This window comes from Sphaerisporangium sp. NPDC005288 (genome assembly GCF_040607475.1).
GTDB lineage: Bacteria > Actinomycetota > Actinomycetes > Streptosporangiales > Streptosporangiaceae > Sphaerisporangium > Sphaerisporangium rhizosphaerae.
In genome coordinates, this window is record NZ_JBEXGT010000007.1 from 57672 (window position 1) to 172426 (window position 114755).

Annotated in this window: 100 protein-coding genes and 1 other RNA gene (2 of these 101 cut by a window edge); 44 read left to right on the plus strand and 57 right to left on the minus strand. The window is 71.8% G+C overall.

The window, feature by feature from the left end; genetic code table 11:
- Together ABZU32_RS09330 and ABZU32_RS09335 are read right to left on the minus strand one after the other, a co-directional pair.
- Positions 1-936, minus strand: partial view of an ABC transporter permease gene (locus ABZU32_RS09330; RefSeq protein ID WP_354919417.1) — the 5' portion only. The gene continues 303 nt to the left of window position 1, outside the view; only the first 936 of its 1239 coding nucleotides appear in the window; its start codon is at positions 934-936; the stop codon falls past the left edge of the window.
- A complete protein-coding gene (locus ABZU32_RS09335) occupies positions 911-2527 on the minus strand; it encodes an ABC transporter substrate-binding protein (RefSeq protein WP_354919420.1) in 1617 nt (538 codons plus the stop codon). The genes ABZU32_RS09330 and ABZU32_RS09335 overlap by 26 nt, the downstream gene beginning before the upstream one ends.
- Positions 2528-2646: 119 nt before the next feature.
- On the opposite strand from ABZU32_RS09335, the gene ABZU32_RS09340 reads away from it, so the two are divergent.
- Complete coding sequence (locus ABZU32_RS09340) at positions 2647-3297, plus strand: Lrp/AsnC family transcriptional regulator (protein WP_354850851.1); 651 nt, start codon at positions 2647-2649, stop codon at positions 3295-3297.
- Between the two features lie 2 nt (positions 3298-3299).
- Here the strand turns inward: ABZU32_RS09340 and ABZU32_RS09345 are convergent, their stop codons facing one another.
- The gene (locus ABZU32_RS09345; protein WP_354919423.1) at positions 3300-3731 is read right to left on the minus strand and encodes a hypothetical protein; all 432 of its coding nucleotides are present in this window, start codon (positions 3729-3731) and stop codon (positions 3300-3302) included.
- 267 nt (positions 3732-3998) lie between these two features.
- Here ABZU32_RS09345 and ABZU32_RS09350 point away from each other — a divergent pair, with 267 nt between their 5' ends.
- Together ABZU32_RS09350 and ABZU32_RS09355 are read left to right on the plus strand one after the other, a co-directional pair.
- Positions 3999-5537, plus strand: coding sequence for an AMP-binding protein (locus tag ABZU32_RS09350; RefSeq protein ID WP_354919426.1), 1539 nt, complete (start codon positions 3999-4001; stop codon positions 5535-5537).
- Between the two features lie 177 nt (positions 5538-5714).
- The gene (locus tag ABZU32_RS09355; RefSeq protein WP_354919429.1) at positions 5715-6092 is read left to right on the plus strand and encodes a hypothetical protein; all 378 of its coding nucleotides are present in this window, start codon (positions 5715-5717) and stop codon (positions 6090-6092) included.
- 143 nt (positions 6093-6235) lie between these two features.
- Here ABZU32_RS09355 and ABZU32_RS09360 read toward each other — a convergent pair whose 3' ends face one another.
- Positions 6236-7684, minus strand: a complete 1449-nt coding sequence (locus ABZU32_RS09360) for a S41 family peptidase (RefSeq protein WP_354919432.1) — start codon at positions 7682-7684, stop codon at positions 6236-6238.
- A gap of 88 nt (positions 7685-7772) precedes the next feature.
- Here ABZU32_RS09360 and ABZU32_RS09365 point away from each other — a divergent pair, with 88 nt between their 5' ends.
- Together ABZU32_RS09365 and ABZU32_RS09370 are read left to right on the plus strand one after the other, a co-directional pair.
- Positions 7773-8426 carry a response regulator transcription factor gene (locus ABZU32_RS09365; protein WP_354919434.1) on the plus strand — a complete coding sequence of 218 codons (654 nt, stop codon included), beginning with the start codon at positions 7773-7775 and terminating at the stop codon, positions 8424-8426.
- Entirely contained in the window at positions 8423-9670 is a 1248-nt protein-coding gene (locus tag ABZU32_RS09370) for an ATP-binding protein (protein ID WP_354919437.1), read from the plus strand. Before ABZU32_RS09365 ends, ABZU32_RS09370 begins: the two co-directional genes overlap by 4 nt.
- A 26-nt stretch (positions 9671-9696) precedes the next feature.
- On the opposite strand, the gene ABZU32_RS09375 is transcribed toward ABZU32_RS09370, so the two are convergent.
- The 5 genes from ABZU32_RS09375 to ABZU32_RS09395 form a co-directional block, all read right to left on the minus strand.
- Positions 9697-10023 (minus strand): nuclear transport factor 2 family protein, encoded by a 327-nt coding sequence (locus tag ABZU32_RS09375; protein WP_354919440.1) that lies wholly within the window; start codon positions 10021-10023, stop codon positions 9697-9699.
- A gap of 143 nt (positions 10024-10166) precedes the next feature.
- Positions 10167-11273 carry an o-succinylbenzoate synthase gene (menC, locus tag ABZU32_RS09380; RefSeq protein ID WP_354919443.1) on the minus strand — a complete coding sequence of 369 codons (1107 nt, stop codon included), beginning with the start codon at positions 11271-11273 and terminating at the stop codon, positions 10167-10169.
- A 112-nt stretch (positions 11274-11385) separates the two neighbouring features.
- Positions 11386-12228: a GNAT family N-acetyltransferase gene (locus ABZU32_RS09385; protein WP_354919446.1), complete on the minus strand. Its 843-nt coding sequence runs from the start codon at positions 12226-12228 to the stop codon at positions 11386-11388.
- An 11-nt stretch (positions 12229-12239) separates the two neighbouring features.
- Complete coding sequence (locus ABZU32_RS09390) at positions 12240-13376, minus strand: dipeptidase (protein WP_354919449.1); 1137 nt, start codon at positions 13374-13376, stop codon at positions 12240-12242.
- A 221-nt stretch (positions 13377-13597) separates the two neighbouring features.
- The gene (locus ABZU32_RS09395) at positions 13598-15040 is read right to left on the minus strand and encodes an NAD(P)/FAD-dependent oxidoreductase (protein ID WP_354919452.1); all 1443 of its coding nucleotides are present in this window, start codon (positions 15038-15040) and stop codon (positions 13598-13600) included.
- A gap of 60 nt (positions 15041-15100) precedes the next feature.
- On the opposite strand from ABZU32_RS09395, the gene ABZU32_RS09400 reads away from it, so the two are divergent.
- From ABZU32_RS09400 to rnpB, 4 genes are all read left to right on the plus strand, one after another.
- Positions 15101-15946, plus strand: coding sequence for a Nif3-like dinuclear metal center hexameric protein (locus ABZU32_RS09400; RefSeq protein WP_354919455.1), 846 nt, complete (start codon positions 15101-15103; stop codon positions 15944-15946).
- The gene (locus tag ABZU32_RS09405; RefSeq protein WP_354850890.1) at positions 15947-16687 is read left to right on the plus strand and encodes a C4-type zinc ribbon domain-containing protein; all 741 of its coding nucleotides are present in this window, start codon (positions 15947-15949) and stop codon (positions 16685-16687) included.
- Positions 16684-17994: a bifunctional RNase H/acid phosphatase gene (locus ABZU32_RS09410; RefSeq protein WP_354919459.1), complete on the plus strand. Its 1311-nt coding sequence runs from the start codon at positions 16684-16686 to the stop codon at positions 17992-17994. The genes ABZU32_RS09405 and ABZU32_RS09410 overlap by 4 nt, the downstream gene beginning before the upstream one ends.
- A gap of 164 nt (positions 17995-18158) precedes the next feature.
- Positions 18159-18549, plus strand: an RNA gene (rnpB, locus tag ABZU32_RS09415) — RNase P RNA component class A.
- 35 nt (positions 18550-18584) lie between these two features.
- Here rnpB and ABZU32_RS09420 read toward each other — a convergent pair.
- The gene (locus ABZU32_RS09420) at positions 18585-19745 is read right to left on the minus strand and encodes a site-specific integrase (protein WP_354919462.1); all 1161 of its coding nucleotides are present in this window, start codon (positions 19743-19745) and stop codon (positions 18585-18587) included.
- Positions 19746-19924: 179 nt separating this feature from the next.
- Positions 19925-20524, minus strand: coding sequence for a hypothetical protein (locus ABZU32_RS09425; protein WP_354919465.1), 600 nt, complete (start codon positions 20522-20524; stop codon positions 19925-19927).
- 120 nt (positions 20525-20644) lie between these two features.
- Between ABZU32_RS09425 and ABZU32_RS09430 the strand changes: the two genes are divergently transcribed.
- On the plus strand, positions 20645-20833 hold the full coding sequence (locus ABZU32_RS09430; protein ID WP_354919468.1) for a helix-turn-helix domain-containing protein: 189 nt from the start codon (positions 20645-20647) through the stop codon (positions 20831-20833).
- A gap of 37 nt (positions 20834-20870) precedes the next feature.
- Positions 20871-21815 carry an AAA family ATPase gene (locus ABZU32_RS09435; RefSeq protein WP_354919470.1) on the plus strand — a complete coding sequence of 315 codons (945 nt, stop codon included), beginning with the start codon at positions 20871-20873 and terminating at the stop codon, positions 21813-21815.
- Between the two features lie 505 nt (positions 21816-22320).
- Here ABZU32_RS09435 and ABZU32_RS09440 read toward each other — a convergent pair.
- Positions 22321-22623, minus strand: a complete 303-nt coding sequence (locus tag ABZU32_RS09440; RefSeq protein WP_354919473.1) for a hypothetical protein — start codon at positions 22621-22623, stop codon at positions 22321-22323.
- A gap of 100 nt (positions 22624-22723) precedes the next feature.
- On the opposite strand from ABZU32_RS09440, the gene ABZU32_RS09445 reads away from it, so the two are divergent.
- Positions 22724-22975, plus strand: coding sequence for a winged helix-turn-helix domain-containing protein (locus tag ABZU32_RS09445; RefSeq protein ID WP_354919759.1), 252 nt, complete (start codon positions 22724-22726; stop codon positions 22973-22975).
- 609 nt (positions 22976-23584) lie between these two features.
- Here the strand turns inward: ABZU32_RS09445 and ABZU32_RS09450 are convergent.
- Together ABZU32_RS09450 and ABZU32_RS09455 are read right to left on the minus strand one after the other, a co-directional pair.
- Positions 23585-24157 (minus strand): hypothetical protein, encoded by a 573-nt coding sequence (locus ABZU32_RS09450; protein ID WP_354919475.1) that lies wholly within the window; start codon positions 24155-24157, stop codon positions 23585-23587.
- A gap of 541 nt (positions 24158-24698) precedes the next feature.
- Complete coding sequence (locus tag ABZU32_RS09455; RefSeq protein ID WP_354850898.1) at positions 24699-25094, minus strand: hypothetical protein; 396 nt, start codon at positions 25092-25094, stop codon at positions 24699-24701.
- Positions 25095-25366: 272 nt separating this feature from the next.
- On the opposite strand from ABZU32_RS09455, the gene ABZU32_RS09460 reads away from it, so the two are divergent.
- The gene (locus tag ABZU32_RS09460; protein ID WP_354919478.1) at positions 25367-26197 is read left to right on the plus strand and encodes a helix-turn-helix transcriptional regulator; all 831 of its coding nucleotides are present in this window, start codon (positions 25367-25369) and stop codon (positions 26195-26197) included.
- 270 nt (positions 26198-26467) lie between these two features.
- Here the strand turns inward: ABZU32_RS09460 and ABZU32_RS09465 are convergent, their stop codons facing one another.
- From ABZU32_RS09465 to ABZU32_RS09530, 14 genes are all read right to left on the minus strand, one after another.
- Complete coding sequence (locus ABZU32_RS09465; RefSeq protein WP_354850903.1) at positions 26468-26902, minus strand: hypothetical protein; 435 nt, start codon at positions 26900-26902, stop codon at positions 26468-26470.
- A 217-nt stretch (positions 26903-27119) separates the two neighbouring features.
- Positions 27120-28676: a long-chain fatty acid--CoA ligase gene (locus ABZU32_RS09470; protein WP_354919481.1), complete on the minus strand. Its 1557-nt coding sequence runs from the start codon at positions 28674-28676 to the stop codon at positions 27120-27122.
- A gap of 208 nt (positions 28677-28884) precedes the next feature.
- Positions 28885-29343, minus strand: coding sequence for a MaoC family dehydratase (locus ABZU32_RS09475; protein ID WP_354850909.1), 459 nt, complete (start codon positions 29341-29343; stop codon positions 28885-28887).
- Complete coding sequence (locus ABZU32_RS09480; protein WP_354919762.1) at positions 29340-30230, minus strand: amidohydrolase family protein; 891 nt, start codon at positions 30228-30230, stop codon at positions 29340-29342. Before ABZU32_RS09480 ends, ABZU32_RS09475 begins: the two co-directional genes overlap by 4 nt.
- Before the next feature lie 10 nt (positions 30231-30240).
- Positions 30241-31167 carry an SDR family NAD(P)-dependent oxidoreductase gene (locus ABZU32_RS09485; RefSeq protein WP_354919484.1) on the minus strand — a complete coding sequence of 309 codons (927 nt, stop codon included), beginning with the start codon at positions 31165-31167 and terminating at the stop codon, positions 30241-30243.
- Positions 31168-31353: 186 nt separating this feature from the next.
- Positions 31354-32601, minus strand: a complete 1248-nt coding sequence (locus ABZU32_RS09490; RefSeq protein WP_354919487.1) for a 2-hydroxyacyl-CoA dehydratase family protein — start codon at positions 32599-32601, stop codon at positions 31354-31356.
- The gene (locus ABZU32_RS09495) at positions 32589-33677 is read right to left on the minus strand and encodes a 2-hydroxyacyl-CoA dehydratase family protein (protein ID WP_354919490.1); all 1089 of its coding nucleotides are present in this window, start codon (positions 33675-33677) and stop codon (positions 32589-32591) included. The genes ABZU32_RS09490 and ABZU32_RS09495 overlap by 13 nt, the downstream gene beginning before the upstream one ends.
- Position 33678: 1 nt before the next feature.
- Entirely contained in the window at positions 33679-34917 is a 1239-nt protein-coding gene (locus ABZU32_RS09500) for a CoA transferase (RefSeq protein WP_354919493.1), read from the minus strand.
- Positions 34910-36031, minus strand: coding sequence for a CapA family protein (locus tag ABZU32_RS09505; protein ID WP_354919496.1), 1122 nt, complete (start codon positions 36029-36031; stop codon positions 34910-34912). Before ABZU32_RS09505 ends, ABZU32_RS09500 begins: the two co-directional genes overlap by 8 nt.
- The gene (locus ABZU32_RS09510; RefSeq protein WP_354919499.1) at positions 36028-36849 is read right to left on the minus strand and encodes an amino acid ABC transporter ATP-binding protein; all 822 of its coding nucleotides are present in this window, start codon (positions 36847-36849) and stop codon (positions 36028-36030) included. The genes ABZU32_RS09505 and ABZU32_RS09510 overlap by 4 nt, the downstream gene beginning before the upstream one ends.
- A gap of 2 nt (positions 36850-36851) precedes the next feature.
- Positions 36852-37700, minus strand: a complete 849-nt coding sequence (locus ABZU32_RS09515) for an amino acid ABC transporter permease (RefSeq protein ID WP_354919501.1) — start codon at positions 37698-37700, stop codon at positions 36852-36854.
- The gene (locus ABZU32_RS09520) at positions 37697-38590 is read right to left on the minus strand and encodes a transporter substrate-binding domain-containing protein (protein ID WP_354919503.1); all 894 of its coding nucleotides are present in this window, start codon (positions 38588-38590) and stop codon (positions 37697-37699) included. The genes ABZU32_RS09515 and ABZU32_RS09520 overlap by 4 nt, the downstream gene beginning before the upstream one ends.
- Positions 38591-38745: 155 nt before the next feature.
- Positions 38746-39669: a PaaX family transcriptional regulator C-terminal domain-containing protein gene (locus ABZU32_RS09525; protein ID WP_354850935.1), complete on the minus strand. Its 924-nt coding sequence runs from the start codon at positions 39667-39669 to the stop codon at positions 38746-38748.
- 155 nt (positions 39670-39824) lie between these two features.
- On the minus strand, positions 39825-40856 hold the full coding sequence (locus ABZU32_RS09530; RefSeq protein WP_354919506.1) for a PaaX family transcriptional regulator C-terminal domain-containing protein: 1032 nt from the start codon (positions 40854-40856) through the stop codon (positions 39825-39827).
- Positions 40857-41137: 281 nt separating this feature from the next.
- Here ABZU32_RS09530 and ABZU32_RS09535 point away from each other — a divergent pair, with 281 nt between their 5' ends.
- Complete coding sequence (locus ABZU32_RS09535; protein ID WP_354850940.1) at positions 41138-42553, plus strand: alpha/beta fold hydrolase; 1416 nt, start codon at positions 41138-41140, stop codon at positions 42551-42553.
- Positions 42554-42587: 34 nt separating this feature from the next.
- Here the strand turns inward: ABZU32_RS09535 and ABZU32_RS09540 are convergent, their stop codons facing one another.
- Positions 42588-43448, minus strand: a complete 861-nt coding sequence (locus ABZU32_RS09540) for a hypothetical protein (protein WP_354919509.1) — start codon at positions 43446-43448, stop codon at positions 42588-42590.
- A gap of 52 nt (positions 43449-43500) precedes the next feature.
- Positions 43501-44076, minus strand: a complete 576-nt coding sequence (locus ABZU32_RS09545; protein ID WP_354919512.1) for a TetR/AcrR family transcriptional regulator C-terminal domain-containing protein — start codon at positions 44074-44076, stop codon at positions 43501-43503.
- 90 nt (positions 44077-44166) lie between these two features.
- On the opposite strand from ABZU32_RS09545, the gene ABZU32_RS09550 reads away from it, so the two are divergent.
- The 3 genes from ABZU32_RS09550 (at position 44167) to ABZU32_RS09560 (ending at position 46319) form a co-directional block, all read left to right on the plus strand.
- Positions 44167-44424, plus strand: coding sequence for a hypothetical protein (locus ABZU32_RS09550; protein ID WP_354919515.1), 258 nt, complete (start codon positions 44167-44169; stop codon positions 44422-44424).
- A complete protein-coding gene (locus ABZU32_RS09555) occupies positions 44421-45290 on the plus strand; it encodes an alpha/beta hydrolase (protein ID WP_354919518.1) in 870 nt (289 codons plus the stop codon). The genes ABZU32_RS09550 and ABZU32_RS09555 overlap by 4 nt, the downstream gene beginning before the upstream one ends.
- Positions 45291-45740: 450 nt before the next feature.
- The gene (locus tag ABZU32_RS09560) at positions 45741-46319 is read left to right on the plus strand and encodes a hypothetical protein (RefSeq protein WP_354919521.1); all 579 of its coding nucleotides are present in this window, start codon (positions 45741-45743) and stop codon (positions 46317-46319) included.
- 144 nt (positions 46320-46463) lie between these two features.
- Here ABZU32_RS09560 and ABZU32_RS09565 read toward each other — a convergent pair whose 3' ends face one another.
- The 8 genes from ABZU32_RS09565 to ABZU32_RS09600 form a co-directional block, all read right to left on the minus strand.
- A complete protein-coding gene (locus tag ABZU32_RS09565; protein WP_354919523.1) occupies positions 46464-47675 on the minus strand; it encodes a serine hydrolase domain-containing protein in 1212 nt (403 codons plus the stop codon).
- A gap of 401 nt (positions 47676-48076) precedes the next feature.
- Positions 48077-48559 (minus strand): Clp protease N-terminal domain-containing protein, encoded by a 483-nt coding sequence (locus tag ABZU32_RS09570; RefSeq protein ID WP_354919526.1) that lies wholly within the window; start codon positions 48557-48559, stop codon positions 48077-48079.
- Between the two features lie 2 nt (positions 48560-48561).
- Positions 48562-48792 carry a hypothetical protein gene (locus tag ABZU32_RS09575; protein ID WP_354919529.1) on the minus strand — a complete coding sequence of 77 codons (231 nt, stop codon included), beginning with the start codon at positions 48790-48792 and terminating at the stop codon, positions 48562-48564.
- A gap of 256 nt (positions 48793-49048) precedes the next feature.
- Positions 49049-49354: a cell division protein SepF gene (locus tag ABZU32_RS09580; RefSeq protein ID WP_354850960.1), complete on the minus strand. Its 306-nt coding sequence runs from the start codon at positions 49352-49354 to the stop codon at positions 49049-49051.
- A gap of 184 nt (positions 49355-49538) precedes the next feature.
- Positions 49539-50555: an NAD-dependent epimerase/dehydratase family protein gene (locus ABZU32_RS09585; protein ID WP_354919532.1), complete on the minus strand. Its 1017-nt coding sequence runs from the start codon at positions 50553-50555 to the stop codon at positions 49539-49541.
- A gap of 201 nt (positions 50556-50756) precedes the next feature.
- Positions 50757-52985, minus strand: a complete 2229-nt coding sequence (locus ABZU32_RS09590) for a bifunctional SulP family inorganic anion transporter/carbonic anhydrase (protein WP_354919535.1) — start codon at positions 52983-52985, stop codon at positions 50757-50759.
- Positions 52986-53117: 132 nt separating this feature from the next.
- Positions 53118-55220 (minus strand): hypothetical protein, encoded by a 2103-nt coding sequence (locus ABZU32_RS09595; protein ID WP_354919538.1) that lies wholly within the window; start codon positions 55218-55220, stop codon positions 53118-53120.
- Between the two features lie 183 nt (positions 55221-55403).
- A complete protein-coding gene (locus ABZU32_RS09600) occupies positions 55404-55943 on the minus strand; it encodes a YbhB/YbcL family Raf kinase inhibitor-like protein (protein ID WP_354850977.1) in 540 nt (179 codons plus the stop codon).
- Between the two features lie 129 nt (positions 55944-56072).
- On the opposite strand from ABZU32_RS09600, the gene ABZU32_RS09605 reads away from it, so the two are divergent.
- Positions 56073-59714 carry a BTAD domain-containing putative transcriptional regulator gene (locus ABZU32_RS09605; protein ID WP_354919541.1) on the plus strand — a complete coding sequence of 1214 codons (3642 nt, stop codon included), beginning with the start codon at positions 56073-56075 and terminating at the stop codon, positions 59712-59714.
- 246 nt (positions 59715-59960) lie between these two features.
- Here ABZU32_RS09605 and ABZU32_RS09610 read toward each other — a convergent pair whose 3' ends face one another.
- Positions 59961-60773 (minus strand): ABC transporter permease, encoded by an 813-nt coding sequence (locus ABZU32_RS09610; protein WP_354919544.1) that lies wholly within the window; start codon positions 60771-60773, stop codon positions 59961-59963.
- Positions 60770-61753 (minus strand): ATP-binding cassette domain-containing protein, encoded by a 984-nt coding sequence (locus ABZU32_RS09615; RefSeq protein WP_354850986.1) that lies wholly within the window; start codon positions 61751-61753, stop codon positions 60770-60772. The genes ABZU32_RS09610 and ABZU32_RS09615 overlap by 4 nt, the downstream gene beginning before the upstream one ends.
- Before the next feature lie 187 nt (positions 61754-61940).
- On the opposite strand from ABZU32_RS09615, the gene ABZU32_RS09620 reads away from it, so the two are divergent.
- Positions 61941-62456 (plus strand): PH domain-containing protein, encoded by a 516-nt coding sequence (locus tag ABZU32_RS09620; RefSeq protein ID WP_354850989.1) that lies wholly within the window; start codon positions 61941-61943, stop codon positions 62454-62456.
- Between the two features lie 212 nt (positions 62457-62668).
- A complete protein-coding gene (locus ABZU32_RS09625; protein ID WP_354919547.1) occupies positions 62669-64252 on the plus strand; it encodes a PH domain-containing protein in 1584 nt (527 codons plus the stop codon).
- Between the two features lie 411 nt (positions 64253-64663).
- Here the strand turns inward: ABZU32_RS09625 and sepH are convergent, their stop codons facing one another.
- The gene (gene sepH / locus ABZU32_RS09630; RefSeq protein WP_354919550.1) at positions 64664-67453 is read right to left on the minus strand and encodes a septation protein SepH; all 2790 of its coding nucleotides are present in this window, start codon (positions 67451-67453) and stop codon (positions 64664-64666) included.
- 530 nt (positions 67454-67983) lie between these two features.
- On the opposite strand from sepH, the gene ABZU32_RS09635 reads away from it, so the two are divergent.
- A complete protein-coding gene (locus ABZU32_RS09635; RefSeq protein ID WP_354919553.1) occupies positions 67984-68940 on the plus strand; it encodes a hypothetical protein in 957 nt (318 codons plus the stop codon).
- A 28-nt stretch (positions 68941-68968) separates the two neighbouring features.
- Here ABZU32_RS09635 and ABZU32_RS09640 read toward each other — a convergent pair whose 3' ends face one another.
- Positions 68969-70249 (minus strand): D-arabinono-1,4-lactone oxidase, encoded by a 1281-nt coding sequence (locus tag ABZU32_RS09640; RefSeq protein WP_354850999.1) that lies wholly within the window; start codon positions 70247-70249, stop codon positions 68969-68971.
- Between the two features lie 190 nt (positions 70250-70439).
- Entirely contained in the window at positions 70440-71654 is a 1215-nt protein-coding gene (locus ABZU32_RS09645; RefSeq protein ID WP_354919555.1) for an MFS transporter, read from the minus strand.
- A gap of 134 nt (positions 71655-71788) precedes the next feature.
- Here ABZU32_RS09645 and ABZU32_RS09650 point away from each other — a divergent pair, with 134 nt between their 5' ends.
- Positions 71789-73381 carry a lytic murein transglycosylase gene (locus ABZU32_RS09650; protein ID WP_354919558.1) on the plus strand — a complete coding sequence of 531 codons (1593 nt, stop codon included), beginning with the start codon at positions 71789-71791 and terminating at the stop codon, positions 73379-73381.
- 120 nt (positions 73382-73501) lie between these two features.
- Here the strand turns inward: ABZU32_RS09650 and ABZU32_RS09655 are convergent, their stop codons facing one another.
- The gene (locus ABZU32_RS09655) at positions 73502-74470 is read right to left on the minus strand and encodes a ferrochelatase (RefSeq protein WP_354919561.1); all 969 of its coding nucleotides are present in this window, start codon (positions 74468-74470) and stop codon (positions 73502-73504) included.
- A 241-nt stretch (positions 74471-74711) separates the two neighbouring features.
- On the opposite strand from ABZU32_RS09655, the gene ABZU32_RS09660 reads away from it, so the two are divergent.
- Positions 74712-76697 (plus strand): S9 family peptidase, encoded by a 1986-nt coding sequence (locus ABZU32_RS09660; RefSeq protein ID WP_354919563.1) that lies wholly within the window; start codon positions 74712-74714, stop codon positions 76695-76697.
- Positions 76694-77509 carry an inositol monophosphatase family protein gene (locus ABZU32_RS09665; protein ID WP_354919566.1) on the plus strand — a complete coding sequence of 272 codons (816 nt, stop codon included), beginning with the start codon at positions 76694-76696 and terminating at the stop codon, positions 77507-77509. Before ABZU32_RS09660 ends, ABZU32_RS09665 begins: the two co-directional genes overlap by 4 nt.
- Positions 77510-77604: 95 nt before the next feature.
- Here ABZU32_RS09665 and ABZU32_RS09670 read toward each other — a convergent pair whose 3' ends face one another.
- Entirely contained in the window at positions 77605-77769 is a 165-nt protein-coding gene (locus ABZU32_RS09670; protein WP_354851015.1) for a hypothetical protein, read from the minus strand.
- Between the two features lie 324 nt (positions 77770-78093).
- Between ABZU32_RS09670 and ABZU32_RS09675 the strand changes: the two genes are divergently transcribed.
- From ABZU32_RS09675 to ABZU32_RS09695, 5 genes are all read left to right on the plus strand, one after another.
- Complete coding sequence (locus tag ABZU32_RS09675; protein ID WP_354851018.1) at positions 78094-78747, plus strand: response regulator transcription factor; 654 nt, start codon at positions 78094-78096, stop codon at positions 78745-78747.
- A gap of 419 nt (positions 78748-79166) precedes the next feature.
- Positions 79167-80444 carry a HAMP domain-containing sensor histidine kinase gene (locus tag ABZU32_RS09680; protein ID WP_354919764.1) on the plus strand — a complete coding sequence of 426 codons (1278 nt, stop codon included), beginning with the start codon at positions 79167-79169 and terminating at the stop codon, positions 80442-80444.
- A gap of 275 nt (positions 80445-80719) precedes the next feature.
- Positions 80720-81019 carry a DUF4193 domain-containing protein gene (locus ABZU32_RS09685; protein ID WP_114029376.1) on the plus strand — a complete coding sequence of 100 codons (300 nt, stop codon included), beginning with the start codon at positions 80720-80722 and terminating at the stop codon, positions 81017-81019.
- 16 nt (positions 81020-81035) lie between these two features.
- Positions 81036-81869 (plus strand): hypothetical protein, encoded by an 834-nt coding sequence (locus tag ABZU32_RS09690; protein ID WP_354919569.1) that lies wholly within the window; start codon positions 81036-81038, stop codon positions 81867-81869.
- Positions 81870-82124: 255 nt separating this feature from the next.
- Positions 82125-83537 (plus strand): trehalose-6-phosphate synthase, encoded by a 1413-nt coding sequence (locus ABZU32_RS09695; protein ID WP_354851025.1) that lies wholly within the window; start codon positions 82125-82127, stop codon positions 83535-83537.
- A 24-nt stretch (positions 83538-83561) separates the two neighbouring features.
- On the opposite strand, the gene ABZU32_RS09700 is transcribed toward ABZU32_RS09695, so the two are convergent.
- Positions 83562-83867: a DUF4235 domain-containing protein gene (locus ABZU32_RS09700; RefSeq protein ID WP_354851027.1), complete on the minus strand. Its 306-nt coding sequence runs from the start codon at positions 83865-83867 to the stop codon at positions 83562-83564.
- A 78-nt stretch (positions 83868-83945) separates the two neighbouring features.
- On the opposite strand from ABZU32_RS09700, the gene valS reads away from it, so the two are divergent.
- The 6 genes from valS (at position 83946) to ABZU32_RS09730 (ending at position 90522) form a co-directional block, all read left to right on the plus strand.
- A complete protein-coding gene (gene valS, locus ABZU32_RS09705) occupies positions 83946-86498 on the plus strand; it encodes a valine--tRNA ligase (protein ID WP_354919572.1) in 2553 nt (850 codons plus the stop codon).
- Positions 86499-86657: 159 nt separating this feature from the next.
- A complete protein-coding gene (locus ABZU32_RS09710) occupies positions 86658-88004 on the plus strand; it encodes an AI-2E family transporter (RefSeq protein WP_354919575.1) in 1347 nt (448 codons plus the stop codon).
- A gap of 195 nt (positions 88005-88199) precedes the next feature.
- The gene (gene dut, locus ABZU32_RS09715) at positions 88200-88634 is read left to right on the plus strand and encodes a dUTP diphosphatase (RefSeq protein WP_354851036.1); all 435 of its coding nucleotides are present in this window, start codon (positions 88200-88202) and stop codon (positions 88632-88634) included.
- 13 nt (positions 88635-88647) lie between these two features.
- Positions 88648-89325, plus strand: coding sequence for a DUF3710 domain-containing protein (locus tag ABZU32_RS09720; protein WP_354919577.1), 678 nt, complete (start codon positions 88648-88650; stop codon positions 89323-89325).
- 55 nt (positions 89326-89380) lie between these two features.
- Complete coding sequence (locus ABZU32_RS09725) at positions 89381-89770, plus strand: OB-fold nucleic acid binding domain-containing protein (protein ID WP_354851042.1); 390 nt, start codon at positions 89381-89383, stop codon at positions 89768-89770.
- A gap of 74 nt (positions 89771-89844) precedes the next feature.
- Positions 89845-90522, plus strand: coding sequence for a DUF3159 domain-containing protein (locus ABZU32_RS09730; RefSeq protein WP_354851044.1), 678 nt, complete (start codon positions 89845-89847; stop codon positions 90520-90522).
- Positions 90523-90698: 176 nt separating this feature from the next.
- Here the strand turns inward: ABZU32_RS09730 and ABZU32_RS09735 are convergent, their stop codons facing one another.
- Together ABZU32_RS09735 and ABZU32_RS09740 are read right to left on the minus strand one after the other, a co-directional pair.
- The gene (locus ABZU32_RS09735; protein ID WP_354851047.1) at positions 90699-91358 is read right to left on the minus strand and encodes a TrkA family potassium uptake protein; all 660 of its coding nucleotides are present in this window, start codon (positions 91356-91358) and stop codon (positions 90699-90701) included.
- Complete coding sequence (locus ABZU32_RS09740) at positions 91358-92026, minus strand: TrkA family potassium uptake protein (protein ID WP_354851050.1); 669 nt, start codon at positions 92024-92026, stop codon at positions 91358-91360. Before ABZU32_RS09740 ends, ABZU32_RS09735 begins: the two co-directional genes overlap by 1 nt.
- A 138-nt stretch (positions 92027-92164) precedes the next feature.
- Between ABZU32_RS09740 and ABZU32_RS09745 the strand changes: the two genes are divergently transcribed.
- Together ABZU32_RS09745 and ABZU32_RS09750 are read left to right on the plus strand one after the other, a co-directional pair.
- Entirely contained in the window at positions 92165-94177 is a 2013-nt protein-coding gene (locus ABZU32_RS09745) for an APC family permease (RefSeq protein WP_354851053.1), read from the plus strand.
- Entirely contained in the window at positions 94174-95439 is a 1266-nt protein-coding gene (locus ABZU32_RS09750) for a class I SAM-dependent RNA methyltransferase (protein WP_354919580.1), read from the plus strand. Before ABZU32_RS09745 ends, ABZU32_RS09750 begins: the two co-directional genes overlap by 4 nt.
- Positions 95440-95489: 50 nt before the next feature.
- On the opposite strand, the gene ABZU32_RS09755 is transcribed toward ABZU32_RS09750, so the two are convergent.
- Complete coding sequence (locus tag ABZU32_RS09755) at positions 95490-96326, minus strand: alpha/beta hydrolase (protein WP_354919583.1); 837 nt, start codon at positions 96324-96326, stop codon at positions 95490-95492.
- A gap of 74 nt (positions 96327-96400) precedes the next feature.
- On the opposite strand from ABZU32_RS09755, the gene ABZU32_RS09760 reads away from it, so the two are divergent.
- The gene (locus tag ABZU32_RS09760) at positions 96401-96952 is read left to right on the plus strand and encodes a helix-turn-helix domain-containing protein (RefSeq protein ID WP_354851062.1); all 552 of its coding nucleotides are present in this window, start codon (positions 96401-96403) and stop codon (positions 96950-96952) included.
- Between the two features lie 83 nt (positions 96953-97035).
- Here the strand turns inward: ABZU32_RS09760 and ABZU32_RS09765 are convergent, their stop codons facing one another.
- Together ABZU32_RS09765 and ABZU32_RS09770 are read right to left on the minus strand one after the other, a co-directional pair.
- Positions 97036-97794 (minus strand): protein phosphatase 2C domain-containing protein, encoded by a 759-nt coding sequence (locus ABZU32_RS09765; RefSeq protein ID WP_354919587.1) that lies wholly within the window; start codon positions 97792-97794, stop codon positions 97036-97038.
- Between the two features lie 168 nt (positions 97795-97962).
- Positions 97963-98664 carry a hypothetical protein gene (locus ABZU32_RS09770; protein WP_354919590.1) on the minus strand — a complete coding sequence of 234 codons (702 nt, stop codon included), beginning with the start codon at positions 98662-98664 and terminating at the stop codon, positions 97963-97965.
- A 360-nt stretch (positions 98665-99024) separates the two neighbouring features.
- Between ABZU32_RS09770 and ABZU32_RS09775 the strand changes: the two genes are divergently transcribed.
- The 4 genes from ABZU32_RS09775 (at position 99025) to ABZU32_RS09790 (ending at position 105572) form a co-directional block, all read left to right on the plus strand.
- Entirely contained in the window at positions 99025-99222 is a 198-nt protein-coding gene (locus ABZU32_RS09775) for a transposase (protein WP_354851071.1), read from the plus strand.
- 3463 nt (positions 99223-102685) lie between these two features.
- Positions 102686-102940, plus strand: a complete 255-nt coding sequence (locus ABZU32_RS09780) for a hypothetical protein (protein ID WP_354919592.1) — start codon at positions 102686-102688, stop codon at positions 102938-102940.
- 478 nt (positions 102941-103418) lie between these two features.
- Positions 103419-103805, plus strand: a complete 387-nt coding sequence (locus ABZU32_RS09785; RefSeq protein ID WP_354838780.1) for a hypothetical protein — start codon at positions 103419-103421, stop codon at positions 103803-103805.
- Positions 103806-104084: 279 nt separating this feature from the next.
- Positions 104085-105572 carry a S1 family peptidase gene (locus ABZU32_RS09790; protein ID WP_354919595.1) on the plus strand — a complete coding sequence of 496 codons (1488 nt, stop codon included), beginning with the start codon at positions 104085-104087 and terminating at the stop codon, positions 105570-105572.
- Positions 105573-105737: 165 nt separating this feature from the next.
- On the opposite strand, the gene ligD is transcribed toward ABZU32_RS09790, so the two are convergent.
- Positions 105738-106703, minus strand: a complete 966-nt coding sequence (ligD, locus tag ABZU32_RS09795) for a non-homologous end-joining DNA ligase (protein ID WP_354838786.1) — start codon at positions 106701-106703, stop codon at positions 105738-105740.
- Between the two features lie 113 nt (positions 106704-106816).
- Between ligD and ABZU32_RS09800 the strand changes: the two genes are divergently transcribed.
- Positions 106817-107740, plus strand: a complete 924-nt coding sequence (locus tag ABZU32_RS09800; RefSeq protein ID WP_354919598.1) for an LLM class F420-dependent oxidoreductase — start codon at positions 106817-106819, stop codon at positions 107738-107740.
- A 75-nt stretch (positions 107741-107815) separates the two neighbouring features.
- On the opposite strand, the gene ABZU32_RS09805 is transcribed toward ABZU32_RS09800, so the two are convergent.
- The 5 genes from ABZU32_RS09805 to ABZU32_RS09825 all read right to left on the minus strand — a co-directional run bounded on the left by ABZU32_RS09805 (position 107816) and on the right by ABZU32_RS09825 (position 114623).
- Positions 107816-109147: a hypothetical protein gene (locus ABZU32_RS09805; RefSeq protein ID WP_354919600.1), complete on the minus strand. Its 1332-nt coding sequence runs from the start codon at positions 109145-109147 to the stop codon at positions 107816-107818.
- Between the two features lie 11 nt (positions 109148-109158).
- Positions 109159-110427 carry an OmpA family protein gene (locus ABZU32_RS09810; protein ID WP_354919603.1) on the minus strand — a complete coding sequence of 423 codons (1269 nt, stop codon included), beginning with the start codon at positions 110425-110427 and terminating at the stop codon, positions 109159-109161.
- Entirely contained in the window at positions 110424-111236 is an 813-nt protein-coding gene (locus tag ABZU32_RS09815) for a hypothetical protein (protein ID WP_354919606.1), read from the minus strand. Before ABZU32_RS09815 ends, ABZU32_RS09810 begins: the two co-directional genes overlap by 4 nt.
- Positions 111237-111360: 124 nt before the next feature.
- Positions 111361-113565, minus strand: a complete 2205-nt coding sequence (locus tag ABZU32_RS09820; RefSeq protein ID WP_354919609.1) for a hypothetical protein — start codon at positions 113563-113565, stop codon at positions 111361-111363.
- On the minus strand, positions 113562-114623 hold the full coding sequence (locus tag ABZU32_RS09825; RefSeq protein WP_354919611.1) for a BTAD domain-containing putative transcriptional regulator: 1062 nt from the start codon (positions 114621-114623) through the stop codon (positions 113562-113564). Before ABZU32_RS09825 ends, ABZU32_RS09820 begins: the two co-directional genes overlap by 4 nt.
- A 106-nt stretch (positions 114624-114729) precedes the next feature.
- Between ABZU32_RS09825 and ABZU32_RS09830 the strand changes: the two genes are divergently transcribed.
- Positions 114730-114755 carry the 5' end (the start) of a DUF397 domain-containing protein gene (locus ABZU32_RS09830; protein ID WP_354919614.1) on the plus strand. Its footprint extends 184 nt past the window's final position, so only the first 26 of its 210 coding nucleotides appear in the window; it begins with the start codon at positions 114730-114732; its stop codon lies beyond the right edge, outside the window.

A 114755-nucleotide genomic window follows, 5' to 3' on the forward strand; every position in this document is an offset into this window, starting at 1 on the left:
GCGCACGTAGTCCTGCCCGAGCACCTCCAGCACCGCCGAGCGCGTGAAACGGGTCAGCAGGCCGATGGTGTAGGCGGCCAGCACCAGCGCCGGGGTGATCAGGTGCCCCGCGGCCGAGGCGAACACGTCCCATTGGCCGGCGATCGCGGCGTCGAGCGTGTAGAGCCCCGTGACGGCCGGCGGCGCGCTGAGGTCCGGCGCGACGCGGCCGCTGCCCGGGGTGATCTGCAGCCGGAAGAAGAACACGTAGAAGGCGACCAGGGCCAGCCAGAAGGTCGGCACCGAGATGCCGACCAGGCTCAGCACGCGCAGCACCTGGTCCGACAGCCGGTCGCGGCGCAGCGCGGCGACCACGCCGAACGCGACGCCCGCCACCAGCGAGATCAGGATCGCCCCGCCCGCCAGCTCGATCGTCGCCGGCACGAACTCCGCCAGGTCGTCCAGCACCGGACGGTGGCTCTGCTGGCTCAGCCCGAGGTCGCCGTGCAGCAGCCCGCCGAGGTAGGTCAGGTACTGCGCCGGCAGCGGCTTGTCCAGGCCGTGCTCGGCCCGGAACTGCGCCACGATCGCCGGGTCGCCGAGGGCCCGCTGGCCGAGGTTGGCGGTGACCGGGTCGCCGGGGACCAGGTTGGTCAGGACGAAGGTGACCAGCGTGATGCCGAACCCGAGCAGCACCGCGACCGCGATCCGGCGGGCCAGGAACCGCGCCAGGGGATGCCGCCGGCGACCGCGCCCGCCCGCCCGCGGGCCGCCCCCGTCGTTCACGCGGGCGCCGCCGTCGTCATGCTTCGCGCCGTCGTCGCGCGCGCCCGGACCGATGCCACCGTCGTGGTCGCCGGGACGTGCGCCGCCGTCGTCCTGGTCGCCCGGCCGGGCGGCACGGCCTCGCGCCGCGCCGCCCGCCGGGTCGTCACTTGGTGCCGAGGGCCGCGACATCGACCGTCCACACCGGGTGGAACTGGAGCCCGGTCACCGAGGCCGCCGTCACGATGTTCTGGCTCGGCTGGATCAGCGGGATGAACGGACCGGAGGCGTTGAGCTTGTTCTGGATGTCGGTGTAGAGCTGCTTGCGCGTGTCGTCGCCGACCGTCGAGGCCGCCTTGTCGCCCAGGGCCGACAGGTCCTTGTCGGCCCCGTCCTTCCAGCCGGCGCGCAGGCCGACCGTCTTGCCGGGCAGGAAGGCCAGGTAGTCCGTCGGGTCCGGGTAGTCGGGGCCCCAGTACCACAGGCCCAGCTCCTCCTTGCCGTTGCGGTAGTTGTCCAGCGCGGTCGCCACCGGCCCGGGGGCCAGCTCGACGGTGATGCCGACCTCCTTGAGGTTGGCCTGGATCCGCTCGGCGAACGGCTGGAACGACAGGCCCTGCAGGGTGAGGTCGCTCGGGTACTCCAGCTTGATCGACGGGTTGCTCACCCCGCTGGCCGCCACGGCGGCCTTGGCGCCCTCGACGTCCCGCTTGACCGCCTGGTCGGCGGGCAGCGCGCCCAGCAGCATCGTCGGGATGACGCCCGGCGCCTGCACCGAGCCCTCGCCGGCCAGCTCCAGCAGGCCCTGGTAGTCGACGCCCTTGCGGACGGCCTCGACGATCTTGGGGTTGCTGGTGACCGCGCTGACGCCCGGGTTCTGGTTGGCCAGCAGGAACACGACGTTGGCCGAGGCGGTCTTGACGGTCGGCAGGTTCGCGGGGACGCCCTTGACCTGGTCGCCGGACAGGTCCAGCGCGACCTGGCTGTCGCCCCGCTGGACGTTCAGCTTCTGGGTGGCCGACTCGACGTTGCGGATGACCACCTTGGTGTAGGTGGGCTTGCGGGCGCCCCAGTACTTCGGATTGACCTTCAGCACCACCTGCGAGGAGGTGTTGAAGGACTCGATCTCGTAGGGCCCGGAGCCGGCGGAGGCGCCGTTGAGGTACTGCTCGGCCTTGTCGGAGGAGTCGGCGGTGCCGCCGTGCTCCTTGACGACCTTGGAGTTCAGGATGCCCAGCGCCGGGTTCGGCAGGATGAACGGCAGCTCGGGCCGCGGCGTCTTGGAGGTCAGCGTGACCGTCGACTCGTCGGTCTTGGCCACCTCGACGCCGTCCAGCAGGAAGGACGGGTTGCCCTTCAGGTCGCGGACGCGGTTGAGGGAGAACACGACGTCGTCGGCGGTGACGGGGGAGCCGTCGGAGAACGTGGCGCCCTGGCGCAGCTTCAGCGTCAGCGTCTTGCCGTCCGGGGACTGCTCGTAGGACTCGGCGAGGGAGGGGACCGGCTTGGTGACGTCCGAGCCCTCGAAGGTCAGCAGGGTGTCGTAGAGCGCCTTGCCGATGATCAGGCCGGTCGGCTCGTAGTTGCGGCCGGGGTCGGCGGTCTTGAGGGTGAAGGACGCGTCCATCACCAGGGTCTTGCTCGTGCCGCCGCCGCCCTGCGACGACGTGGTGGACGTGCTGCCACCGGAGCAGGCGGCGAGGGAGAGCGCGCCGGTGAGCAGGACCGGCAGCAGAGCCGCCCTCGCCTGCCATGCCGTACGGCGCCGCGAGCGGGTCGCCATTCTGTGTCCTCCGGAATTGGGCTATGTAGACGATTGTTAGCGTGTGGTCCAGGATTGTCCGATAAAACGTCCAGCTCATGGCAGAGGGCCGAGACGGATAGAGCGCATGGGAACGATGTATGACCGAAATGTCAAGCACGCCACCGTCCGGGACCGGGGTCCCTGGACGGATCGGCATCGGCCTGCAGCTCGACGCCGTCCACATGAAGATCCTGCAGGTGCTGCGGGAGAACGGCCGCATCTCCGTGGCCGCCCTCGCCGAACGGGTCGGGATCTCCCGGGCGAGCGCCTACACCAGGTTCGAGGCGCTGCGCGCCGACGGGGTGATCAAGAAGTTCACCGCCGAGGTCGACCACGTGCGCGCCGGGCTCGGCATCACCGCCCTGGTCTTCGTCACCGTGCGCCAGCAGATGTGGAAGCAGTTCCGCGCCCAGCTCGCCCAGATGCCCGAGGTGGAGTACTGCGCGATCACCACCGGGCAGCACGACGCGATGATCCAGGTGCGGATGCCCGACGTCGCCGCCGTGCACGCGCTGGTCACCGAGCGGCTGGCGAGCATCCCCGCGGTCAAGGCCACCGAGACCGTCTTCATCCTGGACGAGGTGCTCAAGCGGCCCTACGTGCTGCCCTCCGACGGCCGCCCCCGCCAGGCCCCCCGCCGCCCGCCCGCCGCCGACCCGGCCCCGCAGCCTTCGTCGAACGTCCCCCTCGGCAAGATGCGCTTCGTGGGCGCCGCCGAAGGCCGCGCCCACCTCCACAAGGACCCCTGACCTCAGGCCGGGCGGATCTCCTCGCAGACGCTGACCTGCGGGGTGTCGTCGCCGTCGAAGGCGAACTCCTCGACCAGGCGCAGGCGGCCGTCGGGCAGCGACTCGATCCGGCTGGTGCTGCGGCCGGCCGCCCTGCCGCCGGCCTTGAGCGCGTGCGCGTAGGTGAGCTCGATCCGGTCGTCGTCCCGGGTGCCGACGAAGCGGCCGTGGATGACGGTGTCGCCGGTGTAGCCGCCCCAGATGACCCCGTTGGCCTCCCGGTAGTGGAAGCGCGTGGGCTCGTCGGCGTTCACCTCGCTCGCGGTCGAGCTGACCATGGCGAAGGCGCGGCCGTCGAGCAGGTCGCCGGAGGCGCCGGGGGGACCGGACAGGCCGGGGGAACCCGAGGTGTCGGGGGAACCGGAGAGGCCGGGGGAAGGAGTCGTGTCGCTCACGTCTCCGCATCGTGCCCGTCTGGGCGACGGGCGCAAGCCGGGTTGGACGTTTCGCTCACCGAGCCGGAGTCGCGCGGTGATCTGTCTGCGGCGTCCCACCGGACCGAGCGATGTTCTGTACAACGGGCTCCGGGGGTTCAGGAGAGCAATGTTCTGGGGACGGAGTATCTGAGCCGGCTCCGCGCCTCGGCCGACCGTCCCGGGACGGGGAGCGGGGAGGGCGGACCGGCCGCACGCCTCGACCACCGCCCGCGACGAGGAGCGCCCATGGACATCAGCGAGCTGCCCGGCTTCTACGCGATCGCCGCCGCCGACCCCGGCCGCAGGGCCGTCGTCGACGCCGACGGCGCGGTCACCACCTACGGCGAGCTGCTGGCCCGCGCGAACCGGGTCTCCCACGGGTTGCGGGACCACGGCCTGGTCAAGGGCGACGTCGTGGCGGGCGTGCTGCCGAACGGGATCGACGCCGTGGTCATGCTGCTGGCGATCGGGCAGATCGGCCTGTACTACGTACCCGTCAACTGGCACCTGACCGCGGCCGAGATCGCCTACATCCTCGGCGACTGCGACGCCCGCGTCGTCGTCCACGGCGACACCGCCGACGGCGCGCTCGCGGGCACCGTCAAGGACGCCTGCGCCGCCGCCGGGATCGCGGCCGAGGCGACCTTCGCAGGGTGCGCCGGCCTGGCCGAGGGCATGCCGGCCGGTCCGCCGCCGGACCGGTCGAGCGGCTCGGTCATGTGGTACACCTCGGGCACCACCGGCTTCCCCAAGGGCGTGCAGCGGCCGCTGCCGGCCTCGCCGCCCGAGCGGTCCGTCCCGGGCACCAGGTTCTTCGTCGGCGAGGTCTGCGACCTGCGGCCCGGCGACGAGGTCCACCTGGTCACCTCGCCGATGTACCACTCGGCGCCGTGCGCGCACACCCAGATCGCCCTCCACCTCGGGCACACCGTGGTCATCGCCCCCCGGTTCGACCCGGTGGTCATCCTGGAGCTGATCGAGCGCCACCGGGTGACCAACGCGATGATGGTGCCGACCATGTTCCACCGCATGCTCCGCCTGCCCGACGAGGTCAAGAAGCGGTACGACCTGTCCTCGCTGCGCCAGGTGGTCCACACCGGCGCCGCCTGCCCGGTGGCGGTCAAGAAGGAGATCATGGACTGGTGGGGGCCGGTGCTCTACGAGTACTACGGCTCCACCGAGTCCGCCATCGCCTTCGCCGTCAAGCCCCGCGAGTGGCTGGCCCGCCCGGGCACCGTCGGCCGTCCCGCGCCGTCCTTCGAGGTGCGGGTCCTGGACGAGCACGGTGACGAGCTGCCACCCGGCGAGCCCGGCATGATCTACCTGTCCTCCTCCCTGGGGGCCTTCCAGTACCGCAAGGACCCCGCCCGGACCGCCGCGAGCAGGCGCGGAGAGTGGTACGCGCCCGGCGACATCGGCTACCTCGACCAGGACGGCTACCTGTTCCTGTGCGACCGCCGCACCGATCTGATCATCTCGGGCGGGGTGAACATTTACCCCGCCGAGGTCGAGGCCGCGCTGCTGGAGCACCCCGCCGTCGCGGACGTCGCCGTGGTCGGCGTCCCGGACCAGGAGTGGGGGCAGAAGGCCGTCGCGCTGGTCCAGCCCGCCCCCGGCACACCCACCGGCCCGGAGCTGACCGCCGAGCTGCTGGCCCACTGCGAGCCGCGCATCGCCCGCTTCAAGCACCCCCGGGTCATCGAGTACCGCGACGAACTGCCCCGCACCCCCACCGGCAAGCTCTCCCGCTCCCGCGTCCGCGACGCCTACCTCGACGGCCGCTGACCCTCACCACCTCGGCCGGACGCGGCCCGGGCGAGAAAGGATCATGGTCACGAGCGATTGATCGCGATGTCCGGGTGGGGGAGGATGCGTCCCGTACCTTCCTGCCGTGGTCGGTGCGATGTCCGCCGAGATGAAGGGGGAGCCATGCCGTCTCGACCGGTCGGTACCGTCTTGTCGGTGCTGGTCCTGGTGGCCGCCGGAGCCGCGGGCGTGGCGGCGTCCCTGGCGACCTCCCCCCAGGTCTCGGCGAGCGCCTCCCCCGACCTGATGGACTCTCCCTACCTGATCCCGGTATTCCTCCTGCTCGCGCTGCTCACGGGGCTCGTCGAGTGGTGGGCCGGGCGCAAGGGGTTCTGGTGGGGCATGGTGGCGCCGGCCCCGTTCCTGGCCTGGTTCGCCATGGTCGTCGTCCGCGACGAGATGGACGGCGGGAGCCAGGGCCTGTGGCCGGTCGGGCTGCTCTTCCTGCTGGTGCTGTCGCTGGTCCACGCGGCCATCGCGCTCGCGGCGGTCTCCGTGATCCCGAAGCACCGCCGCAGGCCGTCCGCGGGCTGACCCGCGCGGGCCGCCCCGCACGGCCGCCACGCGGCCTCCGTGGCCGTCCCTCGCCCCCGGACGGACGCCACGCGGCCTCCGTGGCCATCCCCGCCTCTGGAGACGGACGGCCGTCCGGGCCCGCCGGGGCGGGTGCGGGGTGCTCACAGGAGGGCGAGCGCCTTGGCCAGAGCCGGGTCGCGTCCCGTGGCGACGTCGAGGGCGGTCAGCGGGACATAGTGGTCGACCGGCACGCCGATCGTGTCGATGATCTCGCGGGCGGGCCCGAGGTGACGGACCTGCGGCAGGAGCAGGACGCCGCCGTCGCCGAGGAGGTACCCGCGTGCCGGGCCGGAGACCGCTCCGGCGGTGCGCGTCCCGATGAGGGTGCCGATGCCGTTGTCCTTGACCGCCGCGCTGAAGTCCTCGCAGGCCGAGGCGCATCCGCGGTCGGTGAGCACGACCAGGCGCAGGCCGAGCAGCGTGACGGTGTCGTCGGTGCGGTTGGCCGCGCACTCGCCCGTGAGCGGGCAGAAGTAGCTGGTCACCTTGCCGTGGGCGAAGGCGCCGAGCAGGCGCGTCACCTCGCGGGGCGACCCCCCGCCGTTGCCGCGCAGGTCCAGCACCACCGCCTTCCGCGCATCCCGCGACGCCGCGATGACCTTGTCGGCGGCGCCGTTGTCGAAGGCGGGCAACTGGACGTAGGCGACCCCGCCGGGAAGCGTCTTGGATGTCACCTCCTGGGACGGCTGCGTGACCGGCCCCTTGTGCACCTCGACCGTGCGGACCCGTCCCGTGGTCGGCCGCTTGAGGGTCAGCCGCAGCGTCGGGGAGGTGATGGCGTCGATGATGGACTGGTTCGGCTTCGTCCCGACGAACGGCGGCATGCCGTTGGCCTTCAGCACGATGTCGCCGGGCCGCACGCCGGCCTTGGCGCCGGGGCTGTCCGGCAGGACGCGGGTGATGAACATCGGCGGCCGGGCCGCCGGGTCGAGCTGCGGCCCCCGCAGCGCCGACGCGCCCACGATGCCCGTCCCGGCCGGGCCGCCCGCCGGGGGCGGGGTGGGCCACATCACGCGGGCGTGATCGTCCTGCAGCCCGGCGACCATGCCGGTGATCGCGGCTCGCACCGCGGCGGGGTCGCCTGCGCCCAGGACCTTCGCGAAGGCGGTCCAGTCGGCGTCGCGCTCGCCGGTCAGCGCCGGTAGCCGCAGGTCGGCGCGGTCGGCGCCGCGCCGCTGCAGGTCCTGGGTGTAGGCCGCTAGGGCGTTCTTCAGCAGCGTCCCGGGGTCGATGACCGGGCCGCTGTAGTAGTTGTCCAGCACGCAGTGGTACGCCACCCGGAGCGTGTCGACCGTGGTCGGCGGCAGGGGTTCCTGCGGAGGCGCCGTGGCGGGGACGCAGCCGCCGCCCGCGGCGGGGGTCGCGGCGGGAGGAGCCGACGGGGCCGCCGGCCTCAGGTGGGAAGCCGGCGGAGAAGCCGGGTTCACCAGGACGGCGGGGGCGGGGGCGGGGGCCGGCGGGGCCGACGGCTTCGGGTGGGGCGTCGCGGCGGCGGGGGCGGACACGGAGCAGGCCGCGGCGAGCACGGCGGCGCACAAGGTTCTGTTCATGACGGCCAGCGTGGCCGCAGGCGGGTTGCGCGGCCGTGAACGAAACCGTTAACGCCGCTGTTACCCCGGTTGGGGTACGAACATCGGCATGCGGGTTCTGGTGGTGGAGGACGAACGCGACCTCGCCGATCTCGTGGCGATGGGACTGCGCCGCCACGCGATGGCCGTCGACGTGGTGTACGACGGAGCCGCCGCGGCCGAACGGCTGGCGGTGCACGACTACGACGTCCTGGTGCTGGACCGGGACCTGCCGGAGACGCACGGCGACGAGGTGTGCCGCGAGCTGGTCGCGCGGGGGAGCCGCACGCGGATCCTGATGATGACGGCGGCGGCGTCGGTGCCGGAGCGGGTCGAGGGCCTCGGCATGGGGGCCGACGACTACCTGCCGAAGCCGTTCGACTACGCCGAGCTGGTCGCGCGGGTGCAGGCGCTCGGCCGGCGCAGCAGCTCGCGGGTTCCGCCCGTCCTGAGTCGGCACGGCATCGTGCTGGACGCCCACAGGTTGCAGGCGTCGCGGGACGGCCGGCACCTGCACCTGTCGCTCAAGGAATTCGCGGTCCTGGAGGTGCTGATGAGGGCCGACGGCGCGGTCGTGAGCTCCGAGCGGCTGCTCGAGGAGGCCTGGGACGAGAACGCCGACCCGTTCACCACGGTCGTGCGCGTCGTGGTCAGCCGCCTGCGCGCCAAACTCGGCGACCCGCCCTGCATCCAGACGGTCCCCGGTGCCGGATACCTGCTGTGACGACGAACCGGACGCCCGCCGCGGGCCACGCGTCCGCCGCGGCCGACGCGTACGCGGCGGGCAGGGCATCCGCTGTATCCGCTGTGACGGCGGGCCGGGCGCACGCCGCGACCGCGGGACGGACGTCCGCGGCGGCGACGGTACGGGTCCGGCTCACGCTGATCTACTCCGGGCTCTTCCTGGCGACCTCCGTCGTGCTGCTGGTCACGGTCAACGTGCTGCTGAGCCAGACGCTGCGGACGCGCATCGCGCGCGTCCCCGACGCGCCGCTCGCGCCGCCGGGGCCGGGGGGCGCGATGCCGCAGGTCCGGCCGGTGCCGCTGCCCGAGCTGGTGGACGACGTGGTCGGCCACCAGTGGGAGACGGCCACGCTGACGGTCGGCGTCCTGGCGCTGGTGTCGGTCGCCGTCGGCTGGCTGGTCGCCGGGCGCATCCTGCGGCCCGTCCACAGGATCACCGCCACCGCCCGCCGGCTGTCGGTGTCGAACCTGCACGAACGCATCGCCCTCACCGGGCCGAAGGACGAGCTCAAGGAGCTGGCCGACACCTTCGACGCGATGCTCGACCGGCTCGAGCGCTCCGTCGAGGCGCAGCGCCGGTTCATCGCCAACGCCTCCCACGAGCTGCGGACCCCGCTGGCCGTCCAGCGGGCGGCGATCGAGATCGGCCTGCCCGAGGACGTCGGCGAGATCCGTGACACACTCCTGCTCCACAACCGCCGCTCCGAGAACCTCATCGACGCCCTGCTGGTGCTCGCCCAGGCGGAACACGGCCTGGACAGCACCGGGCCGGTCGCCCTGGACGAGGTGACGCGGCTGATCGCGGCCGAGGCCGGCACCGGCGAGGTGAGCGTCACGGTGCACGCGGAGCCGCTGGTCGTCGAAGGGGACCCGGTGCTGCTGACCCGGCTGGTCACCAATCTGGTCGACAACGCCGTCCGCTACAACCACCCCGGTGGAACGGTCGCGATCACGCTCTCCCGGGGAGTCCTCACCGTCCGCAACACCGGCCCCGAGGTGCCGCCGGAACGTCTCGGCGACCTCTTCGCGCCCTTCCGGCGCCTGCACACGACCCGCGAACAGGGCAGCGGCCTCGGCCTGTCGATCGTCGCCTCGATCGCCAAGGCGCACGGCGCCGCCGTCCGCGCCACCTCCAACCCGGACGGCGGCCTGGAACTGTCGATCTCCTTCCCGCCGGGCGGGGCCGTCACGACGGCAGGGGAGGCGGCCGGCCTCAGGCGGTGATGCGCACGAGGGAGACGCGGTCGGCCTCAGCCGGTGATGCGCATGAGGGAGACGCGGTCGGCCTCGACGGTGAAGGCGAAGTCGGAGGGGCCGTTGAAGCCGTCGCCGCCGACCATGGCCGACACGACCACGGTGTCGCCGCTCTGGCGCACGCCGGTGACGGTCAGGCTCACCCGGACGCCGATGAACTCCTTGTCGCTCCAGCCGCGGATGGCCGCCGGGCCGCGGAACACCCGCCCCCAGTCGTCGACGGCGCCCTCCTCGGTGAAGGAGCCGAGGAAGTCCTCGATGTCGCCGGCGTTGGCCGCGTCCACCGCCCGCCGGACGGCGGGCGGAAGGGTGAAGGGCGTCATGGTCGTGCCTCCATGGTGCAAGATCGGTCCACGACGTTACTCCCCGTCACCGGGCCACCCGACGCCCGCGGGCCGCAGCCGGACCGCGAGGCGGCGCACGTCTATCTGGACCCGCTCGCGGATCGGGCGCGGCGTGGCCGGGGTCAGACGGGAAGCCACTGCGTCGAGGTGGTGACCTCGGCGAGGACGTCCGGCAGCGGGTCCACGCCCAGGCCGGGCCCGGTGGGGACGGCCAGGTGGCCGTCGTCCAGGACGAACGGCTCGGTGACGTCGGTGGCGTAGTAGCGGCGGGAGCCGGAGGTGTCGCCGGGCAGCGTGAAGCCCGGCAGCGCGGCCAGCGCGAGGTTGGCCGCCCGGCCGAGGCCCGTCTCCAGCATGCCGCCGCACCACACCGCGACGCCGTTCGCCCGGCACAGGTCGTGGATGCGGCGGGCCTCCAGATAGCCGCCCACCCGCCCCGGCTTGACGTTGATGATGGAGCACGCGCCGAGCGAGATGGCGGCGGCGGCGTCGCGCGCCGACTCGATCGACTCGTCCAGGCAGACCGGCGTGCGCAGCCGCCGGGCCAGGGCCGCGTGCTGCACCATGTCGTCCTCGGGCAGCGGCTGCTCGACCAGCAGCAGGCCGAACTCGTCCAGCCGGGCCAGGTGCGGGGCGTCGGCCAGGGTGTAGGCGGCGTTGGCGTCCACCTGGAGCAGCAGGTCGTCCCCGAACCGCTCGCGCACCGCCCGTACCGGTTCCACGTCCCAGCCGGGCTCGATCTTGAGCTTCACGCGCACATAGCCCTCGTCCACGTACCCGGCCACCGCGTCGAGCAGCCGGGGGACCGAGTCCATGATGCCGACGGATACCCCGCACGGCACCCGGTCGCGGGCGGCGCCGAGGAAGTCGGCGAACGAGGTGCCCGTGGCGCGCAGCTCGGCGTCCAGCACGGCCGTCAGCAGGGCGGCCTTGGCCATGCGGTGGCCCTTGAACGGCGCCAGCGCCCGCTCGGCGGCGTGGGCGCCGGCGCCGGGCAGCGCGGCGAGCGCGGGCACCAGGAAGCGCCGCAGGACCTCGGCGGCCCCGTCGACGTACTCGGAGGAGTAGAGCGGATCGGACATCGCCACGCACTCGCCCCACCCCTCGCCCTCAGGAGTGACCACCCTGACCAGCAGCACGTCGCGCTCGGTCTCGGTGCCGAACGACGTGCGGAACGGCGCGACCAGCGGCATCGCCACCCTGCGCAGCTCCACCCCAGTGATCTTCACGCCCGCTCCCTCACGTTTGCACACCTCCGCGCGACGGCGCCGCGGCACGTCACGATCGTTCCACGCCGACGCCGCGGCTTCGGCGACTCGGTCCACGACGGCACCGCGCGCCTCACGGCCGTTCCACGATGTAGTGGCCGCCGGCGGTGAACCCGGTCACCTTGGCGCCGTCCTCCAGCAGCCCGCCGAGCACGTCGCGGACGGCGTGCCGCCATGCCTTGGCCGTCGCCGGGTCGCGGGGCCGGAGCGTCTCGATGTCCCTCGGCGTCCCCACCAGCAACGTCCGGCCGTCCGTGGAGCCCCGAGCCGGGCGGCCGTCCTCCTCCGCCAGCGCCACCACCGCGCCGCCGGGCACGGCCACCGGCCGCGCCGCCCCCGAGCAGGCGGCCTCGACGCGCGGATCGTCCAGCGGCCACACCGCGAGCAGCCGGTCGGACTCGTCGCCGGCGTTGATGGCGTCCCCCATGGCCCCGTAGAAGGACTCCAGGTAGCGCTCCGGGCGGGCGCCGAGCTTGGTGAGGTTGAAGTGCGCGTTGCGGCGCACCAGCGGGTCGTAGGTCCAGGAGATCACGCCGAGGCCGCGCGCCAGGGCCCAGGCCCGCTGGTGGAGCTTGAGGGCGAACCCGATGCCCCGGCTGCGGGCGCAGCCGGTGACGTGGGAGTGCAGGGCACGGCCGGAGGGGGCCGCGAAGAAGCCGACGCTCGCGCCGGCCAGCCCGCCGTCCGCGAACGCGCCGCTCACGTAGTTGCCGCTGTGGGCGAAGGCGATCAGCAGCTCGACGTTGATCGGGGCGTGGCCGGGCTCGGTCTCCCAGATGCCGTCGTACAGCTCGACGACCTGCTCGAACTCGGCGATGTCCCGCAGTTCGCGCACCTGGACGCCCGCCCGCCGGGCCGCCGCCTCGAACCGGCCGGTGGCCGCGTCGCCCCGCCCGGAGGAGGAGTCTGCGGGCATCCCGGCCTGGTTCACCGGCTGTGCTCGGAGGCGCCGGCCGCCACGGGCCCGCGCTGCGGCACGGCCGCGCCCGGGGCGCGCGCCTCGCCGGCCGCCGGCACGCCGGGAGCGTGCTCCGCCGGGCGGCCGAGCTCGGCGCGGAACAGGCGCATGACGTTGCCGCCGAGGATCTTGCGGATGTCCTGCTCGACCACCCCGCGCCGGAGCAGCTCCCGCGTGACCAGCGGCATGCCCCGCGGCCCGTCCAGGCCGGGGATGGTCGCCATGGTGTCCAGCCCCGTCGTGCTGTACGACTCGCAGGGCGGGGTCAGGTCCAGCAGCACCTCGCGTATGAAGTCGGGGCCGAGGCCGACGTGGTCGACGCCGGCGACGTCCGCGATGTGCAGGATGTGATCGGCGAGGCGTTCGATCGTGTACCCCTCCGGCCGGTCCGACAGGAACGCGGCCAGGAAGTTGACGCAGACCACCCCGCCGCCCGCGGCGACCGCGCGCAGCTGCTCGTCGGTCAGGTTGCGGTGGTGGTCGCGCAGCACGCGGGCGGAGGAGTGCGTCGCGATCACCGGGCGGGTGGCGATCTCCAGGACGTGCGCCACGCCGGACGCGCCCAGGTGCGAGACGTCGAACACCATGCCCAGCCGTTCCATCTCGCGCAGCACCGCGACGCCGTGGCTGGTCAGGCGGCTCTCGGTGTCGTCCTCGCCGCTGCCGTCGGCGAGCGGCGTGCGTCCCCAGTGGGCGATGGACGCCACCCGGACGCCGAGGCGGTGCAGAGTGGGCAGCAGCTCCACGCTGGCGTCCAGGCCGGGCATGCTCTCCAGGGCGATGACCAGGGCGATCTTGCCTTCGGCGAGCGCCTGGTCGATCTCGCTCCCGTCGAGGCAGACGCGCACCTCGTCGCCGTTGCCCTCGGCCAGGACGTGGGCGCACTCGATCATGCGCAGGGTCTGCCGGAGCGCGCCCTCGGGGCGGAAGTGCACGTCGATGAAGGCCGGCAGCACCTGCACGTCCACGCCGCCCTCGCGAAGCTGCGGCAGCCACTGCTCGCGGAAGAACGACGCCCACGTCTCCGGGGGCCGCGCGGAGACGGTCATCAGCAGGTCGTTGTGGGTGTCCGCCACGATGGCGTCCCGATGCAGGTCTGCGTACACGTGGATCCTCCCCGGCGCCGGCGCCGCTCCCTCGCGCTCCTCGCTCCGACGGTATACGCACGCCGGTACCACCGGTGTTCAGGGGCCGGACGAGGAGATGACCTGGGCCGGGAGGGACGGCGCCGGCCGGACGAACCTCCCCGGAGTCGCGGCCGGCCGGCGGCGACCTCCCGGGCGGCGTTCGACGCCTTCCCGGATCCGCGGACGGGACCCGGCGAGGGTCACCCGAAGCGGTACGCCTCGCGGCGCGGCGCGCGGGTGATGCGGCGGTACACGGTGGTCGGCCGCGGCCAGTTGTTGGTCACCCGGCCCGAGTCGTTCTTGTACCAGCTGTGGCAGCTCGCCTGCCACACCGTGCGCTCCATGGCGGCGTCGAGCGCCCGGCGCCAGGCGTCCATGGCGGCCTGCCGGACCTCCATCGGGCCGTGCGCCCGCAGCAGCGTCAGGCAGCCCATGATGTACCGGACCTGCGACTCGATCATGAGGATGATCGAGTTGTGGCCGAGGTTGGTGTTCGGCCCGTACAGCAGGAACAGGTTGGGGAAGCGCGGCATGGCGATGCCCAGGTACGCCTCCGCGCCGCCCTTCCATGTCTCGGCCAGCCGGTGGCCGTCCCGTCCGGTGATCTCGATCGGGGCCAGGAAGTCGGTCGCGTGGAACCCGGTGGCGAAGATCAGCGTGTCGGCCTCGCGCACCCGGCCGCCGGCCGTCTCGACGCCGCCCGGGACGACCCGGGTGATCGGGTCGGTGACCAGGTCCACGTTGGCGCGGGTCAGCGCCGGGTAGAAGTCGTTGTCGATGACGATGCGCTTGCAGCCGATGGGGTAGCCGGGCGTCAGTTCGGCGCGCAGCTCAGGGTCCTTCACCTGCCGCTGGAGGTGCTCCTGCGCCCGCCGGGTGACCAGGTTCCTGCTCCAGCCGTCCACCAGCGCCGGGAAGATGACGGTCTCCACGAACCGGAAGACCCGCTCGCGCTCGGCGCGCTGCAGCAACGGCACATGCTGGAAGGCCAGCCGCTCGCGTTCGCCGTACACTCCGCCGGCCTTGGGGATCACCCAGTTCGGCGTGCGCTGGTACACGTCCAGGTGGCCGGCGACGGGCGCGATGCGCGGGATGAACTGCGCCGCCGAGGAGCCGTTGCCGATGACGGCGACACGGCGCCCGGCCAGGTCGTGCCCGTGGTCCCAGCGGGCCGAGTGGAAGCTCGTCCCCTCGAAGGTCTCCACGCCGGGTATGCCGGGCAGGCGCGGGCGGTTCAGCTGGCCCACCCCCGAGACGACCACGTCGAACGCCCGCCGCTCGCCGTCGGCCGTCGTCACCTGCCACAGGTTCGCCCGCTCGTCGTACTCCGCGGCCGTGACCTCGGTGTTCAGCCGGAGGTGCGGGCGCAGGCCGTACTTGTCGGCGCAGTGCTCCAGGTAGGCCAGCAGCTCCGGCTGGGCCGGGTAGCGCCCCGACCAGCCCCGGTGCGGCTCGAAGGAGTAGGAGTACAGGTGGGAGGGCACGTCACAGGCCGCCCCCGGGTAGGTGTTGTCGCGCCACGTGCCGCCCAGGCCGTCCGCCTTCTCGAACACCGTGAAGGTGGTGATCCCCGCCTTCCGGAGCCGGATCGCCATGCACAGCCCGCCGAAGCCGGCGCCGATGATCGCTACCGTTGGTGCCATTCGCCAGCCCTCCGGGTGTCAGGACGTACTTACGGTAGATCGTGCCGGTAGTCTGCGCACGTGTCCCCGACAGCGTTGTCCGCGATCATCGCGGAACTTGAATCGACGTATGACCCCGCTTGGGCGGAGCCCTGGGACGCTGTGGGCCTGGTTTGCGGAGACCCCGCCCAACCTGTACGGAAGATCCTGTTCGCCGTGGACCCGGTGGCGAGCGTCGCCGACGAGGCGGTGTCCTGGGGCGCCGACCTCGTCGTCACCCACCATCCGCTGTTCCTGCGCGGCACGACGACCGTGGCCGCCGACACCGCCAAAGGCGCGCTGGTCCATCGGCTGATCAAGAACGACATCGCCCTGCACACCGCCCACACCAACGCCGACGTGGCCGACCCCGGCGTCTCCGACGCCCTGGCCAGGGCCGTCGGGCTCACCGGGGCGCTGCGCCCGCTCCAGCCCTCCTCCGGCGACCCGGCCCGCGGCCTCGGGCGCGTCGGCGACCTGGCGGCGCCCACGACCCTCGGCGACTTCGCCGCCCGCGCCGCGCGGGGCCTGCCGCGCACCGCCTGGGGCCTGCGCGTCGCCGGCGACCCGTCCCGCCCGGTGCGCACGGTCGCCGTCAGCGGCGGCGCGGGCGACTCCCTGCTCGGCACGGCCGCCGCCGCGGGCGTCGACGTCTTCCTCACCGCCGATCTGCGGCACCATCCGGCCGGCGAGTTCATGGAGTCCGGGGGGTTCGCGGGCGGTCCGGCCCTGATCGACGCGGCCCACTGGGCGACCGAATGGCCCTGGCTGGGGCAGGCGGCCGGCATTCTCACGTCCGGGTTGGCCGCCAAGGGGATTAATGTGGAGACGCGCGTTTCCGCGACGGTGACGGACGCCTGGACGACAACAGCACAGTGCGAGGATTAAGTGAAAGCTGCCCCTGAAGCACAGAAGCGCCTGCTCGAGCTCGCCGAGCTCGACGCCGTCCTGGACAGGCTGGCCCATCGCCGCCGCACGCTTCCCGAGCTGGCCGAGATCGACGAGCGCGCCGCCAAGCTCGCCCGGCTCGCCACCGAGGTGATCGGCGCCGAGACCCGCGCGGGTGACCTCGCCCGCGAGCAGACCAAGGCCGAGTCCGACGTGGACGCCGTCCGGGTGCGCTCCGAGCGCGACCAGAAGCGCCTGGACTCCGGCCAGGTCTCCTCGCCCAAGGACCTGTCCAACCTGCAGTCCGAGATCGCCTCGCTGCACCGCCGCCAGGGCGACCTGGAGGACGTCGTCCTTGAGATCATGGAGCGCCGGGAGGCCGCGGAGGCCGACGTCGCCCGCCTGTCCGCCGAGCGCACCGAGATCGGCGCGGGCCTGACCACGCTGGAGGAGAAGCGCGACATCGCCCTCGCCGAGCTGGACAAGGAGAGCGGGGAGGCCAAGGGACGGCGCGGAGGCATCACCGCCGACATCCCCGCCGACCTGCTCGCCCTGTACGAGAAGCTGCGCGGGCAGTACGGCGTCGGCGCCGCCATGCTGCACGGCGGGCGCTGCCAGGGCTGCAAGGTGTCGCTCTCGATCGCCGACCTCAACCGCATCAGGGCCGCCGCCCACGACGAGGTCGTCCGCTGCGAGGAGTGCCGCAGGATCCTGGTGCGCACGCCCGAGTCCGGCCTGTGAACCTCGTCGTCGAGGCCGACGGCGGCTCCCGCGGCAACCCCGGCCCCGCCGGTTACGGCGCGGTCGTCAAGGACACCGACGGCCAGGTGCTGGCCGAGGCCGCCGACGCCCTCGGCGTCGCCACCAACAACGTCGCCGAGTACCAGGGCCTGATCGCCGGCCTGCGGTCGGCCCTCGCCCTCGGCGGCGAGGGCGCCGCGGTCGAGGTCCGCATGGACTCCAAGCTGGTCATCGAGCAGATGGCCGGCCGGTGGAAGATCAAGCACGAGGGCCTGCGGCCGCTCGCCCGCGAGGCCGCCGCGCTGGCCGGTCGCCTGCGGGTCAGCTGGAAGTGGATCCCCCGCGAGCGCAACCGCGACGCCGACCGGCTGGCCAACGAGGCCATGGACGCCGCCGCCCAAGGCGACCGCTGGCGTCCCGGCTCCCGCACGGCGCCCCCGTCGATGCCCCAGCCCACGACCCCGCCCGGTCTGAGCCCCACAGCACCGCCGAACGTCGCGGTCACGGCCCCGCCCGGTGCCGGGCCCACGGCACCGTCGAGTTCCGGAACCACCACATCGCCCGGCGCGGGCGCCGTACCGTCGAACCTCCGGACCGACCTCCAGGCCGCTCTGCACCCCGCGGTGTCGTCCGGCGTGCGGGCGACGGCATCCTCGGACGGCACGGGCAGCGGATGGATGGGCCCGGCGCGCACCGCCACGACCTTCCTGCTGCTGCGGCACGGCGAGACGCCGTTCTCCGTCGAACGCCGCTTCTCCGGCACCGGCGACCCCGAGCTGACCCCCAAGGGCGTCGCCCAGGCCGAGGCCGCCGCCGCCCGGCTGGCCCGTCCGCCGTACGAGATCGACGTGATCGTCAGCTCTCCGCTCCGGCGCGCCCAGGGCACCGCCGAGATCGTCGCCGCGCGCGCCGGCCTGAAGGTCGCCGTCGACCAAGGGCTGCGCGAGGTCGACTTCGGCGCCTGGGAGGGGCACACCTTCACCGAGATCCAGCGCCGCTGGCCCGCCGAGCTCGAGGCATGGCTCGCCGACCCGTCGGTGGCCCCGCCCGGCGGCGAGAGCTTCGACCAGGCGGCGGCCCGCGTCCAGGCCGCCAAGGAACGCCTGCTGCTCGACCACAAGGGCAAGAAGGTCCTGGTCGTGTCGCACGTGACGCCCATCAAGCTGCTGCTGCGCTTCGCGCTGCTCGCGCCCTCCGCCGCGCTGTACCGCATGCACCTCGACGTCGCGTCCCTGTCCACCGTCGACTACTTCCCCGACGGCCCCGAGCTGGTCAGGTCCCTCAACGACACCGCCCACCTCCGCTGACCCCGCACTCCTGACGCGCTTCGCCGCCTGCCGGCGTCGTCCCGGCATGCCGCGACGACGCGGAGGCGTGGACGATCACCGCGGCGCCCGTCCCATATGGCCTGGTCGTGCTTGTCACCGGGTTGGCGGCGACTTGTGATCCGATAGAGTGGGACGACAGCGGACGAGTCGGCCGGGCGACCGCGTCGGGGCTCTCGAGCCCCGCCGAGGAAGGTCCGGGCTCCACAGGGCAAGGTGGTCGGTAACGCCGACCCGGGGTGACCCGCGGGACAGTGCCACAGAAAACAGACCGCCTCCCCTTCGCGGGAGGTAAGGGTGAAACGGTGGTGTAAGAGACCACCAGCGCCCACGGTGACGTGGGCGGCTAGGTAAACCCCACCTGGAGCAAGGTCAAGAAGGGGTCTCTTCGGAGACCCCGCGCGCGGCGTTCGAGGGTGACCCGCCCGAGTCGCGCGGGTAGACCGCTTGAGGCCACCGGCAACGGCGGCCCTAGATGGATGGTCGCCCCTTTGCACCAGCAAAGGACAAAACCCGGCCTACAGGCCGACTCGCCCGCTGTTCACGCTTCTGAGCATGGGATTCCTTGATCCCTACCTGGCAAGAGTCAGCACCAAGTCAGCACCCTCACTCTCGGACGACCGGTTGAAGGCCCCATCGAGAGCAGAGCGGACACGGCTGTCTGCCTCAGGTAGGAGGTGCCCGTAGGTGTCCACGGTCTCAGTGATCGAGGCATGGCCCAACCACTTAGAGACGTCCGAGATCGGCACTCCCCCAGCAAGGGCCGTACTGGCGAAGGAATGCCTCAGGTCATGAAAGGTGGTCTCTTCAGGGAGGCCCGCCTTCTTGAGGGCAGGCTTCAAGACCTTGGCGTTGAAGTAGTCCCGTCTCATTGGGTTACCTCTCACGGTGCCGAAGAGAAGGTCACCCTCGGGAGGGAAGTCCTTGATGTGCGCTGAGAGCGCGTCTAAGGCAAACGAAGGAAGGGGCACCTCCCGAACACTGGCCTTGGTCTTAGGGGCGCTCAGAGTGGGTCTGGTGCCCTTGGAGCCGTCTTCCTTCTCCCCGGTAAGGGTGACCTGCTGATCGACCTTGAGCTTCCGTTCCAGGAACAGCACGCGACTCTGACATAGGCCAAGGGCTTCTCCCTGCCTGAGACCCGCAGCGAACGCGACCAGGATCAAAGCCCTGTACCGAGAGGGAACGGCATCAGCGAGAGCCTTGACCTGTTCTGCGGAAAGAAGACTCACCTTGGTCGGGTGAACGTCGGGAAGCCTGATGTCCACACAAGGGGACTTCCCCAACCGGTCATCTTTCATGGCACCTCTGATGATGCTGGCGAAGATGTTGTAGACCGTTTCGATCGTTGAAGGGGCTAGTCCTTTTTCGGTCAGGGATTTCACCCAACCTTGAACGGTGCTGGTACGAATGGTGTTGAGAGGCTTGTTCCCGAACGTGGGATAGATGTGGTTCCTCAGATGCCGAGTGTAGGTGTCCGCCGTAGAAGGCCGATGGGGCATATCCGCCATCCACCCGTCGGCATACGTCTTGAAGGTCACCCTCCCTCGGCTAGGGTCCGAATACGTTCCCTGGTTCTTCTCGTTCTCTACCTTGGCCTGAAACGCTTCGGCCTCACTCTTGAGCCGAAAAGACCTCTCCCTCTGCTTGGCTGTCCTACCTCCGGGCTCCCGATACCTGACGGTCCACTTGTGGTCACAGCGTCCTTTGTTGGAACAGCCGCACTTCTTGAACACCGGCGCCAAGGTAATCACCTCCTGTGTGAACTATTGGGGACTAGGCATTCTCTGGAATGCCCCTGAACGGCCCTATAGTCAAATCTGAGACACTTTCCTGGGGGTGGGGTACTGGAACACCCGAAAACCCATCGCCCTCCCCTCTGACCGCTGTGGGGCCTTGTAGGGCTATTCGGGCTTCAGTAAGGGGGTTCATCGGGATTGACCCCATTAAGGATCTCCCGGGCCTTGTCGGTGAGACGGTCGGCGGTTTTCCCCTCCTCTCCCGTGAGAAGGCCCATCTCCCTTGCCTTTTTGATCCGAGCGGCCATGGTGTTCTTGCTTATTCCCCAAAGGTCGGAGAGGTAGAGGATCGGATTCTTTCTCCCGGCTTCCACGGCCTGGATGTACGCCTGGGCCACGACGGCGTAATGGTGAGGGGTCTCAAGCCTGCGGGGGAGTTGGGGGAGTTCGGGAATCCCCTCCTTCTCTCGGAGTTGTTTAGCGATGTCGGCTATCACCCTTCTGGCCTCACCTAGAGGGATAGAGCGAAGGACGTCCACGGTGATTCCGTCAGACTCGATCGCACTCTCGATCTCCTCCTCGTCACCCCTGAAGTCGATGTCTATCCCTGAGGGGCCGTCCCATGGGGCGGGCGGATTGTAGTGAATGCGAACAGCCCATCCGAGGACGTCATAGAAGCCGGTGATCTGGTAGGGCTTCCCGTTGTCCATGTGGGTGATGTGCCAGTTCTCCGGTAGGCGGAGGCCCCAAGGCTTGGGGTCGTAGAAGGTCGTCATGTACATACAGTACCACCTGACACACGGCGGGTGGCAGGTGTCGGGTGCTAGACTCTGAACGGGGACGGGGCAGAACGGGAAGCACGGAAAGACGACGGGGGAAAGGTGGCACGTACGGCGATGGCGCATGCCCAAATCCAGGAAGCGCAGGAGCGATGGGTCGGGACGAAGGAAGTCGCCCTTCATCTGGGGAAGCCGACGTCCTGGATCTACGACAACGTCATCAAGCATGGGATTCCTCACCGGAAGGTCGGCAACCAATACCGGTTCCGGCTGAGTGAGATCGATCAGTGGATGAACAGCCACTGACTTCGGGTACCCAACCAATACAGAAAAGGAGAGTGTCATGGGGGTAATTCCAATGATCGAGGCCGTGAGGAAGTTGGAGGCGGACAACCTGTACCTAGTGGAAGGGCTTATCTCAAGGGCGGTGACACTCCTCTACGGACAGCCCAAGGTCGGCAAGTCCGTCATGGTCCGCCAGATCATTCATTCACTGGCCGCAGGTGTGCCACTCCTTGGCGTTCCCGTGTCCGAGAGAATGCGGGTAGCCGTTTCCCTTACGGACGCAGGTGGCCTGCCCGAGTTCAATGAGTATTACGGGCGGCTTGATCGGGAATTCAGTGATGTGTTCTTCGTCGAAGACATTCGGGACCCTGATGATCTGCGCATGGTTACACAAGAGGCTCAAGTGTTGGTCATTGATAACCTGGACGGTCTCTTGCCGCCTGAAGCCGATCTGACACAGAGGCATGGTGTGCGTCCAACCATTGACCGAATCAACAGAGTCGTTGGCTCCGGGATTCCTGTGATCGTGGTACACCACGCCACCAAGGCGGGGATGGGTTATGGAAGCGGGAAGTCAATCAATGGGTCTCAATTCATCACCTCTTGGCCTAGGGTCATCCTCCATCTTGAAGAGAATGGACAAGGCGGCGGAACCCATAGGCTGACAGTCCGGGGTAACCATACGGCAGAGAAGGTCTGCCGATTGACCCTAGGGGATTCCAAGGACCTCCGGTTCTCGCTGGCGAAGGAATGGGAAAAGAAGGAGAAGCCGAAGAGGGAGAACAACAAGGCCAACTTGGATAGACGGCTGACCCAAGCGATTTATGTCGTGGAGAACTGCCAGGGACTGTCACAGAACAAGGCGGCGGAAAAACTCGCCGAGAGATACGGGCAGTCTGCGGAGACCTTCCGAAAGAACCTAGGAAAGACGATCCCCGTCAAGCAGGTCGGCCAAGGGGTCTGGGGGTTGACCGAGCAGGCGGAGAGGCAGCGGGCCGCCTAAGGCCGCAGGGTGGGTAGGTGGGTAGGTGGGGACCCTAATAGGGGGTCTCCGCCCCCCCTTTACCCACTGAACTATCTAGGCCGCCCTGAAGGCGGCCTCTTGGACGGCAGAAGAATTCAGGGAAGGGTTAAGAGTAGGGCGACCTTCAGGGTCGCCCATATCACTACCTTACCTACCTTGATGGGCGGCCTTGGATGGCCGCCATATACCTACCCTTATTTACACTACGTATTATAGGTGTCTACATAGGGTGATCTTCTAGGGGTAGGTAAGAAGTAGTAGAAAGAGGGGGGCTACGCCCCCTTATTTGAGCATGTTTACCTATCCTCCTTCCCAGCCGATCGGCGATGCCCAATTGCATCGCCTTGCCTCTGCCGACAGTCCCTTCCTGGTACCTCCCCATTCCCGGCCAGCCGATATGGGTTCTGTGGGGGCATAAAGAAGCACCCACCAAGAGTGAGCCTGGTGGGTGCCTATGGGGAGGGTTGGATTCCAGGAGAGTCGGTCAGGGAATTATCGGTTCCTTGGTGGGGCCGTCGATTCGGCCAAGGCATTTCAACTTGTGCGGCCGGTTGGGGAGGGTCACGTCGAATGCCACGACATGCCCGTATCCTCCGGCCGTGATGCTTTGACGGAGAAAGGTCCAGGCATTTCCCAAGTGGCTGGTTACGTGGACATGGGTGGGAAATGGGTTGGATGGGTCCGTGTATGCCTGGGCGAGGTACACGATGCATTCGGTAGCCGGAATGGAAACCTGACGACCCTCAAGGTTGACCAGGATCTTCCGCACCTTCTCGGGAAGGGTCATGGCTTGATGATAGGCCAAGCATGCTATGCCATGCTAGGCATGCTATCGCTTGGCTGATCTGCTACAGCTTCCTACGGTTGACCGGGTGATCGAATGGAAGGTGGACCAGCCGCGATGGAGGCAGGTCTACGAGATCATCAGAGGCCAGATCGAGGGTGGCCAGCTTCGACCTGGCGACAAGGTGCCTTCAGTGATCCAGCTCCAAGCGGAGTACGGCATAGCCACGGCTACCGGGCAGAAGGTTCACAGGGCGCTACGCGCTGACGGGTTAATCCGTACTGAGCCTGGTATGGGCTCCTTTGTTGTTCCTCGTGAAGGCGTAGAGGATGAGGACCAGGAGAATGGGTCCTGACCTGAACGGGTCCCCGTATACGAAACAATTTTCTGAGGCGATAGTAGGTTCTACCGCGCGAAGGGCTTAAACCCCCCGGGGTCGCAGGTCGGTAGGAGGGCACCAAGGAGTCGTCGCCTCGTGTGTGTCACTGATCCCAGCGAGGTAGCCCACAGCGGGTGGCAGACAGCCTCAGGGAGGCGCTGGCGACAGCTGAGCCGTAGGGCAGGAGAGAGTCAGCAGGGTCAGCACAAGGTCAGCACGGTCAGCCGTAGGACCCCGGAACAGCCGACACCGGACCGGAAGGGGAGGGGAGGGGGAAACTCCCTCTGACCAGGCCCTTCACAGTCCGGTGCAGGTAGCCTCTCTGCCCCTCAGGGAGGGGTCGTGATTACCCGGCCTACAGGCCGACTCGCCCGCTGTCACCCCTCTGGCCGGCATGTTTCCACACTCCAGCAAGATCAGGGCATTCTCAGGGAGCCATCCCGGCTGGCCGGGGAGTCGTCAACTGATCACATCTCGATGTTCTGAGCCGCCGGGCCTCTGAATCACGGTGATCGCGCTGCCCGGAACCTTCGAAGCACTCCACCGGAAACACGGGCTGTGCGGCTCTCGGGCCGGTTCGACGACTCACACGTCGTCAGGGCCGAAGGGTGGGAAATAGGGCTCGTTGAGGCGGATGACCCGAAGGTAGGGGGTCCGCGCGGCGGCGATATCGACGTCGGCCTCCGCGTACAGAACGAGCTCGGCGAGGTGATCGAGGGGTGGCAACGACCCGAAGTCGCCATGCGCCAGAGCGAGAGATCTCAGGCCCACGATGTCCTGCAGGCCCGATAAGTCCTCTACGTCTACATTCGACAAGATGAGTCGGCGAACGGAGGTTCCGCTCAACTGCTTCAGATCCACGTTGGCGGGGCCGCCCAACTGGAGCAGCTGCCACGACCGGCCCGTCAGAGGTCCCAGATCCATGCCATTCTCGTCCCACAGCAGCGCCTGCGTCACGGCCGACAGAAACCTGACGGGCTCGAACGTCCCCACCCAATCGAAGTCGGTGGTGAGGCGGCGTCGACGCAGGATCGGAGCCGCGGGCGGGGGCGTGAGGGTGTCGGAGCCGCACAACACCCGCCGCCACACCGGGAAGAGATTGATCCAGAACTCTTCCCAGAGGTCGTCCGTGACGAACGCGCTCTCGCTACCGGTCATCGGCGCCTTCCTTCCTTGTCCCACCGCATCATTCCACTACGGGATGCTGCTGGCGGTTCCTGTTCCGGCCGTGCGGATGTGGCTGATCGACTTCGGAATCCGACGAAGCCGCAGGCGTGGTGACGGTCCCTGAGGATGACGCGGAGGCGTCGAGGGCACATTGAGGGCACATGGCGTAGGAAGACAGGGGCGAGCACTGTCAACCAACGGCGGCGTTCTGGCAGCTCAGAAGCGATCTCCTTGATCTCGCCGCAGGTCATGGGCAGGCGCATTAGAACCGGCCTACAGGCCGACTCGCCCGCTGTCACCCCTCTGACCAGGGCTTCAACGCCCGGAGGTGACCTCTGCTCCGCTGCTGTTCCGGTCGGCGAGGTTCAACATGCTGTCGATGGCTCCCCGTCCAAGATCGGCATCGTCCGGGAACAGATGCCCATGGTGTCCATCGTCTCGGAGATCGTCGCATGTCCAAGGCGAGACTGGATGACCTTCGGATTGAGGTCGGCGCGGATCAAGCCTCGTTGGCTGTGTTCCTGCATGGTCGTTAGCTGATCCTCTGCACGGTGGCACCCCGTCGGATGGCGCGGGGGATCTCGGCGACGGAGTCCACGATGTCGATCAGGTGGGCGATGCTTCCGGCTGGAGCAGTGGAGCTGACGTCGACGGTGTAGGTGATCCCGGTTGACCGCCAGCTCTCGATATCGAAGCCGCCGGCCGCGGAAACGCGCACTCCCAGGAGTTCGATTCCCAGTGCGGCGGCCTCCCGGTAAAGGTCGTTGAGGACGCATCCCGCCGCCGCGAGGTGAAGGAGATGTCCTCCGGTGAAGTCCGCCCTGACGCTCACGCCCTCGGGCGTCCATCGATGAGGGAAATGCACCGCGTGCTCGTCCGTCACCTTCAGCGATCCTGCACTCACGATCACGTTGAAACGATCATCCATGATTCAGCTCCCGGCACCTCAGGCGTACGGACGTGACGACAAGAGTCGTCCTACACGTCGCAACCGCCGACCGGCAACACAGCAACACAGCAACACAGCACTCCCTCACACGGGAACACCCGCTCATGCCGCGGGTCGCACACCCGACACGCCTACTGGTTGATCATGTCAACCATCAACCGAGGCTGCAGTGTTGAACCACTCCCGTACGTTGCTGACCATAGATGACCGCTTTGCCATGCCTTGCCATAGAACTTCTTACTGTGTCTAGCGTGGAAAACCTGCTAGGCGAGTTCCTGCGTGCCCGACGGCAGGCGACAACCGTCGAACAGGCGGGGCTACTGCGAGGCGCGGGCGGCCGCCGCACGCCAGGGTTGCGCCGCGACGAGGTCGCAATGCTGGCAGGAGTCAGCGTCGACTACTACACGCGACTTGAGCAGGGAAGGGAACGCAGCCCCTCCGATGCTGTACTAGACGCCTTGGCCGGAGTCTTCGGCCTTGACTACGAGGCCACAGGACACCTGCACGAGCTTGCCCGTTCTGCGCGAGGAGGCTTCAGGCGTACGCATGTGGCCGACCACGCCTGCCCGTCCGTTCTCCGCCTCGTGAACAACTGGGAGCATGCCCTGGCGTTTGTGGTAAGCCGCCGGTTGGACATCCTCGTCCAAAACGCTGAGACCGCCGCATTTCTTGAGGGTTTGTCCCATAGTGACAACTTGCTTCGGCTGACCTTCCTCAACCCGGCGTCACGCGAATTCTTCCTTGACTGGGAACAGGAGGCACGGTTCAAGGTCGCCCATATGCGCGCTGCAGTCGGTGCAGACCTGGACGACCCATCGGTTCTCGCCCTGGTGGAGGAGCTATCGCTCGCAAGCGAGGACTTTCGCCGAATATGGAAAAGCCATGACATACAGGTCAAAGCGCATGAGAAGGGGCGCTATCGCCATCGTCGCGTCGGCGATCTGACTCTCTGGCATGCGACGTTCGCCATCGACGGTGTCCCCGGCCAGCGACTCTTTGTCGCACATGCCGAGCCCGGCACCCCATCCGACGACGCCCTGGCCAGGTTGTCCGCCGGCCGGCGCGCCTATCGGGACTCATGAGCCGCGTGGCCGCCACGTTCCGGTCAGCGCGGTGACTCACGGCTGTCCCGCCGGAACGCGGAAGACCTCCGAAACCGCTGACAACTGCTGAGATGCAGAGTCCCGGCTCACAAGCGGTTGCGGTGGATCACCGCAGGTCAGAGAAGTGCTGCCGGAAGAACCCGGCCTACAGGCCGGGTCGTCCGCTGTCGTGTGCTTCGCTCAGAGTCTGGGATGGGGCAGGGGAGGGGGCCGGCCGGCTCGTTGGGCGGGCGGCCGGCCCGGTTCGGGTCAGGCGGGGATCTGCTTCTCGTTCCAGGTGTAGTAGATGTAGGTGCTGCCGGGGCCGGTCATCGTGCCGTAGATCTGCCAGAAGGTGTTGGCGCCGGGAGAGAAGTGGAGGATTTTGTCTCCGGGCCGGTCGTCCAGGAACACGCTGGTGGACCCGTCGGCGGCCCGGATGTGCGCCTCGATCGTGAAGGTCGAGGTGTCCGGGATGTCGAGGCAGATCTCGTAGGTGTAGGCCGTCGGACCGGTGATGTTGTAGATACGGCCGTCCACGGCCCCCCGTTGGATGTTGGTGGGGATGTAGGTGTTCAGGACCCGGGTGTAGCCGCCCGTGGAGCAGTCGACCGCGGGGGCGGCCGCGGACGCGGGGCTCACGCCGGCGAGCATGGCGCCGAGGACGCCGGTGGTGACGGCGAGAACAGAGATGGTGCGCTTCATGCCTCTCCTCATCCGTGCAGTGACCCTCGACCAGATAGTTGAAGGCTGAACTGATTTTGGCCCGGTTGCCGTATCTGGACAAGTGGGGGGCAGAGATTGTGCATTTTCGAGTCAGACGGGCGGCAGGGTCCCCGTAGACCCCTGGAACAGCCGACACCGGACCGGAGATTTCTCTGACCAGGTTCTTCGCGGTCGGGTGCGGGGGCGTATCCGCCTCTCAGAGAGGGGCCGGCGAGGTCGAGGGGCCGGTGTCCGGGGGTGGGAGGTCGCGCAGGCGGGGTTTCCGGATCTTTCCTGAGGCGGTCTTCGGGAGGTCGTCGGTGAGGTCGAAATAGCGGGGGATCTTGTACTTGGCCAGGCGGGGGCGGAGGAAGGCGCGCAGTTCGTCGGGGGTGACGCTCGCGCCGGGGCGCAGGACCACGAACGCGCGGCCGACCTCGCCCCATTCGGCGTCGGGTACGCCGAGTACGGCGGTCTCGGCGATGGCGGGATGCTCGAAGAGCGCCGCCTCGACCTCGGCCGGGTAGACGTTCTCCCCGCCTGAGATGTACATGTCCTTGAGCCGGTCCATGACGTACAGGTGGCCGTCCTCGTCGAGCACGGCGACGTCGCCGGAGCGGAACCAGTCGCCGTCAGTGAACGCCGCCGTGGTCGCCTCCGGGTCGCGCCAGTAGCCGGGCGTCACGTTCGGTCCCTGGATGAGCACCTCGCCCGGCTGTCCCGCCGACGCGTCCGTACCGTCGGGCCGGACGACCCGCACGTTGGCGAAGAACACCGGCACCCCCGCCGAGCCGACTTTGCGCACGCTCTGGTCGGCCTCGAGGAAGGTGGCGCCGGGAGCGGTCTCGGTGAGCCCGTATCCCTGGCAGAACACCAGCCCCCGTTCCTGGTAGGTGCGGATCAGCGCGGCGGGGACCGCCGCGCCCCCGGCCATGAGGTGGCGCAGCGACGACAGGTCCGCGCCGGTCCACCGGGGCGAGCGGGCGAACGCGGCGAACATCGTGGTGACCCCGAACATCCAGGTGACACCGTGCTTCTCCATGAGGTCGTAACACTCCTCCACGTCCCACGACGGCGTGATGACCGAGCGGCCGCCCTTGAGGAAGGTCGGCAGCAGGGTCTGGTCCAGGGCGGCGACGTGGAAGAGCGGCGCGCTGATCAGCGTCACCTCCTCGCTCGTGACGTCGACGCCGGACAGGAGGTTGAAACAGTTCCACACGAGGTTGCCGTGGGTGAGCATCGCCCCTTTGGGACGCCCGGTCGTGCCCGAGGTGTAGAGGATGAGCGCCGTGTCCTCCAGCCGCACAGGCGTGTCGATCGGAGTGGGCTCCCCCTCCTGGAGCCAGGTCTCGTAATGCCGTTCCCCCGGCCCGGGGGCACCGAGGGCCACGATCAGCCGGAGGGGAGCCGTGGTGCCGGGAAGGGCTCGGACGATCTCGGTGCACTCGGGCGCGTAGACCAGGACCCCGGCGCCCGAGTGGTCCAGCATGTAAGCGATCTCGGGGGCGGCCAGACGGAAGTTCAGCGGCACGAAGATCGCCCCGAGCAGGTGCGAGGCGAACATCGTCTCGACGAGGGCGAGGTGGTTGCGGCCGAGGTAGGCGACCCGGTCACCGGCCCGCACCCCCGCGGCGCGGAGCCGCGACGCCAGCCGCGTCGTCCGCTCATGGACCTCGGCGTAGGTGACGGGCCGGTCCGCGAAGACGAACGCGGTCCGGTCCGGGGTCATCAGGGCCCGGCGGGCGGGCCACCCTCCCAGTCCGGCGTTGCGCATCGGTGGTGGACCTCCTGTGAGCCTGGGGATCAGGAAAGGCGCCCGGATCGAGCGGGTGCGGCGGCGCGGGATCGTCGAGCGGGCCGGCCGGGAGTCTCGAGCGGGCCGGCCGGGGAGCCGACGAGGGCGGCCGGGCGGTCGTCGAGGCCGGTCGGGGAGCCGACGAGAGGCGGTCGGGGAGTCGTCGAGGGTGGCGCCCGAGCGTGGGTCAGGCGTAGTGCCGGTAGATGGCGCGGGCGACGCAGGCGGGCTTGTCCGCGCCTTCGATCTCGACGGTGCAGTCGAGCCCCATCTGCACGCCGTCGCCGGGGACGTCCTCGACCGAGGCGACGGTGGCGCCGAGACGGATCTTGGCGCCCACCTTGACCGGGCTGGGGAAGCGGACCTTGTCCAGGCCGTAGTTGACGCTCATCTTCACGCCCTGGATGTCGAGCAGCTCGTTGAACAGCGGGATGACCAGGGACAGGGTCAGGTACCCGTGGGCGATGGGGCCGCCGAACGGCCCGCCCTTTGCCCTGTCGGGGTCGACGTGGATCCACTGGTGGTCGTCGGTGGCGTCGGCGAAGGTGTTCACGCGGTCCTGGGTGATCTCCAGCCAGCCGCTGTGGCCGAGATCCCTGCCCGCCAGCGCCTTGATCTCGTCCAGCCCGTTCGCCGTGGTGGTCATCTGTCTGTCGTCCTCTCCTGGGAGCCGAGCCCGAGCAGGCGTACGGCGTTGTCCTTCAGAATCCTCGGGCGGACCTCGGGCTTGATCTCCAGCTTGGCGAAGTCGGCCAGCCAGCGGTCGGGGGTGATCACGGGGTAGTCGGAGCCGAAGAGCACCTTGTCCTTCAGCAGCGTGTTGGCGTACCGCACGAGCTGCGGGGGGAAGTACTTCGGCGACCACCCCGACAGGTCGATGTAGACGTACGGCTTGTGGGTGGCGACGGCCAGCGCCTCGTCCTGCCAGGGGAACGACGGGTGGGCCAGGATGATCCGCAGCTCGGGGAAGTCGACGGCCACGTCGTCCACCAGCATCGGGTTGCCGTACTTGAGCCGGATGCCGCCCCCGCCCGGGACGCCGGCCCCGATGCCGGTCTGCCCGGTGTGGAACAGCGCCGGGACGCCGAGCTCCTCGATCGCCTCGTACAGCGGGTAGGCCACGGGGTCGTTGGGGGCGATGCCCTGGATGTTCGGGTGGAACTTGAACCCGCGCACGCCGTGCTCCGCGACCAGCCGCCGCGCCTCGCGCACGCCCGCCCTGCCCTTCCAGGGGTCGACGCTGGCGAAGGGGATCAGCACGTCGGCGTGCTCGGCGCAGCTCTCCGCGACCTCTTCGTTGGCGATGCGCGGGTGCCCGGTGGCGTGCTCGGCGTCCACGGTGAACACCACCGCGGCCATCTTCCGCTCCCGGTAGTACGCGGCCATCTCCGCGATGGTGGGCTGCCGGTGCCCGTGGGCCTTGAAGTAGTCCGCCGAGGCCCCGAACAGCTCCGGGCTCAGCGAGCCGTGCCCGTCCTTGGAGACCTCCGCGTGGGTGTGCACGTCGATCGCGACCAGTTCGGCGAGGTTCATGACCGTCATGTCAGACTCCCTTAGCCTCCGCGGCCGGGACCGCGGGCGCGGGGATTCCGTAGGTCTCCGGTTCGGCGCCGACGCCCGACCGCCAGGAGGCCGCGATGGCCTCGGCGGTCCATCCTCCGTCGGCGAACGCGACGGCCTTCTCCGCCGGGTGCGACCACAGCGCGAGGCGGTCGCCGCCGATGCCGATCGCCTGGCCGGTCACGCCGGCGGAGGCGTCCGAGGCGAGGAACACCACCAGGCCCGCCACGTCCTCGACCGTGCCCAGGCCTTCGTCTTTGCGCAGCCACTCGGGCAGCGGCCCGCCGGTGCGCTCCGCCTCCTCGATGATCGGCGCGAACACGGGAATGCTCTTGGTCATCTCGGTGGCCGCCACCGGGACGACCGCGTTCACCGTGATGTCCGCCCGGGCCAGTTCCATCGCCCACGTCCTGGCCATCGCCACGATGCCGGCCTTGGCCGCCGCGTAGTTGGTCTGGCCGAAGTTCCCGCGCTGCCCGGCCGGCGAGGAGATCAGGACCAGCCGGCCGCCGGTCCCCTGTTCGCGCATCCGCACCGCCGCGGCCCGCGCGCAGGTGAACGTGCCGCGCAGGTGCACCTCGACCACCGCGTCGAAGTCGTCGTCCGACATCTTCCACAGGACCCGGTCGCGCAGGATGCCCGCGTTGGTGACCATCACGTCCAGCCGGCCGAACTCCTCGGCGGCGGTGGCGACCAGCCGGTCGGCCACCTCGGCGGATCCGACGGGGGCGACGACGCTCCGTGCCCTGCCGCCGTCGGCGGTGATGGCGTCGACGACCTGTGCGGCCGCTTCGCCGTCGACGTCGTTGACGACCACGGCCGCCCCGGCCGCGGCCAGCGCCTCGGCGTACGCGCGGCCGAGGCCGCGGCCCGCACCGGTGACGACGGCGACCTTGCCGGATAGATCCATGGGACTCCCCCTGAGTTGGGACGGCGAATGGTGCGAATATAAGTCACTTGAATGACGATCGTCAAAAATCTGTTCAGCGTTCTGTCGTGTGGACGTGCCCGTGCACGCGCCGGGTCCATGCCGGACCTCATGGCGGAGCAGAGAGCCGGCACGGCCTGCGCTTTCAGCGCATGGAGAAGACGCGGGTCAGGCCAGGACGACCTGCTCCAGCCACCGGCCGACGCGCTCGGCCACCTCGCCGTCGAAGGTGCGCGTGTCGACGTTGTCGGCGTGGATCTCGAGCACCGGGAACCCGGCCGCCTCCAGTGCGCGGGCGGTGAAGTAGCTGCCCCGGGGGTCGTCGGACACCAGGTGCACCACGCCGTCGATGCCGTGCAGGCGGGCCTCCTTCACATACCACTCGCTGGACCACGGCGGGGTGTAGAGCTGGTCGGTGAAGGCGGCGAAGCGCGCCGCCAGCGCCCTCATGGGGTCCTCGCCATGGCGGATGTACCCGTCGGCGGCGATGGCCAGGTACATCGACCAGACGAACACCGCGCCGTACTCCTCCTCGAAGCGCTGGTAGAAGCCCATGTCGTACCAGAGGCCGCGGCCGATCCACATCAGCCGGGCCCGCTCGCCCGGGCACACGGCATGACCGGCCTCGACCCGGTCGCGCACCTCCTCGTAGAAGCGCCTGGCGATGTCCCGGGCCCACTCGGTGCCGCGGTGCCACTGGGGGAGCATGACGCTGGGGATGCTGTCGACGACGCCGAGCGGGGCGGGCCGGGCGCGGGCGATGAGGTCGCGCGTCTTGCGGTTCCACTCCTCCTGCTCGTTGACCAGCGCCATCACCTCACGGAAACGGGACTGGCGGAATCGCCTGCCGGTGGTGGTCTCCAGGAACCTCACGAGGTTCTCCAGTTCCGCGGTGAGCAGGTCCAGCCTCGCCGGGCCGACGGCCTGCTCCCACCGGTGCGGCATGAGCTCCCACCAGTTGGCGGGGACCTCGTTCTCGGCGGCGCTTTCCAGCGGGTAGAAGGTGACCCCGGGCTCCTGACCCCAGATGTCGAAGATCTTGCGGGTGAGGTCGCCGGAGGCGTCGCCGACGATGATGTCCGGCCTCGGCAGGCCGCCCCACGGGCCGGAGTCCGGTTCCGGATCGAAGGCCGAGCCCAGGGTGACCGAGTTGTACTGCTCGGAGTAGTCGGGATAGCCGCGCTGCCGCACCAGCTCCAGGTAGTGCCCCGAGCGCTGCTTGGCGGCCGCCAGGGACGCCCACCACTGGCCGACCGCGTACGGGATGTCCATCGTGCGGAAGATCTCGTGGGGGACGTCCGCGTTCAGCAGGGCGAACGGCTCGCCGGCGGCGACCCGCCTGCGCAGGTCGGCGAACCATTCGCGCTGGTGCCTGCCCGCCTCGGCCGCCGTCGCGAGGGATTTCACACTGCGCATGGATCGTCCTTCCGCAGGGCGGTCAGGTCGGCACGCCCGTACTCCTGGCGCTCCAGCGAGACCGCGGGGATGCCGGCCGCCGCGCGCTGCGCGGGGAAGTCCCACGCCGGAGCCTCGTCGCCCACCCTGGAATAGGCGAGGAGCAGCTCGGCCCGGCAGCGGCGTACGGCCGTCGCCACGTGCGCGGCGCGCTCGGCCGCCGTCGCCCTGTGGGCGGTCGGACCGCTGTGGTGGTAGTGCTCGGCCAGGGCGTCGAGGCCGCCCCCGCCGACCGGCTCGGCGCGGAGTGGCTCGCCGAAGGAGTGGTCCTCACCGACGATCACATGGCCCTCGGACTCGATGGCCTCGTAGACGTGCGGGGTGTCGTGGTCGCTGCCGCTCAGGAAGACCCGCCGCCCGGCGTGCTCCGCGAGCCGTCCGGCCTCGGCCAGCAGCCGTTCCAGCAGCGCGACGTGCTCCTCCACGGGCAGGGCCGCGCCGGCCACCGCGAGGAACTGCCGCCCCGTCAGCCGGGCGGGCACCGCCCTGCGCAGCTCGGCGGCGGCGGCCAGCAGACGGCGCCGCTCGTTGTGCGCCGCCACCGCCCCGGCCAGGTCGAGGGGGCGGCCGGTCCAGGCTTCGAGCCTGGCGGCGAACTCGCCGATCCGGCGGCGGTTGTAAAGGGCGGTCGTGCGGTGCGGCAGGTGCAGGATGTCCACCAGGTACACCTCGGGCAGCCTTCTGCCCGGCTCCACGCGGGACAGCTCGCGCAGCGCGTAGAACAGCCGAAGGGACGCCTCGCAGTCACGGGAGACCACCACGCGATCGAGGTCGCCGAAGGCCCCGGCGAGCAGCCGGGCGAGCACCGAGCGGGCGACCGGGTCGACCCCGCGGCCCAGGTACCGGTCTCCGAGCGCGGAATCGGACTCCGGGTCGCCGGTGAGGCGGAACGCGCGGGCGCCGGCGGCGGTCAGCAGTTCGACCGGCATGTCCGCCCCGACGTAGCCGACGACCGGCGCCCCCGCGCCGGTGCGGCCCTCGAAGGGGGCGCCGCGCCGGGCGTACGCCTCCTCCAGCGCGGCGAGCGCTGCGAGCACGTCAGATCACCCCCTTCTCGGCCAGCGTCGTGAGTTCGTCCTCGGAGTAGCCGAGCAGGCCGCCGTAGATCTCGGCGTTGTTCTCGCCGAGGGCGGGCGCCGGGCGGTCGAGCGCCGCCTCGCAGGAGGAGAAGCGGATCGGCACGCCGGTCCCGTACAGGTCCGCGGGGCGGCCGTGGCGCGGATGCTCCAGTGGCACGACCTCCTCGCGCTCGAGGACGAGCGGGTCGCGCACGGCGGCGCCGGGCTCACGGACCTCGGCGGCGGGGACGCCGTGCCGGGCGAGCAGGTCGAGGACCACGGCGAGCGGGCGGTCCGCGGCCCACGAGCCCACGAGTTCGTGCAGCTCGCCGGCGTTGGCCACGCGCGCGTCCCGGGAGGCGAACCGCGGATCCGCGGCCAGATCGTCGTGCTTCATCGCCGCGAACAGGCTGCGGGCGAACGCGTCGGTGGGGCCGCACAGCGCGAACCAGCCGTCCGCGGCCGCGAAGGTGCCGAACGGCGCCAGCCTGGGCACGGTCATTCCCGTGCGCATGGGCAGGCCGAGCTTCTCATAGGCGTCGAACGGCTCGCACGCGACCATCGAGGTGAGCGTCCCCAGCATGGACACGTCCACGTGCTGGCCCTGGCCGGTCGCGTCGGCCCGCAGGACCGCGGCCAGCGTGCCGATCACCGCGTACAGCGGCGCGACCAGGTCGCCCACCGGCAGCCCGAAGCGGACGGGCGGCTCTCCGGGCGCGCCCGCGGTCATCATCACGCCGCTGAGCGCCTGGACGATGGTGTCCATCGCCTTTCCCGAGCCCGGACCGCCCTGGGCGCCGAAACCGCTGATCGACGTGCACACGATGCGCGGGTTGATCGCGCTCGCCCAGTCGTGGCCGATGCCGAGCCGCGCCATGACCCCGGCGCTGTAGTTGTCGATCATGACGTCGGCCGTCCGGACCAGACCGGCCAGGATCTCGCGGGCCTCGGGATGCTTGAGGTTGAGGGTGACGCTCTGCTTGTTGCGGCCGCGCAGGAGCATCGACACCGACATGTCGTCCTCCCCGTGCCGGGCGAGCGACAGCCCCTCGGCGCCGAGGTAGGGGGCGTTGTTGCGGGAGGTGTCGCCGCCGGTCAGCGGGTTCTCCACCTTGATCACGCGGGCGCCGAGGCCGGCCATCAGCAGGGTCGCGTACGGCCCGGACAGCGCGGTGGTCAGATCGATCACCGTGCGGCCGGCGAGCGGACGGTCAGCCACGCAGCACCACCTCCTCGCCCTCCCAGCGGAACTCCGTCGCAAGGCCCGCCCGCCGCGTGATGTGCTCGATGTAGGACACGACCCGCCGCCCTTCTTCGTCGTCGCCGAGCGGCACCGGCCGGCCCGCGCCGTCGATCCGGCATGGGATGACGCCGGCCGAGACCAGGCCGTCGCGGTCGAACCGGCAGACCGCGATCGCGGTGTTCCGGCTCTCGGGATGGAAGGGGTAGTACGGCATGTCCGGGTCGGGGGCGAAGCCGTACAGCTCGACTCTGCGGCGCGCCCACGCGGCCCGTTCGCCCTCGTCGCCCGTCGCGGGCGTCAACGCGCGGGTGACGGTCACGAAGTTGCCCAGCCCGTGGTAGATCGGCCTGCCCCGGTACATCTCGACGCCGCGCATGATGTGGGCGTGGTGGGCGAACACGGCGTGCGCGCCGGCGTCGATGACGGCATGGGCGACGGGCCGCTCGTACATCGCCAGGACGGCGGGGGTGTGCCCGACGCCCTTGTGCAGTGACACCAGGACGACATCGACCTCGGCGGCCAGGGCCGCCACCTCCTCGGCCGTCCGCTCCAGGCCGGCGGGGTCGGCGAAGGTGTAGACGGCGGGCGGCCCGCCGGGGCTGGCGTGGTCGAGTTCGTAGTGCGTCAGCACCTTGATGTAGGCGCAGCCGGGCTTGCGGCTGGTCGCCCAGGATTCGCGCGGGCCGACGCAGTTGTAGCTCAGCACGCCGACGCGCAGCCCGTCGCGCTCCACGACGGCGGGACGACGGGCCTGGTCGAGGGTCATGCCGGCGCCCGCGGTGGTCAGCCCGGCCCCGGTCGCGTGCGTGATCGTGTCGGCCACCCCCTCGCCACCGGCGTCGTAGACGTGGTTGCCCGCGAGCGTCACCACGTGGAAGCCCGCGCCGGCGACCGCGGCCAGCGCGGCGGGGTCGGCGGGCGGAGCGGGGACGTCGGTGCTCACCTGGGCGGTGGAGGTGCTGTGGGGCACCTCGATGTGGCCGATCACCACATCGCCCCGGCCGAGCGTCGCCCGGGCCGGGGCGAAGAAGGACGCGGGGTCGGGCTCGTCGACGATGAGGTCGCCGACGGCCATTACCGTGAAGCTCACGTGGTGGTCTCCTCCTCCAGCAGGTGTTCGTCGGAGTCGCGCGCCGCGCGCCCGGAGAAGCGCGACAGAAAGGCCCGCAGGCGGGGCGAGGCGGGGTTGTCGAAGATCTCCTCGGGAGTGCCGTCCTCGACCACCCGGCCCTGTTCCATGAAGACGCACCGGTCGGCCACTTCGCGGGCGAAGCTCATCTCGTGGGTCACGATGATCATGGTCATGCCGCCGCGGGCCAGGTCGAGCATGACGCTCAGCACCTCCTGCACCAACTCGGGATCCAGGGCGCTGGTGGGCTCGTCGAACAGCATGATCCGGGGGTTGGTGACCAGGGCCCTGGCGATGGCGACGCGCTGCTGCTGGCCCCCGGACAGCATCCGGGGATGGGCGTCCGCCTTGCCGGCGAGCCCCACCCGCGCGAGCAACCTCAAGGCCTCCTCGCGCGCCTCCCCGGTGCTGCGGCGGTGGACCGACACCTGCGCCTCGGTGACGTTGCGCAGCACGTTCCAGTGCGCGAACAGGTTGAACTGCTGGAAGACCATGCCCATGCGGCCGCGCTGGGCGGCCACCCGGCGCTCCGGCAGGGGACGCAGGTGGCCCCGGTGGAGCTCGTGGCCGAGCAGCTCTCCGTCGAGGTACATGGCCCCGCCGTCGATGCCCTCCAGTTGGTGGACGCAGCGGAGCAGGGTGGACTTCCCCGACCCGGACGGGCCGATCACCGCGACGACCTCGCCCTCCCGAACCTCCAGGCTCACCCCGTCGAGCACGACCTGGGCGCCGAACCGCTTGCGCACGTCACAGACGCGCAGGACCGGTGTGTCGCTCACCGCTACCCCTTCCCGAAGTGACGCTCCAGGCGTCGCTGGCCGAGCGACAGAACGGTGACCACCGCCAGGTACCACGCGCAGGCGACGACGAGCAGCGGCACGATCTCGTAGGTCCTGTTGTAGATCACCTGCACCGAGTACAGCAGGTCGGCCATCGCGATCACGCTGACCAGGGAGGTGCCCTTGAGCAGGCTGATGAACTGGCTGCCGGTGGGCGGGACGATCACCCGCATCGCCTGGGGGAGCACGACCTTGGCGAAGCTCTGCGCGGTCGTGAACCCCATCGCGCGCGCGGCGTCGCGCTGGCCGTCGTCCACGGCGATGATGCCCGCCCTGACGATCTCGGCCATGTACGCGGCCTCGTGCAGGGTGAGCCCGATGATGGCCGCGGTCAGCGAGCTGATCACCGAATTGGTCGGCCAGGAGACGAAGGTCGGGCCGAAGGGCACGCCCAGCGAGATCCGCGGCAGCAGGTAGCCGAGGTTGAACCAGAAGATCAGCTGGACCAGCGGCGGTATGCCGCGGAAGACCGCGACGTAGACGGCGCAGGCCCAGGCCACCGGGGTGAAGCCGCTCAGCCTGCCCGCCGCGAGGAGCACCCCGAGCGCGCTGCCCAGCACCATCCCGATGACGGTGAGCAACAGCGACATGCCGAGGCCGCGCAGAATGTTCGGGTCGAACAGGTACTGCCTGACCACCGGCCATTCGAACCGCGGGTTGGTGACGAGGAACCAGGCGAACTGCGCGACCAGGACGAGCAGCACCACTGCGGCCACCCAGCGCAGGGGGCGGGGGCGAGGCCGGGCGGTGGCGACGTCCACGACGTCGCCGACCTGCCGGGTCATGGTCATTGGGTCGCCGCTGCGTTCAGCTTGGGCTCCTCCACCGCCACCTTCTGCAGCCCGTACTTGTCCATGATCTTCTTGTATTCGCCGTTCTTGAAGATCTCCTTGAACGCGTCGAGCATGACCGGGCCGAGACCGCTGGACTTGGGCACGAGCATCGCCAGCTGGTCGACGCCGGCGCCCTGCTCGTCGGTCTGGGTCACGTACGTGAAGGCGTCCTTCTCCTTGCCGATCACGTCCAGGGCCGCGCTCTCGGTCATGCCGGCCGCGTCGGCGCGACCGGACTTGGCGGCGAGGATGGTGCCGTTGGTGTCGGCGAAGCCGATGAACTCCAGCGCCGGCTTCCCCTGCTTGGCGCACCATTCGGTCAGGCGCTTGGCCTGGTCCTCCGTGATGCTGCCCGCGGTGCCGGCGACGCGTTTGCCGCACAGGTCGCCCGCGCTCTTGATGGACGAGGACCCGGCCTTGGGGATCAGGTAGGAGGTCCGGGTGACCATCCACACGAGCGCGTCGAACTGCTTCTCGCGTTCGGGGGTGTCCTTGACGGGGCCGTTGAAGGCGTCGTACCTGGAGGCGAGCATGCCGGACAGCGCCGCGGGCAGGCCGCTGACGATCGAGATCTCGGTGCGGACGCCCAGGACCTTGCCGAGGGCGTCCTGTACCTCCTTGTCGATGCCCGTGACGGTCTTGCCGTCGTTGGCGACGATCCGGTAGGGCGGGTGGGAATCCCCGGCGAATCGGATGACGCCCGCTTCCTTGATGTCATCCGGCAGGGCGTCGTAGAGCGCCGTCCCGCCGGCCGGACGCGGCGTCTCACCACCGCCTCCACCGCACGCCGCGGCGCCGGCGAGGGCCGAAGCCGCCACACCCGCGAGGATGGTCCTGGGCAATCTCATGGTGGTCCTTCCCGCGACCGGATAATGCGGCAGTTAATCTTGCGGTCGTGGGGACAAATGTCACACCTAGGGATGCACGACTGTCAAGGGGTGGTTGTGCGAGGCGGAGACGAGCGCGGCGGGCGGAGCCGCCGGCTCCACGTCCGCGGGTGGGATCAGGTGAGCGCGAGAATGGAGCCGGTCCGGTGGTGGGCCACCAGCTCGGCCAGGGCCGGCTCGAACTCCGCGACGATCTGCCTGACGCGGAACTCGGCGAGCGGCCCGAGGGTGTCGTAGACCTCCACGAACAGATCTCTGGCCGCGGCGCGCGGCCAGTCGGCGGGCAGCAGCTCCGCCGGCAGGTCGGGGTCGTGGTTGGGGAACCGCCGCCAGGTGTCCATGATCCCCGTGCGCGCCACCAGCGCCTCCGAGGCGCCGACCACGCCCCTGCGGACGCGTTCCAGAAGTGGCGAGTACCGCGCCACGAACTCCTCGTAGCCGCGCCGGAGCTCGTCGAAGTCCCATGCCTCCTGCGGGGCGCGCATGCCCGCGGTGCTCAGGGCCTCGGCGCGGAAGACCGTCGCCATGGGGATCTCCAGCTCGGTGAGCACCGCCGCCGCGCTGTCGGCGTTCGCCGCCGGCGAGACCCACAGCCCGTCGTAGAGCGGGGCGAAGCCGAGCCAGCGCAGCCTCGCGCGCAGTGCGTGGCGCAGGTCCCGCTGTTCCTCGGAGATGGAGAAGGCCGCCATCACCCATCGTCGGTCCCACGCGCCCTGCTCCAGGCCGAAGGACATGATCCGCTGCCGCCCCTCCACCATCACCGCGGCGGCCCGGTCCGTCAGGCGGTAGTAGGTGCGCCGCCCAACCTTGGACGACTCCAGCAGGTCCCTCTTGGTGAGGCGGCTGAGCGCGGCCCTGGCCGCCACGGCGGAGACGCCGAACTCCTCGGCCAGCCGCACCAGGGCGGCGGACGGCAGTTGCTCGGCCCGGCTGATCCAGTAGTCCCCGAGAAGCGTCGTGATCAAATGCTGCGGGGGCGTGCCCACCTGGGAGCGCGGGAAATCGACGTCCTCTGCCTCGGACCTCTCGCGATGATTCACAACACGAGTATATTGACGACGCTTGCAGACGCGTACGTTACTCGATTGTCATGCTTCTGATGGTCTCGCGCCGCACTGGTACGAAGCTCCAACGTCCTGCCGCCACAGGCCCGCCATGGAGCCATCGGCGCCGGCGGCCGTGCGGCCCGCCGCGATCACCGCTGGTCGCGCCGGCCGTCGCCGCGGCCGCCGGCGAGGAGGTCCAGCCGATCACGGTCGGTCGTCTCGTCGAAACTCGTGTGACGGCGAACCGCCGGCGACTTCAGGGCCGACACCTGCGCGAAGGTGTGATGCGCGGCCAGCTTGGCCAGCCCGGGGTCGAACTCCGCGAGGATCTCGCGGAACCGTCGCTCCGCGGACTCCCCGAGCGAGTCGTAGATGCGCACGCACAGCCGCCTGGCCTCGTCGCGCGGCCAGCCCGCGGGGAGCAGCTCGGCGGGAAGGTCGGGATCGAGCGTGGGGAAGACCCGCCAGTCGGTCATGATCGCGGTCCGCAGCAGCAGCGCCTCGGCGGGGGAGGGGCCGCCGGCCGCCAGCCGCTCGGCGACCGGCCGGTGGACGTCGATGAAGCGCAGGTAGCGCTCGCGCAGCCCGGCGATGTCGAAGGCGCGATGCGGCACCGGGTCCAGGTCGTCGTCGGCGACCGTGCGGGCCCGGAACACCACCGTCCCCCGCACGCCGAGCCTGCGCACGAGTTCGACGACGTCGTCGGTCCTGTCGTGCGGCGACACCCACACCGCGTCGAAGACCATGCCGAAGTGCAGCAGGCGCAGCCCGTCGCGCAGCGCCCGGCGGGTGTCGCGCTGGTCCTCGGGCACCGAGAACGTGACGACCGTCCACCGCCCATCCCAGCGCGGGGTGGTGGCGCCGAACGTCAGCAGGCGGCGCGCGTGCGCCACGATCACGTCGGACGCCCGGGGCGGCAGTCCGTAGGCCGTGGTGCGCCCGGTGCGCGAGCTCTCCAGCAGCCCACGTGCGGCGACCCGCCGCAGGGCGGCGCGGGCGCTGGTGGCGGTGATGCCGAACTCCTCCAGCAGGGCGACCAGCGCCGCCGACGGGATGTGCTCCTGCCGCCAGAACCAGTAGTCGCCCAGCAGCGTGGTCAGCAGGCGCTGAGGTTCGGCCCCTTGCCGGGCTCTGGGCAGGGAGCCGGGTTCCGGCGACGCGGTCACCAGGCGTCCTTCCATCGTCAGACTCCTCGGCCGGTGCGGGCGCCCGTTCGACGACGTGCGGGGGCGAACGGGCTTACCGGGGTCGACCTGCGTGAATCCTACGTCACCGGCTCCGCGTCCGGGCTGTTCCCGGTGATCGGGGGATTGACATCGGTGACATAAGAATGAACGATCGTCTCCACTAGCGGTGGCATTCGTCCCGCGACGGCCGCCAGGCGGGCCGCCGGCCGTTCGCGGACCCGGCCGGGCCTCGGGCCGCACTCCCGCCCGTCCATCGACTGTGGAGGAAACACACCATGGGAACCGAGTCGAAGGGGGCCGCCGCCGCGATACGCCGTGGAGCGGCCGTGTGCCTGGCCGTCGCGCTGGCGACCGCCGCCGGGAGCGGAACCGCCGCCGCCTCCGCCCGGCCCCCCGGCGGCACACCGTGCCTGGCCGAGTCCCCTGCCCATCCCACCTGCATCAGCGGCGCCCTCGATGACGGCACGCCCTACGAGTTCGTCGTGCCGGCCGCCTGGAACGGCACCGTGGTGGTCGCCCTGGACTTCGCCGGCGCGGGCCGGGACGAACCCCTGACCGCGCGGCTGCTGGCCGACGGCGTGGCCCGCGGCGGGACGAGCCGGGCCATCACCGGCTGGAACCTCCGGTCCGCCATCGACAACCAGGCCGAGGCACTGACCCGCTTCGAGGCCGCCTACGGCCCGGCCCGCAGGGCGATCGCCGCCGGGACCTCGATGGGCGGGTTCATCGCGGCCGGCGTCGCCCAGATCCACCCGGACGCCTTCGACGCCGCCGTCCCGATGTGCGGCGGCCTCGGCGGGTCCGTCGGCCAGTGGAACCAGAAGCTCGACACGGTCTTCGTGCTCGAGCGCCTGGTCGCCCCGGGGCTGCCGGTCATCGACATCCCCCAGGACGTCGAGTCGGCCCGGAAGGCATGGATCGACGCCCTGGCCGCGGCGCAGCGGACCCCTGAGGGGCGGGCCCGCATCGCGCTGGCCGCCGCGATCGGCCAGTTGCCGGCCTGGGGCCGCAACCCCGACGGATCGGCGACACCGCCTCCGGACGGCAGGGACGCCGGCGGCCTGGAGCAGGGCGCCTACCTCGCGCTCGCCGGCGGGCCTCTGCCCTACATCGGGCAGGCCATGGGCAGCCGGCGCCAGCTCATGGCGGTGGTCGGCGGAAACCCGTCCTGGAACACCGGCGTGGACTACGCCGGGCAACTGCGCCTGGCCGAGCCCGCCCTCCGGCGCGCCGTCCGCGAACTGTACAAGGCGGCGGGCCTGGAGCTCGGGGCCGACCTGCGGAACCTGGCCGCCGCGCCCCGCGTCGCGGCCGACCCCGAGGCCGTCAGGCGGTTCGCCGACGGCCTCGTCCTGGACGGCCACCTGCGGATCCCCGTGCTGACCGTGTCCGCCACCGGCGACCAGATCTCCACCGTCGCCCAGCAGCAGTCGTACGAGGAGAAGGTGCGCCGTGCGGGAGCCGGCTCGCTGCTGCGCCAGACGTACACCCGCACCGTCGGCCACTGCGACTTCTCACCGGCGGAGCAGGAAGCGGCGCTGGTGACCATGTTCGACCGGCTGCGGAGCGGTCACTGGCCGGCGACGTCCGCCCCGGCGATGAACGCCCGCGCGGCGGCACTGGCGGCCGACCCCGCCCCGCGGTATGTCCCGTTCACCCCGCCCCGGTTCAACCGCCCCTACCCCGGCTGACCCGCGGGAGCCGTGACGGGGCGGTGGCGGCGGGCTAGGAGAAGCGTTCGACCATCACGGGGATCAGTCCGCCTGTGTGGCTCAGGGTCGTGGTGAGCCGTCGCAGCAGGGGGCCGATGGCCGCGTCCGAGGAGGTCGCGAGGCAGGCGGTCAGGTCGAGGGCGCAGGCGCCGCCGGGGCCGACGCGGCGCAGTTCCCAGGTGAAGACGTCGCCGGCGACATGAACGCGGGCCGTGCCGAGGACCCGGGTGCGGGGGTCGGCGGCGTCGCCGGTGAGGGTCATCCCCCAGGCCGCCTGGAGAGCGGGGAGGCGGCCGGGAGTGAGGTCGCCGGCGAACAGCACGCGATGCAGGCGCTTGTCGTGGAAGCCCTCGGGAACCTGCGCGTCTTCCAGCCGCAGGGGAGCCGAGCCGGGGACGGGCAGGCGGTCGGTGAACAGCGTGCGCAGAGCCGGCTCGCCGGGAAGTTCGCGGCCGTGGGCCCGCCGGTAGGCGTCCTCGGCGTCGCGCCGGGGGACCGGCACGACACGCAGGCGCAGGGCCGGGTCGCCGCGCAGGTCGCGGCTGAGGGCCGCCGAACTGCGCCAGGCGCCGTCGGACGCCGACCAGCAGGCGGTGTCCAGGCCGACCGTGGTGTGGTCGTCGTCGAAGACGAACTCCTCGACGACGATGCCGTCCACCGTCGCCGCGGCGGACACGGGGGTCACGAGCGCCGCGGGGGCGCGGTGGCCGGGGACGACCAGGTAGTAGTCGAGCGGCGGCCGGGAGCCGGAGACGTCGACGGCCGGGCGGGAGCCGGTCGCGCCGGGCGCCTGGCCGGTCCGGTTTCCGGCGGCCGTCCCCTCCGCCTGGTCGGGAGTGGCCGGGCCGTCTGGTCGTTCCGTGTCGGTGGGCATGGCTCATTGTCGCCGGACGGTGTTGTCCGCGGAGGACGTGGGGGGATGGCGATCAGCCGCCGTCGCGGGCGGCGGGAACGCCGTGGGGGAGAGCCGCGGCGCCGGTGATGATCAGCTCGAGGCCGTCGCGGAAGGCGCGGTCGCGGAGCTCTCTGGGCCGGGCGTCGGCGCGGGTCGCGCGGGCTTGTTCCTCGGTCGTGTAGCCGTTGACGTACGCCACGACGGTCTCCACGGCGACGGCGGCCGTGTCCGCGGGCACGCCTGCGGCGGACAGGGCGGCGATGAGGCCGTGGTAGAAGCGGACGGCCTCTCTGCCTGGATCGTGGAAGGTGGACATGAGGCGCGCGCCGTCGCGGTGGGCCAGCATGAGCTCGCGCATGCCGATCGCCAGGCCGCGCAGTCGCTCCTCCCAGGGGCCGTCGAGTGGCGGGACGGCGTCGGCCGGCGGGGTGACCAGGTGCGCGACCATGGCGTCCAGCAGGGCCTGCTTGCTGGGGTAGTGCCGGTAGAGCGCGCCCGCGCGCACGCCGAGCCGACCGGCCAGGAGTCGCATGGTGAGACCGTCCAGGCCGACCTCGTCGAGCAGTTCGATCGCCGCCCGCAGCACCTGGGCGCGTCGCTCGCCCATCGGATCCTCCTTGTCGCGGTTGACAGCTCGGCTCCGCGTAGGTGAACAATGTACACGTGAACGTTGTTCACGTAGGAGGGGGCGGGCGTCATGAGGGAGCTGGGCGCGGGGCCGGTGCTGGTCGGCGCCGACGGCGGGAACTCCGTGGTGCGGCGACACCTGGTGCCCGAGGTGGGACTCGCCAACGCGGACCTGTGCGGGGCGATGGGGCGCACTCCGCTCACCGATCGCTTCCCGGCGCCGGCGGGGTACCGGGAGGACCTGCTGGAGCGCGGAAACGCGGCCGTGGAGGTCGGCAAGCAGGCACAGAAGAGGTTCGTCCCGGCCGCGGATGAGGTGACACGGTGAAGAGTTCCCCCCAGATCGTGCGCGACTACAGCAAAGGCCAGGTTCGTTCCGCCGACGGGACGACGATCGGCTACCGGCAACGCGGCCGCGGCCCCGCATTGATCCTCGTGCACGGTGGCATGCAGGCATCGCAGCACTTCACGAGGCTTGCTGCCACCCTGTCGGCCCACTTCACCGTCTATGTGCCCGACCGGCGGGGACGCGGGCTGAGCGGACCCCACGGTGACCACTTCAGCGTGCTGCGCGAGGTCGACGACCTGCGGGCACTGGTCGCGGCGACCGGGGCCTCGCGGATCTTCGGCCTGAGCTCGGGAGCGCTCATCACCCTGCGCGCGGCGCTGGCCATTCCCGCACTCGATCGGGTCGCCCTGTACGAACCTCCGTTGTCCGTCGGCGGCTCGGTGCCGATGGACTGGGTGCCGCGTCTCCATCGCGAGATCGCCGCAGGCAAGATCGCCTCCGCCCTGGTCACGGCACTGAAGGGCCTGGGCACCGAACCGGTGTTCGATCGAGTTCCGCGATCGGTTCTTGTGCCGCTCATGGCGGCCGGCTCGCGCCTGCGACGCGATGCGCCCGAAGACGAGGTACCGATCGAAGCGCTCGTCCCCACGCAGCGCTTCGATATGCAGATAATCCGGGAGATGGCTGACACGGTGCAGGACTACGCGGCGCTCGACGCGCAGGTTCTGCTGCTCGACGGCGCCAAGAGCCCGGCATATTTCCGCGTCGCGCTGGACGCGCTTTCCGCTGTGCTCCCGCATGCGCGACGTGTCTCGTTCCCGGGCCTTGGGCATTCGGGTCCGGACGACGACGGAGACCCGCAGCGTGTGGGGGCGGCTATGGGCGATTTCTTCGGCGCGCAATAGTGGTCACCGATGGCGTCCACGGTATCGGCGTCCATCCTCGTGGGTGGCTCGCACCTTCGGACGGGACGGGACGGGCCGGTGGAGGCGTGGGCGGTTCGGAGCTCCTCGTGTCAGGACGTTCCCGGGCATGCCGCCTGGTCAAGGGCAGGGCCGGCCGCGGGTCATCGTCGCCGATAACGGGAAAGCCGCCGAAGTCCTCGATAGCGGACGGATTCCCGTCTAATGGGTATTCCGGAATGACGTGACCCTGGAGTCGGGTTTCTTTTCTTTATTGTGTTCGTCTGTTTTTCCTATCAGTGCGCCGCTGCGGCGTCGCTGGTTCGCTGAATGGGTATTCCCTGGTCGCAGTGCTGCCGCGGTGGCACGGAAATAGTCCGATTCATCGGAATTCAAGCGATATGGGGGAACCGAGTGATTCCTCGGGAAACAGGTCCTTTCATAGGTAAGCGCGTGTTCACTGTGGCGTTCGCGACCGCGATCGCCGGTGGAGTGCTCGCGCTGTCGCTCCCGGCCATGGCGCAGGCCGGTACGGAGACGCGGGGCGTCCCGGGGCACCAGGCGCACCACGTCGCGCCGGCCCACGCTCCCGCCACCGGTGTCGCCGTCGTCGCCCAGAAGAAGGCCCGCGGGGGCGACGGCGACGAGGACGGCAAGAAGAAGTGCTGCAAGCACTGTCCTCCCGGTCCCCCCGGACCTCCCGGTACTCCCGGGCGCAGCGCCGGGATCGACACGGCGTTCCAGGGGAACAACAAGTTCGTGGGCTACGCCCAGGGCAACGGTCCGACGTTCGTCCGGGACCCGAGAACCACCCCGCCCTGGCATGACCTGTCCACGCTGCCGGGATATCCGGGCAACGCCAGCGACGTCAGCCTCGCGGTGATGGGGAACACCCTCCACGTCACGGTGCTCAGCACGACCGGCCTGATCCGCCAGACGGCATGCACCGTCAACCCCACGCCCGGCACCGGCAACAACCCGGCCTGGCCGGGCAACTGCGGTTCCTTCGTGGAACTCACTCCGCCGCTCTAGGCCCGCGCGGGCTGATGGAGCGAACGCGCGTGCCGCATCCGGGGCGTCCCGGATGCGGCACCGCCGTACCGGCGGGCCTTCACATGAGGGGCCGGTGCATGTGCTCGCGAGGACGGCGGGCGTGCTCCGGGAACCCGGCGGCGTCTATGCGGGGTCGGCGGGCTCCGCGGAGCGCCGGGGCGCCCGGGAGTCGCCGGGGCGGAACTCCACCTCCAGGGCGTCGGTGAAGATGCCGATCGGGTCCTCCCATCCGCCGTCGGTCCAGTCACCGTTGACGTTGATCGCGAGCATGTGCTCGCCGTCGCGGGTGCCGTAGGTGTAGGAGAACGAGCCGAACAGGGCCCCGCCCATGCCCCACACCGTCGTGCCGCACGACAGCGTCACCGAGGAGATGCCCAAGCCGTAGGCGCTGCCGGCGATCCAGTCCTTGGTGGGGACCATGGTGAACATCTCCCGCTGCTGCGCCGCGGGCAGGAGCCGTCCGGACAGCAGCGCGCGGAAGAACCGGTTCAGATCGCCGGCCGTGGAGATCATGGCGCCGGTCGCCCAGAACAGCGAGGTGTCCATCTCGGTCGCGTCGTAGATCACGGCGTCGGGGCCGGTCTGGAACTTCTTCGTGTAGTGCTGAGAGTGCGGCCCGTGGATCACCGGGTCGGCGCCGCGCGGCAGGTACGTCCCGGCCAGCCGCAGCGGGCGGGCGATCCGCGTGGCGATCTCGTCGGCCAGCGTCCCGCCGGACGCCCGCTCGATGATCAGCCCGGCGAGGATGTAGTTGGTGTTGGAGTACGCCCAGCTCGTCCCGGCGGAGAAGGCCGGCGGGTGGGACATCGCGATGTCCAGGAGCTGCTCGGGGGTGGGGCTTGGGTACCGGCTCAGCGCCGCCTGGTCGTCGGTGTAGTTGAAGATCCCGCTGGTGTGGTCGAGCAGCCGCCGGACGGTGATCGCGCCGCCGTCGTGGCCGTTGCCGCGCACCACGCCGGGCAGCCACCTGTCGACGGTGTCGTCCAGGCTCACCTTGTGCTCGGCCACCAGCTGCAGCATCACCGTGGCCACGAACGTCTTGGTGGTGCTGCCGATGCGGTACCGGTCACGCGCCCGACGCGCGCGGCCGGTCGCGGTGTCGGCGACCCCCGCCGTGCCGGACCAGCGCCGTCCGCCGTCCCTGACCTCGGCCAGGATGCCCGGGACGCCGCCCACGGCCACGGCCCGGTCGAGCAGGCGCTGGAGCGCGGCGTGCTCATGGGTGGCCGCGCCGGAGGAGGCGGACGAGGGAGACGGCGTCATCATGGCGATATTCGCCACGGTCGTCCCGGCGATGAGCAGGCCGAGGCGGACACGGGTCGCGCGTGTGAGCATGAATTCGTTCCTTCTGGGATAGGGGGCGGGCCGCCTGGGCCCGGACGGAGGATCGGCGGACCGCGTCATGAGGCCCTGTACGAGGGCACGGCGAAGCCGCCTGCGGTGCCGGTGTGCTCCCCGATGGCAGGAGACGGTGCCGCTCGCGGGGGAGGGGCGCGGCGTCCGCGGGTCGCGGCGGGGGCCGGTGTGGGGGAAAGGATGTGCCTCAGCGCGTCGCGGCGGGGACTGGTGTGGGAGAAGGTGCTCTAGCGCGTCGCGGTGGGAGCTGGTGGGGGACGTGCTTCAGCGCGTCGCGGTGGGGGCTGATGTGGGGGAAGGACGTGCCTTGGCGCGTCGCGGTGGAAGAGTGGGCGGCGCGTCGGTCTGGGCGGTCGAACGGGCGTCGGTGGGGATGGGGGTCAGTCGTCCTGGCCGGTGATCGTCCGGCGTGCCTGGGCCGCCAGGGCGTGCCGGTCGACGCCCGCGAGGGTGAGCGCGCGCGGGACCGTGCCGACCTCGGCCTGCAGGATGCCGAGCAGCAGGTGTGCCGGTCGCAGGTCCTTCTTGCGGAAGGTTCCCACCATGCGTTCGAGCACGAGCCTGGCCGACGCGCCGAGCTGCGACGGGAGCTTGGCGGCGCGGCTCGGGCGGGGGAGATCGAAGGCCCCGAGGGACACTCCCGCCGCGTTCAGGCTGTGCTCGAACTCCCGGTCCAGGGCCTCGCGGATCGCCTGGTGGTCCAGGCCTGCCGAGACGAGGACCTGACGGGTGGTGGCCTCTCCCTCGGCGGCGACGGCCAGCAGGAGATGCTCCGCCTCGATCGTCGCCGACCCGGCCTGGCGAGCCTCGCGCGCCCCCTCCTCCATGATCGTCGCAAGATAGTGGTCGAACGTGCTGGACATCCTCAGCGCCTCCTCAGCTCGACGCCGGCCTCGATGAGCCGTTTGGCGTGTTTCTTGTGGACCGCCTGGCGCGTCACTCCGAGCGCCTCGGCGACCTGCGGCCAGTTCCAGCCCTCACGCATCGCCTGCTCGACGGCGGCGTCCTCGAGTTGGTCGGCGAGACGCCTGAGGGCGGCGACGGCCGCCAGCGCGTCGGCGGGCTCCCGGGACGCGGAGTTCTCAACACCGGACATGTAAGCAACCGTAGTTGACTAATTCCCTCTTAGTCAACCCGAGTTGCTTGAAGCCGGAACGTTGCTGCCCCAGAGAAGATCAGGACACGGCACGGCCGCCGAAGAGATCGCGGCACGGCGCCGCCACCGGGAAGGGGGCGCCAAGGCGCCGCCGCCGGCGGCGGTGCGGCCGCCGGAATCGCCGTACGGCGAAGCCGGCCTGCCGAGAAGGAGGTGCCATGACCGCCGGGCCGGAGGGCTCCGGCGCGGCAACGGGTCAGGCGTTGATGACCATGCCGGGGGGCACCAGCAGGAAGACCTTGTGCGCGATGCGGTCCATGTCCCCGCGCCGGCCGAAGACCAGCCCGGCCGCGAAGTCCACCAGCGGCTTGGCGTCGGCGTCCGACATGCCTGTGAGGTCCATGACCACCGGCATGCCCTTGCGGAAGAAGTGCCCCACGTACAGAACCTCGTTGTAGTCCTGTGGGCGCAGCGTCTTCACGTACGACATGTCGGGCCTGGGGCTGGTGAAGGCCCTCGGCTTCTCGTGCTGGTCCGGACCGCCGGTCTCCACGTCTGCCACGTCGCCGACGCTAACACCCGCAGACCGGCCGTAGCGATCACATCGGTCAAAACCCCTCTACAGCGGCGGAGTGACTACGAGAGGCGTCATACCTCTGCACTAGTGCGAAGGGGACGAGGGCACCGCGGGTGTGATCGACCTGCTCACCCGCTGAGACGCCGCGCGCCCGCCGTGGAAGGGACGGTCACCTGGTGGCAGCCCAGGCGGTGAGGAGGGCCGCCTCCTTGTCGGGGGCGAGACCGTGACTACTCCAGCGCGGGTAGCGGGCCCGCAGGGCCGCCTCGTCGTGACCTTTGATCCAGTCCCAGGTGTCGCGCACGGTCTCGGCCACCGGACGGCAGCGCAGCCCCGCGGCCTCGGCCTTCCCGGCCGAGATCTTCCAGACGGCCGCCGCGTCGGGCTCGGCCGGCAGCCACAGCGGCAGCTCGACCCACGGCTGCACGTCCTGGCCGGCGAGGAAGCGGTCGTCGACCCACACCAGCTCGGCGTCCGAGCCGGTCACCTCGGCGCACTCGGCCAGCCACCGCCCAAAGGTGGTGTTCCCGGGCGGGCCGGTGGTGATGAACCGGTCGCTCACCCCCTTCTCGGTCTGGTCGAGGGTGAACACCGCGATGTCACGGGCGTCGATGAGCTGCATGCGCGTCTCGGGGTCGCCGGGGGCCAGCACACGGCCGCCGCGGGCGATGCGGAGCAGCCACGACGGCAGGCGGCCGACGTTCTCCCACGGACCCAGGATCAGCCCCGGCGCGATGATCAGCGCGGCGCCCTCGAAGTAGCGCTCGACCGCCCGCTCGCACCCGGCCTTGAGCACCCCGTAGTCGCCGTCCTGCGGGCCGGCGTCCGGCGAGCACTCCCACAACGGCGAGGACTCGTCGGCCGGCTGCGCTGGGTAGCTGGAGATCGCCGAGACGGTGGAGATGAACGTGTAGGTGCCGGCATGGCCGGACAGGGCGCGGGCCGACTCGGCGACCACCTTCGGCGTGTACCCGCACACGTCCACGACGGCGTCCCACTCGCGGCCCGCCGCCAGCGCCCGGAGGTCGTCGGGGACCTCCCGGTCGCCCCGGAGGGCCGTCACCTCCGGCCGGTCCTCGCCGGAGCGCCCCCGGTTGAACGTCGTGACGTCGTGGCCGCGGCGCAGCGCCTCTTCGACGATGGCCCGGCCGAGGAACACCGAGCCACCGATCACCAGAATCCTCATGTCCACCACTGTCGCCCCCCGCGACCGCCGCGCCGCACGTTTTCACGGTGAGCGGATCTCCGGCCGGCCGCCGGAGCGCGCCGTTCACCGTGAGCGATCACCGCCGGCCGTCCGCCGCGGGCGGCGCCCGCCGGCCGTGCGCGTCGCCCTGGGCCGTGCGCATCGCCCTGGGCCGTCCGCGCCGCGGTGGGCCTGTCCCGGTCAGCGGGGGCAGGTGGTCACCGGGGAGAAGCCCTCGCGGTCCAGGACGTGCACGCGGGCCGCGCCGATGTCGAAGTACAGGCCGACGAGCTGCACCCGCCCGGAGTCCACCAGCCTGACCACCGACGGGTGGGTGCGCAGGTTGTCCAGCTGCTGGGCGACGTTCACCCTGCACAGCCGGTCGAGCGGCCCGTGGTCCTCGCCGGCGGGATCGGACAGGATGTAGCGGGCGAGCGTGTGGTCGCCGTGCCGCAGCCAGTTGCCCAGGCCCGGCAGGGCGCCGATGTTCTCGCCCCCGCAGAGCAACGCGGCCATCGCCCCGCACCCCGAGTGGCCGCACACCGTGATCGTGGAGACGTTCAGCGCCGCGGTCGCGTACTCGATGGCCGCGACCACCGAGTCGTCCGGCGGGGCCGCGCCGTGCCGGGGCACCAGGTTGCCGATGTTGCGCACCGTGAACAGGTCGCCGGGACCGCTCGCGGTGATCAGGTTCGGCACCACGCGGGAGTCGGCGCAGGTGATGAACAGGTGCGAGGGCTCCTGCGTGCGCGCCATGCGGTTGAGGAAGGGACGCACCAGGGGAGCGGTGCGCCGCTGGAAGTCCGCGGTGCCGGCGAGCAGGTCGGGAACGGCGCCCCCGTGCGGGCCGGTCTCGTCGCCGCCTTCCCGGGAGGGCACCCAGGTCTGCCCGTGCCGTACGGGGATGCGCGACAGCGGGCCGCCCCGCCGGTACGCACGGGGCAGCCACCAGCGATCCGGTGCTCGCGGCGGCGTCTTGGCCGCCGACACCCGCGTCCCGCTCGCGGCCGCCGTCGTGTACCACTGGTCGTGGATCTCGTCGATGGCGATGGTGCCGCCGCCGCGCTCGTGCTCCAGACGCCAGCCGTGCACGGCCTCGAAGGCGGCGTTGTCCATGAAGTCGACGTTGAGGTCGAGATCGACGGCGGCGCCCGCCGGAATGGCCCGCAGGCTGGAGGTCAGGGACGGCACGCCCACGAACGTCAGCGACCCGGTGACCACGACGTGCCAGCGGTCGTCCGGCTCCAGCCGCACCTGGATCGACACCCGGGTGAGGCGCCGCAGGGCGAACAGCGCCGCCAGGCCGAGGCCGAGCAGCACCCCCTCGGCCAGGCCCACCACGACGACCGCCCCCATGGTCAGCACGTAGATCGGCAGCTCGCCGTGCCCGTGCAGGCCGCGGACGGTGCCCAGGTTGACCATGCGGACGCCGATGAAGACCAGCAGGGCCGCCAGCGCCTCCAGCGGGATCAGCGTGACGCACCACCCGAGGCAGACCGCGAACAGCAGCACCCACACGCCGTGCAGGGTCGCCGACCACCGGGAGCGGGCCCCCGCCCGCACGTTCGTGGTGGTGCGGACGATGACGCCCGCCACGGGCAGGCCGCCGAGCGCCCCCGAGACGAGGTTCGCCAGGCCCTGGCCGGTCAGCTCACGGTCGAGGTTGGCGCGCGGCCCGTCCTGCAGGCGGTCGGCCGCCACGCAGCAGAGCAGCGACTCGACGCCGGCGAGGAGCGCGACCAGCAGCACGGCTCCGGCGATGCCGTGCCAGTCGCCCGTGGGCGGCGCCGGCGTCGCCCAGTCGGTGAACCCCCGCGACAGGTCGGCGCGGGCGACGTCCCAGCCCAGCAGGCCGGCCGTCAGCGCGGCGATGGACAGCGCCGCCAGCGGGGCCGGGACCACGTTGACGCGCGGCAGGCGCGGCCACAGGACGAGAAGGGCGATGGTGAGCACGCCCACCGCCACCGCGTGGCTGTGGTTGTCGGCGATCTGCGCGGGCAGCTCCAGGATGTTCTCCACGGCCGACCGTTGCGGCTGCCCGCCGAGCACCACGTGGAGCTGCGACAGGGCGATCACCACGCCCACCCCGGCGAGCATGCCGTGCACCACCGCGGGCGACACCGCGAGCGCCGTGCGGGCCACCTTGAAGGCGCCGAGGACGACCTGCAGCGCCCCCGCCATCAGGGTGATCATGCAGGTGGCGCGCCAGCCGTAGGTGCGCACCAGCTCGGACACCACAAGGGCCAGGCCGGCCGCGGGCCCGCTGACCTGGACGACCGACCCGCCGAGCGGCCCGGCCACCAGGCCGCCGACCACCGCCGCGACCAGGCCCGCGATCAGCGGCGCACCGCTGGTGACGGCGATGCCCAAAGAGAGCGGGATGGCGACCAGGAAGACCACCAGCGAGGCCGGAAGGTCGTGCCGGAGCATCGATCGAATACGCTGAGTCTTACTCTCGTCACATTCTGTATGCCCGGTCATGCTGTGACCATACGACGCGGCGGCCGGCCGATTAAGGCTTTGGCCGCCGCGTTTTCCATCTACCGATGGAATGCTGGGTGATCAGCGGTAATAGTCGGGATAGTCGGTGTCGGTGGGCCGGCGGTGGCCGCCACGCGACGGCGTGCCCTTCGACGACTGGATGGTCGGGTCCTCGGTGCCGCCCGCCGCCGTGCCGTACAGCTCGCCGTAGGAAGGCCAGCTGCCGCCGGTGTTGTTCTGCCGGGGCTGCGCCTGCGCCCACGACCCGGACGTGGCGCCGGAGGACGGGGTGCGGTCGGCCTCGTAGCCGCCGCCGTAGCCCTGCCCCTGCCCGCCCGGCCCCGGGCGCGCGTCGTCGCCCCTGGACGGCCGGCCGGCCGGGGCGTCATACGCCTGAGGGCCGCGTGAGGAGCCGGTGGGCATGCCCGCCGGAGGAGTCGGCCCGCCGGCCGCGTCGGAGTCGTCGATCGTCGCCCACCCCGGGCGCACCTCGTAGGACGAGGCGCTGGGCCCGGCCGGCGTCTCCGCCGCGTACCCGTCGTAGGAGGGCAGCTGGTAGTCCGACGCCTTCCAGGTCCCGCCGGAGGAAGCCGCCGAGGACGCGGGCCCGTCCAGGATGTCGTAGGAGCCGGCGGCGGGGTAGGCCGGGCGGGCCGGCCACGACTGGTCCGCCGCCGGTGAGGCGGGGAACTCGCCGGTGGCGGAGTTCGGGGTCGAGCCGCGGGAGTCTCCCGCCGCCCCGAACGAATCGGACGCCGGATGCGGGCCGGTGCCGCGCGCGGAGCCACCCGCCCGGGGGGCCTCGTAGGAGCCGGTCGAGGAACGGCCCGCGTCGAAGGGGCCGGTCGCCGCGCGGGAGCCGTCCGGGGGGCCGCCCGGACGCGACCCGGCGGAGCTCGAACCGGTCTGACGGGACCCCTGGCCGGTGGGCAGCGGGCCGCGGGACGTCGCCGCCCCAGACACGGCGCCGCCGGACGGCGCCCTGCCCGCGGGCGAGCCGCCCAGCGGGTCGCGCGCGCTCAGCGGGTCACGGGAGGCCAGCGGGTCACGGGACGCGGCGCCGCCGGACAGCGGGCCGCTGGACAGCGGGTCGTTCGCGAGCGACCCCGTGGGGTGCGCGCCCGCCAGCGGCCCGGTGGACAACGGGTCGATGCGCGGCTGGGTGGTGAGCGGGTCGACCCGGGGGCCGGTGGCCTGCGGGTCCGTACGTGCGGGCTCGGGACGGCCGGAGGCGGCGCGCCCGGCCTCGGCGGGCCTGCCCCCGCCCGTGCGCCTGCGCGGTTCGGCGGGACGGCCCGGAGCCGCGGGACGGCCGGGGTCGCCGCCGCCGGACTCCGGACGCCGCCTGGGCTTGGCGCGGCCGGTGTCGGTGATGCCCAGCGGGTCCGCCGGGTCGGGACGCGAGCCGCGGCGGGTGCGGCCCGGCGACTGGGCCGAGCCGATGGCGCCCAGGACGTCGGCCGCCGACGCGGCCGGGACCGCGGCGGGCGGCGCGGTGGGGGATGACGGCGCGGGGACCGGGGCGGAGAAGGCGACCGTGCGGTCGGCGGCCGCCGCGCCCGAGGAGGACGGCGGCGCGCTCGCGCGCGAGGGCTCCGCCACGCCCGACCGGCCGGGCGAGCGGGTGGGAAGGGGCGCCTGGACGGTGGCGGCGTTGGCGTCCACCTCGTCCTTGTTCTTCGGCGCGGGAGGCTTGGCGGCCTCCGAGGACGGGGAGGCGAGGTCGGGACGGCTCGCGCCCACCCGGGCGGCGATCGTGCCGCCGAAGGCGCCGTCGTCCGCGCGGACGCGCGTCCAGTAGTCGTCGTCGTAGTCGTCGGCGTCGCCCCACTCGTCCACGCCGCGGCGTCCGCGCGAGGACGCCTGCTTGCCGCGCGGAGCGGGACGGCCGCCCGGCCGCCCGGCGGGACGGGCGCCGGCCTTGTTGCCGCCCGGCCGCAGCCGCGCGGTGGCGCGCTCGGGTTCGGTGAAGGCGTCGAAGCCCTCGGGGAAGCTCTCGAAGAACGTCTCCTCGGCGGGACGGCCGGGACGCTTGGCCGATGGGTCCTCCGCCTGCTTGGCGAGCTTCTCCAGGCGCTCGGGAGGAAGGTTGCTCTCGCGGCGGTTCATGGACCGCATGCCGAATGCAACGACCATCAGTACGAGCAGCACGACGGCGACCAGGCCGAAAATGACCGCGATCATTGCACCACCTTCATGGCCATCGCCTTCCAGTGGCGCTGAGGAGACCGCGCGGCCATCGACGCGATCTGCCCCCGTTGACCACCTGCGCTCGAGGATTGCATCTGATTCTGTCCGACCACTATGAGCGTTGTCACACCCTACGAGAAGATCCGGTATCCATTACTACCTGCGGTGCTCAGCATGTCACTCGATGTGCGCCGCCGAGAGCCGCCCACGCGCGATCGTGTGCTGGGCGATCTGCTCCAGCGTCTCGCGGAGCCCGGCGCCGTTCTTGAGAGCGAGTTCGGCGTTCAGCGCGTACACGCTGAACCGGTAGGTGTCGTCAGGACGGCAAGGAGGCGCGTAACCCACCTTGCCGTTGGAGGACAGCCCCTGCAGCGCGCCCTTGGGCACACTGTTCGGCGCGAGTTCGGTGGTGAGCGAGTCGACGTTGAACAGGACCCAATGCGCCTCCACCGCTCCCTGCGCGTTGGTGGCGTCGACCACCAGGGCGATCGACCTGGTCTGCTTCTGCGGCACGCCCGACCAGCGCAGCGGCGGATTGCCCGACTGCCCGGTGCAGGAGAACTCCGAAGGAAGGGGCGCCTGGTCGCGGAAGCGCGGGCTCGAGACGCTGAGCCCGTCCAGCGAGTTCTCGGTGGGCGAGCCGCCGCCCACGATGCCGCAACCGGCCGACAGCGCCACCGCCGTCGCCGCGGCGACGGCGATGCGTCGGTGTCCCATGCGTCCAATCCGCACGGTGTTTCTCGGCAGCCCCATGGTCGCTGATGCTACGCGCGTTCCGGGGGTGGCCTGACCCCATCGCCGGAATGGGCGGCGCCGCGAAGCGGTGTGATCGGCCACAATCGAGGCATGGATGCGGCGGCGCCCGAGACGCGCCTGAGCTTCGCGCTGCTCGGCCCGCTGGAGGTCGTTCACGACGGCGCGCCGCTCACGATCGGCGGGCGGCGGCTGCGCGCCCTCCTCGCGTCGTTGCTGCTCAGCGCCGGTCGCACCGTGCCTGTCGACATGCTCGTCTCCGCCGTGTGGGACACCGGCCCGCCCAGCGGCGCGGGCAACGCTCTGCAGGCGCTCGTCTCGCGTCTGCGAGCCGCCCTGGGGCGCGATCTGGTGGCCGCCGAAGCGTCAGGTTACCGGTTGGTTATATCTCCGGATCAGGTGGACGTCCACCGGTTCGTCCGTCTGGCCGCCGAAGGCCGCGAGGCCCTGGCTCGCGGAGAGGCCGCCGGGGCCGCGGACATCCTCAGGGAGGCCCTGGCGCTGTGGCGGGGTCCGGCGCTCACCGACCTCACGGGCGCCGGGGAGGCCGATTCGGAGATCGCCTCGCAGATCGCCCGCCTCGAGGGGCTGCGGCTGGCCGCCGTCGAGGACCGCGCCGAAGCCGGCCTGCTGCTCGGGCGGCACGCCGATCTGCCGGCCGAGCTGCCCGCGCTCATCGCCGCCCACCCGCTGCGCGAACGGCCGCACGGCCTGCTGATGCGCGCGCTGTACGCGGCCGGACGCCGCGTGGAGGCGCTCGCCGCCTACCAGGCCGCCCGCGACACCTTCGCCGCCCACCTCGGCGCCGACCCCTCGCCCGCCCTCGCCGCCCTCCACCTGTCCATGCTCCGCGGCACCTACCGAGAACCCGCCGCACCACCCCGGCGAACCGCCGAAACCGAGGCCGCTGCGATGAACCTCGCCGCCGGAGGCGAAGACGGGGGTGTCGCCAGCGGCTCGCCGCCCGTGGCCGTTCAGGGCGGTGACGGTGTTCACGGCGGTGGCGGTGTCGCGGCCGGTGCGCCGGGCGTCACCGGTCAGGGCAGCGATGGTCGTCGCGGTGACGGCGGTGTCTGGGCCGGCTCGCCGAGCGTGGTCGGCCAGGGCGGTGAAGGTGGTCGCGGTGACGGCGATGTCGCCGCCGGTGTGGTGGGGGTGCCCCGTCATGGCGGTGACGGTGGTTCTGGGGATGGTGGTGCCGCCGGCGATGCAGCAGGGGTCGGTCGAGGTGGTGGCGGTGATGGCGGCGGCGCGAGCGGCGCGGTGGACATGGCCCGTTATGGCGGCAAGGGGAACGAGCCGGGTGGTGCGGGGGCGCGGAAGGGCAACCTGCGGGCCCGGCTGACCAGCTTCGTCGGCCGGGACAAGGATCTGAGACGCGCCGCCGAACTGCTCGGCCGCCATCGCCTGGTCACCCTGCTCGGCCCCGGCGGCGCCGGGAAGACCCGCCTCGCCGTCGAGGCGGGGGAGAGGCTGGCCAGCCAGACGCCCGCGGGCGTCTGGCTGGCGGAGCTGGCGCCCGTGCGTGACCCCGAGGACGTGCCGCGCGCGGTGCTCGCCGCGCTCGGCCTGCGCGACACCGGCCGCGCCCCCATGCGCGCGCAGGCTCCCGTGCCGTTCGATACGGCGGACCTGACCGCGACCGTGGTGGCCGCCCTCGGCCCCGGAGAACGGCTCATCATCCTGGACAACTGCGAGCACGTCGTCGAGGCGGCCGCGCGGCTGGCCGACCGCATCCTCGCCGACCGCCCCCAGGTGCGCATCCTGGCCACCAGCCGCGAGCCGCTCCGCATCGGCGGCGAGCTGCTGTGGCACGTCCCGCCGCTCGACCATGAGCACGCCCGCGGCCTGTTCGCCGACCGCGCCGCCATGGCCCGCCCCGGCCACACGCCGGACGACGAGGCGGTCGCGCGCATCTGCCGCGAACTGGACGGCATGCCGCTGGCCATCGAACTGGCCGCCGCCCGCCTGCGCACTCTGTCGGCCGGCCAGATCGCCGACCGCCTCGACGACAGGTTCCGCCTGCTCACCGGCGGCAGCCGCACGGCGCTGCCCCGCCACCAGACCCTGCGCGCCGTCGTCGAGTGGAGCTGGGACCTGCTGGACGAACCCGAACGGGTGCTCGCCCGCCGGTTGGCCGTCTTCGCCGGGGGCGCCACCTTCGAGGCCGTCGAGACGGTGTGCGCGGACGGCGTGCTGACCCGCGCCGAGGTGCTCGACACCTTGGGCAGGCTGGTCGACAAGTCGCTCGTCGCCTTCGATGACGAGCGCTACCGGATGCTCGAGACCATCAGGGCGTACGCCACCGAGCGGCTCGCGGAGTCGGGCGAGGAGCCCGGCGTGCGGCTCGCGCACGCCCGCTTCTACACCGCTCTGGCCGAGACCGCCGAGCCGCGGCTGCGCCGGGCCGACCAGGTGGAATGGCTGGCCTGCCTGTCGGCCGAGCACGACAACCTCACTGCGGCGCTTCGCTGGGCCGTCGGAGCGGACGGCCGCGACCTCGCGCTCCGGCTGGTCGGCGCGCTCGGTTGGTACTGGTTCCTCATGGGACGCCGCACGGAGGGCGCCCAGCGGGCCGCGGAGGTGATGGCCCTGGTGGAGGGGGCCGACGACGCCGGGCCGCGCGAACGGGCGGTCGCCATGGCCGTCCAGGGGATCCTCATGGCGGGCGGCACCACCCAGTGGCGGGAGTCCGGGGACGTTCTGGAGAAGGCGCTGCGCCTGGCCAGGTCGTCGGTGGTGCGTCCCTGGCCCGCGATGCTCTCGCTCGCCGAGCCGGTGCTGGCCCTGTTCGTCACGCACGCCGCAGGCCCCGGGCGGCTGCTGAGCGAGATGTTCGGCGACCCCGACCCGTGGGTGGTGGCCTCCGCCCACCTGCTGCGCGCGCACCTGCGCTACAACGCCGGCCGCCTCGCCGAGGGGGAGGCGGATGTGCGGGCCGCGCTCGAAGGCTTCCGCGACGTGGGCGACCGATGGGGCGTCAGCACCGCCATGGCCGCCCTGGCCGAGGTCAGCACGCTGCGTGGGGACAACGCCACCACCATTGCGACGATCAGCGAGGCGCTGGCCCTGGTGGAGGAGATCGGCGCCGTGGAGGACACCCCGTACATGCGCACCCGGCTCGCGATGGCCCTGCACGCCTCAGGCGACCGCGCCGCGGCCCACGCGGTGCTCGACCGCGCGATGGACACCTGCCGCATATCGGGTGACCTCATGGCGGAGTCGGGGGTGCACAGCGTGCGCGGCGACTTCGCCCGCGAGGAGGGCGACCTGCCGCTGGCCCGGTTCCACTACGAACGGGCCCTGGCCCGCGCCTCCGACGACCTGATGCCCGCGCCGTTCCGCGCCCTGCTGCACTCGTCCATGGGACTGCTCGCCGAGCAGGAAGGCGAACCGAAGGCCGCCCGCGAGGCGCACGCCGAGGCGCTGCGCCTCGCCTGGTCGACGCACGACGCAGGGGCGCTCGGCCTGGCGCTCATCGCCGTCGCCGGCCTGGTCGTGCGCGAGGACGCCACGGCCGCCGCGATGCTGCTCGGGGCCGCCGCCCGCGTACGCGGCCTCGACGACGTGGTCGGCCACGACCACGTCCGCATCGCCGGCGCCGCGGTCGCCGCGCTCGGCTCGAAGGAGTACAGGCTCGCCCACGAACGAGGCCGCGCCCTGCCCCCGTCCGCCCTGCGCACCCTTCTCGACCGCCACCTGCACCCACCCCCCGCCCTAGCCCCCGACCCCTGACCCACCCCGCGCCGACGTCCCCGCCCGACGCTCCTGCGCCCGACACCTCCGGGTTCTACGTCCCCGAGCTCGACGTCGCTGGGTCTACGTCCCTGGCGTCCGACGTCCCCGTGGCTCGACGTCCCCGCGTCGGGCGTCCCCGTGGCTCGACGTCGTGGTGTGGTGACGAGGGGGTGGGAGGACGCGGGTGGCGGGCCCTCTGCCGCGGGTCTCCGCTGGGATGGCGGCGGAGCCTCGGCCCGGATCTCAGCCGCGGGAGCGGAAGGCGCGCAGGGACAGGGGGGCGAAGACGAGGGCGATGCCGAGCCCCCAGGCCAGCGAGATCATCGCGTGGCCGGCCACCGGTCCCCCGCTGAGCAGGCCGCGGACCGCGTCGGCCAGATGGGTGACGGGGTTGACCTCGACCCACCGCTGCAGCCATTCGGGCAGCGTCTTGGTGGGGACGAAGGCGTTGGAGGTGAAGGTCAGCGGCATCATCACCGAGAACGCGATGATCTGCACCTTCTCGGGCTCGGAAGCGGTCAGGCCGATCAGGACCGACAGCCAGGACATCGCCAGGGCGAAGCCGAGCAGCAGGGCCAGCGCGCCCAGCACCCCGGCGAACCCGGTGTGGACGCGGAACCCCAGCACGGTGCCGAGGCCCACGAACAGGGCGAATGCCCACACCTGCTTCAGCGTGTCGGCGACGATGCGGCCCGCCAGCGGCGCCGACCGCGCGATCGGCAGGCTGCGCAGCCGGTCGAACACGCCCTTGTTGATGTCGGTGCTCAGCCCGATGGCGGTGGTCAGCGTGGCGAACAGCATGTTCTGCACCACCAGCCCCGGCAGCGAGAACTGGAGGTACTCGGAGGTGGACCCGGAGATCGCCCCGCCGAACACATAGGTGAACAGCAGCAGGAACATGATGGGCTGTACCGACAGGTCCAGGAGCTCCATCGGGTTGTGCTTGATCTGCACCAGGCTGCGCCAGGCGAGCGTCATGGTGTGCCGGAACGCGGCGGCCGGGCCGACGCGGGCGGCGATGGCGGGCGCTGGAACGACCTCGGTCAGCGTGGTCACGCGGGCACCTCTTCCTTCTGCTCGGTGTGCCGCGCGGAGGTGTCGTCCTCGACGGCGCGGTGGCCGGTCAGGGCCAGGAACACCTCGTCGAGGCTGGACTTGCGCAGGCTCAGCTCGGAGGCCACCACACCCAGATCGTCCAGGCGGCGCACGATCGCGGGCACCACCTTGGGGTCATTGACGTTCACGGTCGCGAGGCCCCCGCTCACCTCGGGCCGCGCCCCGATCACGTCGGTGATCACATCGGCCACCAGGCGGATGTGCTCGCCGAGCAGGGGCCGCACCTGGAGGACCTGCGCGCCGGTGGTGGCCTTCAGCTCGTCGGAGGTGCCGGAGGCGATGACGCGGCCGTGGTCGAACACCACGATGTCGTCGGCGAGCTCGTCGGCCTCCTGAAGGTACTGCGTGGTGAGCAGCACGGTGACGCCCTCGGCCATCAGGCCGCGCACGACCTCCCACAGCTCGGTGCGGCTGCGCGGGTCGAGGCCCGTGGTCGGCTCGTCCAGGAACAGCACCTGGGGCCGGCCGACGAGGCTCGCCGCCAGGTCGAGGCGGCGGCGCATGCCCCCCGAGTAGGTCTTGGCGGCGCGCCCGCCGGCGTCGGTCAGGTCGAACCGTGACAGCAACTCCTCGGCGCGCCGCCGCGCGCCCGCGCGGGAGACGCCGAGCAGCCGGCCGATCATCACGAGGTTCTCCACGCCGGTCAGCGTCTCGTCCACGGCGGCGTACTGCCCGGTGAGGCCGATGAGGGAACGGACCTTGTGCGCCTCGCGGGCGACGTCGAAACCCCCGACGGACGCCCGGCCCGCGTCGGGCCTGAGCAGGGTCGCGAGGATCCGCACGGCGGTCGTCTTGCCGGCGCCGTTCGGGCCGAGAACACCCAGCAGCCGGCCTTCGGGGACGACGAGATCGACCCCGTCGAGCGCGCGCGTCTCGCCGTAGTGTTTCACCAGGCCTTCCGCCTGGACCGCATATCGCATCGCTTCGAGCTCCTCAAGTGAAGGGGGAAAGGCCGTCACTCTCGGCTCGCGGCCCGGGTGACTGACCAGAATTCTGCTGGACGGCACTGACATTTCCCTGAGGACCGACCATCGCCCGGCTCCGGCCGCTGACAGATCGCTGACACCGCCACGTCCGCGCGATAGGGGATCTCGTTAGGCTGGGGACGTGACTGCTCCCCTGCGTGATCCCGCTCACCGCGTCTCGCGCCGCGCGATCACGCTGTGGCTGCTGGAGGCGCTCGTCGGGTACGTCCTGCTGGTCGGGGGCACCGCTCTGGTGGCGTCCTGGATCTCCGGTTCCGGCTGGTCCTGGGTGCCGCTGTGGATCCGCGAGCACATCTGGTGGCTGCCCGGGGTGCTCGGCGTCGTGGAGCTTCCGTTCATAGTGATCGAGCCACTGTGGCGGTACGCCGTCCACCGATGGGAGTTCGCGGACGACGTCGTCTACGCCAGGTCCGGGTGGTTCAGCCGCCAGTGGGTGTTCGTGCCGGTCAGCCGCATCCAGACGGTGGACAAGGAGCAGGGCTGGTTCGAGCGCCTTCTGGGTCTGGCCACGGTCGAGATCCGCACGGCGTCCTACGCCGGTTCGTCGACCATCAAGGGCCTCGACTTCACCGTGGCGGCCCGGCTGGCCGAGGACCTCGCGCACCGGGCCCACGAACTGAGGGACGACGCCACTTGACCGAGGATCCCGCTCCCCGCGACGAGCCGTCCCAGCCCTCGCACCGTCCCGTCCCTCCAGGTCCGGCCGGTCCGGCCGGTACGACTGACCCCGCCGGCCCCGCCGGCCCCGCCAACCCCCTCAGCCCCCTCAGTCCTGGAAGTCCTAAGCCTCCGGGGCCTCCCGGGCCTCCTGGAGGGCCTGCGGATGGGGCATGGGGGGCGCCGTCGCGGGTGAGCCCGCTGGTGCTGCTCACCGATCTGGCGCGCATGCTGCCTTCGCTGTTCTTTCCCCTGATGGGCGTGCTGTTCGTGGGCGGCTTCTCACCGTCGTCGTTCCTCTGGGCCGCCTTCGGCGTCGTCGGGTCGATCGGGTACGCCGTGGTGCGCTGGGTCACCTTCACCTTCCGGGTCGCCGGTGACCGGCTGGAGATCACGCGGTCCCTGGTGAGCCGATCGGTCCGGACGATCCCGCTCCACCGTGTCAGGGGCGTGGACGTCACCACCCCGCCTCTGCACCGCCTCTTCGGCCTCGCCGTCGTCCGCATCGACACCGGCGCGGGCGGAGGTGACAAGCAGGAGGGCGAACTGGACGGGCTCCCCTTCGCCGAGGCCGGACGCCTGCGCGAGGTGCTCCTGCGGCGCAGCCGTGCCGCGCGGCACGATGCCGACCCCGCGGCCGCGGCGGGCGGAGTGGGCGCGGCGGGTGCGACGGGTGCGACGGCCAGGGCGGACCTCGAGGACATGGCGGGCACGACCGGCACGGCGGGCGCGGGGGGCACGGCGGGTGCGGCGGCGTCCGGCTCCGTTCCCGGGGCCTGGCCCGCGCCGATGGCCACCCCCGTCAGCGAGCCGGAGCAGGTGTACGCGCGGGTTCCCTGGCGTTGGCTGCTGTACGGCCCGCTGTCCGGGGCGTTCCTGTTCACCCCGTTCGCCCTGCTGGGCGGCGCCGTCGGCCTGGCGTTCCAGTGGGGCAACGAGTTCGGCCTGAGCGAGCGCGCCGCCATCGGCGTGGGGGAGTGGCTGTGGCACCGGCCCCTCCTGCTCGTCGCGGTCGCCATTGCACTGGTGCTGGCGATGCCGGTGGCCGGGGCCGTCATGTACGCGGTCTTCAACTGGCACTTCACGCTGAGCCGGCGCGGCTCCTCGCTGGTGGCCGAACGGGGGCTGATCACACGGCGCAGCGTGGCGCTCGAACACGCCAGGATCCGTGGTTACGAGATCGCCGACGGTGTCCTCGAGCGGCGCGTGAAGATCGTGCGACTCTGGGCGATCGTCACCGGCCTCGGCGACTCCCGGACACGAGGCCAGTTGCTCCCCGTCGCGCCGCGTGACTTCGCCGTCCGCGTGGCGGCCGAGGCGATCGGCCCCTTCGGCGCGGCGCTGCGTCCGCACCCCCCGAAAGCACTGCAGCGGCGGCTCTTCCGCGCCGTGGCCCCCGGCGCCGCCGTCGCCGTGGTCGCCTTCCTGCTCGGCTGGGTCGTGGTCGGCGTCGTCGCGGTCGTCGTCGCCGCGCTCGGCGTCCCCCTCGGGCTCGACCGCTATCGCTCGCTCGGCCACGCCTACGACGGCGCCCGCCTTGCCGTGCGGTCCGGGTCGCTGCCCCGGTCGCAGGCCGTGGTGGAACGCCGAGCCGTGGTGGGCTGGACTCTGCGGCAGACCTGGTTCCAGCGGCGGTCAAGGGTCCTGACGGTCATCGCCGGCGTCGGCGCCGGAAGCGGAGGCTACGCCGCGATCGACACCGGCGAGGAACAGGGCGTCCGATTCGCCGCCGAGGTCACCCCCGACTGGATCACCCCCTTCACCGCCGAGCGCTGAACCGACGAACGCCTCCAAGTTCGAGGCCCAGCTCACCGGTCCACCAGCCGGCCCCCACTCAAGGTCGAAGCTCACCGGGCCGTCGGCGGACCGCTTTTAGTCGAGGTCGGCGGGGTCGTCGGTCGGCCTGCCCAAGGTCGGTTCTCACCGGGCCGTTGGTCGGCCCCACTCAAGGTCGGAGCTCGCCAGGCCGTCGGTCGGTCCGCCTTGAGTCGAGGTCAGTGGGGCCGTCGGTCGGCCTGTCCAAGGTCGACTTTCACCGGGCCGTGGGCCGACCGGCCCGAGGTCGAGGTCCGCGGGCCGTCGGTCGGTGAAGGGTGAGCCGGCCGGGGGAGTGGGCGCAGGTTCTGGCAGGCCCTCCGGTTGGGGGCCGGTGGACCTGCCATGGGGCGGTGCCGTTGGGTGGTGAGGTCAGTCCTGGCGGCGGGCGCCGAACATGATCTCGTCCCAGGTGGGGACGGAGGCACGGCGGCCACGCGACCCCTTGCGCGCGGGCCGCGGCTTGGGAGCCTGCGGAGGCACGGCGGGCTCGGCGGCCTTCGGCTCCTTCTCCGGCTGCTCGGCCTTCTCGGGTTCGGCGGCGGCCGCGGGACGGTCGGCCGCCTCGCCGCTGGTGCGCGCCGCCGGGACGGCGACCGCGGCATCCTCCGCCTCGGCCTTCCTGGCGGCCGCCGACTTCTTGGCGCCGGGCGCCGGCCGGGCCACCGGAGCGGCCGAGGGCGCGGGTCGCGCGACCGGCGCCGCCGAGGGGGCCGGTCGGGCGACCGGGGCGGCCGTGGGTGCGGGCCGGGCGACCGGGGCGGCCGTGGGTGCGGGCCGTGCCACTGGGGCGGCCGTCGGTGCCGGGCGTGGCACAGGGGCGGCGGTCGGCGCGGGCCGGGCCACCGGGGCCGCTGCGGGAGCGGGTTCGGCGACGGTCGCCGCGGCCGCTGGGGCGGGAGCCGCTTGGGGAGCGGGCTGTGCCACCGGTGCGGCGGGCACATCCTGCCGCGCGGCCTCGCTTTCGGGCCGCTCCGCATCGGCCGACGTCCGCTCGGTGTCGGCCGCGTCCGGCGCGACGGTCGTGGCCGACTCGGCCGACGGCGTCCGCGTGCCTTGGGCGGCCGGGATGGCGGCCTCCCGGCGCGTCTCGTCCGCCGGCGAAGCAGCCGAGGCCGCATCAGGCTCCGCTGTGGCGGCCGGGGCCGCCGGGGCGCTGATGGCCGGTGCCGCCGGCACGTTCGCGGCGGCCTGCTGAACGGCGGTCTGCTGAACGGCGACCGGCTCGGCCGGGTCCGTCTGTACGACCGGGTTCGCCTGCGCGGTCGAATCGCCCTGCGAGGGCGAATCCGCCTCGACGGGTCGCTGAGCGTGCGCCGGTTCCGTCCGGGCGGTGGCCTGCGCGTTCGTAGCGGGTTCGGCGTGCGCCGTCGGCTGAGCGTGCGGAGCCGGTTCCGTCTGGGCGGTCGGCTGAGCGTGCGCGGCTGGTCCGGGCTGGGCCGTCCGCTGGGTGTTCGCGGGCTCCGCCTGGGCGGTGGGCTGCGCGTGCGTGGCGGGCTGCGTCTGGACGGCCGGCCGCGTGTCGGGGGCCGAGTCGGCGTGCGCGGCCGACTGCGCGTGCGGGGCTGGTTCCGTCTCAACTGTGGTCTCAGCCCGGGCGACGGGCCGCGCCGTCATCGGGGCGGGCGCGTCGTGGGGCTGGCCGGCTGCCGGGTTCTGGGAACCCTCGGACGCGGCGAGTGCCGTCAGGTACGGCTCGGCCGTTTCGGTGGCATGCCGCGGCTGCTCCTGCTCGGACTCCAGGCGCTCGTGCTGCCGCTGCTCGTGCTGCGCCTGCTCGTGCCGAAGGTGCTGGACGTGCGCCGGGTCGTAGGCGGGCACCGGCTCGGCGTGGGACGGCGCGGCCGGCTCCTGGCGGTAGGCCGCCGGTTCGCCCTGCCGCGGGGTGGCGGGCTCGCGCGGATCCGCCTGTGCGGGCTGGCGCGGATCCGCGTGTGCGGGCTCGCGCAGGTCCGTACGCACAGGCTCGCGCAGGTCCGTACGCGCAGGCTCGCGCAGGTCCGTACGCGCAGGCTCGCGTGGGCCGGCCTGCGTGGAGTCGCGTGGTTCCGTACCTGCCGGTTCGCGTGGGTACGACTGCGCGGGCTCGCGCAGGTCGGCCTCTGCGGAGGCGCGCGGGGACGCGGGCGCGGGCTGCGGGAACTCGTGGAGATCGGCGCGTGACGGCTCCGCAGTGGGCGCCTGGCGGGCGTGCGGGGGGAGGGCCGAGTAGGTGGGCTCGAGGCGATCGCCGCGCGGCGGCTCCTGGTGGATGCGCGCGGACTCCGAGTAGGGCCGGGGTGCCTCGGGGGAGGTCCGTGGCGCCTCAGGATGGGGCCGGAAGGCGTCCGGGTGGTCGCGGGAAGACTCCTGGTGGGGCCGGGAAGCCTCTGCGCCGGCGCGGGAGACTTCGGGGCGCGAGTGGTCGCCGTGGTCGCGGGGGAACTCCGCCCGCGGCTGCTCCGGGTGGTCGCGCAGGCCGGAGTCGTATCGCGGGACGCCGGGCAGGGATGAGGGCGCCTCGACCGGGATGGCCGGGACGGGCGCGAGCTTGGCGGCGAGCCTAGGCACGAACGGCGTCACCGTCGCTTCCTCGGAAGGCTCGACGTACTCGGTGGCCGACAGCCGCAGCGCCTCGTCGTCGTAGGGGGTGACATGGCGCCGCCGCAGGTCGAACAGCCACTCGGCGCTGCGGGTGTGACCGTTCCAGACGAAGCCCAGCTTGATGCGCCACAGGCCGTCGTCACGCTTGCAGGAGTCCCAGTCGATCTCGTCGGCGGGCACGCCGCGGCGGCTCAGCCGCTCGGTCACGAGTTCGCCGAGGGTGGGTCCGGGGGTGGACTCGCCGGGCAGTCGCACGGCGACGCGCTGAGCCTGCTGCGCGGTGTACTCGCGTTCCTGCAGAACCGGTCCTTCGAACCAGCGGACACGCTCCACCGGAATACCCGCGGTGGCGGCGATCTCCTCCGCGGTCTCCCCCGCACGGATGCGGGCCTGGATCTCCTTGGGGCGCAACGGACTCTCCACTTCGATCTCGTACTGGCCGAGACGGGAGAAGTTGCCGCGGACCGCCGCTCGGAGCCGTTCGTCGACAGGAAGCGTGAACCGCGTACCCCTGCCGGCCGTGGCCAGCACGAGGTATGTTCCGTCCTCGCTCACCGCGACGAGTCGGAGCTCCTGCATGCGAGTCCCTTCGTCGTCGTGCTCAATCTTCCCCCGGACCCTTGAGTCTCTCGCGTGAGCCGGTTGCCTGCCAGCACCGTACCCGGCATGTCCGAACATCGCCTTCCTCAAAGACGCGGGAAGCGATGAGAGGCGGTTCAAATGTCGCATTCACCCTATCCACCGGCTGCTCGATATGCAGCAAACGGGGTTAGGCGTCCTTCCCAGATTCTCGCGAATCACGCGACTCCGCACCCTCCACTTCACTGAACGGACACCGGATCGGCATGGAGCGGTCCGTCCCGCGGTGCGCCGGGGGACGGGCGAGCGGGGACGGTGAGAAGCGGTCGATCGCCGATTGACCGGCCAAAACAGGGTGAAATGGTTGTTTCGTTCCATCCCGGATAGAAGCGATGCGGCGGTGTTCCGATCTCTCCGGCGCGCCCCGAGAGGCCCCGTGCCGCGCGCGGCCACGGCGGCGCCGTCGCGGGGAGGCCGGGGGGAGCGGGCCGCCGTGAACGCGGGACGACGAACGGCGGGCGAGGAGACCGATGGGCGACAAGCAAGGGCTGGACCTGAGCGCACCGCAGATCGCGGGCAGTGCACTGGCGGCGGCCACGGCGGCCGTGGCGGCGTCCTTCCTCGGGGTCCACGGGACGGTGATCGGGGCGGCGCTGGCCAGCGCCGGCACCACGGTCGGCAACGCGATCTACACCCACTACATCCACCGCACGAAGGACCGGCTCCTGGAGGCGCACTCGCTGATCACCGGGCAGCGGGAGAGCGACGAACTGGCCGAGCGGGCCGAGGAGAGGGTGGTCGCGCGGGCCGGAGACGAGGGGCTGGCGACGGCCGTGCACGCCACCGTCCGCGATCACGGGCCGGCCGATCTGCCCGTCGGCGCCGGCGACCCGGTGCGGCTGAGCGGGCGCGACGGGGAGCCCGTCCGGCTGGCCGGGGGCGACGGGGATTCCCATCCGGCCGGCGGGAATGACGGCGATTCGCTTCCTCCGCACCGGAAGACGGGACGCAGGCCGCTCTGGGTGACGATGATCGCCGCGGCGGTGGCCACCTTCGGGCTGAGCATGGGCGGGATCGTGGCCTTCGAGCTGGTCAGCGGCAAGCCGCTGACCGCGACCGTGCACGGCGCGCAGGGCTCGGGGACGAGCTTCGGCGGAACGGTGTCCGATCGGGAAGACCCCTCGCCGACGCCGTCCGCTCCCGGAGAGGAATCCGGCAAGGCGCCGGCGGGCGAACCTTCAGCCGGCGGGTCCGCCGAGCCGACCACGGACGAGTCAGGGCAGACCGGCGGAGGCTCGCAGAAGCCGTCGGTCGAGCCGTCGGACGTCGCGTCGCCGCAGAGCACCGGCGGCGCCACCGGGGGGCCGACCGCCGACCAGGACACCGGCGGTCAGCGAGACTCCTCGGGCAGGACGGACGGAGGCTCCGGCACCTCCGGCACCGGCACCTCGGGAACCTCGGACGGCTCGGCGGTCACTCCCAGGTAGGGGCCACCGGCGGCGACGGGATCCGGCGTCAGCCGAGGACGCCGGTCAGGTAGTCGTTGGCGAAGAGGCGGCCCGGATCCAGTTCATCGCGCAGGGCCGTGAAGTCGGTGAAACGCGGATAGACCGTCGCTAGATAGGCGGCGTCCCGGGTGTGCAGCTTCCCCCAGTGCGGGCGCCCGCCGAGCCGCGTCATGATCGCTTCGACGCCCTCGAAGTACGCGGGGTTGGGCGTCGGGCGGTAGACGTGGCAGGCGATGTACGCCGACTCCCTGCCGTACGCCGTGGACAGCCACGCGTCGCTGGGCGGGGTGACCCGCACCTCGATGGGGAAGGTGATCAGCCAGTCGCTGAGCTCGATGAGGTCGCGGGTCTCGCGCAGCGCCTGGCCGAGCCGCTCGCGCGGGATCGCGTACTCCATCTCTAGAAAGCGCACATTGCGCACGCTGGTGAACACCTTGTACGCCTTGTCGGTGTGACAGGAGGCGGACAGCGCGCCCGCGGAGATGCCGTTCAGCGTGGGGATCGCGTCCGGGAAGCGCCCGCCGACCGCGCACAGCGCGTGGAAGAGCGTGTTCTCCATGAAGACGCTGTCCAGCCAGTGTCGCAAGGCGCCGGGCGGTGCGGCGGGGCCGGGCGTGCGGTTGTTGCGCTTGGTCAGGCAGGTGTCGGTGTGCGGCAGCCAGAAGAAGTCCAGGTGCTCGTTCTCGCCGGTCATCTCCGGAAGGGAGTCGAGCATCTCGCCCAGCGCCATGGGCCGCCGGTCGCTGCGCAGCAGGAACGACGGCTCGACCTTGAACGTGACCGCCGTGAGGATGCCGAGCGCGCCGAGACCGACCCGGGCCGCGTCGAACAGGTCACCATGGGACACCGTGACGACCGATCCGTCGGCGAGCACCATCTCCAGCTCGGTGACCTGGTCGGCCAGGCCGCCGACGTCGCGGCCGGTGCCGTGGGTGCCGGTCTGGATCGCGCCGGCGACGGTCTGCTCGGTGATGTCGCCCATGTTGGCGAGCGCGAGCCCCCGCCGGTCGAGCTCCTCGTTCAGCACGCGCAGCGGCGTGCCGGCCGCGACCCGCACCCGGCCGTCGCCGGCCTCCTGGACGCCGGTGAGCGCGTCCGGCCGCAGCAGGATGCCATCGGTGATCGCCACTCCGGTGAAGGAGTGCCCGGTGCCGACCATGCGGACCCGCAGGCCGCGCGCGGCGGCGTCCCGCACGGCCTGGGACACCTCGCCGGCGGAGGCGGGGGTGCGGACCTCGGCGGGGACGGCGGACTGGTTGCCGGCCCAGTTGCGGAAGACGGCCTTCATGCACGAGCACGATAACCACGTGGCACGCCGAAGACCAGAGATGTGAGCGGCTCTCATGTGCGGCGCCCGCGGCCGGATCCGCCGGCCTCGCCGCCGGGCTCCGGCGCCGCCGTCGGGCTTCGGCCCCGCGACGAACGCGAACGGGACGCGGGGGGCCGGGGCGGCGGAGGCCGGAGGGCGGGGGCGGAGATCAGGTGGCAGGAGAGGTGGCCTCGGCATGGCCGGCCTCGGGCGTGCGCAGCAAGGTGCTGCCGCCGAGGCCGATCGCCACGGCCAGCAGTGCGCACACGAACGAGAACGCGTAGGCGTTGGACGCGCCGAAGGCGTCGGTCAGCCGCCCCGCCGCCCAGGCGCCGATGGCGACGCCGAAGCCGACCGCCGTGGACACCCACGACATGCCCTCCGTGAGCAGGTGACCCGGCACCAGCCGCTCGATCAGCGCGTACCCGGTGATGATCGTGGGGGAGATGGCCAGCCCGGCGAAGAACAGGGCGATCGCCATGACCTTGATGTCCCCGATGAGCAGGATCGGCGTCAGGCCGGCGGCGAACACCGCGATGCCGCGCGTGAACCGCCGGCGCAGCGAGATGCGCCAGTGCCGCGACCCGTACCAGAGCCCGGAGACCATGCTGCCGCCCGCGAACGACCCGAGCAGCAGGCCGGAGGCCGCCTTGGCGCCGTGGTCCTCGGCGAAGGCCACGGTGATCAGGTCGACCGACCCGAAGACCGCGCCCATCGCCAGGAACACGCACGACAGCAGCGCGACGCCGGGGATGGTGATCGGGCTGCCGGACTGCGCGTGCGCCGGGCGCACGGGCGGCTCGGTGCCGCGCTGCAGCGAGAACGCCACCGTGCCGACGACGGTGGACACCAGGGCCAAGATCAGACCTGCGTACAGGTTCACCAAGGTGGTCAGGCCGGTGACCAGGGCGGGACCGGCCACGAAGATCACCTCGTCGGCCACCGACTCGAACGAGAACGCCGTGTGCAGCTTGGCGGAGCGGCCCAGGATGTGCGACCAGCGGGCCCGCACCATCGAGCCGAGCGAGGTCGCGGCCCCGCCGACGACCACGGCCGACACGAACAGCGCCCACATGGGCGCGCCCAGGGCGGTGCACAGCATGAGCACGATCAGCGCGGCGCCGTGCAGCAGCACCAGCGGCATGAGTACCCTGGCCTGGCCGAAGCGGTCGACCAGCCGTCCGGACAGCGGGGCGGCGACCGCGTAGGCGATGGCGACCGTCGCCGAGATCGCTCCCGCGGTCGCGTACGAGCCGGTGAGGGCCGAGATGAGCAGCACGATGCCGATGCCGAGCATCGACATGGGCATCCGCCCGACGAACCCGGCGATCACGAAGCCTCTGGTGCCGGGCGCGCTGAACAGATCTCGATACGGCCCGACCACGATCTCGCCCCTTTCGCACGCCCCCGGCGCACGTCTTACGGTGTCGCATCACCTTCGCGCACCATCGAAGCGCGGCTCAAGTGATTTTCCGGCAACGTACACGAATACGGACTCCTGGGGCTAACGTGGGTCAAGTGTCCCCTCCCCCTCGGCCGCTGCCGGCGCGCGCCGTCATGGCCGGGCTGGCACTGCTGATCGTCCTCGGCGTCGCGGCCGGGGGGGCCTTCCTGGTCAGCCGTGGCACGGCCGGCGCCGTTCCCGCCGCCGCCCGCACCCGACTGGCCGGCGTCGGGGACCTGTCCACGCAGGTGTCGCCGTTCCCCGTCCTCACGCCGGGCCCGATCGTGGCCGGGTCGCCGCTCCCGTCCTCCGCCGCCACCGTCCCGGACGGCCGCACCGGCCTCAGGACGACCGCGGACCCGAGCACGACGGCGAACCCCATGGTGACCCCGGATCTCACGACGACCGCGGCTCCGAGAACCACCGTCGACCCCAGGACGAGCCCGGGACCGATCATGACGGCGGGACCTAAGAGGACGGCGGGGCCTCAGAGCAACACGGGACCGAAGAGCAACAAGGGACCGAAGACGACGACCTCCACGCGCGGTCCCGACACGAACGCCGGTCCCGACACGAACGCCGGTCCCGAAGCGACCGCCAGGCCTACGACGACCCCTTATCCCGAGGCGACCGCCTCCGGCTCGGCAACGTACGAGCGGGTGGCCGCCACGCCGCCCCGGCTGATCGCCGTGGCCCGCACGCCGGTGACCGAGGCGGCGCTGCGGCGGATCGCCGCGCTGAAGTACGTCGGCAAGGTGACGCTGGCCGACGCCGGGGCGGTGCGCTTCTCCACGGCCACGCTGAACCTGCTCGCCGTCGACCCGGCGGAGTTCCGCCCGTGGGCGCCGAAGGCCGTGGCCGAGGAGCCCGAGGTGTGGAGCGCGCTGGCGCGCGGGGAGTTCATCGCCGAGTCGAGGACGGCCGGCCGCTACCTGCTTCAGCTCGGCGGCGAGTACGAGGCGGGCGCCGGTTCGCGGCTGCGCGTCGCCGCGTCGGCGCCGTTCGGGCTGCCGGGCGTCGACGGGCTGGTCGGCAAGGAGGTGGGCCGCGCGCTCGGCCTGGTCCCCGGTGTGGCGGTTCTCGTGCACACCCCGGCGGGCAAGGCGGCGGCCGTGGGCGCGCGGGTGAGGCGGCTGCTGGGCGCGGGCGCACAGGTGGTGGTGGTCGGCGCCCGGAGCGCGGCCGGCACGCCCGTGCCGGTGGCCCCGCCGAGCGCGGCGCCGAGCGCGGTGCCGAGCACCGCCCCGCTGACGGCGCAGGCCCAGCCGGGGACCTACCGGGTCGGCCGGCCGGCCGGCTACCTGGACCTCTACAAGCTCTCGGCCCAGGGCTGCCCCGGGCTGTCGTGGACCGTCCTGGCCGCCATCGGGCAGGTCGAGAGCGGCCACGGGCGCAACAACGGCCCGTCCTCGGCGGGCGCGCTCGGCCCGATGCAGTTCATGCCGGCCACCTGGAAGGCCTACGGCGTGGACGGCGACGGGGACGGCAGGTCCGACATCTGGAGCCCGTACGACGCCGTGCCCGGCGCCGCCCGCTACCTGTGCGCCAACGGCGCCGGGCAGGGCGGCGCGAAGCTCCGCTCGGCGGTCTTCCGCTACAACCACTCCTGGGACTACGTGAACAAGGTCCTCGGCATCGCCGACGCCTACGCCCGCGCCTACGCCTGAGCGCGGCGCCCACGCCGGCGCCTACGCCTTACTGCGGCGCCCACGCCTGAGGGTGGGCCTGCGCCCTTGCCTGAGCGCGGGACCTGGCGCCCGCGGTTCGCCTGAGCGCGAGGCCCGCGCCTACGCCTGGGGGCGGGGGCGGGGGCGGGGGGCGGGACAGCAGGTGGCGAGGCAGGCCGCGGGCTCGGGTTCGTCCAGCAGTTCGCGGACCATGGAGACGAACCGCGGATGGGTGCCGGCCGTCGCGGCGCGGGTGAGGTGCATGCCGAGGTCGCGGGCGACGGCGGCGGCCTCGGTGTCGAGGTCGTAGACGACCTCCATGTGGTCGGAGACGAACCCGATGGGCACCAGCACCACGGCGCTCGTGCCGCCCTCGTGCAGGGCGGCGAGGTGGTCGCACACGTCGGGTTCCAGCCACGGCACCTGGGGCGGGCCGCTGCGGCTCTGCCACACCAGGTCCCACGGCCGGTCGCCGGCGACCAGCGCGGCGGCGGCGCGCAACTGGGCCTCGTACGCCCCGCCGGACGGGCCGGAGGAGGCCGCCATGGACACCGGGATGCTGTGGGCGGTGAAGACCAGCCGGGCGGCGTCGCGGTGCTCCTGGGGGAGCCGTTCGACGGCCTCGCGGGTGTGGTCGGTCATCGCGGCGATGAAGCCGGGGTGGTCGTAGTAGTGGCGCAGCCGGACGATCTCCGGAGCGCCGGGGACCTCGGCCCTGGCCCGGGCGATGTCGTCCAGGTACTGACGGCAGCTGGAGTAGGAGCTGTAGGCGGCGGTGATGAAGGCCGCCGCGCGGGTGACGCCGTCGGCGGCCATCTTGCCCAGCGTGTCGCGCAGGAACGGGTGCCAGTTGCGGTTGCCCCAGTAGATCGGCAGGTCCACCTCGGGCCGCAGCGCCTCGATCAGGTCGCGGCACTGCTGATTGATCGGGCTGACGCCGCCGAAGCCCTGGTAGTGGGCCTCCACCTCCAGCAGCCGCTCGCGGGGGACGCCCCGGCCGCGGACGACGTTCTCCAGGAACGGCATGACGTCTTCGGGCTTCTCGGGCCCGCCGAAGGAGACGATCAGCAACGCGTCGTAACGAGCCATGCCTCCATCCAACCCCATCGCGCGGGATGCGGCGTCGACGAGCACCGTGCGAAGGCGAGGCGGCGCCGGCGCGAGGCGCGGAGGGAGGGGTGTGCGGCGGCGCGAGGCGTGAAGGGCAGGCTCTGCGGCGCTGACGTCGGCGCGGGCGCGGGGCGCGAAGGGAGGGCTCTACGGCGCCCGCGCGGGGCGGGGTGGGTGTGGTGCTGGGGCGGCGGCGGGAGAGGGGGGTAGGTTCGGGGAAGTGAGCCTCTTCAAGGACATACGCCAATTTGTCGCCATTCCCCGAGTGCTGTCGCTGCAACTGTCCCCGGACGGGTCCCGGCTGGTGTCCGTCGTCCAGTCGCTGAACCCCGATGGGAAGTCCTACGGAACCTCCATCTGGCAGGTGCCGGTCGAGCCCGAGGGTGAGGCGTTCCGGCTGACCCGCTCGGCCAAGGGGGAGACCGGCGCCCGGTTCACCCGGGACGGCGACCTGCTGTTCGTGTCGCGGCGTCCCGACCCGGACGTCAAGGACCAGCCCGAGGACGAGGTGCCCGCGCTGTGGCTGCTGCCCGCCAAGGGCGGCGAGGCGCGCAGGGTGGCCGACCGGCCCGGCGGCATCGGCGCCGTCGAGACCGCGGGCGACGGCGTGGTCTTCACCGCGGACGTGCTCGACGGCGACGCCGCCTCCGAGGCCGAGCGCCGCAAGGCCAGGAAGGACGCGGGGATCAGCGCGGTCCTGCACGAGGGATATCCCGTCCGCTTCTGGGACCACGACCTCGGCCCCGCGCGGACGCGGCTGTTCGCCGCCGCGCTCCCGGCGCTCGCCGAGCCGCGCGATCTGACCCCCGACCCGGGTGGCGCGCTGCAGGAGGTCTCCTTCGCGCTCACCCCCGACGGCTCCACCGTCGTCACCTCCTGGGGCGTGCCGCTGCCGACCGGCGGCGTCCGGTTCGAGCTGGTGGCGATCGACGTGGCCACCGGCGAGCGGCGCACCCTGGTGTCCGACCCCGCCCTCGAGGTCGCGGGACTGGTGACCGTCTCCCCGGACGGCCGTCACGTCGCCTGCCTGATGATGCGCCCCGGCGCCGTGGACCGGCCGGTCGAGTACACGGTGTGGATCGGTCCCCTGGACGCCGGGCAGGACGGTGGGCAGGCGAGCACCGTCGCCCTGCCGGCCGCGGGCCTCGCCTGGGCGCCCGACTCGGGCTCGCTCTACGTCGCCGCCGACGACCACGGCAGGCGCCCGATCTTCAAGGTGAGCCTGTCCGGCGAGCACGAGCGCCTCACCCCGCCCGACGGCGCCTACCAGGAGCTGTGCCCCTCGCCCGACGGGCGGCGCCTGTACGCGCTGCGCAGCTTCCCCGACGCCCCGCCCGCCCCGGTCAGCATCGACCTGGGAGACGGCGGGATCACCGAGCTGCCGTCCCCGGCCCCGAAGGTCGAGATCCCCGGGACGCTCACCGAGGTGTCCGCGGTCGCCGACGACGGCGTGGAGATCAGGGCCTGGCTCGCGCTGCCCGCCGGCGCCTCGGCGGACAACCCCGCGCCGCTGCTGCTGTGGGTCCACGGCGGCCCGATGGCGAGCTGGAACGACTGGATGTGGCGCTGGAACCCCTGGATCATGGCCGAGCACGGCTACGCCGTCCTGATGCCCGACCCGTGCATGTCCACCGGGTACGGGCAGGACATGATCGCGCGCGGCTGGGGCAAGTGGGGCCCGCGCACCCATGCCGACCTGATGGCGGTCACCGACGCGTGCGTCGCCCGCCCGGACATCGACGGCGGGCGCACGGGCATGATGGGCGGGTCCTTCGGCGGCTACATGGCCAACTGGATCGCCGGGCACACCGACAGGTTCCGCGCCGTCGTCACGCACGCCTCACTGTGGAACCTCGAGCAGTTCGCCGGCACCACCGACGCCTCCGACTACTGGGAGCGGGAGTTCGGCCCGGTCGGCGGCGATCTGTACCGGGAGCTGTCGCCGCACCACTGGCTCGGCGAGATCACCACCCCGATGCTGGTGATCCACGGCGACAAGGACTACCGCGTGCCGATCGGCGAGGCGCTGCGCCTGTGGTGGGACCTGCGCAGGTCGCAGGTGGAGTCGAAGTTCCTGTACTTCCCCGACGAGAACCACTGGATCCTCAAGCCGGGCAACGCGGTCGCCTGGTACGAGACCGTGCTGGCCTTCCTTGGTCAGCATGTGCTCGGCGAGGAGTGGAAGCGCCCGGAGTCGGTCGCATGACCGACTTCCTGCGGCTGGCCGCCGACATCGCGCGCGAGGCGGGGGACATGCTGCTCGCCAAGCGCACCGCGCGCCCGGAGGCGATCGAGACCAAGTCCAGCAGGACCGACGTGGTCACCGCCCTGGACCGCGCCTCCGAGGAGCTGATCAGGCAGCGGGTCAGGGCCGAAAGGCCGCATGACGCCTTCCTCGGCGAGGAGGAGGGCGAGACGGCGGGCGCCGAGACCGGTGAAGGCCGCGTCCGCTGGATCGTCGACCCCATCGACGGCACGGTCAACTTCATGTACGGCCTGCCGGATTGGGCGGTCAGCATCGCCGTGGAGGTCGACGGGGAGGTGGTCGCCGGCGTGGTGAACGTGCCGCCGCGCGGCGAGCTGTACGCGGCGGCCAAGGGCGGCGGGGCCGAACTGCTGCGCGAGGGCGTCGCGGCCGAGCGGCTGCGCTGCACCGCCGGGGTGCCGCTCGCCGAGGCGCTGATCGCCACCGGGTTCGGCTACCTGCCCGAGCGGCGGGCCGTCCAGGCCGAGGTGCTGACGCGGGTGCTGCCGGTGGTGCGCGACATCCGCCGGGGCGGGTCGTGCGCGGTGGACCTGTGCTCGGTCGCGGCCGGGCGGGTGGACGGGTACTACGAGCGGGGCCCGCAGATCTGGGACTTCGCGGCCGGCGGCCTGATCGCCGTCGAGGCGGGGGCCAGGATCGGCGGGCTGAACGGGCGGCCGCAGAGCCGCAAACTGACGCTGTGCGCGGCGCCCGGCCTGTTCCAGGACCTGCACGACCTGCTCGTCCCGCTGAACCCCGAGCGGGACCTGTAGCCCGGCGCCGCCGGACGTCCGCGCGGCTCCCCGGCATGCGAAGGGCCCGCCCCGTGGGTGGGGGGCGGGCCCGGCGCCGTGGGCGAGGAGGCCGGTCAGGTCTGGATCGGCACGCCGTTGTCGACGGCGATCCGGCGCAGATCCTCTATCTCGGCGGTGAGAGTGTCGGCGAGGAAGTCGTCGCCGCTCGTGCGCGCCTCCTGGAGACCTTTATAGGCCTGGTCGAGCCGGTATGTGATCGTGCTGGTGAACTCGCCCATCTCACCTTCTTTCTCGAGGGGCGAAGGAGCAGTGTGGCCACCTACCGCCTGGGGAGAGCACAAGGTCTTCCCCGGCCATGTGAGTGGGTCTTGCGGGTCTACCCACCGCTCTGTCGCGCTTAAACCCACCATGCCTTATGTCCGGGGTGTGCTTTATGTCACGCGTCCGGCGCACGGTGGACGAGTGCTTACCATGCGCTTAAGCCGGATGTGGCAAGAATGGGCCTGCGCGGGGTACGGCCACGGGCGCGGGAAGCGCAGCCGCCCGGCCGTGGAGCAATGACCGATCGCGCGAGGTCGCGACTAGCAGGAGGTGCCAGGGCCGTGCGAGTGCTTGTGGTGGAAGACGAGCGGGTGCTCGCGGACGCGATCGCGACGGGGCTGCGCCGGGAGGCGATGGCCGTCGACGTCGCCTACGACGGCGCCGGCGCGCTGGAGCGCACGGGGTACATCGACTACGACGTGATCGTGCTGGACCGCGACCTGCCGAAGATCCACGGCGACGAGGTGTGCCGGCGCCTGGTGGCCGGCCGCACCGCCTCGCGCATCCTGATGCTCACCGCGTCGGGCGAGGTGGACGACAAGGTCGAGGGCCTGGAGCTCGGCGCCGACGACTACCTGGCCAAGCCGTTCGCCTTCATGGAGCTGGTGGCCCGCGTGCGGGCGCTCGGCCGCCGCTCCGCCCCGGCGCTGCCGCCGGTGCTGGAGCGCTCGGGCGTCCGCCTGGACCCGGGCAAGCGCCTGGTCACCAGGGACGGCAACGAGATCGCGCTGACCAAGAAGGAGTTCGCCGTCCTCGAGGAGCTGATGCGGGCCGAGGGCGCCGTCGTCAGCCAGGAGGACCTGCTCGACAAGGCCTGGGACGAGAACATCGACCCCTTCACCAACGTGGTGCGGGTCACGATGATGACGCTGCGCAAGAAGCTCGGCGAGCCGGCGGTGATCGAGACGGTGCCGGGAGTGGGTTACAAGCTGTGAGCGAGGAACACGACGCGGCGCGGGACGCCGAGGCCGGGCGTCCCACCTTCGCCGCTCCCCAGCCGGTCATCGTCCCGCCCGGTTCCCCGCTGCCCGCGGGCGCCGAGGACGCCGGCGCCGCGCCGGGACCGGCGGCCCTGTCGGTCCGCGCGGGCGCCCAGAACGCCGCGCAGGTCCGTACGGGTTCCCAGAAGGCCGCGCCGGTCCGCGAGCGCGCCCAGAACGCGGCGCCGGTCCGCGCGGGCGGGCAGGGCACGGCGGCGGCGGGGCAGCGGCCGGCCGGCTCACCGCCGCGCGCGGCCACGGCCACCCCCGTCGCCCAGCCCTCGCCCTCGGCGGGCGCCGCCGAGCCGGGCCCCCGCGTCCCCGCGCAGCCCGACAAGACGCAGGCCGCCTGGGGAGGCGGCCGGCGGAGCGAGGTGTTGCCGTCCGAGGGCGGCCGCCAGCCGTTCCGCCCCAAGGCGGCGCCTCCGCCGCCGAGCGGGCCGCCCGCCTGGGACGGGCCGCCGCCCATCGCCCCGAGGCCGGTCGCCGAGCACCTCCTGGCCCGGCTGAGGCGGGTCACCGGCCGCATGAGCATCCGGGTGCGGCTGACGCTGACCTACGGCGCGCTGTTCTTCGCGGCGGGCGCGTTGCTGCTCTTCGTGATCTACTCCTTCGTCGGCAAGGCGATCTGGGATTCCTGGCCCGCCTTCCCGTTCGACCTGGAGAACGTCCGGCCCGACTACGCCGCCATCCTCCAGGACAAATGGGCGAACTTCCGCGCCGACACGATCACCGCCGCCCGGCACCAACTGCTGATCAGGTCGCTGCTGGCCCTCGGCGGCGTGGGCATCCTGGCGCTGCTGTTCGGCTACTTCGTCGCCGACCGGGCGCTGCGCCCGATCCAGAAGATGACCGCGACCGCGCGCCGGCTGTCGGAGACCTCGCTGGCGCACGAGCGCATCGACCTCCAGGGCCCCAACGACGAGATCAAGGAGCTCGCCGACACCTTCGACGCGATGCTCACCCGGCTCAACCGGGCCTTCGACGCCCAGCGGCGCTTCGTGGACAACGCCTCCCACGAGCTGCGCACGCCCCTCGCGATCAACCGCACGGTGCTGGAGGTCGCGCTCGGCGACTCGCGCGCCTCGGAGGACCTGAAGGTCCTCGGGCGCACCTTGCTCGGCACCAACGCCAGGAACGAGCACCTCATCGAGGGCCTGCTGCTGCTCGCCCGCAGCGAACGGGAGCTCGCCACCCGCAAGCCGGTCGACCTGCGCGACGTCGGGCAGACCGTGGTCGAGCAGCACGCGTCCTTCGCCGGGGAGACCCAGGTGAGCGTGCACGCCGACCTGCGCCCCGCGCCCACGATGGGCGACCCGGTGCTGCTCGAACGCCTGGTCGCCAACCTGGTGGAGAACGCGATCAAGCACAACATCGGCGAGTCCGGAGAAGTCTGGCTCCGTACGGGAATGGTGGACGGCACTCCGGTTGTTCAGGTGGCCAACACCGGGCCGCACGTTCCCGCGTACGAGGTGGACGACCTGTTCGAACCTTTCAGGCGCCTGCACTCCGACCGCGTGGAATCGGCGCGCGGTGCGGGGCTCGGGTTGTCCATCGTGCGCGCGGTCGTCCGCGCTCACCAGGGGACCGTGAAGGCGATCCCCAGGGAAGGCGGGGGACTGGTGATGACGGTGAGACTTCCGGCGGGCTGATACGGCGGGGGGCGTCTCGTTCGCGCCAGACATGTGGTTGGATGTGCCGTCGAACACGGTGGGTCCTGTCGCCAATGCTTAGGTTTTCGCCATATTTGGCTAACCGTGCGGCGAAGGCGGCAAGACCCTCACGTGTCAGGAGGTTCGTCCACCGTTCCGACGGGGTACCGATTGCAAAATTCCCCGAGAGATGCGGGCACAAGATGGATCGCCCAGACGTTACAGACGCGCGACGCGCGACGCGCACGCAATAGATGAGGGGGATGAATACGCAAATGGCCACCGATTACGACAGCCCGCGCAAGACCGACGACGACCTGAGTGAGGACAGCCTCCAGGAACTCCAGGCGCGGCGGACCGACAAGTCCTCCGGCAGCATCGACATCGACGAGACCGATCTGGCCGAGTCGCTCGAGCTTCCCGGTGCCGACTTGTCCAACGAGGAGCTCTCGCTCCGGGTGATCCCCAGGCAGGCGGACGAGTTCACCTGCTCGCGCTGCTTCCTGGTGCATCACCGCAGCCAGCTCGCCTCTGACAAGGGCGGGCAGCAGATCTGCCGGGAATGCGCCGCCTGAGACTCTTGGAGGGTCCGTGACATCTGGAACGGATCGAACACCGCAGGACCAGCCCGGGCGGCCGGAGCTCCCGCCCCCGGGGGACCAGACCGGAGCGGAAGCCGAGGTCGCCGAGCTCGTCGGCAAGCTTTCCGGCGGCGGCGACATTGACGGGGCCGAGCGGCGACGGCTGCTCGGCCGCCTCAGCGCGGCGCTCATGACGGCCCAGAAGCGGGCCCGCAGGTCGGGCGCCGCGCGGGGCCGCTGGCTCGCCGACATGTTCGCCGCGATCGCGCCGCGCCTGCCGATCCGCGACCTGGCGACGCTGCAGGAGCACCACTACGGCCTGTCCGGCGACGCGCTCGCCGACGACCTGGTGCGCACCGCGGGCAAGGCGACGATGGCGGTCGGAGCGGTCGGCGGGGTTCTGGCCGCCGCCGAGTTCGCCGCGCCGCCGCTGCTGCTGTCGGCGCCCGCGCAGCTCGTGGCCGAGACGCTCGTCGTCGCCGCCATCGAGGTCAAGCTCATCGCCGAGCTGTACGAGGTGTACGGCGTGCAGGTGCCGGGCAGCGGCAGCCAGCGGGCGATGGCGTTCACCGTCGCCTGGTCCAAGCAGCGAGGGGTCGACCCGCTCGCCCCCGCGTCGGTGCAGGTGGCCCTCGGCGCCGCAGCCAAGGCCGCCCTGCGCAACCGGCTGATGCGCACGCTCGGCCGCCACCTGACCACCTTAGGGCCGTTCCTCACCGGCGCCGTCGCCGGAGGCGCCCTCAACAGGGCCGCCACGAAGCGCCTCGCCGAGGCCGTCCGCAAGGACCTCGGCCGCCAGCTCGCCCTCCCCGCCCCCGACCAGCGCTCCTCCATCACCGACTGACCCCCGTCGACCCCCCGGCCGGCGTCCTTCCCCTCACCGCGACGGCGCCGCGCTCTTCCACCTCCCCGGGCACCGAACGGCCCTCCGCACCGCCGGCCCCCTGACCCCCGGCCACCGGCGCCGCTCCGCACCCCCTCGCCGTGACCCCCGCGAGCCGGTCGATCTCTCTTCCCGCGCCCCGCGCCGTCGCCCGCCTGTGACGCCCGCCACCTGAGGCCCCGTACAGAGAGCCACACCCGGTTTCGTATGGTGGTCATGGACCGATCACAAGGCAACGAGGGAGGACGTGTGCGCAGCTCGTTTCTGATCGTCGCGAACCGGTTGCCCGTGGACAGGACCATCACGGCGGACGGCACCGCCAGTTGGCGGCGCAGTCCCGGGGGCCTGGTCACGGCGATCGCGCCCGTGATGCAACGCCGCGACGGCGCGTGGCTGGGCTGGCACGGGGCTCCCGACGAGGAGCTCAAGCCCTTCGAGCACGACGGCATGAACCTCATCCCCGTCCCGCTCTCGGCCGGCGAGGTCGAGCTCTACTACGAGGGGTTCTCCAACGCGACCCTGTGGCCGCTGTACCACGACGTCGTGGCGACGCCCGTCTTCTCCCGCGTGCTGTGGGACGCCTACCGAGCGGTGAACGAGAGGTTCGCGCGGGCCGCCGCCGACGCCGCGGCCGAGAACGCCGTCGTCTGGATCCAGGACTACCAGCTCCAGCTCGTCCCCTCGATGCTGCGGGCCCTGCGGCCCGACCTGCGCATCGGCTTCTTCCTGCACATCCCCTTCCCGCCCGCCGAGCTGTTCTGGCAGCTCCCCTGGCGGCGCGAGATCCTCGAAGGGCTGCTCGGCGCCGACCTGGTCGGCTTCCAGCGGCCCGGCGGCGCCTCCAACTTCATCCGGCTGTGCCGCCGCCAGCTCGGCCTGCAGAACCAGCGGCAGGAGATCTTCGTCGGCGACCGCACCGTCCGCGCCGAGGCGTTCCCGATCTCGGTGGACTTCGGCGAGCTGGACTCCCTGGTGCGCGAGCCGCACATCCTCGCCCGCGCCAAGGAGATCCGCGCCGAGCTGGGCGAGCCCGAGCACGTCCTGCTCGGCGTCGACCGGCTCGACTACACCAAGGGCATCGGCCAGCGGCTGAAGGCCTTCGGCGAGCTGCTCGCCGACAAGACGATCAGCCCGGGCGAGGCGGTGTTCGTCCAGATCGCCACGCCCAGCCGCGAGCGGGTCGAGAGCTACCGCGCCCTGCGCGACGAGATCGAGCTGCGGGTGGGGCGCATCAACGGCCAGCACGGCGTGCTCGGCGTCCCGCCGCTGAACTACTTCCACCAGTCCTACGACCGCGAAGAGCTGGCCGCCCTGTACTGCGCCGCCGACGTCATGGTGGTCACGCCGCTGCGCGACGGCATGAACCTCGTCGCCAAGGAGTACGTCGCCTGCCGGCACGACCTGCGGGGCGCGCTCGTGCTCAGCGAGTTCGCGGGCGCGGCCGACGAGCTCAAGCACGCCTTCCTGGTCAACCCCTACGACGTCGAGGGGCTCAAGCGGCAGATGGTCGCCGCCATGCGGGCCACCCCGCACGAGCTGTCGCGGCGGATGCGCTCCATGCGCCGCCGCGTCGCCACCTATGACGTCGACCGGTGGGCGGGGGAGTTCCTGGCGGCCCTGGAGCGCTGACCGCCCTACGACCTGACGACCGCCCTACGACCTGACGACGCGCTCGGCCTTCTCGGGGATGGCCTTCCACGCCCGGTACCTCTTGTGGGCCGAGCGCGTCACCACGATGCGGGCGACCTCCATGCCCACGCCCAGCACCACCGCGAAGCCCACCGCCTCGGCGAGGCTGGTCTCCAGCGAGTTGGGGTCGGCAGGCGGCTTCTTGCCGGTGGTCTTCTGCCAGCCGATCTCGATGGCCTTGCGGGTGGCGTACCCGACGCCCAGCGCGACCACCGCGCCGATGAGCCGCCACGCCATGTCGGGCTTCTCGACCTCGTCTGATTTGGCCATGACTTCTCCCCTCGTCGATCTAGATGAACCCTAGCCCCTCGTGCCGGAGGGCGGGGTGACGCCATACCATAGGGCGCCATGACCCAACAGCGACCGCGCCATGTCACCGTTCCCGAAAGGCCCTCTCTCGATGGCCTGGAGCCGGTATGGGCGGCCCGCTGGGAGGCCGAGGGCACCTACCGCTTCGACCGGGCCAAGACCCGCGAGCAGGTGTACTCCATCGACACCCCGCCGCCGACCGTCTCGGGCGCCCTGCACGTCGGCCACGTCTTCTCCTACACCCACACCGACACGATCGCCCGCTTCCAGCGCATGCGCGGACGTGAGGTGTTCTACCCCATGGGGTGGGACGACAACGGCCTGCCCACCGAGCGCCGCGTGCAGAACCACTTCGGCGTGCGCTGCGACCCCTCGCTGCCCTACGACCCCGGCTTCCGCCCGCCCGGCAAGCCCGACCCCAAGCGCCAGGTCCCCGTCTCGCGGCGCAACTTCATCGAGCTGTGCGAGCAGCTGACCACCGAGGACGAGAAGGCCTTCGAGGAACTGTGGCGCCACCTCGGGCTCTCGGTCGACTGGTCGCTGACCTACGCCACGATCGACGAGGCCTCCCGGGCCGCCTCCCAGCGGGCGTTCCTGCGCAACCTGGCGCGCGGCGAGGCGTACGTCGCCGAGGGGCCCACCCTCTGGGACGTGACCTTCCGCACGGCCGTCGCCCAGGCCGAACTGGAGGACCGCGAGTGGCCGGGCGCCTTCCACCGCATCCGGTTCGGCGGGGTCCCCGGCACCGCGTACGCCGACGGCGTCGCCATCGAGACCACCCGCCCCGAGCTGATCCCGGCCTGCGTGGCCCTGGTCGCCCACCCCGACGACGAGCGCTACCAGCCCCTGTTCGGCAAGACGGTGCGCACGCCGCTGTTCGGCGTCCCGGTGCCGGTGCTCGCCCACCGGCTGGCCGAGCGCGACAAGGGCTCGGGCATCGCGATGATCTGCACCTTCGGCGACCTCACCGACGTCGTCTGGTGGCGCGAGCTCGACCTGCCGGCCCGCCCGGTCATCGGCTGGGACGGCCGCATGCTGGCCGATCCGCCCGAGGGGGTCCCCGCCGAGACCTACGCCCTGCTGGCCGGCCTGACGACCCACTCGGCCCGCGAGCGCATCGTCCAACTGCTGCAGGACACCGAGGAGCTGGAGGAGGAGCCGCGCAAGGTCTCCCGCCCGGTCAAGTTCTACGAGAAGGGCGACCGGCCGCTGGAGATCGTCACCACCCGCCAGTGGTACATCCGCAACGGCGGGCGCGATCCCCGGCTGCGGTCGGCGCTGCTCGAACGCGGGCGCGAGCTGCGCTGGCACCCGCCGCACATGCGGGTGCGCTACGAGAACTGGGTGCAGGGCCTGGCCGGCGACTGGCTGATCTCCCGGCAGCGGTTCTTCGGCGTCCCCATCCCCGTGTGGTACCCGCTGGACTCCGAGGGCCTGCCCATCCACGACGCGCCGATCGTGCCGCCCGAGGACGCCCTGCCGGTCGACCCCTCGAGCGACGTGCCGCCCGGCTACGCCGAGGACCAGCGGGGCAAGCCCTTCGGCTTCGCCGCCGACCCCGACGTCATGGACACCTGGGCCACCTCCTCGCTGACCCCGCAGATCGTCTCGGGCTGGGAGCGCGACGACGACCTGTACCGGCGGGTGTTCCCCATGGACCTGCGGCCGCAGGCCCACGAGATCATCCGCACGTGGCTGTTCGCCTCGGTGGTCCGGGCGCACCTCGAGAGCGGCGTGCTGCCCTGGCGCGACGCCGCGATCGCCGGCTGGATCCTCGACCCCGACCGCAAGAAGATGTCCAAGTCCAAGGGCAACGTGGTCACGCCCATGGGCCTGCTGCGCGAGTACGGCTCCGACGCGGTCCGCTACTGGGCCGCCGGCGGCCGTCCGGGCACCGACACGGCCTTCGACACCGGGCAGATCAAGGTCGGCCGCCGGCTGGCCATCAAGATCCTCAATGCCTCCAAGTTCGTGCTCGGCCTGGGCGAGACGGCGGGGGAGCAGGTCACCGAGGCGCTCGACCGGTCGATGCTCGCCCGGCTGGCCGGAGTGGTGGAGGAGGCCACGGCCGCCTTCGCGTCCTACGACTACACCCGCGCCCTGGAGGCCACCGAGCGGTTCTTCTGGGAGTTCTGCGACGACTACCTCGAACTGGTCAAGTCCCGCGCCTACGGGGACGACGCCGGAGCGGTGTCGGCCCGCGCCGCGCTGCGGCAGGCGCTCCAGGTGATGCTGCGGCTGTTCGCGCCGTTCCTGCCGTTCGTCACCGAGGAGGTCTGGTCCTGGTGGCGGGAGGGCTCGGTGCACCGCGCCGCCTGGCCGTCGGCCGGCGAACTGGACGCCTCCGGCGACGCGCGGGTCCTGGCCGCGGTGTCGGAGGTGCTGCGCGAGGTCCGCAAGGCCAAGTCCGCGGCCAAGCTGTCCATGCGCGCGGAGGTGGCGCGGCTGGACGTCCACGGCGCGGCGGTCGAGCTGGTGCGCCACGGGCAGGACGACCTGTGCGCGGCCGGAGCGGTCGAGGAGTTCGTCCTCGGCTCCGCCGACGGTGAGCCGGAGGTGACCGTCACGCTCGCCGAGGCCGCCGCCGGGTGACCCATTCACCAGCGAGACGGGCATATCGGGTGGCCTTCGGCGGGGGAGACCAGGCCGTCGCTTGAACCCGGCCGTAACCTGCGCGCGTTCGGCCGCCCGGCGTGCCAGTCTGTAATGGTGATCGCGGAACGGGAGACTGACGGGCGCACTGTGCCACCGGTGCTTTCCGCCATGGCGGCGTGGAGCTGGCGGCTGATCGTCATCGGCGTGGTGATCTACTTCTCGGCGCAGATCATCGTCCACCTCAGCTTCGTGGCGCTGCCCCTGGCGGTGGCGCTGCTGCTGACCGCCCTGCTCTACCCGCTCACCGACCGGCTGCGCAAGGCGGGCCTGCGCCCCATCTGGGCGACGTGGGCCACCATGCTGTCCGCCCTCGCCCTGCTGGTCGCCGTCGGGTTCATCATCGGCACCCGGGCCAACGACGAGTTCCCCGGGCTGATCGCGCAGATCCAGAAGACCACCCGCGACGTGCAGGGCTGGCTGCTCACCGGACCGTTCCACCTCAAAGAGGCCCAGCTCACCGGCATGCTGGATGAGATCATCCGGCAGGTCAACGCCCAGCGCAGCGCGCTCACCGGAGCGCTGCTGTCCACGGCGGCGGTCTTCATCGAGGTCCTCGCCTCCATCGTCCTGCTGCTGTTCGTCACCTTCTTCATGCTCAAGGACGGCGACCGCATCTGGTCGTGGTTCCTGCGCGGCTTCGGCTCGGCCGCGCCCCGGGTCGACCGCGCCGGCCGCGCCGCCTGGCACACCCTCTCGCAGTACATCCACGGCACGGTCATCGTGGCCGCCATCCACGGCGTGATCATCGGCATCGTGCTGTTCGCCATGAGGGTGCCGCTGTGGGCGCCGCTCGCGGTCCTGATCTTCCTGGCGAGCTTCATCCCGATCATCGGCATCTTCATCGCCGGGGGCCTGGCCGCCCTGGTGACCCTCGGCGCGCAGGGGCCCATCTTCGCCCTGGTCTTCATCGGCATCCTGCTCGTCGAGCAGCAACTGGAGAACCACGTGCTCCAGCCGATGATCGTCGGGCGGGCCGTGAAGTTCCACCCCTTGGCGATCATCCTGGTGCTGGCGGTCGGCGGCATCCTGGGCGGCATCGCCGGCGCGGCGATCGCCGTGCCGATCGCCGCCGTGGTCTACCGCGCCCTGCCCGAGCTGCGCAGGAGCCCGCGTGAGCTGCCGCCCGCCGCCCCGCACGAGCCGCTGGAGCCGCACGAGCCGCCCGGGCCGCAGCCGCCGGCCGGGCCCGCCGCGCCGCAGGAGCCCGCCCAGCCCAGGAAGCTCGCCGAGCCCACCAAGCCCAACGAGCCCGCCGAGCCCCGGAAGCCCACCGGGCCCAGCGAGCCCGGGGCGGCCGCCGCGCCGCGCCGGCCGCGCGAGTCCGCCGATCCGCCCCCGCCGCGCCGGCCGCAGGAGCCGCACGAGGCCGCCGGACCGGCCGCGCCCGCCGCGGGCCGTGCGCCCGCCGCGGGGGAGGACGTGTCGCCGCAGCACAGCGGGTAAGGTCTCCGTTCGTGACACCTTGCACGCCCCGCCCGCCCCGGTACGCTTCAGGGCGTACCTTGAGGCTGAGGGCCCGGCCCACGCGCCCGCGGGCCGCCGCGCCGGCGTGCCGGTCCCGGTGGGCGCCCGGCGGCCCGGCAGGCGAGGTCACACCGACGTCAGCCGAGCGCGGCTCCACGACCACGAGGTGAATCCATGATCGAGGTGCTGATCCAGCGGCTCGACCCCGGCCTTCCGCTCCCGTCCTACGCCCACCCGGGTGACGCGGGGGCCGACCTGCACGCCGCCGCGGACGTCGAGCTGCTGCCGGGCGAGCGGGCCGTCGTGGGCACCGGCGTGGCGATCGCGCTGCCGGACGGGTACGCGGCCTTCGTGCACCCGCGTTCCGGCCTCGCGGCCCGCCACGGTGTCACGCTCGTCAACGCGCCCGGCACGGTGGACGCCGGCTACCGCGGCGAGATCCGGGTGACGCTGATCAACACCGACGCCAAGGACGCCGTGCGGCTGCGCCGGGGCGACCGCATCGCCCAGCTCGTCGTCCAGCGGGTCGAGAAGGCAGCTTTCTACGAGGTGGAGCGGCTTCCCGGGTCGGCGCGCGGCGCCGACGGGTTCGGCTCCACCGGCCGATAAGTCGACAAGGAGTGTGAACGAAGTGTTCCGACGCCGCCGTCATGCGGAGCAAGAGGAGACGGCACCGGCCGCCGAGGCGCCGGTCCCCGTCCGCGAGTCGGGACCGTGGGACGCCGACGAGCCCCACCCCGACACCGAGCGGGTCGACCTGGGCGGCATGCGCCTGCCCATCGGCTCCGGTTTCGAGATCCAGCTCAACGTCGCCGGCGACCAGATCGTCGGCGCCGTCGTCATGGTCGAAGAGAGCGCCCTGCAGGTGCACGCGTTCGCCGCGCCCAAGAAGACCGGCATCTGGGACGAGGTCCGCGGCGAGCTGTCGCGCGAGCTGACCGCCGCCGGGGGCACCTGCGAGCAGCGCGAGGGCCCCTTCGGCGCCGAGCTGGCCGCCGAGATCATGCAGGACGGCGCCACCCAGCCCGTCCGGTTCATCGGCGTCGACGGCCCGCGCTGGTTCCTGCGCGGGGTCATCAGCGGCCGGGCCATCGCCGACCCCGACGTCGCCAAGACCCTGGAGGACGTCCTGCGCGACATCGTGGTCGTCCGGGGTGACCTGCCCATGGCGCCCAAGGAGCCCATCGAGCTGCGCCTGCCCGCCGAGGCCCGCCAGGCCGTCGAGCAGCAGGCCGCCCAGGAGGGCCGGCCCTCGCTCGATCCGTTCGAGCGCGGACCTGAGATCAGCGAGACTCGCTGACGTAAGCTGCGGGCAGGACGGTCAGGACCACAGGGCTCGCGAGGAGTGAACAGAGATGAGTACGGCAGAGCCCGTCAAACGGGGGCTGCGCGGTTTCCTGCGGCGGCTGACGACCAGCCAGGCCGAGCTGGAGGCGGCGGAGCTCCAGGAGGACCTCGACCAGTACGGGGCGACGCCCATCGCCTCCTGCGGCCAGCGCAGGAGGTTCTGCGTCGCGGGCACCCTGCGCACGGTGACGCTGCGGCCCCGGGGCGGCGTCCCGTCCCTCGAGGCCGAGCTGTACGACGGGTCGGACGTGGTCGACCTGGTGTGGCTGGGCCGACGGAAGATCGTGGGCATCGAGCCGGGGCGCGTCGTGCGCGCCGAAGGGCTCGTCAGCGTCCAGGACGGCCGTAAGGTGATGTTCAACCCTCGTTACGAGCTGCGGCCGGCGAGCGGCCAGTGACCACGGTTCCCCCAGGCGAGGAGACCAATGACCATGCAGCCGCCCAAGGACGCGCCGGCCACGGGAGCGCGCCGGTGAGCACGTCCTCCGAGACGGCCCGCGAGGCGGCCGCGCACGACACCGTCGAGGCCGCCATCCGCGCCCAGCTCACCAAGGCGCTCGGCGGCGTGCGGGGCATCGTCGAGGCGGCCGTGCCGACGATCGCCTTCACCGTCTCCTGGATCGTCACCGAGCAGCTCAAGACCTCCCTGATCATCAGCATCGGCGCGGCCGTCCTGCTGCTGGTGGTGCGGCTGGCGCAGCGCTCCACGCCGCAGTTCGTGCTCAACAGCCTGGTCGGCATCGGCATCGGCGCGTTCTTCGCCTCCCGCACGGGCGAGGCCAAGGACGTCTTCATGCCGGGCATCCTCTACAACGCCGCCTACGCGGCCGCGATGACGCTGTCGATCATCGTCCGCTGGCCGGTCGTCGGGTTCCTCATCGGCTCGGTGACCGGCGACCCGACAGGCTGGCGGCGCGACCCCGGCATCGTCCGGCTCTGCTCGCGGCTGACCTGGCTGCTCATCCTGCCCTGCCTGCTGCGCGTGGTGGTGCAGCTCCCGCTCTACTTCGCCGACCAGGTCGCCGCGCTCGGGGTGGCGAAGGTCGCGCTCGGCTGGCCGGTCCAGGTGGCCGCGCTGGCCGCCATGGTGTGGGTGCTGGCCCGCGGCCGCACCCCGATCAGCCCCGCGCCGCCGCCCACCGGCACCTGACCCCGGCCGTCCGGCGCCCGTTCCGCGGGCGTCCGGACGACGACCGTCCCCGCCGCCGAGGGCAGGGACGGCCGTTCCCGTGGCGGGCCGTTCAGCGGCGGCGACCCACGGCCGCGACGGCGACGGCCGCGCCCCTGGCGGGTGCGCGGCCGTCCGCTGCGGTCTCGGCGGGTGTCTCAGTGCGGGGACAGAAGGTGCGCGAGGTCCTCCTCGACCTCCTGGCTGGCCACGAACAGCAGCTCGTCCCCGGCCTCCAGCGGATCGTCGTCAGAAGGCACCAGCACCCGGCCCTCGCGCAGGATGGCGACCAGGGCCGAGTCCTGCGGCCAGGGCACCGACCCGGCCCGCTGCCCGACGACCGGGGCGTCCTCGGGGAGCGTGAGCTCCACCAGGTTGGCCTGGCCCTGCCGGAAGGTCATCAGCCGCACCAGGTCGCCCACGCTGACCGCCTCCTCGACCAGGGCCGAGAGCAGGCGAGGGGTGGACACCGCGACGTCCACGCCCCACGACTCGTTGAACAGCCACTCGTTCTTCGGGTGGTTGATGCGGGCCACCACGCGCGGCACGCCGTACTCGGTCTTGGCCAGCAGCGACACCACGAGGTTGGCCTTGTCGTCGCCGGTCGCCGCGATCACCACGTGGCAGGCGTTCAGCCCCGCCTCGTCCAGCGCGGAGATCTCGCAGGCGTCCGCCAGCAGCCACTCGGCCTGCGGCACGCTGTCGATCTTGATGGCCGACGGGTCGGCGTCGATGAGCAGGACCTCGTGGCCGTTCTCCAGCAACTCGGCGGCGATGGACCGGCCGACCGCCCCCGCGCCCGCGATCGTGACGCGCATCAGTGGGACTCCTCCTCAGGCGCCGAGGACAGCACCTTGTTGATCCGGTCCATGTCGGTGTCGGCGGCGATCACGTGCAGGATGTCGCCCTCCTGCAGGACCGTGTCGTCCTTGGGCAGCAGCGCCTCGCCCATGCGGTTGACGAAGGCGACCCGGGTGGCGGCGAGCTCCTGCACCTTCTTGGTGCGGGTGCCGATCCAGCCCTGGTGGTAGGCCACCTCGGCGAGGGTCACGGTGCCGGTGGGGTCGCGCCACAGCGGCTCGGCGCCTTCAGGGAGCACCCGGCGCAGGATCTGGTCGGCCGTCCATCGCACCGTCGCCACCGTCGGGATGCCGAGACGCTGGTACACCTCGGCCCGCCGCGAGTCGTAGATGCGGGCCACCACGTTGTCCACGCCGAAGGTCTCGCGTGCCACGCGGGCGGAGATGATGTTGGAGTTGTCGCCGCTGCTGACCGCGACGTACGCGGCGGCCGACTCGATGCCGGCCTCCTCCAGGACGTCGCGGTCGAACCCGACGCCGGTGACGCGGCGCCCGCGGAACCCGGCGCGCAGCCGCCGGAACGCCTGCGGGTCCCTGTCGATGATCGCGACCGAGTGGCCGCTGTCCTCGAGGATGTGGGCGAGAGTCGATCCGACCCGGCCGCATCCCATGATGACGATGTGCATGCTCCCCCGCCGTTGGCATCGAGGCGGCAACTGGACGTTATACAGCTACCAGGCCAAGTATGGCCGGTTCTGGGAGCGCCATGTGATGCGCACCGCACCTGAGGACTAGCATCGTCACTCGTGGTCAAGGTTGCAGATATGGTCAAGCGACTACTCGTGGGCCGCGCCCTTCGAAGCGCGCAGGCCCACGAGCAGTTGCTGCCCAAGCGCATCGCGCTGCCGGTGTTCGCCAGCGACGCGCTCTCCTCGGTGGCGTACGCCCCGCAGGAGATCCTCATCACCCTCGGCATCGCCGGCATCGCGGCCTACCACTTCACTCCGTGGATCGCCCTCGCGGTCGTGGTGATCCTGCTGACGGTGGTCGCCTCCTACCGCCAGAACGTGCGGGCCTACACCAGCGGCGGCGGCGACTTCGAGGTGGCCACCGAGAACCTCGGCAACAACCAGGGCCTGGTCGTCGCCAGCGCGCTCATGGTCGACTACGTGCTCACCGTCGCGGTGTCGGTCTCCTCCGGCGTGGAGAACCTCGGCGCGGCGCTGCCCTTCCTGGCCGACCGCAGGGTCGCGGCGGCCATCGTGGTCGTCGCCCTGCTGACCGTCATGAACCTGCGGGGCATCAGGGAGTCCGGCCTGGCCTTCGCCATCCCCACCTATGCCTTCATGCTCAGCGTCTTCGGCCTGATGATCTGGGGCGGGGTGCGGCTGGCGCTCGGCACCGAGCTGACCGCCCCCACGGCCGGCTACACCGTCACGGGTGAGAGCGTCGGCGTGGGCGGCTTCGCCCTGATCTTCCTGCTGCTGCGCGCCTTCTCCTCCGGCTGCGCCGCGCTGACCGGCGTCGAGGCCATCAGCAACGGCGTGCCGGCCTTCAAGAAGCCCAAGGGCAAGAACGCCGCCAACACGCTGCTGGCGCTCGGCGCGCTCGCCGCGACGATGTTCGTCGGCATCACCGCCCTGGCCTACGTCACCGGCGCCAAGTTCGCCGACCCCTCCCAGGGCAGCACGCTCCTCGACGGGTCGGGCAGGCCCGTGGAGAACCCGGCCCCGGTGATCGCGCAGGTCGCCCAGACGGTGTTCAGCAACTTCACCCCCGCCTTCTATTTCATCACGGCGATGACCGCGCTGATCCTCGTGCTCGCCGCGAACACGGCCTTCAACGGCTTCCCGGTGCTCGCCTCGGTGCTGGCGCAGAACCGCTACCTGCCGCGCCAGCTCCACACGCGCGGCGACCGCCTGGCCTTCAGCAACGGCATCATCATCCTGGCCACCATGGCGGGCCTGCTGATCTACGCCTTCCACGCCGAGACCACCCGCCTGGTGCAGCTCTACATCGTCGGGGTGTTCGTGTCCTTCACCATCAGCCAGACCGGCATGGTGCGGCACTGGAACCGGCTCCTGCGCACCGAGGACGAGGCCAAGAAGCGCGCGCAGATGCAGCGGTCCAGGGTGATCAACGCCTTCGGCGCGACGGTGACCGGCCTGGTGCTGGTGGTGGTCCTGATCACCAAGTTCACCCACGGCGCGTGGATCGCCTGCGCCGCCATGGTCGTGCTGTTCGTCATGATGCGCGGCATCCGGCGCCACTACGACAACGTCGCCACCGAGCTCACCGTGCCCGAGCAGCACGAGGTCGACGAGTCCATGCTCCCGGCCAGGAACCACGCCATCGTCCTGCTCTCCAAGATCCACAAGCCGACGCTGCGCGCCCTGGCGTACGCGCGCGCCACGCGCCCCTCCAAACTGGAGGCGATCAGCGTCGCGGTGGACCCCGACGAGGCCCGGCAACTGCAGGCCGACTGGGAGGAGCGGGGCATCCCGGTGCCGCTGAAGGTCCTGGACTCGCCGTACCGCGAGATCACCCGGCCGGTGCTCGAATACGTCAAGAGCTTGCGGCGCCGGTCGCCGCGCGATGTCGTCACCGTGTTCATCCCCGAGTATGTCGTGGGCCACTGGTGGGAACATCTGCTTCACAACCAGAGTGCGCTGCGGCTGAAGGGCAGGCTGCTCTTCCAGCCGGGCGTGATGGTCACCAGCGTGCCGTGGCAGCTGGCCTCCTCCGACCGGCTCCGGGGCCGTCCGGAGACGTTCGCCCCCGGCTCGGTGCGCCGGCCGTACGCTGTGGCTCGTAAGGATGACCAGGTCAAGACGTGAGCGGGGGGACCGGAGTGCCGATCGAACTCAATGTTGAGCGCGTCGCCAACGGGGGATGGTGCGTCGCCAGGCACGAGGGCCGGGTGGTCTTCGTCCGCCATGCCCTGCCAGGTGAGCGGGTGCTGGCAGAGGTCACCGAGGAGACCACGCGGTTCCTGCGGGCCGACGCCGTGGAGATCCTCCAGGCCTCGCCCGACCGCGTCACCCCGCCGTGCCCGTTCGCCGGGCCGGGCCGCTGCGGCGGCTGCGACTGGCAGCACGCCACCCTGGAGGCCCAGCGCCGCCTCAAAGGCGAGGTCGTCGCCGAGCAGCTCCAGCGGCTCGCCGGCATCGACATGAAGGTTGACGTCGAGGAGGTCCCCGGCGCGGTCAGGGGCCTCGGCTGGCGCACCCGCGTCCAGTTCGCCGTCACCCCCGACGGCGTCCCCGGCCTGCGCCGCCACCGCTCCCACGAGATCGAGCCGGTCGACGCCTGCCTGATCGCCCACAAGGAGGTCGAGCGCGTGGGCGTCGAGCGGGCCGACTGGCGCGGCGCCGCCGCCGTGGAGGCCATCGCCACCTCGACGGGGGAGCGGGCCGTCGTCGTCACGCCCAAGACCCATCGCACGGTCGCGGTGCCCGAGCTCGGCGCCGACGCCTACGTGCTGGTCGACGAGGGCCGGGGCCAGGCGCGGGCCGTGCGGGGGCGCACGGCGCTCACCGAGCGGGCCGGTGGACGCGACTTCCGGGTCACCGGCAGCGGCTTCTGGCAGGTCCATCCCGGCGTGCCCGGCGTGCTGCTGGAGGCGGTCCTGGAGTACGCAGCCGTCCGGCCCGGCGACTGGGCGCTCGACCTCTACTGCGGTGTCGGGCTGTTCGCGGCGGCCCTGGCGGAGGCGACCGGTCCCGAGGGCGCCGTGCTCGGCATCGAGTCCGACGCGCGCGCCGTGCAGGACGCCCGCCACAACCTGCGCGACCTGCCGCAGGCGCGCGTCGAGCGCGGCCGCGTCGAGGACACCCTCGACCGCCTCGGCGTCGAGCGGGCCGACGTGGTGGTCGTCGACCCGCCGCGCACCGGACTCGGCCGCGACGTGGTCAGCCGGGTCGCCGGCCTGGACGCCGGCCGCATCGTCTACGTCTCCTGCGACCCCGCCACACTGGCCCGCGACCTGTCCTGGTTCGCCGACCACGGCTACCCCGCCGTCGACCTGCGCGCCTTCGACGCCTTCCCGATGACCCACCACGTCGAGACCGTCGTGCTCCTAGTGAAGGACGTGGTCTAGCCCCTGACCGGCAGTGACGCGGCACGGAAGGGCGCAGGGCGGCCCGGTGGTCAGGCGCCGCGGCCGAGCAGCCGGCGTGTCCGGTCGGCGACCAGGTGCGGTTGCTCGGCCGGGATGAGGTGTCCCGAGGCGACGTCCTCGTGGCGGCCGTCGGGCAGGCCGGCGGCATAGCGGCGCTGGTGCTCGCGGATGGCGGCGTGCTGAGGCTCCCGTCCTCTGGCGGCGTGGGCCGCCGACAGCACGATCGTCGGGCATTTCGGCGGCTGCGGAGGCTGGGCGCGGAATCGCGGGATGGCGGCGGCCACCGCCTGCATCTCCTTGCGGGTCTGCGCGGTTCCGGCCGGGGTGAGATCCTCGGCGAGGATGGTCTTGTAGGTGTCGGCGGAGAACGCGCGCCGCAGATTGCCGCTGAACAACCACGCCAGGGGAGCGAATTGGCTGAGTCGCTGCATCACCGCCAGCACGCGGTCGACCTTCTTGGTGGTCTGGTCCCAGGTGTCGTACACCGGCGAGGTCTCCGGTAGGGCGTCGACCAGCAGCAGCCCTCGCAGCCGAGGTCCCAGGTGCTCGGCGGCCCGGCGGGCGACCAGTCCGCCCATACTGTGCGCGACGAGCACGAACTCGCCGGGGACGACGGCCTCGGTCATCGCGGTCAGGTCGGCGGCCATGTCGTCGATGCCGAGCCGGCCGGAGATGCGGCCGCTGAGCGCGCGCCCGGCCCGGTCGTAGGCCACCAGGCGCGCCGTGCCGGCCAGCAGCGGCAGCACCGGATCCCAGAAGGTGCGGCCGCAGCCCGCGCCCGCCTCGAAGACCACCCAGTCCTGCCCCTGGCCGGACTCCTCGACATAGACGTGCCGGCCGTTGACCGGCACCCTCCTCCCTGGCATCTCCCGCAAGGCTCCTCCCGTCCACGCTACGTTTTCATTTTAGATAATGGTATCGCATATGAAATCGTTGGGCCATGGACCCTGTCGACCAGCTGTTGCACCCGGTGCGGCTGCGCATCGTGCATGCTCTGTCCGCAGCGGGCACGCTGACGATCGCGCAGATGTGCGCCCGCATGCCCGACGTGCCCAAGATCACGGTGTATCGCCAGGTGGCCCAGCTGACGGAGGGAGGGTTGCTCGAGGTGGGCGGCGAGCAGCGAGTGCGCGGTGCGGTCGAGCGCCGCTACCGGCTGCGTCAGGACCGGCCCAGGATCGACGGCGACGCGGCCGCCGCGATGTCGCTCGACGACCACCGGCGTGGATTCGCCGCGGCCATGGCCGTCCTGATCGCCGAATTCAACGCCTACCTGGACCGTGACGGCGCCGACCCGGTCGCCGACTCGGTCTCCTACCGGCAGGGCACCCTGTGGCTCAGCCCGGACGAGCTCACCGAGATGGCGGCCGACCTGATCGCGGTACTGCGCGGCCGGCTGGCCAACGCCTCCGCCCCGGGCCGCGCGCCGTACCTCCTCAGCGCGATCTTGTTTCCCGTCGAGCAACCGCCCGCTGATGGAACCGAGCGCTAGCCGGGGGAGGCGTCGGCGTCAGCCCCCGCCGGCGCTCCCTGATTCATACTTTGTAAAGGCATGAACCTCAGGCGGCACACCGTTCACCACGATGCCCAGGCGGCCGTCGCGTCGTCGTGGGGCTTGGCGCCGGCGGGGGTGCCGTGCCGCAGTTCGGCCTCGCGCACCTGGGCGATCAGTTCGGCGGTCCCGGCCTTGGCGGCGGTCTCCACCAGGTGCTCCCACGTGTGGCCGTACCACTCGACCAGACGGGTGACGCCGTCGGTGGCCAGCAGGACGCCGCTCAGCCCGGCGGCCTCCACCGAGCCGGCCACGGCCTCGCCGGCCGCCTCCGGGAGCGCGCCGGCGACCCAGAACCCGCCCGGCCTGTTGCGCACCGAGCGCACCAGCGCCAGGCTGTACGGCCGGCCGCCGGGCAGGTGGTCGACGCGGTCGTCGTCGATCACCGTGACCACGCCGTCCCTGCCGTGCAACACGATCGGCGAGTCGCACAGCACCAGGTAGTCCAGCATGTCCGCGCGCCTCCGGACCATCGCCACCGTGGAGGACGGCGAGTCCGCGTTCGCCAGGTCGCATGCCCCTTCGTGGGCGTCCATCGCCTCGCCGATCGCGGCGGCGAGGATCTGCCGCAGGCCGGCGTCCGGCTCGGCGGCGAGCCCGCGCGCCAGCCCGGCGCCCAGCCGGGCGACGTACCACGCGACGTCGTGCCGGCATCCCGAATCCACCCCGGCCGCGGCCGTGGCCCCGTCCAGCACGGCGACCCAGTCGGGCCCGGCGATGACCAGGTCCTCGTTGCGGCGGCCCGGGACGGGAGCGGCCGCCGTGGAGAAGGTGACGTGCAAGGGACTCCTCACCTGGGATCGGGCGCCGGCCAGGCCGGCACGGCGTGCCGCCTGTCACCGATTATGCGTCCGCGACGGCAAGGGCCAGGACCGCCGGGACGCGCTCGGTCCCGAGGAGACGGTCGCCGGCCGCGACCGGCGCCGGCGAGTCAGGTGAGGACCAGGGCGTCATGGGAGGGCGTCGTGGTCCGGGACGCGCTCGCTGGCGCCGTAGATGGGGCCTCGGGCCCACTGGAGCAGGCCGGTCGGGGGCAGGCCGGGGATGGGGTTGCGAACGGGGTCGAAGCGGGTCGGCTCAGCGGCGTCCGACCGGGCGGGGCCGGTGAGCGTCAGCGTCCCGAACCGCTCCCAGGGGCCGAGAGGGGAGGCGACCACCAGGTCGAACCGCAGTGGACCCGCCTCCGCGGCCCGTCTGAGCACCGCGAGGCCCGCCGGCGGGCCGGGCCATCTCGCGACCGCGCCGAGCAGGACATGACCGCCGCCGGCCGCGTACGGGAGGAGCGAACCGTACATGCCGGGCGACCATCTGGTCGCGGGGCGCAGCAGGCGGCGGCCAAGCAGGGTGTGCCCTGTGGTGGCGAGCAGGAGTTCCGCGGTGACCTCACCGGTGCCGCCGTCGGGGGCGGCGGAGGTCCGCCAGCGCAGGGCCAGGCCGAGGATGTCGGGCAGGGGAGGGGGCAGGCCGGCGGCGCGGGACAGGCGGGCGACGCCTCGAAGGTCCGCCGGCTCGTCGAGGAAGGCGGCGCCCCTGGGGCGGGAGGCGCCGTGCAGGGCGAGCGCGGCGTCGAAGACCAGCCCGTCGGGGTGCAGCGGACGCCCGTGCCGCAGCCGTGCCACCGCCTGGAACACCGCCGCCGCTCCGCCGGCCACCGCCGCCACCACCGTCCGGACCGGCCCACCGTCTTCGCGCCCGAGCGGGCGTGTCGGCTCGGACGGCCGGATCGGCGTGCTCTCGCCTCGTCCGGACGGCTGAGCCGGTTCCGTCTTCGCCTGTTCGGACGTATGGACCCGCGTGACATCGCCCTGCTGGTGTGGGGGCTGTCCATGTCGCTGCACGCGTTCCTCCTACGGCCCGAACGCGAAGTCCCTGGGATGTCCGGTCAACTCTGGCGCTACCCGTGGGCAGGCTCGCGAATCCCCGCGCGAGGCGTGTTGCCTCGGGCGAGCGGGGAATCTGGGCGACGAAGGGCTTTGCTGCGCCTTGACCTGCGGTTTCTTATCATTTCCGGCATGTCGAAATGGGTCGGGGGAGAGGGATACGAGGTCGAGCCGATCAGGCTGGACGGCCACACGCTGCTCCGGGTGCGCCAGCACGGAGTGCTGATCGCCTACTGCCGCTCGGTCGCCGAGGTGGCGTCCATCGTGGACCTGGACGAGCTGGTCGAGCTGGTCATCCTGCCGCAGGCCGCCGCCGGCGGCCGGAACTGAGCATCGGGAGCCGTACCAGAAGGTCGTACCAGAAGACGGTGGCCGGGACCCTGGCGGCCGCTCGCTCGGATCGGTTCCTCGGTGGAACCACATCGTCGCGAAGCGGCCGCACATCCGCGTGCCCCGTCTGCCTATTGGTGATCAGGAGCTGGTCGTACGCGCCCGCTCACCGTGGTGCTTCACGGCTCGCCCGGTCAAGCCGTCGCCGGGTCGCCGGATCGCGAGGGACCTTCCACGTGCCAGTGAGGCACGTGGCCGGCGCCGGGCCCGAGGGGCCGTTATACGCCCGGTCGGCCCGGTGGCTGCTGGATCGGAAGTTGCGCGTCACGCACGCCCGGCTGGCTCGGCCCATGCGGGCCGCCGGCGATCGGCAGGGCCGGCGCCGGAAGGATGTGCGGTCGCGGCCCTGACGGGTAGTGCGGACCGGGGATCGGCCTCGGGTAGTGCGGGTACGGCCTTGGCCACCAGCCCGGCCGGGAGTACGGGTAGGGGTACGGATACGGGTACGGCAGGACGTACGGAGGGGTCACGGGATAGCCGCCTCCGACGGCGACGCATTCGTACTGCGGACAGGGCAGCGTGAAGCACTGCTTGGGCGAGTACACGCAGGTGTAGCCGGGCGGGCACACTACGTCGCCGCAGCCTTGCTTGGAGCACGGGGCCTTCGGGGCCGAAGCCGTGGCGGACGATGCCGGCGCCATCGTAGACCCGGCGGCGGCAAGGCTGCCCGCGTTGGCCGAGGCGGACAGTGCGGAGAGCGGCAGCGCCGCCAGAGCCGCCGTGATGACGAACGTTATTCGGATCATGATGAATCCCTGAACCCTTCTTGGTTCCCCCGGTGCAACCCCGCGCGAACCCACCGGGCAACCGTGGATTCGCCGGTATCTCGTGACAGGCCTCGCGGCCTACCGAGATCGTCGCATTCGGCGACCGGCATCCATCGGCAGCCACGCCATCACCGGGGCCAGGAAACAGTAAGAATGGCGGTTGCCTGAACAGAACCCCGCTGCCGCGAACCCTACCCAGCGCTATGTACCGATTGTCGGGAACGTAGGCGCTTCTGGTCGAATACGCTTTTTGTGGAGACGCGCGCAATGGTCTCCGATGCGACGCCGGAAGGGCCCGGATCCGCTTGGCCGGGACCGCCTGGCCGGGACCGCTTGGCCGGGACCGTGACGGTCGGACCGGCGCTGGACGGTATCTCCCGCGAGCACGCGACCTATTCCCGAGGCGTCAATCGGCGAAGACCGACGCTTCCGACCCTTTCGGCGGGAGGCGTCATTATGACATCCGCCCCACGCCGCGACGAACGGCGCGCAGAACCAGGAATTCGATGTCCTTCTCGCCGTGAGATAACTGGGATCGCCCGGATGCGGTTTCGAGCGCCTTCGGACAGGATGTCCAGTCTGACGTGCGGTCATCGGAATCGGGGCATCCGCCGAGGACCTCCGGGAGCCGTCGCGAACGCCGCACCGGCGGCCCGGCATTGTGAGCGGCCGACGTCGCGGCGCGTTTTCCGGGTGTTCGGCGCCGTCGGCCGCCTGTGCACGACTTCGCGGCGCGTGCGGCACTTCACCGGCCGGCGCCTCGCGACCGCTCAGCTGTCCTGCGCTTCCACGGCCACGCCGGAGAAGTGAGCGGTTGCATTTCGCGAGGGCGTTGATCCGTGCAATCAGGGCGACACGCCGCGAATATCGATATGACGAGCTTGCGGCGGCGCTCATCGACGGGTCGGGCGGAGAAGTCCGCGATGTCGGGCAGGAGATCCGGCCGGACGGGGAAAGCGAACTTAATGACATCATCATCCTGGCAAAGAGCCGCGCGTGCGAGCGCTTCACCTCGAATTCCGAGGAGAGAATGAAGAGTGGCTACATTGATGAAACGGACCCTGCTGAGCGGCGCGCTCGCCGGGGTCGTTATCGTTTACTCACCTGCCGTGGCAGGTGCCGAGGCAAAGACCCCCTGGCCACCAGGTCAGGCGGTCATCGACTATACGATGAGCGGCACATACTACGGAGCACCGATGTGGGGCCATTTTGTGGCTCAACGCGCCTGTGTTCCCACGCTCTGCCCGCCGGCGAGCGTTCAGGTGGTCAGGCCGCAGGCCGCCCCGGTCGCGCCCGGCGCGATCCCGCTGTGCGCCTGGCTCGGTCTTCCCCAATCACTCTGCAAGGTGCCGCCGGGTCCCGCCGGTCCTCCCGGTCCTCCCGGTCCTCCCGGGCCGCCCGGACCCAGGGGTCTCCCGGGACGACCGGGGACGGACGGCGCCCCAGGTCCCGCCGGTCCGCAAGGTCCCGCAGGTCCTGAGGGTCCCGCCGGCCCCGCCGGTCCTCAGGGACCCGCCGGTCCCGAGGGCCCTGAGGGTCCCGCTGGTCCCGAGGGGCCTGCGGGTCCCCAAGGTCCCGAGGGTCCGGGGGGTCCTGCCGGTCCTGCCGGTCCTGAAGGTCCCGCCGGTCCTGCGGGTCCGGAGGGCCCGGCCGGCCCTGAGGGTCCCGGCGGTCCTGCAGGGCCTGCCGGTCCTGAGGGTCCCGCCGGTCCCGAGGGCCCTGCCGGTCCCCAAGGTCCCGAGGGGCCCGGGGGTCCTGCCGGTCCTGAAGGTCCTGCCGGTCCTGTGGGCCCGCAAGGTCCGGAGGGCCCTGCCGGTCCCGAAGGTCCCGCCGGCCCTCCCGGTCCTTCCGGCATTTCCGGCCCTTCTGGTCTGACGGTCTTCCCGGTCGTCGCCCCGCAGGTCACCGGGTTCACCGTGTATCCGGATTCGTGTCCGGGAGCACTGGGGTACGGGGTGGCCTACCCCGTGTGCGGTTGACCGCCATCGATGCCCGCCAACTGAGATGAACCGAAGAGGTGTGCGCCGCGAGCGGCGCACACCTCTTTCGTGCGTGCGAGGAGTTCCGGCTGTCGAGCAGCGGCCCCGGCGGTCTCGCCCGCCGAGCCGTGGACGTCCGACGTACCTTCTCTGAGCCGTGGACGTCGGGCGTGCCCCTCCCCGGGCCGTGGACGCCTGGCTTGCCCTCACCGGGCGCTGGAGGCCCGGCGTGCCTTCGGCGACGGGCGTCGCTGGTACTCCGATGCGAGCCGGGTCACTGCTCCCGGCCTCCTGTGCCCCCCCGCGACACCGAGGACGTCGCGGGCGCCCGGCCCGTGCCCCCACCGCTCCAACTCGGCCTGGGCCATGCTCGCCACGGGTCCGGAACACCTGCGTGCAGCCAGTGCGGCGTGACCGTCCGCCTTCGCCGGGGTGGCCGCCCTTCCCCGGCCCCGACCGGGATGCGGCGGGCCGCACCGGCTCCGGGCCGGCTGTCCGCGAACGTCCACCGGTCGGTCGCCGTAGCCGGCGCCGGCATGGCCGTACGACGACCCGCCGACCCGGCGCCGATCACCTCCAGCACACACCGGGGTGGAGGGCCGCACCTGGTGAACGCATGTGGTGACCGAACCGGCCGCCCGAAGGCGAGCAAGGCCGATGAAGACGGTGACGGCGGCGACGGTGACGGCGGCGACAGTGGCCGTGACGGCGGCGACCGCGGTGGTGGCGACAGTGGCGGTGACGGCGGTGACGGCGGTGACGGTGACGGCGGCGACAGTGGCCGTGACGGCGGCGACCGCGGTGGTGGCGACAGCGGCGGCGGTGGCGGCGGTGGCGGTGGCGGCGATGATCGGGGGCCTTCGCCCTGGCTTTTCGCCTTTCTCCGGATCCGTGGTCCGCGGACGATCCTGAGGGCTCACGGAGGATCAGTCGACTGCGGATCGCGATTTATGGCATATCTGGGCGTAAGCGCATTCCGAGGACCGTCCTTTGAAGTCCGGATTTCCTCTCGGCCGGCCGGAGTGAGAATGTTATGTCGTGATCTGTCGCGCTACCGGTGAGTTGGGATAGACGCGTCCGCCGGATGCGGAGGCATTCGGCGCGAGGGTCCGAGCCGAGGGTATGCCACCTCGTGATCATGGCCATGACCTGTGGTTTTGTGGAAATGCCCGGTGGAAGCCACGTGGATCCCCCTGGCAAGGCGTTGCGTTGAGCGAAGGCGCTATTGGTCGCGGCACCTCTAACTTTACCGTCATCTGACTCTCTCGCACCCTTATGGCTGATCGGGCGTTGGGTACTCTCTGAGCGGTCACATTCGGTAATCGCCGTTCAACGCAGTCCGCGTACGGACGGGCTGTTGCGGCGATTTACTAATAGGGAGAATTCAAGAATGATTCGCCGCCTTCTGGTCACCACGGCATGCGTCGGTATGGCCGTCATCGCCCCGGCCGCCGCCGCCTCCGCCGACGCGGTGCACGCGAAGAGCGCCAAGACCTCCGCTCGGGCCAACTGCTGCCCCTGTGGCGTGGGCGTCGTCCCGACGGTGGTCCCGACGGTCGTCGGTTCCGCCTGTCCGGGCGGCTACTACGGCGCCGGCGTCGGCTACGGCGTCGGCTACGGGGCCGGCTACGGCTACGGCGCCGGTTACGGGGCCGGCTACGGCTACGGCGCCGGCTACGGGTCCGGCGGCGGCTACGGCGTCGGCGTCGGCTACGGCAGCGGCGGCGGCCGCGGCCTGGGCCTGGGCCTCGGCCTGGGGCTGGGTCTCGGCCTCTGACCTGCCTAGCAGGAAGACAGGCGGCGCTTTCACGAGTCGTACTCGTGGAAGCGCCGCCTTCCCTTTTGCGCGGATGCGGTCCGGCACGTCGATCGTCTCCGCGATCGCTTCCGGCGTGGCGCGAGGCTTTTGCGCCCTGATCGCCATGAGCTGCCTTAAGGTGGCGTAGCCCGCATCCGGTGATCTTCGAGCGGTGCGCGGCGATCTCCCCCCTGCTTTGGCGGTCGAGGTCGAGGAGAGATCATGTCGTGCGGACGCACAGCCCTCATGGGATGCGCTTTGACGGTCAGCGCGCTTGTCGTGGCGGCCACTCCGGCCGTCGCCCAGCCCTGGACGGCCGTCGCCCAGCCCCGGACGGCCGGCATCGCGGTCACCGCGGGCGCCCACAGACCGCTGCCGGGCATGATCGAGGCACTTCAGCGCGACCTTCATCTCACCGCCGCGCAGGCTCAGGCCCGCATGCTCAACGAGATCCGCCTGACACCGATCGCGGCCCGGCTCGCCCGCGGACTCGGTGACCGTTACGGCGGGTCCTGGCTCACGGGGGCCACCGCCCAGACGCTCATGGTCGCCACCACCAGCTCCGCCGACATCCCCCAGATCCGCGCGGCCGGCGCGCTGCCGCAGGTGGTCAGCGGGTCGCTGGCCCACCTCAACAGCATCAAGGACAAGCTCGACGCCGCCCTGCCCGCCCATCCGGCCACCGTGGGGGGCGTGCGCTTCGTCGACGTGCGCACCAACAGCGTCACGGTCCTGTCCGAGGAGCCCGGCAAGACCCACGCCGTCATCAAGAGCATCGGACTGGACGGATCGGCGGTGCGGGTCGTGGAGTCCGCTGAGCGGCCACGGCCCCTCTACGACCTGATGGGCGGTGACGCCTACTACATCGGGACGACGACCCGCTGCTCGATCGGCTTCCCGGTCGTCCGCGGCACCCAGAAGGGGTTCGTCAGCGCCGGTCACTGCGGCAGGGCGGGCCAGGCGACCTCCGGCTTCAACCGGGTCGCCCAGGGTACCTTCCAGGCGTCGGTCTTCCCCGTCAGCGACTTCTCCTGGGTCGGCGTCAACACCAACTGGACGCCCAGGCCATCGGTGAACAACGGCAGCGGCGGCGTGGTCAACGTCGCGGGGGCCAGGGAGGCGATCGAGGGCGCCTCGGTGTGCCGGTCCGGATCCACCTCCACCTGGCACTGCGGCGTCATCCAGCAGCGCAACGCCAGCGTCACCTACTCCCAGGGCACCGTCTACGAGCTCACCCGGACCAGCGTCTGCGCCGAGCCCGGTGACTCCGGCGGCCCCTTCATCTCCATCGACCAGGCGCAGGGAGTCACCTCCGGCGGGTCGGGCGACTGCACTTCGGGCGGGATCACCTACTTCCAGCCGGTCAGCGAGATCCTGTCGACCTATGGCCTGAGCCTGGTGACCACCGTCGGCAACCCGCCGCCGAGCACGGGCGCCTGCACCGGCTTTCCGCACACCGTCACCGGCTCCCTGACCGGCGGCCGGTACGCCTACCAGCCGGACGACCTCTACTACAACTCGGCCGTGAGCGGGGTGCACTCGGCCTGCCTGGACGGTCCCGAGGGCGCCGACTTCGATCTCCACCTGCAGAAGTGGAACGGCTGGAACTGGGTCACCGTCGCCTCGGCCGCGGGACCGAACCCCGACGAGAGGATCGGCTACACCGGCACGGCGGGCTACTACCGCTACCGGGTGGACGCCGCGAGCGGGTCCGGCTCCTACTCGCTGGCTTACCGGGCCCCGTAGCGGCCCATGTGCATCGATCCCAGGCGCAGGACCGCCGCCGGGACCGAGGCGACCCCCGTCGTCATGGCCCGTCGTCATGCCCCGGCGACGGGCCGACGCCGGGGATCGACGGGCCGGGAGGCCGAGCGTCCGTGACCCGCGGTTCACACCCGGCCGCCGCGGGGGTCAGCTCGCCAGCTGGGGAGGCTCTCCTTCGCGGGTGACCTCGGTGGGGTGCTTGTCGTCGCGCAGGCCGCGCCAGGACGGGTGGCGCAGCCGCCGGTCGTGGGTCCACTCGGCGTACTGGACCTCGCCGACCAGCACCGGGTCCACCCAGTGGGCGCCTCGGGCCTGCTCCCGGGGCACCAGGTCGTCGAAGGGGCAGGCCGGTCGTCCGAGCGGGCCGAGCACCTCGCCCAGCTCGCGCAGCGTCTCCTCGGTGAACCCTGTGCCGACGTTGCCGGCGTACACCAGTCGTCCGGCCTCGTAGACGCCGACCAGCAGTGAGCCCATCGTCGCCGACCGGCGGCCACGCCCGGTCGTCCAGCCGCCGATCACCACCTCCTGCGCGCGGAAGTTCTTGACCTTGGTCCACTCGGGTGACCTGCGGCCGGGCCGGTAGGGCGACTGTAGGCGCTTGGCGACGACGCCCTCCATGCCGAGCTGCCGGCTCAGCCGCATGGCGTGCGCGCCGTCGTCGTGGAACCAGGCGGGCACCTGCCAGCGCGCGCCCGCGGTCACCACGTCCTCCAGCAGTTCCCGGCGCTGGACGTAGGGCAGGTTGATCGCCGGCTCGGCGTCCAGGTGCAGGATGTCGAAGAGCATGAACGTCACCGGGATCGTCTGGGCCAGCTTGCGCACCCGTTCCTCGCGGCGCTGGTGCATGCGCGGTTGCAGCGCCGAGAAGCTGGGGCGGCCGGCGTCGTCGAAGGCGACGATCTCTCCGTCGAGCACGACGTCGTGGCCGCCGACCGCGCCGGCCAGCGCGTACAGCTCGGGGTAGGCCACGGTGACCTCCTTGCCGTTGCGCGAGATGAGCCGGAGTGCGGAGTTCTCGATGTAGGCGAGGGCGCGCACGCCGTCCCACTTCATCTCATGGCCCCAGCTCGCGTCGTCGCCCGGCGGCGGCAGCGTGCCTAGCTGGGCGAGCATCGGAGTATAGGTAGGAAGTCCCCCCATGGGCGTTTTCTTACCCTGATGCGGGGGCTGTCCGAACCCCTATCCCACCCCGGAGATTCATCGGGTGACATCGGGATAATGGGCGTATGAGATTAAGGATCTTCACGGAGCCGCAGCAGGGTGCCGGCTACGAGGACCAGCTCCGCGTGGCGCAGGCCGCCGAGCGGCTCGGATATGACGCCTTCTTCCGCTCCGACCACTACCTGCGCATGGGGGACGGCGATGCCTCTCCCGGCCCCACCGACTCCTGGGTGACGCTGGCGGCGCTGGCCCGCGAGACCACGACGATCCGCCTCGGCACGCTGGTCACCGCGGCGACCTTCCGCCTTCCCGGGCCGCTCGCGATCAGCGTCGCGCAGGTGGACCAGATGAGCGGCGGCCGGGTCGAGTTCGGCTTCGGCACGGGCTGGTTCGACGCCGAGCACAAGGCGTACGGCATCCCCTTCCCGCCGCTCGGCGAGCGGTTCGCCCGGTTCGAGGAGCAGCTGGAGATCATCACGGGGCTGTGGACCACCAAGCCGGGTGACACCTTCTCCTTCGAGGGCGCCTACTACCGGGTCGCCGACTCGCCCGCGCTGCCCAAGCCCGCGCAGAGCCCCCGCCCGCCGGTGATCATCGGCGGCACCGGCGCGAAGCGCACGCCCCGGCTGGCCGCCCGCTTCGCCGACGAGTACAACGTGCCGTTCCACGGGCTGGGGGACACCGCGGCGGCCTACGACCGCGTGCGGGAGGCGTGCTCGGCGGCCGGACGCGAGCCGATCGTCCTGTCGGCCGCCCAGGTGCTGTGCGTGGGCGCCGACGAGGCCGAGCTCGCCCGAAGGGCGGCGGCGATCGGCCGGGAGGTCGGCGAGCTGCGGCAGAACGGCCTGGCCGGCACCCCGCAGGAGGTCCTGGACAAGATCGCGACGTTCGCCGAGGCCGGCTGCGAGCGGCTGTACCTGCAGGTCCTCGACCTGTCCGACCTCGACCACCTCGAACTGGTCGCCGCCGACGTCATGCCCCACGTCTGAGCCTCAGACTCCACCCTGGTGCCGCTCTCAGCCGGAAGGGCGGTGGCGCACCATGCCACCGCCCTTCCGAACCTCTCATGAGGCCGGAGGCAGGGCCCGGTGCCCGATGGCCGGCGGGGCGCCATCGCGGCCGGTCACCTGCCTGCCGTAGGTCTCGTCCAGCAGTCGCTTGCGTTCCCTTAGACGGTCGGGGTGCCGATCCTCCACCAGGCGGCACACTTCGAGCAGCGGGCCGGCCTCCATCTGCGGCTGGGCGATGCCCTGGAACTCGGGACCGGTCAGCGAGGGACCCGGGCCGCTCCGCGCCTCGGCCACGGCCACGTTGCCCGTCTGCCGGTGCAGGCTGCGCACCCGGAGGATGAAGCCCTCCCACGCCGAGATCATTTTCAGCCGGAGCAGCCCGATCAGCTCGTCGCGCAGCGTCCGCAGGTCGCTCCACCTGGAGTCGTAGGCCCCGATGAGCCGATCCGCCTGGCGGGACTGGAAGGAGTAGGCGGTCTTGGTCCACCACAGGCGCCGCCGGGCCACGGCCAGGTCCTCCGCCTCCTTGTCCGACGCGGCGACCTTCACCGCCATCGCGCCGAGCGACAGCATGACGATGAGCAGGATGACCGACATCATCGGGTATCCACCGGAGGGCGGTGTGGGGTACCTGGCGCGCAGCCCGGCCCAGGTGCCGATGACGACCAGGAGCATGAGCAGGAAGCAGATCGGCAGCGACCACCAGGCGAGCCGCAACGCCCAGCGGCCGGCCGCGCCGAGGTAGGCGCCCGCCCTGCCCTGCCGGACGGGCGGCCGCCGGAAGGCCGCCGCCCGCCAGGCGCCGAGCGGCCTCAGCATCATCTCGCCCGTCGCGGCGATGATGACGGCCAGGGCCACGCCGGGGACGATGGCGGCCAGCAGCTCCCACATGTGCAGGATTCCCCCCGCCCCGCCCTGGTCGGCGTCGCCGGTCTGCGAGGTCAGGTAACGGAAGACCTGGTTGAAGTACCAGACGTCGAACATGCCGATGCCGATGACGACCGGCCAGCGCACCCGGCGCAGCCAGCGGGCGCGCCGCGGCGTGGCGTCGGCGGCGTTCTGCGCCCTCGCCAGCCGCGCGGCGGTGTCGCCCATGTGACCGGTGGCGAGCATGAGGCCGAGCCGGTTGAGCTGGCGGTCGGCCCGGGCGTAGGCGTCGGAGGCGGCATGCCGCCGTGCCGGGATGCGCCCATCCCGGCAGATGGTCTCGAAGCCACTGCGCACGGCCGACAACATGGCCCGCATCTCGGTGGCGTCGATCTCCTCGGCCTCGCGCCACCCGGTGTCGGCGGCTCGCGCGACCAGTTCGCGCACGCCGCAGACGCATCCCGAGGGGCACTGCGAGAAGGGGTCGGGAGAGGTCGCGGGCGGAGAGGGATGGCTCATGTGATCCTCGGTCAGGTGTAGACGATGATCTCGACGCGCCGGTTGCAGGCCATGGCGACGCGATCGGGAGTGCCGTTCTTGTACTCGGGAGCGCACGCGGGTTTGCGCGAGCCGTACCAGACGGCCGTCGACTCGGTGATCCCGCGGTCGCGCAGGACCTTGAGCACGGCCTTGGCGCGCTTCTCCGACAGCCTCCGGTTGTAGTCGGGAGATCCGGTGGAGTCGGTGTGACCGGCCACCACGACCCTTCGGTACCGGAGCTTGTCCAGCTCCTCCACGACCGATCCCATGGTGTCCTGGGCGCGAGGCGCCGGCCGTGCCGAGTCGACGTCGAAGAGGATGGACGCCGGCACCGTGATGACGGTGGGATTTCCCGGCGTGATCCGCAGCCCGGGCATGCGGACGTCGGCGTCGGGGGACAGCGCCGTGGCGGAGGCGGACACGTCGGCCACCGCCGGCGCCTCCGCGGTCGGTTTCGGACAGTTCGCCCCGGTCGCCGCGCACATCTGCTTCCACAGTTCCAGCAGCCACACCCGGTGCGGCGTCTTGACGTCGGACCAGCCGTCGGCCGGGTTGCCGATGCCGATCAACTGCACCGTGTAGCTGCGGTCCAACTGCGGCAGCTCCGCCCGGCAGCCGCGCACCAGGCCGGGAATCACCGAATGGTCGCCGATGTCGGCGGCACGCAGATCGGCGCAACCGGTGTTGCTCAGCCCGTCGGTGGCCACCATGATCGTCTTGGGGGTCTTGTCGCCGTACTTGCCGATCTGCTGGGCCGCCGTGGTCACCGCGCGTAGCACGTCGGTCTGCGGCTTGGCCGAGCCCGCACCCAGCTTGTCCGTCAGCTCGCCGGACAGGCAGGCGCGCGCGTCCTTCCTGTCGTTGTGCGTGCGGGCCGCGTCCTTGCTGTCGCCGGGGGTGATCTTCTCGATCCGCCAGTCCACCGCTCCGCCGAAGACCCCCGCGGCGACCAGGTTCCTCGGGGCGTCGGGCAACCGCTGGGTGAGCAGCGCGCCCCAGTCCTGGTGCCGGCGCGGCTCGCCTCGGGTGTAGCTCGTCGCCGAGCCGTCGACGAGCAGGACCGTCACGCTCGTGACGTCGGGGATCCCCGTGGGCACCTTGAGCAACTGCTCGCAGCGTCCGGCCGCAGGTGCGGCCTCCTGCGAGCCGGCGCCGGTGCCGGAGCCGTCGCCGAGCAGAGCCTGCTCCATGGCCCCGCAGCCCGTGACGCAGAAGACGACCAGAGCCAGGAGCAGGGCACCCCGCCTGCCGTTCCTCATGAGCCGTTCGCCTCCTCCGGCTCGTCGAACCGGCTCTGGGGGCCGGGCTCGGGCTCGGCGATGCCGAGCAGCTCGTAGGTCTTGCTGAGCGCGCTGTCGGAGGCGAGCGCGAACTCCAGCAGGTCCATGCGCTCGTGCCCGCTCGCCACCTGGACGACCGTGTCGACCAGGCCCCGGGCCTCCTCCTGGCGGTCCTCGCGCATCTTGAACAGCGTGGTGGCGGTCTGCGCGGGCTGCTGCGCCATGAGGACGGCGTACGGGGTCTCCCACCTCGGCAGGCCCGCGGCGATGAACGCCGTCCACACCTCGCGCAGCTCGCCGAGCCGCTGGGCGGCCTGCTCGCTCAGCTCATAGCGGGCCTCGAACTGCACCTGCTCCGCGACCGAGCGGCGCTGCAGCTCCCGTATCGCGGGATCCATCTGGACACGTACGGTAGCCGAGCAGTCGAACACGACGCCGTCCTCGTCGGGGGAGTCGGTCAGCGCCCGGTCGACGGCGGCCTGCACGACAGCGGTGATCGCGGGCTCGGCGGCTCCGGGACGGAAGGGCGGGAACTCCCTGGCCTTCCAGCGGGCGGCGTTCCGGGTCACGGTCCTCAGGTCGGCGAAGCGGGCGTCGATCTTCGTGTCGAGCGCCTCGTCGCGCAGTGTTCCCGTGGCGCACAGGCACAGGTCGACCTCGAGGGTGAAGTCGTAGGCGTCGCCCTTGGCGGGCGTGGGGAAGGTGAAGTTCTTGGTCCTGCGCGTGGTCGAGGTGACGGGCAGCAGCGGTGCCGGCGTCCGGGTGTCAAGCGGTTCGCCGCCGAACATGGCTCGCCTCACCCGGGATAACCAGCGGCGTAAGGGGCCCTTGCGGGGCTGGGAGGGATCATGGTCACGGTCGGACACGGGTCCACCTCCATCGGGGTCGGGGGGATCGGACTGTGGTGGTCGTCTAGCGTCGGTCGTCGCGGAAGCGCCACACCCGCAGGTGGAAGTCCAGGCTGGCGGCCAGCGAGGGACCGTCGGCCCTGATGCCGGCGAGCAGCCTGTCCATCAAGCCGTCGAGCCCCGGAGACGCGACGCGGGCACGGGAGTCAGGTAGGGCGCCGGCCAGGACGAGCCAGCGGTGCAGCGCGTCCCATGCCTTCTCATCGCCCTGCTCCCGGCTCAGCGCGTTGCACCAGAGCCGGACGAGATCGTCGTGGACGGACGGCTGGTCGACGGCGAGCTCGGCCAGACGGGGCCAGCCCCGGTCCCTGCCCTTGCGGGGCGCCAGGCGCAGCAGGCACCGCGCCGCCGCCTGCCGCCAGCGCCAGTGCGGCAGCCGGGTCCACTCGGCCAGCTCGTGGACGATCTTCTCCTCGACGCCGTCCCGGAACACGTTGAGCAGCGCCTGCTGCACAATGCTCAGCAGCTCGCGCTCGGCACGGTCCATCGAGGAGTCGCGCCGGCCGTCCAAGCGCTGGATGCGGCCGCCGACGATGTCGCGCATGGCGTTGAGCGCCTCGTCGGGGTCATTGGCGCCGAGCAGGGTGCCGTAGGCGGCTATGGCGGTGGCCCGCAGCTGGACGTTGCCCTCGCGCGCCCACCTGCGGACCAGCCCCCGCGCCTTCCTGGCGAACCGACCCTCGCTGAGCCATTCCAGCGCCCATGCGGCCGTCATGCGCGGGCGGTAGCCGCCGTCGCCTGCCCAGGGCTGGATGACCTCGCGGGAGATGACGTCGAAGTCGTAGCAGGCGAGCCGCGCCGCGGCGTGGGCGGCCTTGACCCGCACCGGCGAGCGGGGATGGTGACCGAGCGGGCCCAGCCACTTCACCAGGGTGTCGCGCTCGCCCAGGTGGTCCTGCCAGACGACCTGGAGGATCCAGGTCTCCAGCTCCTCGTGGGAGAGCCGGACGGTGCGTCCCATCCCGTCGCCCGAGACCTCTCCCGCCAGTTCTACGCACTTGGACCATTCGCTCATCGGCCCGGTGAACCACTCGCTCCGGCGCATGCCGTCGTTGCCGGTGCCGGCCAGGTGCAGCGTGGCGAACCGCGACGCCTCACGGGTCGCGGTTCCGGCCGCCTGCCGATGCAGAACGGCCGAGCAGATCAGGAAGCTCTTCTGCCACAGCTCGGGGCCGCGCAGCTCGTCCGCCGCCTGATCCAGGTCCTTGGCCGGATCCCTCCGGGCGAGCAACCGGTCGTCGGGCACTCCGCCCTGCACCTCCGACAGCACATCGGCAGCCAGCGCGGCGGCCATGCGAGGGGAGGCGCAGCGCTGGACCTGGCGGCTCACCGCGGGCAACGTGAGGATCTGCCGGGTGCGGGACTCCTCCAGCCTGGCGGACAGGTGCCGGGAGAACACCGCCTCCGGCGCGGGGGGCACGTGCCGCACCATGCAGTCGGACTTCAGGACGCCGGGGCCGACCGGCTCGGTGGCCGTGACGACGATCAGGACACTGCCCAGCGGCCGAAGCTCCGCGGCGATCGGGGCCAGCCACGACAACTCCGGCGCGGGCTCGTCCGGCCCCAAGATGAGGATCATCGCGGAGTCCTTCGGCATGGCCCCCGCCTCGATGGCCGCGAGGCCCCGCTCGGACGCCAGGATGCGGACGTTGCCCGCCGCGGCGCGGCCTCTGTTCCGCAGGAAGGCGATGGCGGCGGCGATGGCGGCGGTGGTGCGGCCTTCGCCGGGCTCGCCGACGTAGCACTGGACGGGTGACAGATCCAGGGCCTCGCACAGCAGGTCCGCGCCCGGCGTTCTGGCGAAGGTCTTCTTCAGCTTGGTGATGAACGCGGCCCCCAGCGGGCCGTGCCGGGGCCGCGCGGACACCTCGCCCGCGAAGTAGTTGAGCTCCTCGGCCTGGAAGACGCGTGCCCGCTCTCCATGGACGTTGGTCTCGTGGGTCCTGCTCCGCAGGCCTTCCATCCGGGCGGCGTAGGCGTCGTCGTCGTCGGCGGCGGAGGCGTCCGGGTCGGCGTCCTCCAGCTTCTCCTCCGGCTCGGTGGCCGCGGGGCCCTCCTCGCCGTCCGGCTTCGGCTCCTTGCCCAGCACGACCGCGGGAACTCCGTCCTCGCCGACGGCGACGACAGGCTCGGCGCCCGAAGACTCGGCCTGCTCGGGTAAGGGGACCTCCGGGGCCTCCTGCTGCGCCGGAGCGCCGTGGTCGTTCACGACGGCTCCGGTGCCTCGTTGTAGGTGGCGTGCGAGCCGCCCAGCTGGATGACCCTGGCGTGGGCGCCGGTCACGTGGGTGTCCCCGAAGACGCCGCGGCGCCGGACCTCGCCGAGGCCGGTGTCCTGGTCGGGGCCGGGGTCCTGGCCGGCGGGCTCCCCGCCGGCGCCTTCCGGCGCCCGGCCGGTGCGGTGGCGCGGATCGCCGGTCTGGCCGGGCGCCCCGCCCGGCCGCCCGGAGGAGGCGGCAGGCTGTTCGTTCCTGACGAGACGAAGCGTGCGGTCGTTCTTCATGATTCGCTCCAACAGATCGAGGGTTCGCGCACTCGGAGAAGTCTTCAGAGCGACCTCCATCGCCTGGCGGAGGTGCTCGAACGCGTTCACGGCCGCGGTCTTGTCTCCCATCCGGTAATGCACCACCATGCGGTGCCGCGCCAGTTCCTCGTCGACGGCGCCGTCCTCGTCCAGGGCCAATCGGTCGAGTTCTGGCGCCAGATCGTCCAGCAGGCCGCATTTCAACCGGGCCAGAAGGTGTCCGAGAAGGGTTCGGCGGTATTCATCGCGGAGTTTCCCGGTCCACGCCCTCATGGAGTAGGGGGAGTATCCGCCGAACGGGATCGGCCCCCTCAGGCCGGCCCTGGACGGCCCCCACTCCGCCAGGGCTCGCCCGCCGAGTTCGACGGCCTCTTCGGAAGAGAAGGAGACGGCGGCCTTGGCCGCCGCCGAGAGCCGGCGAAAGCGGTGATAGTCGACATTCTCCGTATGGACCTTCAGCTGATAGCCCAGGGAGCGATGGGTCATGAGCAGCTTCCCCGCCCCGGGCACCGCGTCGTCGAGCCCTTTCCGGATGCCCTTAACGCAGGTATCCAGAAGCGGCCGCGCTTTGTCAGGGTCCTTCTCCTCGTCCCATAGTGACGTGGTGAGCGTCTCTCGCCGCACCACCCCGGGTTCCAACGCCAGCAGAGCCGCCGCGAGAGGTTGCTTGCGATCTCCGAAAGACACCTTCCGCTCGTCCACGGAAACCTCGACGGTGGAGAGGACTTTGACTTCCAGATTCATTTCAGCCGAACTCCAGATCATCCTCGGCGGCTTACAGAAGGCCTTGGTCCTCTGTTCCCGTGACCGGCGGAATGGCCGCGGGAATCGAAAAGAGAAGAGGTCGGAAATGAGCGAGACCGAGCGTGGGATGCG

Excerpts from the sequence above, each read along its gene's own strand:
- ABZU32_RS09335 (WP_354919420.1), bottom strand. The coding sequence starts at position 2,527 with ATGGCGACCCGCTCGCGGCGCCGTACGGCATGGCAGGCGAGGGCGGCT.
- ABZU32_RS09340 (WP_354850851.1), top strand. The coding sequence starts at position 2,647 with ATGACCGAAATGTCAAGCACGCCACCGTCCGGGACCGGGGTCCCTGGA.
- ABZU32_RS09350 (WP_354919426.1), top strand. The coding sequence starts at position 3,999 with ATGGACATCAGCGAGCTGCCCGGCTTCTACGCGATCGCCGCCGCCGAC.
- ABZU32_RS09360 (WP_354919432.1), bottom strand. The coding sequence starts at position 7,684 with ATGAACAGAACCTTGTGCGCCGCCGTGCTCGCCGCGGCCTGCTCCGTG.
- ABZU32_RS09365 (WP_354919434.1), top strand. The coding sequence starts at position 7,773 with ATGCGGGTTCTGGTGGTGGAGGACGAACGCGACCTCGCCGATCTCGTG.
- ABZU32_RS09375 (WP_354919440.1), bottom strand. The coding sequence starts at position 10,023 with ATGACGCCCTTCACCCTTCCGCCCGCCGTCCGGCGGGCGGTGGACGCG.
- ABZU32_RS09385 (WP_354919446.1), bottom strand. The coding sequence starts at position 12,228 with ATGCCCGCAGACTCCTCCTCCGGGCGGGGCGACGCGGCCACCGGCCGG.
- ABZU32_RS09395 (WP_354919452.1), bottom strand. The coding sequence starts at position 15,040 with ATGGCACCAACGGTAGCGATCATCGGCGCCGGCTTCGGCGGGCTGTGC.
- ABZU32_RS09425 (WP_354919465.1), bottom strand. The coding sequence starts at position 20,524 with ATGACGACCTTCTACGACCCCAAGCCTTGGGGCCTCCGCCTACCGGAG.
- ABZU32_RS09430 (WP_354919468.1), top strand. The coding sequence starts at position 20,645 with ATGGCGCATGCCCAAATCCAGGAAGCGCAGGAGCGATGGGTCGGGACG.
- ABZU32_RS09435 (WP_354919470.1), top strand. The coding sequence starts at position 20,871 with ATGGGGGTAATTCCAATGATCGAGGCCGTGAGGAAGTTGGAGGCGGAC.
- ABZU32_RS09440 (WP_354919473.1), bottom strand. The coding sequence starts at position 22,623 with ATGACCCTTCCCGAGAAGGTGCGGAAGATCCTGGTCAACCTTGAGGGT.
- ABZU32_RS09450 (WP_354919475.1), bottom strand. The coding sequence starts at position 24,157 with ATGACCGGTAGCGAGAGCGCGTTCGTCACGGACGACCTCTGGGAAGAG.
- ABZU32_RS09455 (WP_354850898.1), bottom strand. The coding sequence starts at position 25,094 with ATGGATGATCGTTTCAACGTGATCGTGAGTGCAGGATCGCTGAAGGTG.
- ABZU32_RS09465 (WP_354850903.1), bottom strand. The coding sequence starts at position 26,902 with ATGAAGCGCACCATCTCTGTTCTCGCCGTCACCACCGGCGTCCTCGGC.
- ABZU32_RS09470 (WP_354919481.1), bottom strand. The coding sequence starts at position 28,676 with ATGCGCAACGCCGGACTGGGAGGGTGGCCCGCCCGCCGGGCCCTGATG.
- ABZU32_RS09475 (WP_354850909.1), bottom strand. The coding sequence starts at position 29,343 with ATGACCACCACGGCGAACGGGCTGGACGAGATCAAGGCGCTGGCGGGC.
- ABZU32_RS09480 (WP_354919762.1), bottom strand. The coding sequence starts at position 30,230 with ATGAACCTCGCCGAACTGGTCGCGATCGACGTGCACACCCACGCGGAG.
- ABZU32_RS09485 (WP_354919484.1), bottom strand. The coding sequence starts at position 31,167 with ATGGATCTATCCGGCAAGGTCGCCGTCGTCACCGGTGCGGGCCGCGGC.
- ABZU32_RS09490 (WP_354919487.1), bottom strand. The coding sequence starts at position 32,601 with ATGCGCAGTGTGAAATCCCTCGCGACGGCGGCCGAGGCGGGCAGGCAC.
- ABZU32_RS09515 (WP_354919501.1), bottom strand. The coding sequence starts at position 37,700 with ATGACCATGACCCGGCAGGTCGGCGACGTCGTGGACGTCGCCACCGCC.
- ABZU32_RS09520 (WP_354919503.1), bottom strand. The coding sequence starts at position 38,590 with ATGAGATTGCCCAGGACCATCCTCGCGGGTGTGGCGGCTTCGGCCCTC.
- ABZU32_RS09530 (WP_354919506.1), bottom strand. The coding sequence starts at position 40,856 with ATGGAAGGACGCCTGGTGACCGCGTCGCCGGAACCCGGCTCCCTGCCC.
- ABZU32_RS09535 (WP_354850940.1), top strand. The coding sequence starts at position 41,138 with ATGGGAACCGAGTCGAAGGGGGCCGCCGCCGCGATACGCCGTGGAGCG.
- ABZU32_RS09540 (WP_354919509.1), bottom strand. The coding sequence starts at position 43,448 with ATGCCCACCGACACGGAACGACCAGACGGCCCGGCCACTCCCGACCAG.
- ABZU32_RS09545 (WP_354919512.1), bottom strand. The coding sequence starts at position 44,076 with ATGGGCGAGCGACGCGCCCAGGTGCTGCGGGCGGCGATCGAACTGCTC.
- ABZU32_RS09550 (WP_354919515.1), top strand. The coding sequence starts at position 44,167 with ATGAGGGAGCTGGGCGCGGGGCCGGTGCTGGTCGGCGCCGACGGCGGG.
- ABZU32_RS09565 (WP_354919523.1), bottom strand. The coding sequence starts at position 47,675 with ATGCTCACACGCGCGACCCGTGTCCGCCTCGGCCTGCTCATCGCCGGG.
- ABZU32_RS09570 (WP_354919526.1), bottom strand. The coding sequence starts at position 48,559 with ATGTCCAGCACGTTCGACCACTATCTTGCGACGATCATGGAGGAGGGG.
- ABZU32_RS09575 (WP_354919529.1), bottom strand. The coding sequence starts at position 48,792 with ATGTCCGGTGTTGAGAACTCCGCGTCCCGGGAGCCCGCCGACGCGCTG.
- ABZU32_RS09585 (WP_354919532.1), bottom strand. The coding sequence starts at position 50,555 with ATGAGGATTCTGGTGATCGGTGGCTCGGTGTTCCTCGGCCGGGCCATC.
- ABZU32_RS09590 (WP_354919535.1), bottom strand. The coding sequence starts at position 52,985 with ATGCTCCGGCACGACCTTCCGGCCTCGCTGGTGGTCTTCCTGGTCGCC.
- ABZU32_RS09595 (WP_354919538.1), bottom strand. The coding sequence starts at position 55,220 with ATGATCGCGGTCATTTTCGGCCTGGTCGCCGTCGTGCTGCTCGTACTG.
- ABZU32_RS09600 (WP_354850977.1), bottom strand. The coding sequence starts at position 55,943 with ATGGGACACCGACGCATCGCCGTCGCCGCGGCGACGGCGGTGGCGCTG.
- ABZU32_RS09605 (WP_354919541.1), top strand. The coding sequence starts at position 56,073 with ATGGATGCGGCGGCGCCCGAGACGCGCCTGAGCTTCGCGCTGCTCGGC.
- ABZU32_RS09615 (WP_354850986.1), bottom strand. The coding sequence starts at position 61,753 with ATGCGATATGCGGTCCAGGCGGAAGGCCTGGTGAAACACTACGGCGAG.
- sepH (WP_354919550.1), bottom strand. The coding sequence starts at position 67,453 with ATGCAGGAGCTCCGACTCGTCGCGGTGAGCGAGGACGGAACATACCTC.
- ABZU32_RS09635 (WP_354919553.1), top strand. The coding sequence starts at position 67,984 with ATGGGCGACAAGCAAGGGCTGGACCTGAGCGCACCGCAGATCGCGGGC.
- ABZU32_RS09640 (WP_354850999.1), bottom strand. The coding sequence starts at position 70,249 with ATGAAGGCCGTCTTCCGCAACTGGGCCGGCAACCAGTCCGCCGTCCCC.
- ABZU32_RS09655 (WP_354919561.1), bottom strand. The coding sequence starts at position 74,470 with ATGGCTCGTTACGACGCGTTGCTGATCGTCTCCTTCGGCGGGCCCGAG.
- ABZU32_RS09665 (WP_354919566.1), top strand. The coding sequence starts at position 76,694 with ATGACCGACTTCCTGCGGCTGGCCGCCGACATCGCGCGCGAGGCGGGG.
- ABZU32_RS09670 (WP_354851015.1), bottom strand. The coding sequence starts at position 77,769 with ATGGGCGAGTTCACCAGCACGATCACATACCGGCTCGACCAGGCCTAT.
- ABZU32_RS09685 (WP_114029376.1), top strand. The coding sequence starts at position 80,720 with ATGGCCACCGATTACGACAGCCCGCGCAAGACCGACGACGACCTGAGT.
- ABZU32_RS09695 (WP_354851025.1), top strand. The coding sequence starts at position 82,125 with ATGGACCGATCACAAGGCAACGAGGGAGGACGTGTGCGCAGCTCGTTT.
- ABZU32_RS09700 (WP_354851027.1), bottom strand. The coding sequence starts at position 83,867 with ATGGCCAAATCAGACGAGGTCGAGAAGCCCGACATGGCGTGGCGGCTC.
- valS (WP_354919572.1), top strand. The coding sequence starts at position 83,946 with ATGACCCAACAGCGACCGCGCCATGTCACCGTTCCCGAAAGGCCCTCT.
- dut (WP_354851036.1), top strand. The coding sequence starts at position 88,200 with ATGATCGAGGTGCTGATCCAGCGGCTCGACCCCGGCCTTCCGCTCCCG.
- ABZU32_RS09725 (WP_354851042.1), top strand. The coding sequence starts at position 89,381 with ATGAGTACGGCAGAGCCCGTCAAACGGGGGCTGCGCGGTTTCCTGCGG.
- ABZU32_RS09735 (WP_354851047.1), bottom strand. The coding sequence starts at position 91,358 with ATGCGCGTCACGATCGCGGGCGCGGGGGCGGTCGGCCGGTCCATCGCC.
- ABZU32_RS09740 (WP_354851050.1), bottom strand. The coding sequence starts at position 92,026 with ATGCACATCGTCATCATGGGATGCGGCCGGGTCGGATCGACTCTCGCC.
- ABZU32_RS09745 (WP_354851053.1), top strand. The coding sequence starts at position 92,165 with ATGGTCAAGCGACTACTCGTGGGCCGCGCCCTTCGAAGCGCGCAGGCC.
- ABZU32_RS09755 (WP_354919583.1), bottom strand. The coding sequence starts at position 96,326 with ATGCCAGGGAGGAGGGTGCCGGTCAACGGCCGGCACGTCTATGTCGAG.
- ABZU32_RS09760 (WP_354851062.1), top strand. The coding sequence starts at position 96,401 with ATGGACCCTGTCGACCAGCTGTTGCACCCGGTGCGGCTGCGCATCGTG.
- ABZU32_RS09775 (WP_354851071.1), top strand. The coding sequence starts at position 99,025 with ATGTCGAAATGGGTCGGGGGAGAGGGATACGAGGTCGAGCCGATCAGG.
- ABZU32_RS09780 (WP_354919592.1), top strand. The coding sequence starts at position 102,686 with ATGAAGACGGTGACGGCGGCGACGGTGACGGCGGCGACAGTGGCCGTG.
- ABZU32_RS09785 (WP_354838780.1), top strand. The coding sequence starts at position 103,419 with ATGATTCGCCGCCTTCTGGTCACCACGGCATGCGTCGGTATGGCCGTC.
- ligD (WP_354838786.1), bottom strand. The coding sequence starts at position 106,703 with ATGCTCGCCCAGCTAGGCACGCTGCCGCCGCCGGGCGACGACGCGAGC.
- ABZU32_RS09800 (WP_354919598.1), top strand. The coding sequence starts at position 106,817 with ATGAGATTAAGGATCTTCACGGAGCCGCAGCAGGGTGCCGGCTACGAG.
- ABZU32_RS09805 (WP_354919600.1), bottom strand. The coding sequence starts at position 109,147 with ATGAGCCATCCCTCTCCGCCCGCGACCTCTCCCGACCCCTTCTCGCAG.
- ABZU32_RS09810 (WP_354919603.1), bottom strand. The coding sequence starts at position 110,427 with ATGAGGAACGGCAGGCGGGGTGCCCTGCTCCTGGCTCTGGTCGTCTTC.
- ABZU32_RS09815 (WP_354919606.1), bottom strand. The coding sequence starts at position 111,236 with ATGTTCGGCGGCGAACCGCTTGACACCCGGACGCCGGCACCGCTGCTG.
- ABZU32_RS09825 (WP_354919611.1), bottom strand. The coding sequence starts at position 114,623 with ATGAATCTGGAAGTCAAAGTCCTCTCCACCGTCGAGGTTTCCGTGGAC.